The sequence below is a fragment of the Oceanobacillus alkalisoli genome (assembly GCF_022213125.1).
Lineage (GTDB): Bacteria > Bacillota > Bacilli > Bacillales > Amphibacillaceae > Oceanobacillus > Oceanobacillus alkalisoli.
Genome location: NZ_JAKNRA010000013.1, coordinates 1 through 101,741, shown reverse-complemented (window position 1 = coordinate 101,741; position 101,741 = coordinate 1). Strand labels below are relative to the sequence as shown.

General features: G+C 40.2%; 112 protein-coding genes, 10 tRNA genes, 2 pseudogenes and 1 other annotated feature. Of the genes and pseudogenes, 30 read left to right on the top strand and 94 right to left on the bottom strand.

The genetic code is table 11. The annotated features are described in order from the left end of the window. Nucleotides 1–233: 233 nt before the first annotated feature. The 11 genes from L3V42_RS14875 to L3V42_RS14825 form a co-directional block, all read right to left on the bottom strand. A tRNA-Ile gene (locus L3V42_RS14875) sits at nt 234–307 on the bottom strand. Nucleotides 308–321: 14 nt separating this feature from the next. Continuing rightward, nucleotides 322–395: transfer RNA gene (locus tag L3V42_RS14870), tRNA-Gly, on the bottom strand. Nucleotides 396–406: 11 nt separating this feature from the next. After that, nucleotides 407–483, bottom strand: a tRNA-Pro gene (locus tag L3V42_RS14865). 8 nt (nt 484–491) lie between these two features. After that, nucleotides 492–565, bottom strand: a tRNA-Arg gene (locus L3V42_RS14860). Nucleotides 566–613: 48 nt separating this feature from the next. After that, nucleotides 614–698, bottom strand: a tRNA-Leu gene (locus L3V42_RS14855). A 65-nt stretch (nt 699–763) separates the two neighbouring features. Further along, nucleotides 764–838, bottom strand: a tRNA-Gln gene (locus L3V42_RS14850). Between the two features lie 8 nt (nt 839–846). Then, nucleotides 847–923 (bottom strand) — tRNA-Asp (locus L3V42_RS14845). A gap of 24 nt (nt 924–947) precedes the next feature. Then, a tRNA-Glu gene (locus L3V42_RS14840) sits at nt 948–1,019 on the bottom strand. 9 nt (nt 1,020–1,028) lie between these two features. Then, nucleotides 1,029–1,120 (bottom strand) — tRNA-Ser (locus L3V42_RS14835). Between the two features lie 3 nt (nt 1,121–1,123). Beyond that, a tRNA-Asn gene (locus L3V42_RS14830) sits at nt 1,124–1,198 on the bottom strand. Between the two features lie 226 nt (nt 1,199–1,424). After that, nucleotides 1,425–1,874 carry a SprT family protein gene (locus L3V42_RS14825; RefSeq protein ID WP_235763767.1) on the bottom strand — a complete coding sequence of 150 codons (450 nt, stop codon included), beginning with the start codon at nt 1,872–1,874 and terminating at the stop codon, nt 1,425–1,427. 404 nt (nt 1,875–2,278) lie between these two features. On the opposite strand from L3V42_RS14825, the gene L3V42_RS14820 reads away from it, so the two are divergent. Beyond that, nucleotides 2,279–3,769 carry a catalase gene (locus L3V42_RS14820; RefSeq protein ID WP_235763766.1) on the top strand — a complete coding sequence of 497 codons (1,491 nt, stop codon included), beginning with the start codon at nt 2,279–2,281 and terminating at the stop codon, nt 3,767–3,769. A gap of 197 nt (nt 3,770–3,966) precedes the next feature. On the opposite strand, the gene L3V42_RS14815 is transcribed toward L3V42_RS14820, so the two are convergent. From L3V42_RS14815 to acpS, 15 genes are all read right to left on the bottom strand, one after another. Then, nucleotides 3,967–6,126, bottom strand: coding sequence for a Tex family protein (locus tag L3V42_RS14815; protein WP_238472322.1), 2,160 nt, complete (start codon nt 6,124–6,126; stop codon nt 3,967–3,969). Between the two features lie 151 nt (nt 6,127–6,277). Next, nucleotides 6,278–6,868 (bottom strand): SpoIIE family protein phosphatase, encoded by a 591-nt coding sequence (locus tag L3V42_RS14810; RefSeq protein WP_235763764.1) that lies wholly within the window; start codon nt 6,866–6,868, stop codon nt 6,278–6,280. A gap of 1 nt (nt 6,869) precedes the next feature. Further along, nucleotides 6,870–7,661: an RNA polymerase sigma factor SigB gene (gene sigB / locus L3V42_RS14805; RefSeq protein ID WP_238472321.1), complete on the bottom strand. Its 792-nt coding sequence runs from the start codon at nt 7,659–7,661 to the stop codon at nt 6,870–6,872. Further along, nucleotides 7,633–8,109, bottom strand: coding sequence for an anti-sigma B factor RsbW (gene rsbW, locus L3V42_RS14800; protein ID WP_255771118.1), 477 nt, complete (start codon nt 8,107–8,109; stop codon nt 7,633–7,635). Before rsbW ends, sigB begins: the two co-directional genes overlap by 29 nt. Further along, complete coding sequence (locus L3V42_RS14795) at nt 8,109–8,441, bottom strand: STAS domain-containing protein (RefSeq protein WP_235763762.1); 333 nt, start codon at nt 8,439–8,441, stop codon at nt 8,109–8,111. Before L3V42_RS14795 ends, rsbW begins: the two co-directional genes overlap by 1 nt. 89 nt (nt 8,442–8,530) lie before the next feature. Next, entirely contained in the window at nt 8,531–9,544 is a 1,014-nt protein-coding gene (locus L3V42_RS14790) for a PP2C family protein-serine/threonine phosphatase (RefSeq protein WP_238472320.1), read from the bottom strand. Between the two features lie 114 nt (nt 9,545–9,658). Next, entirely contained in the window at nt 9,659–10,060 is a 402-nt protein-coding gene (locus L3V42_RS14785) for an anti-sigma regulatory factor (protein WP_235763760.1), read from the bottom strand. Nucleotides 10,061–10,063: 3 nt separating this feature from the next. Beyond that, nucleotides 10,064–10,420: an STAS domain-containing protein gene (locus tag L3V42_RS14780; RefSeq protein WP_255771117.1), complete on the bottom strand. Its 357-nt coding sequence runs from the start codon at nt 10,418–10,420 to the stop codon at nt 10,064–10,066. 14 nt (nt 10,421–10,434) lie between these two features. After that, nucleotides 10,435–11,304 carry an RsbT co-antagonist protein RsbRA gene (gene rsbRA, locus L3V42_RS14775; protein WP_235763758.1) on the bottom strand — a complete coding sequence of 290 codons (870 nt, stop codon included), beginning with the start codon at nt 11,302–11,304 and terminating at the stop codon, nt 10,435–10,437. A 259-nt stretch (nt 11,305–11,563) separates the two neighbouring features. Continuing rightward, nucleotides 11,564–11,923: a type II toxin-antitoxin system PemK/MazF family toxin gene (locus L3V42_RS14770; RefSeq protein ID WP_156855993.1), complete on the bottom strand. Its 360-nt coding sequence runs from the start codon at nt 11,921–11,923 to the stop codon at nt 11,564–11,566. A 3-nt stretch (nt 11,924–11,926) separates the two neighbouring features. Further along, the gene (locus tag L3V42_RS14765) at nt 11,927–12,211 is read right to left on the bottom strand and encodes a CopG family ribbon-helix-helix protein (protein WP_235763757.1); all 285 of its coding nucleotides are present in this window, start codon (nt 12,209–12,211) and stop codon (nt 11,927–11,929) included. Between the two features lie 749 nt (nt 12,212–12,960). After that, complete coding sequence (locus L3V42_RS14760; RefSeq protein WP_238472319.1) at nt 12,961–13,974, bottom strand: LolA family protein; 1,014 nt, start codon at nt 13,972–13,974, stop codon at nt 12,961–12,963. Between the two features lie 192 nt (nt 13,975–14,166). Beyond that, nucleotides 14,167–14,772: an NAD(P)H-hydrate dehydratase gene (locus L3V42_RS14755; protein WP_238472325.1), complete on the bottom strand. Its 606-nt coding sequence runs from the start codon at nt 14,770–14,772 to the stop codon at nt 14,167–14,169. 58 nt (nt 14,773–14,830) lie between these two features. Further along, the gene (locus L3V42_RS14750) at nt 14,831–15,457 is read right to left on the bottom strand and encodes an NAD(P)H-hydrate epimerase (RefSeq protein ID WP_238472318.1); all 627 of its coding nucleotides are present in this window, start codon (nt 15,455–15,457) and stop codon (nt 14,831–14,833) included. Nucleotides 15,458–15,521: 64 nt separating this feature from the next. Further along, nucleotides 15,522–15,884 carry a holo-ACP synthase gene (gene acpS / locus L3V42_RS14745; RefSeq protein WP_238472317.1) on the bottom strand — a complete coding sequence of 121 codons (363 nt, stop codon included), beginning with the start codon at nt 15,882–15,884 and terminating at the stop codon, nt 15,522–15,524. Between the two features lie 121 nt (nt 15,885–16,005). Here acpS and L3V42_RS14740 point away from each other — a divergent pair, with 121 nt between their 5' ends. From L3V42_RS14740 to L3V42_RS14730, 3 genes are all read left to right on the top strand, one after another. Continuing rightward, the gene (locus L3V42_RS14740) at nt 16,006–16,779 is read left to right on the top strand and encodes a rhomboid family intramembrane serine protease (RefSeq protein WP_235763753.1); all 774 of its coding nucleotides are present in this window, start codon (nt 16,006–16,008) and stop codon (nt 16,777–16,779) included. Between the two features lie 229 nt (nt 16,780–17,008). Further along, nucleotides 17,009–17,488: a PH domain-containing protein gene (locus L3V42_RS14735; RefSeq protein WP_235763752.1), complete on the top strand. Its 480-nt coding sequence runs from the start codon at nt 17,009–17,011 to the stop codon at nt 17,486–17,488. Next, entirely contained in the window at nt 17,478–18,899 is a 1,422-nt protein-coding gene (locus L3V42_RS14730; protein ID WP_238472316.1) for a PH domain-containing protein, read from the top strand. The genes L3V42_RS14735 and L3V42_RS14730 overlap by 11 nt, the downstream gene beginning before the upstream one ends. Before the next feature lie 68 nt (nt 18,900–18,967). On the opposite strand, the gene cshA is transcribed toward L3V42_RS14730, so the two are convergent. The 3 genes from cshA to L3V42_RS14715 all read right to left on the bottom strand — a co-directional run bounded on the left by cshA (nt 18,968) and on the right by L3V42_RS14715 (nt 22,624). Next, nucleotides 18,968–20,404 carry a degradosome RNA helicase CshA gene (gene cshA / locus L3V42_RS14725; RefSeq protein ID WP_235763750.1) on the bottom strand — a complete coding sequence of 479 codons (1,437 nt, stop codon included), beginning with the start codon at nt 20,402–20,404 and terminating at the stop codon, nt 18,968–18,970. A 329-nt stretch (nt 20,405–20,733) separates the two neighbouring features. After that, nucleotides 20,734–21,579 (bottom strand): ABC transporter permease, encoded by an 846-nt coding sequence (locus tag L3V42_RS14720; RefSeq protein ID WP_238472315.1) that lies wholly within the window; start codon nt 21,577–21,579, stop codon nt 20,734–20,736. 31 nt (nt 21,580–21,610) lie between these two features. Beyond that, nucleotides 21,611–22,624 carry an ABC transporter substrate-binding protein gene (locus L3V42_RS14715; RefSeq protein ID WP_235763748.1) on the bottom strand — a complete coding sequence of 338 codons (1,014 nt, stop codon included), beginning with the start codon at nt 22,622–22,624 and terminating at the stop codon, nt 21,611–21,613. A gap of 375 nt (nt 22,625–22,999) precedes the next feature. Here L3V42_RS14715 and L3V42_RS14710 point away from each other — a divergent pair, with 375 nt between their 5' ends. Further along, on the top strand, nt 23,000–23,908 hold the full coding sequence (locus tag L3V42_RS14710) for a DMT family transporter (RefSeq protein ID WP_235763747.1): 909 nt from the start codon (nt 23,000–23,002) through the stop codon (nt 23,906–23,908). A 20-nt stretch (nt 23,909–23,928) separates the two neighbouring features. After that, the gene (locus L3V42_RS14705) at nt 23,929–24,792 is read left to right on the top strand and encodes a DegV family protein (protein ID WP_238472314.1); all 864 of its coding nucleotides are present in this window, start codon (nt 23,929–23,931) and stop codon (nt 24,790–24,792) included. Nucleotides 24,793–24,889: 97 nt separating this feature from the next. On the opposite strand, the gene L3V42_RS14700 is transcribed toward L3V42_RS14705, so the two are convergent. The 7 genes from L3V42_RS14700 to L3V42_RS14670 all read right to left on the bottom strand — a co-directional run bounded on the left by L3V42_RS14700 (nt 24,890) and on the right by L3V42_RS14670 (nt 30,043). Then, nucleotides 24,890–25,576, bottom strand: a complete 687-nt coding sequence (locus L3V42_RS14700) for an alpha/beta hydrolase (RefSeq protein ID WP_238472313.1) — start codon at nt 25,574–25,576, stop codon at nt 24,890–24,892. A 76-nt stretch (nt 25,577–25,652) separates the two neighbouring features. After that, a complete protein-coding gene (locus tag L3V42_RS14695) occupies nt 25,653–25,997 on the bottom strand; it encodes a YppG family protein (protein ID WP_235763744.1) in 345 nt (114 codons plus the stop codon). A gap of 78 nt (nt 25,998–26,075) precedes the next feature. Further along, nucleotides 26,076–26,327 (bottom strand): glutaredoxin family protein, encoded by a 252-nt coding sequence (locus L3V42_RS14690; RefSeq protein ID WP_235763743.1) that lies wholly within the window; start codon nt 26,325–26,327, stop codon nt 26,076–26,078. 414 nt (nt 26,328–26,741) lie between these two features. Further along, nucleotides 26,742–27,470, bottom strand: a complete 729-nt coding sequence (locus L3V42_RS14685; RefSeq protein ID WP_235763742.1) for a PepSY domain-containing protein — start codon at nt 27,468–27,470, stop codon at nt 26,742–26,744. A 23-nt stretch (nt 27,471–27,493) separates the two neighbouring features. After that, nucleotides 27,494–27,859 (bottom strand): PepSY domain-containing protein, encoded by a 366-nt coding sequence (locus L3V42_RS14680; RefSeq protein WP_238472312.1) that lies wholly within the window; start codon nt 27,857–27,859, stop codon nt 27,494–27,496. Nucleotides 27,860–27,983: 124 nt separating this feature from the next. Continuing rightward, entirely contained in the window at nt 27,984–29,354 is a 1,371-nt protein-coding gene (locus L3V42_RS14675; protein WP_238472311.1) for a sensor histidine kinase, read from the bottom strand. Beyond that, nucleotides 29,351–30,043: a response regulator transcription factor gene (locus L3V42_RS14670; RefSeq protein WP_238472310.1), complete on the bottom strand. Its 693-nt coding sequence runs from the start codon at nt 30,041–30,043 to the stop codon at nt 29,351–29,353. Before L3V42_RS14670 ends, L3V42_RS14675 begins: the two co-directional genes overlap by 4 nt. Nucleotides 30,044–30,145: 102 nt before the next feature. On the opposite strand from L3V42_RS14670, the gene L3V42_RS14665 reads away from it, so the two are divergent. Further along, nucleotides 30,146–30,772 (top strand): VOC family protein, encoded by a 627-nt coding sequence (locus L3V42_RS14665; protein WP_238472309.1) that lies wholly within the window; start codon nt 30,146–30,148, stop codon nt 30,770–30,772. Nucleotides 30,773–30,837: 65 nt separating this feature from the next. On the opposite strand, the gene L3V42_RS14660 is transcribed toward L3V42_RS14665, so the two are convergent. From L3V42_RS14660 to L3V42_RS14650, 3 genes are all read right to left on the bottom strand, one after another. Further along, a complete protein-coding gene (locus L3V42_RS14660) occupies nt 30,838–31,158 on the bottom strand; it encodes a thioredoxin family protein (protein WP_235763737.1) in 321 nt (106 codons plus the stop codon). 171 nt (nt 31,159–31,329) lie between these two features. Next, nucleotides 31,330–32,142: a DUF368 domain-containing protein gene (locus L3V42_RS14655; protein ID WP_238472308.1), complete on the bottom strand. Its 813-nt coding sequence runs from the start codon at nt 32,140–32,142 to the stop codon at nt 31,330–31,332. A gap of 122 nt (nt 32,143–32,264) precedes the next feature. Further along, a complete protein-coding gene (locus tag L3V42_RS14650; protein ID WP_238472307.1) occupies nt 32,265–33,434 on the bottom strand; it encodes a CapA family protein in 1,170 nt (389 codons plus the stop codon). A gap of 225 nt (nt 33,435–33,659) precedes the next feature. Between L3V42_RS14650 and L3V42_RS14645 the strand changes: the two genes are divergently transcribed. Continuing rightward, complete coding sequence (locus tag L3V42_RS14645; protein WP_235763734.1) at nt 33,660–33,845, top strand: hypothetical protein; 186 nt, start codon at nt 33,660–33,662, stop codon at nt 33,843–33,845. Here L3V42_RS14645 and L3V42_RS14640 read toward each other — a convergent pair. The 4 genes from L3V42_RS14640 to L3V42_RS14625 form a co-directional block, all read right to left on the bottom strand. Beyond that, entirely contained in the window at nt 33,842–34,021 is a 180-nt protein-coding gene (locus L3V42_RS14640; protein ID WP_238472306.1) for a PTS sugar transporter subunit IIA, read from the bottom strand. The genes L3V42_RS14645 and L3V42_RS14640 overlap by 4 nt on opposite strands. Before the next feature lie 212 nt (nt 34,022–34,233). Further along, nucleotides 34,234–36,048: a translational GTPase TypA gene (typA, locus tag L3V42_RS14635; RefSeq protein ID WP_238472305.1), complete on the bottom strand. Its 1,815-nt coding sequence runs from the start codon at nt 36,046–36,048 to the stop codon at nt 34,234–34,236. A gap of 523 nt (nt 36,049–36,571) precedes the next feature. Continuing rightward, complete coding sequence (locus L3V42_RS14630) at nt 36,572–37,930, bottom strand: sensor histidine kinase (protein ID WP_235763731.1); 1,359 nt, start codon at nt 37,928–37,930, stop codon at nt 36,572–36,574. Between the two features lie 3 nt (nt 37,931–37,933). Further along, nucleotides 37,934–38,620 carry a response regulator transcription factor gene (locus L3V42_RS14625; RefSeq protein ID WP_238472304.1) on the bottom strand — a complete coding sequence of 229 codons (687 nt, stop codon included), beginning with the start codon at nt 38,618–38,620 and terminating at the stop codon, nt 37,934–37,936. 351 nt (nt 38,621–38,971) lie between these two features. Here L3V42_RS14625 and L3V42_RS14620 point away from each other — a divergent pair, with 351 nt between their 5' ends. Further along, the gene (locus tag L3V42_RS14620) at nt 38,972–40,357 is read left to right on the top strand and encodes a S1C family serine protease (protein ID WP_238472303.1); all 1,386 of its coding nucleotides are present in this window, start codon (nt 38,972–38,974) and stop codon (nt 40,355–40,357) included. Nucleotides 40,358–40,420: 63 nt separating this feature from the next. Here L3V42_RS14620 and L3V42_RS14615 read toward each other — a convergent pair whose 3' ends face one another. Continuing rightward, nucleotides 40,421–41,137, bottom strand: a complete 717-nt coding sequence (locus L3V42_RS14615; RefSeq protein ID WP_238472302.1) for a TraR/DksA C4-type zinc finger protein — start codon at nt 41,135–41,137, stop codon at nt 40,421–40,423. Between the two features lie 120 nt (nt 41,138–41,257). Between L3V42_RS14615 and L3V42_RS14610 the strand changes: the two genes are divergently transcribed. Next, nucleotides 41,258–42,133, top strand: a complete 876-nt coding sequence (locus tag L3V42_RS14610; protein WP_235763727.1) for an NAD(P)-dependent oxidoreductase — start codon at nt 41,258–41,260, stop codon at nt 42,131–42,133. Between the two features lie 59 nt (nt 42,134–42,192). Here L3V42_RS14610 and yxiS read toward each other — a convergent pair whose 3' ends face one another. The 3 genes from yxiS to trhO all read right to left on the bottom strand — a co-directional run bounded on the left by yxiS (nt 42,193) and on the right by trhO (nt 44,461). Further along, nucleotides 42,193–42,507, bottom strand: coding sequence for a protein YxiS (yxiS, locus tag L3V42_RS14605; protein ID WP_235763726.1), 315 nt, complete (start codon nt 42,505–42,507; stop codon nt 42,193–42,195). A gap of 522 nt (nt 42,508–43,029) precedes the next feature. Further along, nucleotides 43,030–43,227, bottom strand: a complete 198-nt coding sequence (locus L3V42_RS14600) for a cold shock domain-containing protein (protein ID WP_235763725.1) — start codon at nt 43,225–43,227, stop codon at nt 43,030–43,032. Between the two features lie 268 nt (nt 43,228–43,495). Then, nucleotides 43,496–44,461, bottom strand: a complete 966-nt coding sequence (gene trhO, locus L3V42_RS14595) for an oxygen-dependent tRNA uridine(34) hydroxylase TrhO (RefSeq protein WP_235763724.1) — start codon at nt 44,459–44,461, stop codon at nt 43,496–43,498. Between the two features lie 674 nt (nt 44,462–45,135). Here trhO and L3V42_RS14590 point away from each other — a divergent pair. Beyond that, on the top strand, nt 45,136–45,615 hold the full coding sequence (locus tag L3V42_RS14590; protein WP_235763723.1) for a glutathione peroxidase: 480 nt from the start codon (nt 45,136–45,138) through the stop codon (nt 45,613–45,615). 91 nt (nt 45,616–45,706) lie between these two features. Here the strand turns inward: L3V42_RS14590 and L3V42_RS14585 are convergent, their stop codons facing one another. The 7 genes from L3V42_RS14585 to L3V42_RS14555 form a co-directional block, all read right to left on the bottom strand. After that, nucleotides 45,707–46,108 (bottom strand): hypothetical protein, encoded by a 402-nt coding sequence (locus L3V42_RS14585; RefSeq protein WP_238472301.1) that lies wholly within the window; start codon nt 46,106–46,108, stop codon nt 45,707–45,709. Between the two features lie 537 nt (nt 46,109–46,645). Further along, nucleotides 46,646–47,746, bottom strand: a complete 1,101-nt coding sequence (gene ddlA / locus L3V42_RS14580; RefSeq protein WP_238472300.1) for a D-alanine--D-alanine ligase — start codon at nt 47,744–47,746, stop codon at nt 46,646–46,648. Nucleotides 47,747–47,912: 166 nt separating this feature from the next. Continuing rightward, the gene (locus L3V42_RS14575) at nt 47,913–48,305 is read right to left on the bottom strand and encodes a type II toxin-antitoxin system death-on-curing family toxin (RefSeq protein ID WP_235763719.1); all 393 of its coding nucleotides are present in this window, start codon (nt 48,303–48,305) and stop codon (nt 47,913–47,915) included. Beyond that, complete coding sequence (locus L3V42_RS14570; protein ID WP_238472299.1) at nt 48,306–48,557, bottom strand: AbrB/MazE/SpoVT family DNA-binding domain-containing protein; 252 nt, start codon at nt 48,555–48,557, stop codon at nt 48,306–48,308. A 263-nt stretch (nt 48,558–48,820) separates the two neighbouring features. Next, nucleotides 48,821–50,260, bottom strand: coding sequence for a proline--tRNA ligase (gene proS / locus L3V42_RS14565; RefSeq protein ID WP_238472298.1), 1,440 nt, complete (start codon nt 50,258–50,260; stop codon nt 48,821–48,823). Between the two features lie 55 nt (nt 50,261–50,315). Continuing rightward, nucleotides 50,316–50,539 (bottom strand) — a binding site (T-box leader). Nucleotides 50,540–50,594: 55 nt separating this feature from the next. Further along, a complete protein-coding gene (gene thiD / locus L3V42_RS14560) occupies nt 50,595–51,428 on the bottom strand; it encodes a bifunctional hydroxymethylpyrimidine kinase/phosphomethylpyrimidine kinase (protein WP_238472297.1) in 834 nt (277 codons plus the stop codon). 46 nt (nt 51,429–51,474) lie between these two features. Next, complete coding sequence (locus L3V42_RS14555; RefSeq protein ID WP_238472324.1) at nt 51,475–51,972, bottom strand: DUF456 domain-containing protein; 498 nt, start codon at nt 51,970–51,972, stop codon at nt 51,475–51,477. 606 nt (nt 51,973–52,578) lie between these two features. On the opposite strand from L3V42_RS14555, the gene ehuB reads away from it, so the two are divergent. The 4 genes from ehuB (at nt 52,579) to ehuA (ending at nt 55,767) form a co-directional block, all read left to right on the top strand. Continuing rightward, complete coding sequence (ehuB, locus tag L3V42_RS14550) at nt 52,579–53,478, top strand: ectoine/hydroxyectoine ABC transporter substrate-binding protein EhuB (protein WP_235763715.1); 900 nt, start codon at nt 52,579–52,581, stop codon at nt 53,476–53,478. A 151-nt stretch (nt 53,479–53,629) separates the two neighbouring features. Next, entirely contained in the window at nt 53,630–54,280 is a 651-nt protein-coding gene (locus tag L3V42_RS14545; RefSeq protein WP_235763769.1) for an amino acid ABC transporter permease, read from the top strand. Further along, a complete protein-coding gene (gene ehuD, locus L3V42_RS14540; RefSeq protein ID WP_235763714.1) occupies nt 54,277–54,978 on the top strand; it encodes an ectoine/hydroxyectoine ABC transporter permease subunit EhuD in 702 nt (233 codons plus the stop codon). The genes L3V42_RS14545 and ehuD overlap by 4 nt, the downstream gene beginning before the upstream one ends. A gap of 18 nt (nt 54,979–54,996) precedes the next feature. Beyond that, the gene (gene ehuA, locus L3V42_RS14535; protein ID WP_255771115.1) at nt 54,997–55,767 is read left to right on the top strand and encodes an ectoine/hydroxyectoine ABC transporter ATP-binding protein EhuA; all 771 of its coding nucleotides are present in this window, start codon (nt 54,997–54,999) and stop codon (nt 55,765–55,767) included. A 72-nt stretch (nt 55,768–55,839) separates the two neighbouring features. Here ehuA and murB read toward each other — a convergent pair whose 3' ends face one another. After that, entirely contained in the window at nt 55,840–56,754 is a 915-nt protein-coding gene (gene murB / locus L3V42_RS14530; RefSeq protein WP_438822773.1) for a UDP-N-acetylmuramate dehydrogenase, read from the bottom strand. 107 nt (nt 56,755–56,861) lie between these two features. Continuing rightward, nucleotides 56,862–57,659, bottom strand: coding sequence for a histidinol-phosphatase HisJ family protein (locus L3V42_RS14525; RefSeq protein ID WP_238472296.1), 798 nt, complete (start codon nt 57,657–57,659; stop codon nt 56,862–56,864). A gap of 255 nt (nt 57,660–57,914) precedes the next feature. Between L3V42_RS14525 and hisZ the strand changes: the two genes are divergently transcribed. Genes hisZ through hisC form a run of 8 tightly spaced genes read left to right on the top strand, consistent with a single transcriptional unit; the run spans nt 57,915 to nt 64,829 of the window. Further along, nucleotides 57,915–59,141, top strand: coding sequence for an ATP phosphoribosyltransferase regulatory subunit (hisZ, locus tag L3V42_RS14520; RefSeq protein ID WP_235763711.1), 1,227 nt, complete (start codon nt 57,915–57,917; stop codon nt 59,139–59,141). Between the two features lies 1 nt (nt 59,142). After that, nucleotides 59,143–59,778, top strand: coding sequence for an ATP phosphoribosyltransferase (gene hisG / locus L3V42_RS14515; RefSeq protein ID WP_235763710.1), 636 nt, complete (start codon nt 59,143–59,145; stop codon nt 59,776–59,778). Continuing rightward, entirely contained in the window at nt 59,775–61,055 is a 1,281-nt protein-coding gene (gene hisD, locus L3V42_RS14510; RefSeq protein ID WP_235763709.1) for a histidinol dehydrogenase, read from the top strand. The genes hisG and hisD overlap by 4 nt, the downstream gene beginning before the upstream one ends. After that, nucleotides 61,055–61,639 carry an imidazoleglycerol-phosphate dehydratase HisB gene (hisB, locus tag L3V42_RS14505; RefSeq protein WP_238472295.1) on the top strand — a complete coding sequence of 195 codons (585 nt, stop codon included), beginning with the start codon at nt 61,055–61,057 and terminating at the stop codon, nt 61,637–61,639. The genes hisD and hisB overlap by 1 nt, the downstream gene beginning before the upstream one ends. Before the next feature lie 16 nt (nt 61,640–61,655). Next, nucleotides 61,656–62,384 (top strand): 1-(5-phosphoribosyl)-5-[(5-phosphoribosylamino)methylideneamino]imidazole-4-carboxamide isomerase, encoded by a 729-nt coding sequence (hisA, locus tag L3V42_RS14500; RefSeq protein WP_235763707.1) that lies wholly within the window; start codon nt 61,656–61,658, stop codon nt 62,382–62,384. Beyond that, a complete protein-coding gene (gene hisF, locus L3V42_RS14495; protein WP_235763706.1) occupies nt 62,374–63,138 on the top strand; it encodes an imidazole glycerol phosphate synthase subunit HisF in 765 nt (254 codons plus the stop codon). Before hisA ends, hisF begins: the two co-directional genes overlap by 11 nt. A 1-nt stretch (nt 63,139) precedes the next feature. Next, complete coding sequence (gene hisIE, locus L3V42_RS14490) at nt 63,140–63,781, top strand: bifunctional phosphoribosyl-AMP cyclohydrolase/phosphoribosyl-ATP diphosphatase HisIE (RefSeq protein WP_235763705.1); 642 nt, start codon at nt 63,140–63,142, stop codon at nt 63,779–63,781. Beyond that, nucleotides 63,774–64,829, top strand: a complete 1,056-nt coding sequence (gene hisC, locus L3V42_RS14485) for a histidinol-phosphate transaminase (RefSeq protein ID WP_235763704.1) — start codon at nt 63,774–63,776, stop codon at nt 64,827–64,829. Before hisIE ends, hisC begins: the two co-directional genes overlap by 8 nt. Before the next feature lie 38 nt (nt 64,830–64,867). On the opposite strand, the gene L3V42_RS14480 is transcribed toward hisC, so the two are convergent. From L3V42_RS14480 to L3V42_RS14440, 9 genes are all read right to left on the bottom strand, one after another. Then, complete coding sequence (locus L3V42_RS14480) at nt 64,868–65,587, bottom strand: SurA N-terminal domain-containing protein (RefSeq protein ID WP_238472294.1); 720 nt, start codon at nt 65,585–65,587, stop codon at nt 64,868–64,870. 212 nt (nt 65,588–65,799) lie between these two features. Further along, nucleotides 65,800–66,813: a siderophore ABC transporter substrate-binding protein gene (locus L3V42_RS14475; protein ID WP_235763702.1), complete on the bottom strand. Its 1,014-nt coding sequence runs from the start codon at nt 66,811–66,813 to the stop codon at nt 65,800–65,802. 380 nt (nt 66,814–67,193) lie between these two features. Continuing rightward, nucleotides 67,194–67,949, bottom strand: coding sequence for an iron ABC transporter ATP-binding protein (locus tag L3V42_RS14470; RefSeq protein WP_235763701.1), 756 nt, complete (start codon nt 67,947–67,949; stop codon nt 67,194–67,196). Next, nucleotides 67,943–68,893, bottom strand: coding sequence for an iron chelate uptake ABC transporter family permease subunit (locus tag L3V42_RS14465; RefSeq protein ID WP_235763700.1), 951 nt, complete (start codon nt 68,891–68,893; stop codon nt 67,943–67,945). Before L3V42_RS14465 ends, L3V42_RS14470 begins: the two co-directional genes overlap by 7 nt. Then, on the bottom strand, nt 68,883–69,836 hold the full coding sequence (locus tag L3V42_RS14460) for an ABC transporter permease (RefSeq protein ID WP_235763699.1): 954 nt from the start codon (nt 69,834–69,836) through the stop codon (nt 68,883–68,885). The genes L3V42_RS14465 and L3V42_RS14460 overlap by 11 nt, the downstream gene beginning before the upstream one ends. Nucleotides 69,837–70,269: 433 nt before the next feature. Then, nucleotides 70,270–70,977 (bottom strand): DsbA family oxidoreductase, encoded by a 708-nt coding sequence (locus tag L3V42_RS14455; RefSeq protein WP_238472293.1) that lies wholly within the window; start codon nt 70,975–70,977, stop codon nt 70,270–70,272. Between the two features lie 164 nt (nt 70,978–71,141). After that, entirely contained in the window at nt 71,142–71,600 is a 459-nt protein-coding gene (locus L3V42_RS14450) for a DUF2188 domain-containing protein (RefSeq protein WP_238472292.1), read from the bottom strand. A gap of 58 nt (nt 71,601–71,658) precedes the next feature. Further along, on the bottom strand, nt 71,659–72,711 hold the full coding sequence (fni, locus tag L3V42_RS14445; RefSeq protein WP_238472291.1) for a type 2 isopentenyl-diphosphate Delta-isomerase: 1,053 nt from the start codon (nt 72,709–72,711) through the stop codon (nt 71,659–71,661). A gap of 414 nt (nt 72,712–73,125) precedes the next feature. Next, a complete protein-coding gene (locus tag L3V42_RS14440; protein WP_235763955.1) occupies nt 73,126–73,629 on the bottom strand; it encodes a CarD family transcriptional regulator in 504 nt (167 codons plus the stop codon). A 205-nt stretch (nt 73,630–73,834) separates the two neighbouring features. Between L3V42_RS14440 and L3V42_RS14435 the strand changes: the two genes are divergently transcribed. Further along, nucleotides 73,835–74,263 carry a MarR family winged helix-turn-helix transcriptional regulator gene (locus tag L3V42_RS14435; protein WP_238472290.1) on the top strand — a complete coding sequence of 143 codons (429 nt, stop codon included), beginning with the start codon at nt 73,835–73,837 and terminating at the stop codon, nt 74,261–74,263. Between the two features lie 181 nt (nt 74,264–74,444). Then, complete coding sequence (locus tag L3V42_RS14430; protein WP_238472289.1) at nt 74,445–74,984, top strand: HD domain-containing protein; 540 nt, start codon at nt 74,445–74,447, stop codon at nt 74,982–74,984. A 403-nt stretch (nt 74,985–75,387) separates the two neighbouring features. Here the strand turns inward: L3V42_RS14430 and L3V42_RS14425 are convergent, their stop codons facing one another. The 5 genes from L3V42_RS14425 to L3V42_RS14405 form a co-directional block, all read right to left on the bottom strand. Next, nucleotides 75,388–75,954 (bottom strand): NADPH-dependent FMN reductase, encoded by a 567-nt coding sequence (locus L3V42_RS14425; protein ID WP_238472288.1) that lies wholly within the window; start codon nt 75,952–75,954, stop codon nt 75,388–75,390. A gap of 14 nt (nt 75,955–75,968) precedes the next feature. Further along, complete coding sequence (locus L3V42_RS14420; protein WP_238472287.1) at nt 75,969–77,027, bottom strand: LLM class flavin-dependent oxidoreductase; 1,059 nt, start codon at nt 77,025–77,027, stop codon at nt 75,969–75,971. A gap of 159 nt (nt 77,028–77,186) precedes the next feature. Then, complete coding sequence (locus L3V42_RS14415) at nt 77,187–77,624, bottom strand: MarR family winged helix-turn-helix transcriptional regulator (RefSeq protein WP_238472286.1); 438 nt, start codon at nt 77,622–77,624, stop codon at nt 77,187–77,189. Between the two features lie 160 nt (nt 77,625–77,784). Next, a complete protein-coding gene (locus L3V42_RS14410) occupies nt 77,785–78,357 on the bottom strand; it encodes a DNA-3-methyladenine glycosylase I (protein WP_238472285.1) in 573 nt (190 codons plus the stop codon). A gap of 3 nt (nt 78,358–78,360) precedes the next feature. Further along, entirely contained in the window at nt 78,361–79,200 is an 840-nt protein-coding gene (locus L3V42_RS14405; RefSeq protein ID WP_238472284.1) for a sulfurtransferase, read from the bottom strand. 183 nt (nt 79,201–79,383) lie between these two features. Here L3V42_RS14405 and pepT point away from each other — a divergent pair, with 183 nt between their 5' ends. Next, nucleotides 79,384–80,622 (top strand): peptidase T, encoded by a 1,239-nt coding sequence (gene pepT, locus L3V42_RS14400; protein ID WP_238472283.1) that lies wholly within the window; start codon nt 79,384–79,386, stop codon nt 80,620–80,622. A 363-nt stretch (nt 80,623–80,985) separates the two neighbouring features. Here pepT and rpiA read toward each other — a convergent pair whose 3' ends face one another. The 9 genes from rpiA to L3V42_RS14355 form a co-directional block, all read right to left on the bottom strand. Continuing rightward, on the bottom strand, nt 80,986–81,666 hold the full coding sequence (gene rpiA, locus L3V42_RS14395) for a ribose-5-phosphate isomerase RpiA (protein ID WP_238472282.1): 681 nt from the start codon (nt 81,664–81,666) through the stop codon (nt 80,986–80,988). 414 nt (nt 81,667–82,080) lie between these two features. Further along, nucleotides 82,081–83,130 carry a 2-hydroxyacid dehydrogenase gene (locus L3V42_RS14390; protein WP_238472281.1) on the bottom strand — a complete coding sequence of 350 codons (1,050 nt, stop codon included), beginning with the start codon at nt 83,128–83,130 and terminating at the stop codon, nt 82,081–82,083. Between the two features lie 39 nt (nt 83,131–83,169). After that, the gene (gene deoC, locus L3V42_RS14385) at nt 83,170–83,829 is read right to left on the bottom strand and encodes a deoxyribose-phosphate aldolase (protein ID WP_238472280.1); all 660 of its coding nucleotides are present in this window, start codon (nt 83,827–83,829) and stop codon (nt 83,170–83,172) included. 97 nt (nt 83,830–83,926) lie between these two features. Continuing rightward, a complete protein-coding gene (gene araD, locus L3V42_RS14380; RefSeq protein ID WP_238472279.1) occupies nt 83,927–84,619 on the bottom strand; it encodes an L-ribulose-5-phosphate 4-epimerase in 693 nt (230 codons plus the stop codon). 37 nt (nt 84,620–84,656) lie between these two features. Next, nucleotides 84,657–85,712 carry a galactitol-1-phosphate 5-dehydrogenase gene (locus L3V42_RS14375; RefSeq protein ID WP_238472278.1) on the bottom strand — a complete coding sequence of 352 codons (1,056 nt, stop codon included), beginning with the start codon at nt 85,710–85,712 and terminating at the stop codon, nt 84,657–84,659. A gap of 147 nt (nt 85,713–85,859) precedes the next feature. Next, entirely contained in the window at nt 85,860–87,275 is a 1,416-nt protein-coding gene (locus L3V42_RS14370; protein ID WP_235763942.1) for a PTS galactitol transporter subunit IIC, read from the bottom strand. A gap of 28 nt (nt 87,276–87,303) precedes the next feature. Beyond that, complete coding sequence (locus L3V42_RS14365; protein WP_238472277.1) at nt 87,304–87,609, bottom strand: PTS sugar transporter subunit IIB; 306 nt, start codon at nt 87,607–87,609, stop codon at nt 87,304–87,306. Nucleotides 87,610–87,630: 21 nt separating this feature from the next. Further along, nucleotides 87,631–88,077, bottom strand: coding sequence for a PTS sugar transporter subunit IIA (locus L3V42_RS14360; protein ID WP_238472276.1), 447 nt, complete (start codon nt 88,075–88,077; stop codon nt 87,631–87,633). A 41-nt stretch (nt 88,078–88,118) separates the two neighbouring features. Next, on the bottom strand, nt 88,119–90,179 hold the full coding sequence (locus tag L3V42_RS14355) for a BglG family transcription antiterminator (protein ID WP_238472275.1): 2,061 nt from the start codon (nt 90,177–90,179) through the stop codon (nt 88,119–88,121). A 378-nt stretch (nt 90,180–90,557) separates the two neighbouring features. Between L3V42_RS14355 and L3V42_RS14350 the strand changes: the two genes are divergently transcribed. Then, entirely contained in the window at nt 90,558–91,592 is a 1,035-nt protein-coding gene (locus L3V42_RS14350; protein ID WP_238472274.1) for a D-alanyl-D-alanine carboxypeptidase family protein, read from the top strand. A 129-nt stretch (nt 91,593–91,721) separates the two neighbouring features. Beyond that, on the top strand, nt 91,722–92,525 hold the full coding sequence (locus tag L3V42_RS14345; RefSeq protein WP_238472273.1) for a TIGR00266 family protein: 804 nt from the start codon (nt 91,722–91,724) through the stop codon (nt 92,523–92,525). Nucleotides 92,526–92,827: 302 nt separating this feature from the next. Here the strand turns inward: L3V42_RS14345 and L3V42_RS14340 are convergent, their stop codons facing one another. The 3 genes and pseudogenes from L3V42_RS14340 to L3V42_RS14330 form a co-directional block, all read right to left on the bottom strand. Then, nucleotides 92,828–93,367 carry an HD domain-containing protein gene (locus L3V42_RS14340; protein WP_235763937.1) on the bottom strand — a complete coding sequence of 180 codons (540 nt, stop codon included), beginning with the start codon at nt 93,365–93,367 and terminating at the stop codon, nt 92,828–92,830. A gap of 477 nt (nt 93,368–93,844) precedes the next feature. After that, complete coding sequence (locus L3V42_RS14335; protein WP_235763936.1) at nt 93,845–94,069, bottom strand: hypothetical protein; 225 nt, start codon at nt 94,067–94,069, stop codon at nt 93,845–93,847. A 27-nt stretch (nt 94,070–94,096) separates the two neighbouring features. Further along, nucleotides 94,097–94,402: pseudogene (locus L3V42_RS14330) on the bottom strand (VOC family protein); the annotation flags it as partial. Here L3V42_RS14330 and L3V42_RS18360 point away from each other — a divergent pair. Further along, nucleotides 94,352–94,762, top strand: coding sequence for a M20/M25/M40 family metallo-hydrolase (locus L3V42_RS18360; RefSeq protein WP_369412908.1), 411 nt, complete (start codon nt 94,352–94,354; stop codon nt 94,760–94,762). The pseudogene L3V42_RS14330 and the gene L3V42_RS18360 sit on opposite strands and share 51 nt — an antisense overlap. 332 nt (nt 94,763–95,094) lie before the next feature. Here L3V42_RS18360 and L3V42_RS14320 read toward each other — a convergent pair whose 3' ends face one another. From L3V42_RS14320 to L3V42_RS14270, 11 genes and pseudogenes are all read right to left on the bottom strand, one after another. Further along, nucleotides 95,095–95,379, bottom strand: a complete 285-nt coding sequence (locus tag L3V42_RS14320) for an aminoglycoside 6-adenylyltransferase (RefSeq protein WP_235763935.1) — start codon at nt 95,377–95,379, stop codon at nt 95,095–95,097. 66 nt (nt 95,380–95,445) lie between these two features. Next, the gene (locus L3V42_RS14315) at nt 95,446–96,021 is read right to left on the bottom strand and encodes a hypothetical protein (RefSeq protein WP_235763934.1); all 576 of its coding nucleotides are present in this window, start codon (nt 96,019–96,021) and stop codon (nt 95,446–95,448) included. 138 nt (nt 96,022–96,159) lie between these two features. Continuing rightward, nucleotides 96,160–96,630 carry a DUF1648 domain-containing protein gene (locus L3V42_RS14310; RefSeq protein WP_235763933.1) on the bottom strand — a complete coding sequence of 157 codons (471 nt, stop codon included), beginning with the start codon at nt 96,628–96,630 and terminating at the stop codon, nt 96,160–96,162. A gap of 69 nt (nt 96,631–96,699) precedes the next feature. Continuing rightward, nucleotides 96,700–96,924: a hypothetical protein gene (locus L3V42_RS14305; RefSeq protein WP_235763932.1), complete on the bottom strand. Its 225-nt coding sequence runs from the start codon at nt 96,922–96,924 to the stop codon at nt 96,700–96,702. A gap of 315 nt (nt 96,925–97,239) precedes the next feature. Next, the gene (locus tag L3V42_RS14300; protein ID WP_235763931.1) at nt 97,240–97,641 is read right to left on the bottom strand and encodes a cytidine deaminase; all 402 of its coding nucleotides are present in this window, start codon (nt 97,639–97,641) and stop codon (nt 97,240–97,242) included. A gap of 21 nt (nt 97,642–97,662) precedes the next feature. Next, nucleotides 97,663–98,226, bottom strand: a complete 564-nt coding sequence (locus L3V42_RS14295) for a GNAT family N-acetyltransferase (RefSeq protein WP_235763930.1) — start codon at nt 98,224–98,226, stop codon at nt 97,663–97,665. Nucleotides 98,227–98,284: 58 nt separating this feature from the next. Further along, entirely contained in the window at nt 98,285–98,665 is a 381-nt protein-coding gene (locus tag L3V42_RS14290; RefSeq protein WP_235763929.1) for a hypothetical protein, read from the bottom strand. 217 nt (nt 98,666–98,882) lie between these two features. Continuing rightward, nucleotides 98,883–99,377: a hypothetical protein gene (locus tag L3V42_RS14285; RefSeq protein WP_235763928.1), complete on the bottom strand. Its 495-nt coding sequence runs from the start codon at nt 99,375–99,377 to the stop codon at nt 98,883–98,885. A 27-nt stretch (nt 99,378–99,404) separates the two neighbouring features. Beyond that, nucleotides 99,405–99,548: pseudogene (locus L3V42_RS14280) on the bottom strand (MFS transporter); the annotation flags it as partial. Nucleotides 99,549–99,565: 17 nt separating this feature from the next. Further along, complete coding sequence (locus L3V42_RS14275; protein ID WP_235763927.1) at nt 99,566–99,814, bottom strand: hypothetical protein; 249 nt, start codon at nt 99,812–99,814, stop codon at nt 99,566–99,568. Between the two features lie 99 nt (nt 99,815–99,913). Next, the gene (locus L3V42_RS14270) at nt 99,914–100,372 is read right to left on the bottom strand and encodes a DUF2269 family protein (protein WP_235763926.1); all 459 of its coding nucleotides are present in this window, start codon (nt 100,370–100,372) and stop codon (nt 99,914–99,916) included. Nucleotides 100,373–100,539: 167 nt separating this feature from the next. Here L3V42_RS14270 and L3V42_RS14265 point away from each other — a divergent pair, with 167 nt between their 5' ends. Next, nucleotides 100,540–101,088: a nitroreductase family protein gene (locus L3V42_RS14265; RefSeq protein ID WP_235763925.1), complete on the top strand. Its 549-nt coding sequence runs from the start codon at nt 100,540–100,542 to the stop codon at nt 101,086–101,088. Nucleotides 101,089–101,127: 39 nt separating this feature from the next. On the opposite strand, the gene L3V42_RS14260 is transcribed toward L3V42_RS14265, so the two are convergent. Beyond that, nucleotides 101,128–101,331, bottom strand: coding sequence for an SHOCT domain-containing protein (locus tag L3V42_RS14260; RefSeq protein ID WP_235763924.1), 204 nt, complete (start codon nt 101,329–101,331; stop codon nt 101,128–101,130). Between the last annotated feature and the right edge of the window lie 410 nt (nt 101,332–101,741).

Here is a 101,741-nt window from a genome sequence, read left to right as displayed (position 1 = left end):
GACACCGTCATCTATTCTTAGCTTCAAAAATTGATTCAGGGATAAAAAGCTTTCGTTAGATCAATCCAACGTTTTACTTCTTACCTCTTTTTCATACTGGTTGTTTTGTTCAGTTTTCAAAGAGCAAATTTTTGTTCACCTCGCTCACGAGGCAACTTTTATATAATATCATCCTTTTCTTTTTATGTCAACACTTTTTTGCGAAAAAGTGTTGACTCATCAAAAGGGATGGATGGGCCTGAGTGGACTCGAACCACCGACCTCACGCTTATCAGGCGTGCGCTCTAACCAGCTGAGCTACAGGCCCCTTTTTTTAAATAATGGAGCGGGTGAAGGGAATCGAACCCTCATCATCAGCTTGGAAGGCTGAGGTTTTACCACTAAACTACACCCGCATGATTAAATATGGTCGGGAAGACAGGATTTGAACCTGCGGCCCCTTGGTCCCAAACCAAGTGCTCTACCAAGCTGAGCTACTTCCCGCCGACCAACGCGCCCGAGAGGAGTCGAACCCCTAACCTTTTGATCCGTAGTCAAACGCTCTATCCAATTGAGCTACGGGCGCAGTTTTTCCACATTATTATACATTATTATATGGTAGAAATAAAAAAAGTGCGGTCAAGAGGACTTGAACCTCCACGGGATTTAACTCCCACTAGGCCCTCAACCTAGCGCGTCTGCCATTCCGCCACGACCGCATCATAAATATCTATTGTTTTATTTTAAATGAATGCCAACCGATACTCGGATTTTTCAGGAAAAATGGCTGGGCTACTAGGATTCGAACCTAGGAATGACGGGACCAAAACCCGTTGCCTTACCGCTTGGCTATAGCCCAACATCAGATGGCGGTCCGGACGGGACTCGAACCCGCGACCTCCTGCGTGACAGGCAGGCATTCTAACCAACTGAACTACCGGACCCATTTTCACCTTTCACTAAAAAGATGACCCGTACGGGATTCGAACCCGTGTTACCGCCGTGAAAGGGCGGTGTCTTAACCGCTTGACCAACGGGCCATGTTAGGATGGCGGAGAAGGAGGGATTTGAACCCTCGCGCCGGCAAAACCGACCTACACCCTTAGCAGGGGCGCCTCTTCAGCCTCTTGAGTACTTCTCCGTATGGCTCCACAGGTAGGATTCGAACCTACGACCGATCGGTTAACAGCCGATTGCTCTACCACTGAGCTACTGTGGAATGTTTGAACTGCTAAATAATGTCAACGAGAAGTATAATACCCTATTTCCTACTGCTTGTCAACTACTTTTTCAAGAGTTTTAAACGAACAATTCGGCACGACCGAAAATGTCAGCTTATATAATTTAACATGGTTTTTACATTTCGTCAACGTATTTTTACAAGTTTCATGTTTTACTGCTGAAGAGCCGTTGGAGGAAAACGACCGTTTTTCAGTTTGTTCCTATTATATAGCAACTAATTTTCCTTTACATTTTCCACAGACATATTTCTTCGTATCGATTCTGCGTTTCCTTTTATATAACCTATGGCAATAAGAACATTCATATTTATATTTAAAAGAATTGACTTCAGACGGAAGGGGATTACAATGCCGGGGAGATCCCGTCTCCTTTAGTAGCTCTTTAAAATCCCGATCACCATGCTTATATCCTTTTCCTTCAATATGTAAATGGTAGTGGCATAATTCATGTTTGATAATACCATGAAATTCAGCATCCCCCATTTCTAGGGCATATTTTGGATTTAGTTCAATTAGTCGCTTTGCTGGTAAATATCTTCCGCCCGTTGTTCGAAGCCTATGATTGAACCGCACATGGTCTTTAAATGGTTTGTCGAAAAAAGTAACCGACAACCTGTTGACCAATTCCTTTAATTTTTGATTACTCATCAACATAAATAACTTCCTTACTATCCTAGTTTTCTCCTATTATATCATAATACTTCATCGCAACTTTTGCATCTTCCTTATTGATAAGCAAGTTTATTGTTATTCTAATTAATTCTAGTATAAGATATACAGATAGATGGCTATTAATAGATTGCAGTCATTCGTTTATAACCCCTTTTTTCTCATTTAAGTTTATTAATTGAGAAAAAGCGATGGAATAATCAAAAAACCACCTCCTCTTTCCCCTCTCGTGGGAATAATCTGTTATTTCCACTCAATTGCGTAGCTTAGCATTAATTGACGTGTTTCATATTTCGTACATGTAAATATTAAGCTATATTAATAGTAATCTGCTAATGATTGTGTTATTATAATAATTGTAGTTAAAAGAACAGGGAGGAAATAAAAGTATGGAAAACAACAAAAAGAATACAAAAATGACCACTGCTTTTGGTGCACCAGTTCCTAATGATTATGATTCCAAAACAGCTGGCCCTCGTGGTCCATTATTGATGGAAGACTTTTGGTTTTTAGAGAAACTAGCGCATTTTGATAGAGAAGTTATTCCAGAGCGTCGTATGCATGCTAAAGGTGGCGGTGCTTACGGAACACTTACCGTAACAAACGACATCACAAAGTATACCAAAGCTAAAATTTTCTCTGAAGTTGGTAAGAAAACGGAAATGTTCGCCCGTTTCTCTACTGTAGCTGGTGAACGTGGCGCGGCTGACGCTGAACGTGATATTCGCGGAGCAGCTTTGAAATTCTACACAGAAGAAGGTAACTGGGATTTAGTAGGTAACAACACTCCTGTATTCTTCTTCAGAGATCCTAAGCGTTTCCCTGACTTAAACCACGTCGTGAAGAAAGACCCAGTAACTAACTTGCATAACGCACAAGCGAACTGGGATTTCTGGAGCAGCCTTCCAGAAGCATTACACCAAGTAACAATCATTATGACTGACCGTGGTATTCCGAAAGACTTCAGACATATGCATCTATTCGGAAGCCATACGTACAGCATGTTCAACGCTGATAACGAGCGTCATTGGGTTAAATTCCACTTCTATTCCGAGCAAGGTATAGAGAACCTAACGGATGAAGAAGCGGAAGCAGTAATTGCTAAAGATCGTGACAGCAGTATCCGTGACTTACGCGAAGCAATCGATCGCGGCGAAAATCCGAAATGGAAAATGTACATCCAAGTCATGACAGATGAACAAGCGAAAAACCATTCGGATAACCCATTCGACTTAACTAAAGTATGGTATAAAGGTGACTACCCGCTAATCGAAGTTGGTGAATTAGAGTTAAACCGTAACCCGCAAAACTACTTTGAAGAAGTTGAGCAAGCAGCATTCGCTCCAACTAACATTGTACCTGGTATTGGATTCTCACCAGATAGAATGCTTCAAGGAAGACTATTCTCTTACGGTGATACACAACGTTACCGCCTCGGTGTGAACCACTGGCAAATTCCAGTTAACTACCCGAAAAACGTTGAGAACTTCCATCCATACCACCGTGATGGTGCAATGCGCGTCGTTCCATATCAAGGTGGGCATGTATCATACAACCCGAACAGCTATGGCCAGTGGGAAGACAGTCCAGAGCATCAGGAGCCAGCGTTAGAGCTTGGCGGAGACGCAAACTACTGGGACTTCGATGAACAAGATGAGAACTTCTTCGAGCAGCCTGGTAAGCTATTCCGTCTTCAGTCACCTGAAGCACAACAACGTCTATTCGAAAACACTGCAAGAAACATGGACGGCGTATCTAAAGATGTACAGTTAAGACATATCGTCAACTGCTACAAAGCTGATCCGGCTTACGGAGAAGGAGTAGCAAAAGCACTCGGTATCTCTCTAAGCGAAGTAGAAGCAGCTGTTGATAAAGAGTAAATTTTAAAGCTGAAACGCCCTTACAGGCTTAAGTACGCAGGTTATCCCGCAATGCCTGTACTAGCGCATCCATCCTGTGCGTCGTAGCGACGTACGGACTATCTCCCCGAGATGGAAGGCAGTTCGATGTTGCCACTGGACGTAGATGAAGAACTAAAAAAAACTGCTGGGAAGCATCAATTGCTCCCAGCAGTTTTTTAGTTCTTTACCATAGAAAGAGCAATACGGCCCTTTTGTTCATCAACATTTTCCACCCAAACCGTCACAACATCCCCGACAGAAGCAATGTCCATTGGATGCTTCACAAATTTAGTGGACATTTTAGAAATATGGACAAGCCCGTCTTGTTTAACTCCGATATCGACAAAGACACCAAAATCGACAACGTTGCGAACGGTACCCTGCATCTCCATTCCTGGTTTCAAATCTTCAAGAGATAAAACGTTCTGCTTCAATAATGGCTGCGGGAAATCATCACGCGGATCCCTTTCCGGACGGCTTAATGCATCGATAATATCCTTTAGTGTTGGTTCACCGATAGCCAGTTCATCAGCAACCTCTTTTAAATTGATTGCCTTGAACTTTTCGCGTAATTCATCTGTACCGATATCTTTAAATGTGTAGCCTAATAATTCCAGCAGTTCTTCTGTGGATTTATAGCTCTCTGGGTGAATCGGTGTCCGGTCAAGCGGGTGTTCTCCATCAATAATCCGCAAGAAACCAATCGCTTGTTCATATGTTTTAGCCCCAAGCCGCGGTATCTTCTTCAACTGTTTCCGATTCGTGAATTTCCCTTCTTCGTTTCTTCTTTTCACAATATTATTTGCAACGGTTTTGCTTAGTCCGGATACATATTGTAATAAAGAAATAGACGCGGTATTTACGTTAACTCCTACTTGGTTAACAGCTGTTTCTACGACAAACGTAAGCGACTCATTCAAAGCTTTCTGACCGACATCATGCTGGTATTGACCGACCCCAATCGACTTCGGATCAATCTTCACGAGTTCTGCTAATGGATCTTGAACACGGCGCGCGATTGAAGCAGCACTCCGCTCCTCCACTTGTAAATCAGGAAACTCTTCTCGTGCAAGTTCTGATGCAGAATACACACTTGCTCCGGCTTCATTTACAATGATATATGGTATTTCCAGTTTATGATGTTGAATCGTATCGGAAACAAATTGCTCGGTCTCCCGGGATGCCGTACCATTCCCTATTGCGATTAATTCCACTTTATATTTTTCAATAAAATGAAGGACTGTCTTCTCTGCGCCTTTCACATCTAGTCTGGGAGCTGTTGGATAAATCACAGAGACGTCGTGTACTCTTCCTGTCTCATCAACTAAAGCTAACTTACATCCCGTCCGGAATGCCGGATCGATTCCAAGGATTGTTCTACCTTTTAATGGCGGCTGAAGAAGGAGATTTTTCAAATTGACTGCAAAGACATCAATTGCCTGTTCCCCCGCTTTTTCAGTCAATGCATTGCGGATTTCTCTATCAATCGAGGCTTGGATCAACCGTTTATAACTATCTTCCACTGCCTGCTTTAAAAACTCAGCAAGCGTGCCAGTTGTAGAACGCTTCAATGTTTTTCGGTTCAAGTAATCAATAATCTTTTCGATTGGCGGCTGGACGGATACTTTTAGAACATCTTCTTTCTCTCCGCGATTAAGAGCAAGAATTCGATGAGATACGAGCGAACGAATATTTTCTTCATACTCATAATACATTTCATACACTTTCTTCTCATCAAGATTTTCATCTTTCACTTCCGAAATAACCATCCCTCGCTTCCATGTTTCATCACGGATATATTCTCGGTGCTCAGGAATATCAGAAATCCATTCAGCGATAATGTCATTTGCTCCTTCTAGCACTTCTGCCACGTTAGTTAATTCATGCTCTTCGGATAAATAGTTTTCCGCCTCTTTATGTAAATCGATATCCCCTTGCTCCCAAATAAAAATAGCAAGAGGTTCAAGTCCTTTCTCCTTCGCTTTTGTCGCTCGCGTCCTTCGTTTCTGTTTATATGGCCGATACAAATCTTCCACCCGTTGCAGCTGGGTTGCAGATTTAATTTCTGAAGCCAATTCTTTCGTTAACTTTCCTTGTTCCTCAATGATGCGCAGAACTTCTTCCTTTCTCCCGGATAACTGGAGAGCATAGTTCCATTTATCTTGAATCAGCTTAATTTCTACTTCATCGAGACCACCTGTAATTTCTTTGCGGTACCGGGCTATAAACGGCACCGTATTCCCCTCATCAAATAGAGCAATAACTTTTTCAATAACAGGCGTTTTTATATTTGTTTCACTAGCAACTAATTGAAATAATTCACTGTCATAACTCATCGTCCTATCTTCCTCCTTATTCCTCTATTTTACCAGAATTCGGGATATAAAGTGAAACTTCAATCAGTGGGGTTTTACGAACGGTTACACCAGGAAAAAATCAGCATTACGTAAAAAACCGGCGCTTGTGCACCGGTTTCTCTCACTTTTATTAAGCATATCTCATTGCAATCAAAGTTGTATCGTCGTCACGCGTCGTTGCTGAAGTTAATTCGTAAGCTTTTGTAATGCCATTTACATTTTTATCTGTAAAATAACAATGGGATAGTTCTTTATCCTTCACACCATCTGAAAACATAATAAAATTAGTGCCTTTATTCAACTTATAATTTTCCACTTTAATAGAACGTTTATACCCTGCCAGATAGCCGGAGTTCGGGATATTGCGTTTTTTCACCCGATCATCGGTCACTGTCATAATTCCAATGTTCCCAATCGAGGAGAAAGAGTAGGCCTCGGACCGAAAATCGATCTTCAGGATACCGAGGACTACTCCACGTTTTCCATATAAAATTTCATTGCTTCTTCTCACAAGCTCTTCCACACTAACGTGATTATTCTCTTTAATGATATCAATGACTGCCTGGGAAGATTCCATGGCGTACTCTCCGCTTCCAAGGCCGTCTGCGATCGCGCAAATAAAATGATCCTCTGTTTCATTATAGAAATAACTATCTCCGCAAAAGGTATTTCCTTGCTTTGGCTGTTGATATACAGAGACAAGTACTTTTGACTGTATCATTTTAATCCAGCACCTCAGATTGCTCTGCCTGGATCGCTTCTCTTAATTTCAATAAAGCTTTCCGAAGCAATCTCGATACATGCATTTGTGAAATACCTAGTATTTCACCAGTTTCCTTCTGGCTTTTATTTTCAAAATACGTGTACTGTAAAATAAGCTGTTCCCGCTCAGATAAAATCGGCAATACTTTCTCAAGGATCATTCGCTGGTCGATCGTATCATAACTCGTATCTTCATTTCCAACGAGATCTAATATAGCAACTGTACTTCCTTCCGAATCTGCTTCTACTTTGCGGTCAACGGAAAGTGCTTTATAACTCTTGCCCATTTCCATCGTTTCGAGGACTTCTTCTTCGGAAACTTCCAGGTAATCAGCAATTTCTTCAACTGTAGGAGACTTCTGATTTACTCTTATCAGCTCATCGACTGCCTTCTTAATTTTTGGACCAAGCTCCTTAATCCGTCTTGGGACATGGACACTCCATGTTTTATCCCGCAAGTAGCGTTTAATTTCACCAATAATTGTTGGAATCGCAAAGGATTCAAATGATTTTCCGTACGATTCATCATACCGTCTCACGGCGGCTAGAAGACCGATCATTCCAACTTGTACAAGATCTTCATAAATAACACTGTTGCGCGAATATTTCCTTGCAATCGATCCAACCAAGTCTTTATAACGTAATACAATCTTTTCCTGAACCGGTTCATCAGTGGGGTTTTCTTGTAAATGTTTTATCCATTGGTATACCTCATCTCTTCCTTTATGATGTGGTTGAGATTTGGTCGCCATCTAGCCCCACCTCTGCTTCATTTATATATTTAGTCATAATGATAATAATCCCACTATGATCATGTATTTCTACTTTGTCCATTAGTGCATCGATAAGGAAAAGACCGAACCCACCTTCTTGCAGGTCTTCTACTGGTTTTGATCTCTTATATGGACCTGCTTTCTTCCGGACCTCTTCTACATCGAAGCTGATTCCTCGGTCTGCAACCATTACTTCGAGCCGGTCTTCGTATATACCGAAGCCGATCTGAATTTCACCTTTTTCATCCTTTTCATAGGCATGGGTGACTGCATTTGTAATTGCTTCTGAGATAGCAATTTTTAAGTCTTCAATATTCTCGTAAGAAAAGCCCATTCGATTTGCAATACCTGATAAGCTTAATCGAATGACACCAATATATTCTGCTTTAGCCGGGATTGTCATTTCAACAAACTCAAACTTCTCCATTATTCATTTCCACCTCTAATCGCTGCCTTGACATCCATAATTTCATCCAACCCGGTAATTTGAAATAAACGGTAAACGCGGTCCTGAATATTCACCAACTTAAGCTCGCTATCACTTTCTTTGGTGGACTTCAAAGCACCAATGAACACGCCAAGACCCGTACTATCCATGTATGTAACATGCTCCAAATCAACAATAACCTCCTGGCCCTCTTTTTTCGTTACAGAGTCGAACGTTTCCTTCAGATTTGTAACGGTATATGCATCTATTTCTCCAGCAAGTGCTATGATTGATTGGTTTCCTTCTTCGGTAAGTGTAATTTCAAGATTCAAGTTAATCCCCCTAACTGAATAATATATTATAATTGTATGGATTCATGAATTGTAGACACATACCTTTTTATACCCGGTTGATGTAAATCTTAAACTGTCTTTCGTAAAATTAATAAACTAAAATCATCTTGAAGCTGGAAATCCTGTAACCTCTCAAAATAACGATATACTTCCTGCACCATTTCTTGTGCGGACAAATGAGTAAATTGTCGAATCACATCAAGAACTTCGTCAATCTCAATGAATCGATCACCATCCCGGCACTCTGTGACACCGTCTGTTAGCAAGACGACCATGTCCCCTTCATCGATTTCAATTTCCGCTTGTTCAAATTCAACTTCCTCTGAGACACCAAGCACAAGACCTGACGTTGAAAACTCTGTAAACTGGTCTTCTGCAGCCCGGTAAAAATATCCCGGTTCATGACCGGCAAAGGAATAAACGAGCTTACTTGTCTCTGGATTATACTCGGCATACATCATCGTAATGAACATATTGGATTCAATATTTCTTTCCACTACCCGGTTTAAATTATGAAGCACGGCTGGTGGAGGAAGTGATTCTTTCGGCAGACTATCCAAGGTATATTTAATCATCGACATACATAGTGCAGCCGGAACGCCTTTTCCAATCACGTCAGCCATGGCAATTCCGATCGTACCATCGGCATTTTGCAAAAAGCTATAGTAATCGCCATTCATTTGATTAGCTGGTACACTAATAACTCCAATATCAAGACCAGGTACATCCGGCTTCTTCGTTTTTAATAATGTCTTCTGCATTTGCGCTGCAACCGATATTTCCGATTTTAAAGCAATTTGCTGTTCTCGGAGCGTTTGAATTTCTTGATGAGCAAGTCCATAAGATATCATCGCTTCTAAAAGGAATTCCAGTGAATGTTCGAATGCCACGAAAAGATTCGGATCTAATTCTTTTAATGCTTTAATATGTATGTTGATAATCTCTTCTGGCAGGATATTGTGTTTGATGAGAGCTTTACTGACCAGTTCAACGCCGTAGAGCGCTTTCTCATCTTGTTGTTCAAGGTATTCAGCCAGCAGATTTTTATATTCGTCCGTTTTTTCCTTAAAAAAATTCTCCATTGTATTCCCCCTATTCCCGTCTATCTATCTCTTGCCCTTTATAATAAAGATGGAGTGCAAGCCGGCAGCAAACACTCCATAAGTCTTCATGCTTATCTGTATGACGTTCAAAGCTTAACGTAGCCACTTCACCGTTTTGATTGTTGTACCTTTCCCTACCTCGGAATAAACTTCAAATTCATCCATCAAGCGTTTCACTCCAGGTAATCCAGCCCCTAGTCCTCCAGATGTCGTAAATCCATCTCTCATCACTTGACTAATATCAGAAATCCCCGGGCCCTCGTCTTCAGCAATCAAACACAGCCCTGCTCTACTATCATTATAGATTATTTCATAGGATATTTTTCCTTGTTCGGCATATAAATATATATTTCGAGCGAGTTCTGATATTGCGGTCGCAATTCGAGCTTGGTCAACCGTGCTAAAGCCAATTTCCTTAGCCATTTCTCTGCCAAGCTGACGCGCTCCTACAATATCCCACTCTTTATTGATATTCACACAGGACTGAGGATTCATCTATTATACCCCCAATTCCTTGTGGAGTTTGAGAAGCCCCTGTTCTAAATCTAATGCGGTCGGTACATTTTGCATATTTATTCCTAAGTCGATCAATGTCATTGCAACAGCAGGCTGAATTCCAGTTAAAACTACTTTCGCCCCCATTAAATCTGACATTGTAACAACATCTCCCAGAACTTTTGCAATGAATGAATCGATGATATCTACAGATGTTAAATCAATCACCACTCCAGAAGCCTCCGTTTTATATATTTCATCCAATAAATCTTCTTGAAACTGTATCGCTGTCTGATCATCAATTTCTGTTTGAATCGATATCAACAGATAATTATTCAGCTTAAGAATTGGTATGCGCAAAGATCTCACTCCCTTTAAATTGAATCAACAATATTCTTTATCTGTTCTTCTCTGTTTTTTCCTTCAAGCGGAACGATTCTCCGGTTCGTTATTTCTAATGCGGACATAAAGCCTTTTTTCAATGAACTCTTTGTCGAAAAATCACTTAGATCAATTCCTAAGTTTACAATCGTTTGCGCGATTTCCGGACGGATACCAACTAAGATACATTTCGCGCCGATTAAATGAACCGCTTCTGCTGCTTGAATAATATGATGTGCAACCATCGTATCCACAACGGGGACGCCTGTAATATCAATAAGGACAACTTCTGAATTATGATTGATCGTACCTTGCAGCAAGTTTTCCATAATTAGTTTCGCACGTTCCGTATCAATTGTACCGATCAGCGGCATGATTGTAATCCTGTCCATTACTGGAATAAGTGGTGCTGATAATTCTTGTAATGCTACACGCTGCAAGGAAACGATCTGCTCCCAGTTTCCTGTATATTCATTTACCAACTGGCGAATAATCGGCTCTACCCAGTCATCTACGCTTTGGAACGCACCTTTTATCTGTTCGGTATCATCCATATCCTCCAGATTAGATAAGATATAGTCCACCGTCACGCGTCTGAAAACCTGTAAGCCATCTGTAATGTAGCTAAGCGGCCATCCCAGGTTGATAATTTTCTCAGAAAACTGTTCAACCTCATTACTTGAACCTTGGTTCTGTATACTTGCAAAAATGACATTTATAAATTCCCGGTTTGTGCTTTCGTAGAGCTCGTCTCCGATATTCGCTGTATAATTCTCATCTTTCAAGTCACGTACCTTCTCAAGCCACATCTGCACAATTGAATCACTGTTTTCAAGAACAATGCGCTTAAACTTTTTATCCACTAATACTACCCCCGTCTTCTTTTTTGATACTTATCTTTCATAATACCATGTTTTTTCTTAGTGAGACTATTTTGAAACCATTTTATCCTCCAATAATTAGCGGGTTAAGTCAAAATATAGGGCATCCTGTAAAAATATACAAAAAATCTTTCTTTAAAAATCGTAACATACCAACTCCCCAGTCAAAAGTGAAAGAAGGACTATTTCAATAGTAATTAAAGCACAAAAAAACCTTCCAAATTATAGTTGAAAGGTTCCGTTAATGATCGTATATATCCTTAAGTCCTAGGCTTATTTCAATCGCCCGGTTAATTTTCTCCATCATTTCTTTATCTAGTCTCGTAATTCGGTCTGTTAATCGCTGCTTATCCAACGTCCGAATCTGCTCTAAGAGAATGACAGAATTTCGGTCAAAACCATATTTTTTGGCATCGATTTCGACATGGGTAGGCAACTTAGCCTTTTGGATTTGCGCAGTGATAGCTGCTACAATTACCGTTGGACTAAAACGATTTCCGATATCATTCTGGATAATTAATACCGGACGAACCCCTCCCTGTTCGGATCCAACCACAGGAGATAAGTCAGCGAAGTATACCTCGCCTCTTTGCACGTTCAAATGCTACACCCCGATCACTGTACGCTCTAAGGTGTCTTCAGCCTCCTCTTCAGCCTGGAAAGCTTCTGATGCTATATTAAGATTAATGTGGCCCATTTCTTCGTAACCGCGTCGCATTGTTTCCATGAATTGTTGCACATGCGCATGTTTTTTCTGCTCTAAATAGTTCTTCGTTGCCTGATAAATGAACTCACTTAAATCACCATTATCGTTTTTCACCAAACCATCCACCTCGTTAAGAAGATTTTTAGGTAATTTAACCATCACTTCCTGTAAACCCTCTGACAAAATGATGCACCTCCGCCAACTGATGAACATATAATATAATTTCTACTTAATAGTATCATTGAATACACCTGATTGCAAAGGGGTTTCGATAGTTTTCTTATAAAAAAACAAATTTTCTTCGTTTTTTCCTGTGCAAAGCAGGGTATATGTTCATATTGGCAGATTTAAATACATTTATTTCAATTTCCAACTAACCCTCAAAAACAATCAAGCGGAGAAGCACCCCACCTTTCATTCAGCGTAAGTGTTCGAAACTCTCTTCTGGAGGTCCGCAGTCCAGACACCTCTCGCACCTGCTGAGCGGCTGGTGAGCCTCCTCGCAGGAGTCGCGAGGTGTCTGGACTGCTACCAGGAAAGGCCGAATATGGAGCACTGTTTAATGTTCCAGAAATATAATTACTATCGTGACAGGACAATTTCTATTCAGAAAATCATCTAACCAGTTCAGTTGCCCGGTGGACGGTGACTCCTGCGGGAACAGCACGAGCTTGGAGACCCCGCAGGGCGGCAGCCCGAGGAGCTCTAGCAGTGCCTAAGGATGCGCATCCGTCCACCGGGCAACTGAACGGCGGTTAGAGAGCAAACCATGAGAACGTGCAAAACACTTACGCTGAATGAAAGGAATCAAAAGCTTGGTCTGCTTTGATTTTTCAGATGCAAGTTTGTTTTACAAAAATATTCCCTTAAGATGAGTAACAGTTTGTCTTACTGTATCAATCTTAAGGGGATTATTCAAGTGGATTTGGGGTTCATTTTATTTCTTGTCCACGGACGGACTGGGCAACTTCGATTAATTCATCCTTCGTTAAGCTGTCACTTGCCAGTGTGTAATCAATGCCCTCATGATTCCATTGGATTGTACTATCTGTCAATGCTCCGACTGTAAAGCCGAGGTTTACAATCTCCCCATCTACTGCCTCAGGAGTCGTTAAAGTTGGAACGTCCGTACGCATCTCCTGAACGAGGGTGAAATCCTTCTGGCCACCATATGTTAGAATCACTCGTTTTCCGTTATCAAACTCCATTTCTTTCTGATCAATAGCCTCTGCACCAGCTGTATAAAGCGGATGGAGCACGGTAAAGACTTCTTCTTCATTATTGCTACTAAATGTCGGGGCATCGCCGTTTGTTTCCATATTCTTCTCCATGGCAAAATCATCTGCCTCAAAGCTTACTGCTGTATCAAATGCATTAAATTGGACTTCTACAACTGCCTGGTCATCGACATCCAATACTTGGACGGCTGTTGGAAAGAATGTTTTCTTATCAAAAAGAATCTGCTGGTATGGCAAGTTCGTGTTATTTTGATAATTCGTCTTCGTTTTAAATGCATAATGGGTTTCCGTCGCCTCAAAACTTGCTTCCTCGTCATTTAATATATCTTGAACGAGGGATTGATAAAGATAAGGCTGACTGCTGTTTTGCGGCCATTCCGACTGGAACTTGAAGCTTCTCTCTAAGGCTGGTGTTAGTACAAACACCCCGTCATCATTTTTCAATATGATTTGGCTGCCTTTATCATCTTCTGCATGACCCAATTTCACACGATAATAATCGTCTTTCTGATGCCAAATATCAATTGTAAACCGCTGCTCTTCCTGTCCTGTCTTCATCGCCATTTCCGCTTCTGCCTTATAACCATCCATTTCTTCCAATGTTTCGGACAGCTTTTCGACAACATCTTCCTCCGATTTCTCTCCACAAGCTGAAAGGACAACCATACTGATGACGATGAGGAATATTCCAAGATAGCGCTTCTTCATACACATATCTCCCTTGTCTCAATTAACAAAGGGAACCAATCACGTTTATCAGGAAATCATACGATATACTTCACGAATCCAAGCAATAATATCTGTTGCCGTTAAATCATAGACACTACGCTTATGCTCTACAGCCAAATCAGCGCTGGTACCGTGGAGGTAGCAAGCATTACAGATGGCAGGAAATATGGCTTAGTCTTGTAAAATCATGGCGAGCATCATCCCTGTGAGCACGTCACTGCTGCCACCTGTTGCAAGACCGGGATTTCCGGTTGCATCGACCACCTGCAAATCGTCCGGGCTCGTAATAATGGTGTACTTTCCTTTTAACACGGCATAGGCGCCATATTCTTCTGCAAAATTCTTCGCATGCTGGAAAGGAGCTTTTAACATTTCTTCTACCGGAAGATCAAGAAGCCTGGCCATTTCAACTGCATGAGGAGTTATAACCGTCACGGCATCTCGCGCCTTCAGTACAGTGAGGAGACTGCTTAAATGATATAATCCGTCGGCATCACTAAAACCGGACAAAGTCGCTTCTTCCAGCACATGTTCGATTAATTTCTCGCCCTGTTTATTACGTCCCATCCCGACTCCAACCGCAATCGCATCATACACGGACATCTCCAAGCTATCATCCCACGCCAACTCTCCGTCTTGTTCCTTTAGGGACTTAAACATCGCTTCAGGAATTTGGGTGGCGATGACCGGGATGATTTCTTTCAGTGTTCCCGCGGTTACTAAGCCTACTCCAGCGACGAGCGCTGCCTCTGTAGCCATTGTAATCGCTCCAGGCATCAAAGTGTACTCCCCCCGATGATCAGGCCCCTGCCATGGTCTCCTATATGCGCATGTGTCAGTCTTTGCGGAAGAGTTGCTTGAAAATCATTGAAATGATACAAACGGCAGTTCCCGGCAAACAAGCCGTGACTTTCAAAACTCCGACAACGAACATGTAATCCGCTTTTACAGCCAAAGAAAAAGGTACCGCTTCGTCGGCCGGCAAGCCGGACGGAATAGCGACGGAGACAATCCGAGCGTAGGTGGCGCTCATCAGTTCCACCACACCCCGATATGGTTCACGTAATTCACCCTTTGTCCCAATCCCAAGTAAGGAATCAATAATGACGTCCGAATTTTTTATGATTCCTTTCCAATCGTGTTCCAGAAGATTTAATAGTTCTCCATTGCTGTTTAAATAAATTTCCTTATGCAGCAATGCATCTCCACCGATCTTCTCGTCGGGAACAATCTGAACTACCCGCACATGCTCAAGCAAATATCTCGCAATCACAAACCCATCTCCACCATTATTTCCTGCTCCAACGAATACCGCTATCCGTTCTGACTGCTCTACAAGAGAGATGACATTGCGAAAAATCTCCCTTCCGGCATTTTCCATCAGCAAGTGACCTGGCAAACCGATTTTCTCCATCGTGTACTTATCGATATCATACATTTCCTTTGCGGTGACAATAAACATGAAGTTCCCTCCTGCCCGCATTAAAATACTATGAGACAACCATCTCGTTTATGCAGATTCTCTTCTATGCTATCTCACAGATAACGACTTGCGCCACGGCATATTCCTTACTATGGCTAATGGATAATAGAAAAATATAATGGTCATAACCTTGCACCGTTAGTTTCGGCGCACCTTTTTCATCATTCGTTACTTCTATATCCCGGAAACTCAATTTCCCTATCCCAGTACCAAGTGCTTTTGCACATGCCTCTTTTGCAGCAAATCTTCCTGCCAAATATTCTATCCGACGTCTCCAATTTGTTAATTCCTCGTATTTTCCCAACTCCGAAGCAGTCAATACCCGAGCTGCAAGGCGGTCACTCTTTCCAAGACTCGCCTCTATCCGGTCGAGTTCAATAATATCTATTCCAATTCCTTTAATCATCGGCTTATGTTTTCTCTCCTTGAATGATAATAGCTAATATTGGTCATAACGCTTATTATTAATTATTATAATAGTACCTGAACATTATAGGAAATTAAACTTATTTAGGAGGCTTCTTCCATTGTTTATCCGAAACGAAAGAAGTTTGAAAGAATTTATACAGCTTTACCCGATCGTTTCAACCCTTATCATTATTCACATTGTCCTTTGGTTTGTGATGGAATTTTTCCAATCCGGGATTGGTTGGATTGTCTATGTATTTGGAGTCGGCAACAATCTATACGTTGCAATGGGAGAATACTGGCGCTTAGTGAGCCCAATCTTTCTTCACCGAGAAATAACCCATATGTTGTTTAACTCCTTTGCTCTTGTCCTCTTCGGACCAGCACTTGAGCTGATGCTTGGGAAATTTAAATTCATCCTTGCTTACTTAGCAGCTGGTATTATCGCAAATATCGCAACGTTTCTGATCGAGCCGCTAAACTATACCCATCTAGGAGCTTCTGGTTCAATCTACGGGTTATTTGGCATTTATATTTTCATGGTCACTTTCCGCAAACATCTAATGGACTACGGAAGTTCACAAATGATTAAAACAATCCTTATTATTGGAATACTCATGTCTTTTGTCGGGGCACGAATTAACATTGTTGCCCACTTGGCCGGGTTTGCTGGCGGCTTTGCTATCGCTCCACTCGTCTTACGAAATGTGCGGGCCTTTTCACCGTGGCGTATGTACGAGCGAAATTATCCCGATAATGACGGGGAAATTAGATTTAATCCAAACCGCTGGAGAAAAAGAAGGGTAATACCTGATAGTATCCGCAAAAATTGGCTTTGGATTGTCATTGGAATCCTTGCAGTCATTGGCTTTTTTAGCCGATATATACAGTGAAGCTTCAATCGGTGAGGTTTTTTCCCCATTCCCCACTGATTGTTAGTTGAACAAACTTTAGGTGTTAGCTCACATTTCTTCCCACCTAAACTTTCCCGAAGACCCTAAAGTTTTGACGGGGGAGTTTTACGGACGGTTACACCGGATAAATTAGCTCCCTTCGCATTTGAAACTTAATCAGTGTTTAATCGTACTACTAGTAATCGTCGTTATGGAAGGATGTTCGAATATGAGACAACCACCGAAACATACAATTGATCCTCGCGCTGTTAATGTTTGGAAAATCAGCGCCTCCATCTATCTTGGTATTCTATGGCTGATTCTTATCACGCTAGCAGTATTTGCGGTTCGCTGGGATTGGTCGTTCACTTATATTATTGGAGCTATGTTGATCACTATTTTGTTAAGCTATCTTTTCATCTTTTTATTTCCTAAGCTCAGATACCGGCGTTGGCGCTATGAAATCTTTGAGCAAGAAATCTACATCCAGCACGGCATCTTCATTCAGACGCGAACACTAATCCCGATGATTCGGGTGCAGCATGTTGATACAGAGCAAGGTCCAATCATGAAAAGATTTCATGTTGCGAGTGTGTCGATTTCCACGGCTGCGACGACTCATATGATTCCCGCATTATCCGAGGAGGATGCTTCCGATTTGCGGGACCGGATTTCGCAACTAGCTAGGGTGGATGAAGATGATGTTTGAATTGAGACGACTGCATCCCGCAGCAATTATATTCAATATATTAAAATCAGTTAAGGACCTGTTTTTCTCATTGCTAATCATTTTAGTCGCCACGGACTTTACAGTATTTATAATTGCACTTGGTGCCTTTACAGTGCTCGCTTCGATTTACGGTTTCCTTTCTTGGTATCATTTCTCTTATTATGTTACCGATGAGGATCTTTGGATTCAGTATGGAATCTTCAAGCGGACGAAGCGCTCCATTGCGAAAAACCGAATCCAATCGATTGATTTAACGGAAAGTGTCATTCACCGAATCTTTAAACTGACCCGGGTCCAAATCGAAACCGCAAGTGGTGGGAAACAAGCAGAGGCCGCGCTTTCAGCTGTTTCCTTTCAAGATGCGTTGGGGCTCCGGAATGCATTAAAAAACAGTGGTGAAAGTGATGTAGAAATTCCCGAAGAAACGTATCTCGCCAAAAAAGAGATTACGTTTTCCCGCTTGTTATTAACAGGGATTACTTCAGGAGGACTTGGAATCATTATCGGCTTCATCGTTGTCGGACTTTCAGAACTTGAAGAACTCATCCCTGAAACGGTCTATGATTATACCTATGAATGGCTCATCACAGCAAGTATTATTTTAATCGTTCTCATCATCATTAGTATTCTTGCTATTATATGGTTACTAAGCATTCTTTGGACCCTGATCCGCTACGGGAAATTCACAATCCAAAGAACGGAAAATGAATTATTTATAACGAGGGGATTACTCGAGAAAAAACAACTGACGATTCCATTGCACCGAATTCAAGCTATTGGAATTGAAGAGAATATTTTACGGCAGCCGCTTGGATATGCATTTATTTTTGCTGAAATTGCGGGAGGGAATACAGATGGGAAATTAGCAGATTCAACTATTTTATTTCCTTTGTTGCATAAACGGGAAATTAATGCCTTTCTTAATGAATTTGTTCCCGACTTCAGTTGGAAGGAAGAAGATGTCGAATGGACAAAGCCACCAACTGCTGCATTACCATTTTATTATGTACGTTCAAGTTTATTATTTTTAGTGGCAAGCATCGCCGTCTTTATCTTCTACCCGACGTTCGCTTGGATTCCGCTTGTATTATTTCTGCTCTCTCTTGGCTTAGGATGGCTCCATTACAAAGATGCGGGCTTTCATCTGACTCACGACAGGTTACTGCTCCGATACCGGTTTATAAAGCGGATAACCGTTCTCGTTTATCAAAAACGAATACAGGCCTTCGGGAAGAAAAATCATGCGCTGGAAAGAAAACGGGGTCTTGCTTCCATGAGTATATCCATTCTCAGCAATTCCGGCGGTAAGCATTATCATGTGAAAAATTTAGAAGAGAAAAAAATAGATCAACTAAGCGACAAAATAGCTTATCGAACAAAGTTGGAATGAATACGAGGATATAATAAAACGGCTTGAGGCAGTAGTACTGCTTCAAGCCGTTTTATTTTCATTATGGATTAATCTCTTTTACGACGTTTTTGGAAGTTTCCTTTGCGGTTGCGTCCACCGTAGAAACGTTTATTTTTCGAGCGATGTCCGCCTCCTTTTCCTTTTGAATGGAGTGCCTTTTTCACACTAACTGGCGCAACAGAAGAAATTCGAACTGGCGTATCTCTTCTTTCCTTCGTTAGCAGGCTAATTGCAGCCGCAATAACGGTGACCGAATCATGATCCTCCAATAAGTCCTTCGCAGCGTCTTGATATGTCGTTAAATCTTTCTTATCAATTGTTTTCTGGATTCTTTCGATTGTAAGTTGCTGTTGTCCGCGTCTTGCATCTTGAATGGTTGGTGGAGCGAGACGCTTCATTTTACTCTTCGTTGTCTTTTCAATCAAATGTAGGTGCGCCATTTCTCGAGGTGTAACAAAGGAAATTGCCTCACCTGTCTTACCTGCACGTCCCGTACGGCCGATTCGGTGTACATAGCTTTCCGGGTCTTGCGGGATATCAAAGTTATAAACGTGAGTCACACCGGAAATGTCTAATCCACGAGCAGCTACGTCCGTTGCAACAAGCACATCGACACGACCATTTTTAAACTTGTTCAATACAGACATCCGCTTTCCTTGCGTCAAGTCGCCATGGATTCCTTCTGCACGGTATCCTCTCGCCTGCAAGCCTTCTGTAATTTCATCAACTCGCTTCTTCGTTCTCGCAAACACAATCGCAAGTTCCGGAGAGTGAATATCGACATGGTTGTTCAACGTATCAAACTTGAATTTTTCCGGAATTTCGATGAAGTACTGATCAATGTTTTCAACCGTCATTTCTTTCGCTTTAATCTTTACTTCTTTTGGATTTTTCATCAAGGTTGTTGCGATATTACGGATTTCTTTTGGCATTGTAGCGGAGAATAGCAACGTTTGACGCTCTTCCGGAATGCCTTTTAAAATATCACGAATATCATCGATGAATCCCATGTTTAACATTTCATCTGCTTCATCAAGGACAGCAACTTGCACTTGATCCGTCCGAATGGTTCTTCTTCGCATATGGTCGAGCAATCTTCCTGGTGTTGCTACAACGATTTGCGGACCATCTTTCAGTGCGCGAATTTGCCTGTCCATATGTTGGCCACCATATACTGCTAAAGCACGAATACCAACAAATCTCGCAATCCGGTTAATTTCTTCTGCAACTTGGATTGCTAGCTCACGCGTCGGGGCTACGACTAGCCCTTGTACTTTCCGAAGTTTAGAATCAATCCTTTGAATCATCGGGATACCGAATGCTGCAGTTTTCCCCGTTCCTGTCTGAGCTTGACCAATCACATCGTTACCTTCATTGGCAAGCGGGATGGTTTCTGCTTGTATTGGCGTCGCTTCTTCAAAACCCATTCTTTCTAACGCCTTCATAATTGGGGCTGAGATATTTAATTCATTAAATTTTGCCACTTAATGTCTACTCCTTCTGTAAATAAATATTTAGTTATAAGAGGCCACTAGTCCTTTGCTTTGTATTTATAAATCCTATTTATACATATACCCTTTGTCCTTATCTGTTATGCACGACTAATGTGCAAGGGTTTATCGTTCAACCGGGAATAGATTTATCACGTACCAATTATTGTTTCTTTAAAAAAGAACAATCAGGCTTCCCTTTCCATCTTCGGGGCCTCAAATTACTGCTTGTCTTATAATACCACATCTTTGTCATCATTTTCCACAATGCCCCGTCACAAATACTTTTTTTAAATGACAGAGGAAAAGTACAAGACTATGACTTAAGTTCGGGAGGATTCCGATATCGCAAGTGTCAAACGGTCAATGATAATCGCAATAAAGACAATACTAATTCCTGCCTCAAAGCCTCGCGCCACATCAATTGTGTTCAGTGCGGACAACACTTCCAGCCCAAGTCCTTCTACTCCTACCATCGAAGCGACGACAACCATAGCAAGTGCCATCATCGTCGTCTGGTTCACTCCGGTCATCATCGTTGGCAATGCTTGAGGGATCTGCACCTTTGTGAACAATTGCCATTTTGTCGGCCCGAAAGATCTGCCAGCCTCCACCATTTCTTCTGGTACCTCACGAATCGCTAAATTCGTAAGCCGGATAATTGGCGGAAGCGCGTATATAATCGTAGCTAACACACCTGGTACAAGTCCTAAACCAAAGAAGAAAATTCCCGGGATTAAGTAAACGAAAGACGGCAATGTCTGCATCGCATCAAGAAATGGTTTAATAACTGTCTCAACCCGATTACTTGAAGCCATCCATATCCCAAGCGGGACTCCGATAATAAGCGTAACTACCACGCTGGCAATCACAATGGTTAGTGTATACATTGTCGCTTCCCATAATCCAAAAATGCCGATAAGAAATAAAAATGCACTATAAAGCAGGCCGGAAGCGATTGATTTATACTGCCATGCAAGCAGGAAGATAACTAAAATAAAATACCACCATGGAATCCACAAAAGAAAATCATTCAAATTCACAAATACCCATAATAACCCCGACTTGACGCCATCAAAAATATTGCTCCAATGGATCGTGAGCCAATTGACAAGTAATTCGATGTAATAACCAAGATGGAAAGTCAGTTTTTCCGGAAATTCAAACATACTTCACTTCCCCTTCGCTTTCTGTAAAAAATCATAATGCTTGTTTCACTCTTGCAGCAATGTCCTCTGGAATCCACTCCGTCCAAACTTCTTCATAATTTTCGAGGAACCATAAAGCAGCTTCCTGCGGGGTTGCATCATTTTCTTCCATATAAAGTAGAGCATCACCTGCAATTTCTGTAGAAGTCTCATAATTGCTTAACATCTCGGCAATATCTGGCGCTTTTTCCAAGAAATCAGCATGTACGGTTATGTAAGCCGGATTATCAGGAAATTTCGTGCCAAAGTTTTCGTTAAAGGTTTCCTCATCATATTCCGGTTCTTCAAGTAAAGTCATGTCATACCTGGCCATTGACCATGTCGGTGACCATTGATAACCGACCCATGGTTCATGATTCATATATGCCCGTGCAAGAGAAGCGCCGATTGCCCCCGCCGTACCAGGGGTGAAGTAATTGAATGTCTCATCCAGCCCATATGTTTTCACTTTTTCTTCCAAAATATCGTGAATGACCGTTCCAGTTTGGGTTCCGATAATAACACCTTTTGTCGGGTCTTCCGGATCTTGGAATAATTCCGGGTATTTCTTTAAATCTTCTACCGTTTTAAGATCTGGTGCCATCGGTTCAATTCCTAGTTCAGAATCACCTTCAATCACATATGTCGGTACATGGAAGCCTTGGTCATCTGTTACCATATTTGTGGATAGTTCAATAATTTCGCCAGCATCAATTGCTTCCAGATAAGGTTCTTGCATATTCACATACCAAAGTTCCATATAGACATCGATTTCACCTGTCCGGAGTCCAGTAAAAGTTGCGATTGATGAGCCATTGATGAAATCAACCGGATATCCATAACCTTCTTCGATAATGAAGGCCGCGATATAATTATGTAATTGCATGCTGTCCCAGCCGCCGTCAGCGATTGTAATTGTTTCCTTTCGGGCGTCAGCTGTGTCATGGTCTGAATAATTGCTGTAAATGCCTAGTCCAATTAACAACACGAGCATGAAAGACCAGGCATATTTCCACTTTTTCTCCAAATTATCTCCCCCTCTCCACCATTCATTATAATGATGTCAGATTCTTATTACCAATTTTATACATCAAGAACCCATCTTTCACTCCTTCAAACACTGCTGTCGTTTTCATTCAGCGTAAGTGATTTGCACGTTCTCATGGCTTGCTCTCTAATCGCCGCTCAGCAGGTGCGAGAGGTGTCTGGACTGCGGACCTCCGGAGGTGAGTTTCGGACACTGCCGCTGAATGAATGCAATAAAGCAGACTATAGATTGCATGAAATAAATGAAATTTCCCATGAATCATGGTAGTATAAGGTGATAATATATTGAAATTGGAGATGTCCACCGTGCCTGGTTATCTTCTCTGGAAAAGGTGTCTGTTAAAGGAGTTTTTCTATGCGTCTTCCTGCATTTAATCCGAAAGCAGCTCTCTTTATTGGGGTAATTGCTGTATCCACTTCTGCTATTTTCGTTCGACTTGCTGAAGATGCACCTGCAGCTATGACTGCTTTCTATCGTTTATTCTTCGCCGTTATCATCATGGCGCCATTTATCATAATTAACTATCGACATGAGTTTAAACAAATCTCAAAAAGAAACTGGCTCTTATCCATACTCGCCGGTATATTTCTCGCAGCACACTTCATTTTTTGGTTTGAATCATTAAATTACACTTCCGTTGCAAGTTCTGTAGTATTTGTTTCCATCCAACCGTTATTTGCCTTCCTCGGAACATATTTATTGTTTCAGGAACGCTTTTCCTATGGCGCCATCATCAGTATGGTCATTGCCTTGTTTGGAAGTCTGATTATTGGCTGGGGAGATTTGCAGCTTGGCGGAACTGCTTTACTCGGTGATGTCCTCTCCATCCTAGGTGCAGTTGGCATCACGGGTTATTTCCTGATTGGACAATCTGCGCGGAAGAGTTTGTCTTTAATGACATATACATTCATCGTATATAGCGTTAGTTCCATTACGTTATTTATTTATAATCTCGGGTTACAACACTCGTTTACCGGTTATAGTGCAACGAACTGGTATGCATTTCTTGCTCTGGCTATTATACCAACATTTTTCGGCCACTCGATTTTCAACTGGTGCCTACGCTGGTTAAGCACAACAACAGTGTCCATGGCCGGATTGTTAGAACCGGTTGGAGCAGCAATTTTGGCATATATTTTCTTGGATGAAGCTGTTACATGGTCACAATTTTTAGGTGGAACAATCGTCATCTTTGGCTTGTATTTATTCATCCTCAGCACATCGAAAAAAACGAGAGTTACCATTTCTCAAAGGAAAAATTAATTAGTTAGGCGGTAATGAAAATGCGAATTCAGCTTATGACAGATGGTGGAGCAGATATTCCACAGCAGCTAATCGAACAATTGCAATTAGAAATCGTCCCCCTTTATTTAAATTTTAGTGATGGCGAGTATAAAACAGGGACCACATTAAAACTTGCGGATTTCCATCAGAAAGTAAAAGAATTGAATGAAGTGCCGCGTTCTGCTGCACCAAGCCCGAATGACTTTTACGAAGCATATAAAAAGGTGCCACAGGATAAACCAATCATTATGCTGAGCCTTTCCAAGGAATTGAGCAGTACGTATCAGAATGCTGTTGCTGCGAAAAACATGATACTCGAAGCAGAACCGGAGCGTAGGATTGCTGTTATCAATACGAAAACTGCTTCAGGCGGGATTGCCTTGCTGCTTCATGACTTGTACGGTAAAATCCAAGCTGGAGATACATTTGAACAAGTCGTACAGCATACAAAGGACCGGGTTGGGGATACGGTTACTTTATTTGTTCTGCAAACATTAGATAATCTTGTCCGTGGCGGTCGAATTTCAAAAGTTACCGGTAAAATTGCAAAAACACTTAGTATTAAATTGTTAATGCGTGGCAGTGAGCAAGGGGAGATTGAGGTAACCGAACGTGTACGTGGTGAAAAACGCGCACTCAAGCGGTTTATCCAGCAAATCGGTGAGTATACGAAAAGTGCGGAAAATAAGAGTTTATTCATGACCCACTGCAACAGTGAATCCCGAGCCATTAAGTTACTGAACGATATTAAAGATAAATATTCCTTTAAAGAAACATTCCTGACCGATATCGGCCCAATTATCGCCACTCACGGCGGGGACGGGGCCATCGTGATTGCTTTCTTTCAGGATAGGAATAAATAAGCAAACAAAATGGTTGGACATCAAGTTTTTGTCCAACCATTTTATTTTTTCTTTTATCCCGGTGTAACCGTCCGTAAAACTCACACTGATTGAAGTTTTACTTTATTAAAAAGTCATGAACCATCAGATTGATTGTATCTTTATCATCGCCTAAACAAAGTAAATGCTTCGATTGGTCTAAAAGCACAAGCTCCTTATGTTCTGAATCAATTTCTTTATCCAAATAATAAGCAGTCTTATACGGTACCATCCCATCAAGCTGCCCGTGTGCAATCAATACTGGCGTATCGACCTCTTTTAAATAACGTCTCGTAAAGTTGACGAGCTTGATGAATTCGAAATTCGCCTTTATTGGCACTTGCCCAAATTTGCGTTTATAGTGATTGTACATTTTATTATTTTCCAACCCGCCTTTTAAACCATCACGGATTACCTCATGAATATCTGTCCCGATCTGTTTGAAATCCAAGTACTTCCCGGCGGTCGCAAGTAATACTAACTTTTTCACATTGTACTTTGCTGCAAGATAAGCAGCAATCATCCCACCCATCGAAAAGCCGATCAAATAAATCTCATTATACTTTTTCGCCAATTGCTCCAATGTTTCTTCCGCTGCCAAAATCCAATCTTTATAAGTGATGTTCTCTAAATCCAATTCCTTCCCATGTCCCGGCAATGTAGGTATTTCCACATGCCAATCTGTATGTTCCCGCAAATACGACGCTAACGGTCCAAGTTCATAAGGACCACCTGTAAATCCGTGAATCAATAAACATCCAATCATCTGCATCTCCTCATTCCAGAAAGCCTTCTTTTTCTACTATTATCTGCTTATCGTTCACCAATTATCCGACGTAAGCTTATCTAAACATTTTTATCAAGGCACTAACCTGCCTAACAATCGGGGACACTTGATGGTATGTGCTCGCTAGCTGATTAATCGTTGTCATCGTTTTATCGAAGTCCACTTGTCCATTTGCATCGGTAAAAGCACGAAGTAAACCTGCCTGTGTCTGTCCCTGCGGATTCTCATAAGCTTCTTGGTTCGGACTCATCAGATCCAGCGGTTGCGGAGGTTTAGCATAACGTTCATAAGGTGTTAGGTGTAAATTCGGATAGTTTGGTGTTTGGTATGCTTGGGTGTGGGTGAATGATGGCGGCTTTCGATTGGCAAAAAAGTGTGGATTCCTTGCTCTATTGTCCATTTGGAACACCTCTCTATACAAACATTGAGTCATACTATAAATTATGCAATCAAAAAGGTTTTTGTTATTCGAATCGATTTAATGTTCTACTTTAGAGAGCGCATGGCGAATCCGTTCCTTTTGATAACCCAATATGGAATGCTTCTCCCCTTTTACAAACATTGCTGGTGTGCCGTATATTCCAATATCTTGCATTTCTTTCATATAATCTCTATCTTGTGTTACATTTTTTATCTTGTACGTAACATCATATTTTTTTACGAGATCGATGACCTGTGTGCAATAATGGTTATTATCGCTCACATAAATGATTACATCATGGTTGTCCATCTAAAATTCCTCCAAAAGCTCCTTCTATTTTCTTTCCCTCTCTCTTGGATACCCGATTGATGATAATTAAAACGTTTTTCGACAATATGTAGATTTTTGTCGAAACATAGAATTTTGCAGATTAATACACAATGCCTTACCTGTTTAAATAGAAGGGTGGGTTATATTTACCTGAAGAACTTATTCAAACAATTTTTGAAAAGATAAAAGACTGTCGATGCTTATATATTAATGAATTTCATAATACGTATTTAATGTATCACCATCACCATATGTAGTTGAGTTGGCAACTACATATGGTGATGGAAAAGCCGACTTTGGTAATTATGAAATTCATTCATATTGTAAATAATTTCAGATAAAATGGTAAACAAAAAAACACGGTACGCAAGTTACTGCACCGTGCTTTTAAATTTAATCGTCTTCCAAATCAATATCCACAACGAGCACCTCTCCCGTATAAGCATCAATTTCAATCTCGGCCTCGCCCCGCGAACTTTCCATTTCTATTTCATAGATTAACCGGCCATCATCTCGATCTAATTCAATGCTATCAATCGTACCAGAAAATTGCTTCTGCGCAATGTCAATCGCTTTATTTTTACTGATTGTTGATTTTCGCTCATTGGATTTATTGTTAGATTCTTTCGTTGCTTGCTCTTGTTTTTCCTCTTGCTTTGTTTCTTCCTGTTTTGGTGCAATTACCGTTTTACGTTCGGAATCATCTTTTTCTTCATTTGCCTTTTCGTTCATTTCTAGATCTGATTCTTTTTTTTCTTTAGTGGCAGTTGAGTCTTCTTTGTCAGCTTTCTCTTTTTGTTTATCCGTTTCCCGCTCATTTTTTTTAGCTGTTTTCGTGGCACGTTTTTCCTCAAGCTTTAATACTTTTCCTGAGTTCCCGTCAATTTGTAACTCATATTCTTTTTCTTCCATAACAACTTCCACTTCATAAACAGGATTTTTCCCTTGATTATCTAACTCGAGTTCGGTGATCTCACCAGGATATTGAGCTTTCACTTTATCCTCCACCTCGGCTTTCGTTAAATCAGGCCCTGCAGAAACGGATAAATTCTGACTGAAGATGAGACCTAACACAGCAGCGATTGCCATGGCACCAATTGCCATCATCATTTTTTTATTCATCATGACCCCCTCTAGCTTCCTAATTAATCATCCCAGCGATCATCGTCTTCTTCGATATCCAACTCGATAATATCGCCTGTCCTTGCATCAAGTTCTATTTCTGCTTCATGTGTTTCATTCTTTAATTCGACTTCATACATTAATCTGCCGTCATCTTCGTCAAGTTCAATTTCCGTTACTTTACCTTCGAATTCTGTTAATGCAATTTGTTTCGCTTCTTCAATGGATAGCACACCATCAAATCGATCCTGTTTTTCCACTGTTTCTTCCTTCGTTTCACTCGCCGCCACAATCGGCTCTGTCGGTGCAGCATTCGACTGATAAGCAGTAAAACCAATAACCAAGCAAATAGCCAATAACCCAATTCCTAAACCTGTTTTCTTATTCATTATTAATTCCTCCTCATTTAATTTCTACCCTTATCATAGCTACTACGAATGATAGGAGAATGTGAGGAAGATTAGAAATTGATGAGAAAGAGATTAATACTGGAAAAGATCATTCGAAACATGTTTATTTTTCATTTTCCCTATCCGCTTTTTTCATAGCCGGAAGTACCAGTGTAAACATAGACCCTTCACCAGCCGCGCTTTCAACCGTTAATTTTCCGTGATGACTTTCAGCAATTTCCTTGGCAATGGATAAACCAAGCCCGCTGCCGCCTGTCTCTCTGCTTCTTGCTTTATCGACCCGGTAAAACCGCTCAAATATCCGTTCCTGATCTTCTGGAGATATTCCACTTCCATAATCTTTCACAGAATAAATAACATCACCATTATAAGTGAACAAACTTACCGCAATTTTATCTTCACTGTATTTCAATGCATTTTCAATTAAAATATAAATGATTTGCTCAAGCTGTCCAGCATTTCCTAAGACATTCAGTTTTTCGATATTTTTATGAAATTCAATCTCCCTATTATAGGCCTGCTTGAATGTCGTAATGGAATGGTCCACTAATTGGACAAGCTCGATTGGTTCATGAACAACATTCTCTTTATTCTTCGCTAAAGAGAGGAGCTGCTCCACAAGTCTTTTCATCCGGTCGGCCTCTGAATCAATCGCTGCAATCGATTCCTCCAGCAATTCAGGATTATCCTTCCCCCTTCTTTCAAGCAACTGAGCATAACTCTTCACAATTTGTATCGGTGTCTTCAATTCATGGGAGGCGTTCGAGACAAAGTCTTCCTGTCTTTCATAGTTATCCCTTAGCTGGTCAATCATTTCGTTGAAGGTAACTTCCATTTCATAGAGCTCGTCCTTGGAACGATTGGAATGGTCGATCTTCTTCCATTTCCGCTCTTTAATGTTCGTTTTCATCGTTCGTGTCAGTTCTTCAATTGGATTCAAGAGCAAGCGGTTCAAGATATTACTTCCAATAATTGTCGGAATGAGAATAATGAGCGATACAATGATGAGGACGTAAAACAAAATCCGTAATGTATCGGTTAAAGCAACTAAATGGTCAGACATCTGAAGCGTCACTACACTGCCGTCATGCCAAATGATTGGCTTAGTCACAACCGCAACATGAACGCCGCGCTCCGGCCGGATGATTTCCTGGGACTCTGCAGTCTGGAAAGCACCTTCAAGCGTCCTGTAAGCTTCTCCTTTCAGCTTAAACTCAAGCGCCCGCTCATCACTAGAGAAAACCTTCACCATTCCATTTGCCGGAAGAAAAGCATTGATCACTTCACTGGTCTCTTCTGCGGCTGTCGCGCTCGCAAGTTGTTCAATCAGATTATCTGTCTGCAAGGAAAGTTCGACTAGCTGACTATCCGTTGCATTTTTGTAAAAGAGAAAATAAACGAATGTATTGACGAGGATTAGCATACTTAGAATAAGAATACTGGAAAACAGCCGTATTTTCGTTCTTAATTTCATTGCTCAAGATCCTTTATTGTATAACCGATACCGCGTACGGTTTGAATAAAGGCGACATCAAAGCCTTTATCCACCTTTTGCCGCAAATAACGGATATAGACGTCAACTACATTCGTATCTCCGAAATAGTCGAACCCCCATACTTGATTGATCAACTGCTCCCTTGTGAGGACAATATTTTTATTTTGCAATAAACAGACGAGCAGATCAAATTCTCTTGGGGTAAGTTCAATTTGCACTTCGCCCCGTGTTACTTCACGGGCACTTGGATTTACTTTCAGATCTCCAACAGAAAGCTCATCACTATTTTCTCTCTTCGCTTTCGGACGTCTTAATAGAACACGAATCCGTGCTAATAACTCCTCAATCTGGAAAGGCTTCGTAATATAATCATCCGCTCCAAGATCAAGTCCGCTCACCTTATCATGAATTTCATCCCGCGCAGTAAGGAGAACAATCGCTGTCTCCTCATCAAAGCGGCGTACTCGGCGCAATACTTCAAGACCGCTTAATTCGGGTATCATAATATCTAACAGGACAAGATCCCAGTCTTCATCTTCTATCAGCTGAAGTGCATCTTTCCCATTATCCGCTACACCGGTTTCATAATTTTCATATTCAAGCTCGAGTTGGAGCACTCGACTCAATTTCTGTTCATCTTCAATAATTAAAATTTTAGGTTTTTCCATGTTCACACCCGCCAGTTTTAAGATTAATCACTTTCTATTATACGCACAAATGTTTATGATGACGATAAGAAGAAATCTCCATTTTAACAAAGGAGGAAGAGCATGCTAGCAATTGACCATCTTGTAGTCGTGTCGGAGGATCCGGAGAAGGATGCCCAGCAGTTTGTAGAACAACACAATGTAATTGCAATCGAAGGAGGGAGACATGAGAAATGGGGAACGTATAACTTTCTCTCCTATTTCCAGAACGATAGTTACATTGAATGGCTCGGTGTTTTTGATGAAGCACTTGCTAGGAAAAGCAATCTTCCGCTTGTAAAAAAAGCAGTCGAGTTTCTTGACCAGGGAAAGAGAGGACCCCTCACTTTTGCATTACGTACCGAGCATTTGGACAAGTATCTGAACAATTTTGAAGAAAAAAACATCCCATATGGCGGGCCATATCCAGGCATGCGAAAAAGGCTCGATGGTTCTACACTTTCCTGGAGAATGCTTTTTCCAGAGAAGTCAGCTAATCTGCCTTTCCTGATTGAATGGGGCAGTGTAGCAAATAAGCCCGATGATGCGGCAAAAATTAATCCGGCCAACTTAGGTGAAATTACAATTCCTGGCGACTCGGCCATCTACAAAGATGTTTTCCAACTGACCGAAAAAGACTATACCGTCCAGCTGGAAAATGGGAAGTTACGATTTACGAACGACCAGCTCGATTTTAAATTAAGTGAGTGATGAAGTAAAAAAAGAAGCTAGTAATCAACAGGAGAGTTGATCGCTAGCTTCTTGTATGTTCTAATTTAGCCTAACTGTTGCTCTAGAAATTCGGTTACTTCTTCCGGTGTCTTCGTGTAAGCACTATGCTGGTGCGCAAGCTTTTCTCCATTTTGGAAAATGAGTACGCTTGGAATCCCCATTACTTCATACTTCTGGGCAATTCCTTCAATTTCATCAATATTCACTTCATACCAGCTGTAATTGCTGAACGCTTCCATCACCTGACCTGAAAACATATCAAAACGTCTGCAGTCCGGGCACCAGCCAGCAAAAAACTTAATAATAACCGGATCTGCACTCTGAATAATTTCATCGAATCTTGCTTGTGTTTCAATTAACTCCATCTGAATTCTCCTTTATACCCTCTTTAAATTATTTTCCCACGCATGAACGGTCTGTAATACCCCCACTGCTAAACATGAGGGAAGATCAAAATGTATTGGTGGTGGATATACAATCCGTAAATCCCTGATTCTGTTCAACTAGCAATGAAGTTTCACTTTACTATATTGTAACTATTTATACTCTATTCGTCCAAGGATATACGCTGTTAAGAGTCCAGCAAAAAATGTAAGGACACTTACGAAAAACATGCCAACCGTTTGTGGTATTCCCGGAAAAACGACGAAGACGGAGCCGCCAACAAGTCCAATCGCAGCGGCAAATGTAATGGTGAAATGATTTCTTAAAAAATAACCGACGACTCTGCTCATAATAATAAAGCCGATTGCTATACCAAGTCCTGTGACAATAATAATGTCAAAATGCAAGTTACTGACAGCAGCAATGACGGTCGGGTATACACCAAGCACCAGAAGCATGAAGGAACCACTAATACCGGGGAGAATCATCGCTGAGCTCCCAATCATCCCTGATAAAAACAGAAAAGCATACGTCTTAGGAGTAATATTTGTAATAATCACTCCTTCGCCGACACTGAGGAGTCCTAATGTTGCTATAATGATAACGCCAAGCAGCATCATGCCAACGTGTTTTAATCGAAATGAATTCTTTGCATCTGCTTTATAAAGTAAATAGGGTAAGACACCAAGGATCAGTCCAAGGAAGAAAAATAATGTCGGCATCGGATGATGGTTAAACAACCATTCAATCACTTTCGCGAAGGCAAAGACAGCTGCTACCATCCCAATTCCCAGCGGGATGAGAAAACCCAGATGCTTCCTCCAATCCTTGCTGAAGAAACCGTTAATTGCTTCAATCAATCGTTCATAAATTCCAAGTAAAAGGGCAATGGTACCACTACTAATCCCCGGGATTACTTCCGTAGCCCCCATCAAGATGCCCCGATATATATTTTTCCATTCCATGCGATGAATCTCCTTAATGTATGTAAATTTAAGTCTATTTTACATCATACCAAAAAAGGCCTGTTATGCCTATCTTAAAATAGTAAAAAAGTGTGAACTCCTTTAGTGAAATCACACTTATTCTATTCTTCTATGTACCGGAGTTCCGGGAGCCACTTAGACATATGCTCTTTTATTTCCGCATAATGTTGAGCCGCATCTTTCAATTCTTTATTTGTTAATGTATACATCGGTACAACTTGATAATCCTCCCAGTCCGGGTGGAAGGTGACATAAGTAGGTAAAAGGGTCGGGGAATGGATTTCAACACTTTCTTTCTCTCCCTCCGTTGTTTTCGTTACAGTAAACGTAAACACCCCACCAATTCGTTGATAAAGTTCCTGCTGGTTCGATAAGAAATTGCCAAGACTATAGATGACAAGCGTTTCAGAGCCGTCCTCCCCTTCTACCCAAGCGGCCGGCTGCAAAACGTGGGGATGGTGACCGATGACGGCATGCACCCCTTGGTCTGCGGCAAATTGCACGAGATCTTTCTGTTCTTCGTTCGGCATCCGTTCATACTCATTTCCAAAATGGAGATTCAACACAATTAGATCCGCTTTTCGTTTTGCCTCGGCAATATCTTCTTTCATCTGTTTCTTATCGATTAAATTGACCAAATACGGCTTCCCTTCTGGTACTGGGATTCCATTCGTTCCGTACGTATAATTGAGAAAAGCAGCAGAGATTCCTTCATCGGTTTCAACAACACGCACTTTTTCCCGATCTGCTTCATTCTTATAGGAACCAACATACATCATGTCTAAACGATCCCAATGGCTGATCGCTTGTTCAATTGCAGCTTCCCCGCGGTCTAGTGTATGATTATTGGCAAGCATGACAACATCAACACCAGCATCTTTCAATGCATCACCGGCTTCTTTGGGACTATTAAATGCCGGGTACGTTGACAAGCCAAGTTCCGCTCCGCCAATCATCGATTCTTGATTTGCTGTTGTAATCGTTGCTTCGCTTAAAAAAGGCTTCACTTTTTCAAGCATCGGGGAAAAATTAAATTTACTCCCTGTCCAAGCATCCACATATACCGGTTCATGCAATAATACATCTCCAATGGAAGATATCGTAATCTCTTCTATAATCACATCCGGAATTGTTTCTTTTAACGTCACAAGGCGCTCCATACCTGTTAGCTCTTGCCCGGAACTCGTGACTTTCACGGTCATATTGCAAGCGGCGAGCAGACTGAACAGACACATAAAAAGCCCTGCTATCATACAATCTTTTATTCTCAAAACGATCTTCTCCAATCATATTCTATCCAGCATCTATCTGGACATCTATTATTTTACTGTTTACGGGCGAAATGCTCAATAGTACGCTATAAGGAAATATGAAAAAAACTTTAGATTCATAATGATAAGCTGGATGGAGTTGGTTATAGTATAATAAGAGCAGATAGATGGAATCATGTACGGGCGGATTTTTTAACAATGGGATTAAGTAATGGGGGAATCGTGGTGAAACGTTATTTATCTGGAATTCTAATCGGATTAAGTGGTATCATCATTATTGTTGGCAACATGCTCGACCTATACTGGAGCGGTATTGCAGCATGGGGAGTTTCTATCATCTTACTGATATGCGCCGCTTATTTCACAAAATACATCCCGAATGATAGAAAGAATAAACCGAAAGAACGTTAATTATGCTGGGCATGTCCTCCAAAAGGGATGCCCAGCTTTTTACGTTCATTTTTCCCGTACCATTCCTTCTGCCGGAACAATTGCGATCCCATTATTTTTTCAGAAAATGTCGGACCGAGTACATCCCCTAGTTGAACAAGTCTTTCCGTCAACGGTGCGTACACTTTTTCTTCCATAGCAAGTTTTATTCCTCCTTTTGCGCAATTCGTACAACGAAATAGATTAAACGCCCATGATGTTAAAGATGATACACTACCTAACCTTACCTTCATTCCAGCTAGACGAAACGCACGAAAAAAAAGAGACCATATGAAGAACAACTTCATCCAGTCTCTAGAACGTACCTTTCATAATTCGCTATATTTTAAGAAGATGCAGTGCTCCTACTTTATTTTTTCGCCGCTTTTTCTCTTTCTGATTTGTTTAAGATTTTTTTCCGCAGGCGGATGGATTCTGGTGTAACTTCGCAATATTCATCATCGTTCAAGTATTGCAATGCCTCCTCTAAGGACATCTTTCTCGCCTTCCGAATATTTGTTGTCTGATCTTTTACCGATGCACGCATATTCGTCAAATGTTTTTCTTTTGTAATATTTACGGTTAAATCATTATCTCGATTATGCTCGCCGATAATCATACCAGCATACACTTCTTGCCCGGGCTCAGCAAAAATCGTTCCACGATCTTCTAAATGTAAAATACTGTAAGTGGAAACTTTACCGTTTTCCAGTGCAACAAGTACACCTTCACGTCTTCCGCCAACATTGCCTTTAACGACTGGCTCAAAGGCTTCAAATGTATGATTCAAAATTCCATAACCGCTCGTCTGGGACATGAATTCAGTCGTATATCCGAGGAGACCACGGGAAGGCACTTTAAATTCAATACGAACTTGACCGTCTCCATAGTTCACCATATCAAGCATTTCACCTTTACGCTCTCCAAGGGACTCCATCACCGCTCCAGTGTAAGATTCCGGAACATCAATCTGAACACGTTCCATCGGCTCACACTCAACACCATCAATTTCTTTAATGATTACTTCTGGTTTCGATAATTGGAGTTCAAAACCTTCTCTTCGCATGTTTTCAATCAGAATGGACAGATGTAGCTCCCCGCGTCCAGAAACAACCCAAGCGTCCGGAGTATCAGTCGGATCTATCCGTAAACTTACATCTGTTTCCAGTTCCTTCATAAGCCGTTCTTCAATCTTTCTAGCAGTAATATACTTTCCTTCTTTACCAGCAAACGGGCTATTATTCACACGAAATGTCATTTGCAGTGTCGGTTCATCAATCCGTAACCATGGCAGAGCTTCCGGATGATCTTTTGGACAGACCGTTTCACCAATATTAATATCTTCTAATCCAGAAACAGCTACAATTTCACCGGCACTTGCTTCTTCAATTTCAATCCGTTTTAAGCCAAGGAAACCGAACAGCTTCGTAATGCGATATGACTTATTCGTTCCGTCCTGTTTCATCAGAACGACTTGCTGGCCGACATGAATTTTACCTCTTGCTACCCGCCCGACTCCAATTCTTCCGACATAATCATTGTAATCAAGCAATGTCACTTGGAATTGTAGTGGCTCATCGGAGCTATCAACAGGGGCAGGGATATGTTTCATAATCGTTTCGAATATCGGGTCCATCGTTTCTTCTTGTTCTTCCGGTTTAAGACCTGATGTACCATTTAAAGCTGATGCATAGACGACAGGAAATTCAAGTTGGTCATCATCTGCTCCAAGCTCAATGAACAAGTCGAGTACTTCATCGATTACCTCTTCTGGTCTAGCGTTCGGTCTGTCCACTTTGTTTACAACAACCATCGGGCGCAGTTTTTGTTCGAGCGCTTTTTTAAGTACGAAACGTGTCTGAGGCATCGTACCTTCATAGGCATCGACAACAAGTGCAACTCCGTCCACCATCTTCATAATCCGCTCCACTTCACCACCGAAGTCCGCGTGACCTGGTGTGTCGAGAATATTTATCGTTGTATCCTGATATTTAACAGCAGTGTTCTTCGCTAAAATCGTAATACCACGTTCTCGTTCAATATCACCTGAGTCCATTGCGCGATCATCGACCTGCTCATTTTCCCGGAATGTTCCAGAGTATTTTAACAGCTGATCAACAAGAGTCGTTTTCCCGTGATCAACGTGGGCAATAATCGCAATATTACGTATATCTTTTCTTTGCATAAACGTCCGCTCCTCTTTTTTAAGGGATGAATCAAGCCCTTATTATAGCATAATATCGGCTGGGCGTATATTTATCGGAATTATGGCGCATTTTGGAGGGAAGTTAGGGCAAGTTCTCTGATCAGTGACCTAGATTTGTCGACGGTTTGACAATAGGGCTTTGATATTGTCTTCAGTGACTTACCAAGAGAGATTCGTAACTACAGGTCACAGATAAGCTTGATCATTGACCTGCATGAATAAATTACTTCGTATGAGGTTTTTGATCATCGGTGTCAATGCCTTTCCGATTCGTAGCCCTTTTGGAGGTTGTAGTGCGTGGATGTTTCTCTCCGATTAAACTTTTCCCGCTTACTTAACGATTCAACAATCAATAGCTTCTTTGGTGGAATAGAAGACATTTTTCCATTTTCCACATCCTTTCTGATATTTGTTCGCACAAGCTTAACACGAGTCACATTACTGTGTCACACATACAAAATGCAAAAACCCCGGTCTTTTTACCCGAGGTTTTGTGTATTCCTTAGCCATGTTTCTCTCTTTTACCTTTGACGAAAGGTAGCGTAATTGTAAATTTCGCTCCTCCTAATGCCGCGGAACGGTCGACGGATATTTTCCCGTCTGATTGTTCGATAATTGCCCGGGCGATAGCTAGGCCAAGGCCGCTCTCGCCACTTTTCCCTTTAATGAAACGGTGAAATATATGCGGGATAAGATCTTCCGCGACTCCCTCCCCGTCATCCTCCACCGTGATCACTAACTTTTTATGCGCCGTGTACGCATGAATTTCGATCTGGCTCTCTGCGTGGCGAATCGCATTAACAACAATATTGGATAGAGCTCGCAGCATTTTCTCTTCATCCGCATAAATCAGGATATTTTCTTCTACTTGCTGCTTCACTTCGACATCATTTTCATTCAACATGGGGAGCAGTCGGTCCATTACTCCATTGATTAATGCATTGCCGGATAAGGTGATAGGCTCATACGTCTTCTCTGTATCGAGCTTCGCCAAAAGAATCATCTCGTTAATGATAATTTTTAAGCGATTTACTTCATCAACCATCAGTTCAAGACCCTTATCTCTTTCTTCCCCTTGAAACACGCCATCCTTAATCCCTTCCGCATAACCTTGAATCGTCATAAGCGGTGTCTTCAGTTCATGGCTCGCATTTTGGAAAAACACTTGCTGGGAACTCATATACCGCTGCAGTTCGTTCGCCATTTCGAACACGCTTTGTTCTACTTCTTTAATCTCTCCTGTTGCTTTAATTCGCTCGACATCATCAAACTGGCGCTTCTCAATCTTCTTCAATTGCCGCTGGAGAAGGGTAAGCGGGGTTACCAGTTTATTTGTTAAATAATAACTCAACCAAATTGCCAGCAGTGCACCAATCAGAAAGATGAGAAACAACCGAGTGAAGAAGTTTTGCTGTATTGCATGTAAATCGGTCATCGGCGTGAGTAAAATCAATTCTAACCCGAGTGCATCCGGACTAAAGAGGATGCGGGATGTGACAAAGCGATCATTACCAAGCTGCCACATCGTTTCTTTTGTATTGGCGAAATTATTTTCTTGGAAAAATCCGGCCACGACTGAGTTTGGCATCGTGGAGAATAGTACGGTATCAAGATTCCGGTCATAAAGAAATAATTGAAGCTCTTGTTCATTTAAAAACTGATTAAACTCCTGCATATCCTGCGTCGTTCCGTATTGCTCCGTTAGGAACCCGGCTAGGAGTTCTCCTGTTTCTTCAAGCTGTCTCCGCTCATCTTGGACAAGGATGTCTAATATTAAGGAATAGATCAGGTAACCGGTCACCGTTAAGACGACAATGAGCAGCCCGGTAAATGCTAATGTTAATTGTGATCGTAATCTCATCGCCTATTCCTCATCTTTTCGCAAGCGGTAACCGAATCCCCAAACAGTTTCAAGCGGGATATCCGGTATTTTTTTTCGTATTCGTTTCACAAGATCATCCACCGCCCGGTCACTTCCGAAGTAATCATTGCCCCAAATGTTTAAGAGCAGTTCTTCTCTCGAAAATGCCCGATTCGGATTTTGCGCAAACAAAAGCAACATATCATACTCTTTCGTCGTCACTTCAAATTCGTCACCAGACCAGAATATCCGGCGCTCATCAAGATAAATCAATAGTTCTCCAACCTTCATTCGCTCTAGGTTCTGTTGTTTCGTTTGTCTTCCAAAACTCGTTCGTTTAAATAGCCGCTTCACACGAGCAACGAGCTCCCGTGGACTAAACGGTTTCGTGAGATAATCATCCCCGCCCAGCTCAAGGCCAAGAATCTTATCGATTTCATCATCTTTTGCAGAGATAATGATGATTGGCACTTCACTTTCCATCCGGATTCGTTTACAAAATTCATAACCATCCATTCCTGGAAGCATAATGTCAAGGATCCACATATCAGGCGGATTCGTTTGCCATACTTCCCAGCCCTCTTCTCCAGTTGACATGATGATGACATCATAGCCTTCTTTCTCAAGGTAAGCACGAACAATATTTTGGATATTTTTATCATCTTCTACTACACCAATTGTGTAACTCATTTTTCGTCACCTTTTCATTCGTTTTGCTATCTCCATTTTCACATAGAAAGTATAATTATTATACTAAAAAGCTGCAAAAAAACATCTCCCACAGTTTTTCCACAATTACGCCTAACCTTTCCCTTTTCTAATGGGTATAATAAGAAATGTAAGGAAGTGGTTGACACCATCTACTCCTTAGAACTTCCCCTTTTATTTGATATATTTGGAAGCAAAGCAAAGTCATCCCTATTTGCAGTCTTCCTAACTAGAGCAGCTGCTGACAGTTTACATTTGCAGCAGCTCCTCTATTTTTTCTTTTACTTATAACCATGATAATTGATAGAATACTTAATAGAAAGGGTGATTTTGATGGATTATGAAGACAAAAGATCAAATCATTCACAGGAAAGTGATGAACAGCACTCTAATACTGTACCGGAGAATGAGGACGTGCAAGAAAATAGAGCGCTGAGTGAGAATACTAGTGAAGAAATAAGCGATCTTACTTATCACTCGCCACACGGGAACGTTCAGGAGGAACAACCATCTCAAGAGCAGATGCCCTTAGCAAAAAACAGTGGTAAAACGACTAAAAAATGGAGCGGGTGGAGCGCACTCGTCGGCGGAATTGTTGGTGGTGTGGTCGCCGCAGCTGTTGTAGCTGTGCTTTTTGTCACGAATATCATACCGCTTGATGGAATCACAGAAACAAGCCCAGTCACGCAAAATCAAAGTAGTGAGACACCAGCCATTATCGATACTTTTTCTTCGGAGGACGCAACAAGCTCAACAAGCATCCAAGAAGTCTCTGAAGCAGTAGTTGGAGTCGTCAATTTACAACAACGGAATATCTGGGCAGGTAGTGAGGAAGCCGGCACCGGTTCAGGCATCATTTATAAAAAAGAAGATGGAAAAGCATATGTTGTAACGAACCAGCATGTCGTTGATGGAGCGGAAAATGTAGAAATCGTGCTTAACGACGAAGAGCGTGTGCCAGCAACTGTACTTGGTGAAGATACCTTGATGGACCTCGCTGTACTTGAAGTAGATGGTGAGCTGATTGATACCGTTGCAACTTTCGGAACGTCAGAAAACCTTGCTATTGGTGAGACAGTGCTTGCAATCGGAAACCCGCTCGGGCTTGAATTTGCGAACACGGTAACGAAAGGGATTATTAGCGGCTTAAATCGCTCCGTGCCAGTAGACACAAATAGCGACGGACAACCAGATTGGGTAACAGAAGTATTGCAAACCGATGCAGCTATCAACCCGGGTAACAGTGGCGGTGCTTTAGTCAATACAGATGGTGAAGTAATTGGAATTAATTCAATGAAGATTGCTCAAAGTGCCGTTGAAGGAATTGGTTTCGCCATTCCTACTGATACTGCTTTACCGATAATAGAACAACTGGAAACGGAAGGAGGCGTCACCCGCCCTCTTATTGGAATCAGTACGGCCGCCTTATATCAAGTCCCACCAGAGTACCGCAATCAAATCGAGCTTCCAGACGATATTGAAGGCGGAATGGTCATCGCTAATGTCGAGCCTCGCTCTCCCGCTGACGAAGCAGGCTTAGAACAATACGATGTCATTACGAAGATCAATGATGAGCCAGTGACTTCGATTCTTGAACTTCGGAAATATTTATATTCCGATACCGCTGTAGGGGAAGCAATAAAAATTGAATATATCCGCGATGGTAAAGTAGAAACAACCGAACTTGTGTTAGAGCAGCTTGATGATCATGCAGCTTAACTTCGTGTCAAAGACCGCCTCGACTAGAGGCGGACTTTTTTTAGGCATTATAGGATTGAAATCTCACTCCGACTTCTGATTTCTGTAATGATCCAATGCATGGTCGTCATACTGCCCGTCCTCTGCTGCTGAAACATAGCTTTCAATATCTTCAGGTCCTGATGTATTTTCATCACTATTCGGATACATCTCATTATAACTATCCTGTTCACCATATAAATCAGATGGACCATCCGAGGAACCATACCTGCTCACTTCCTGCCAGGCGTCCTCTCTATCGTAAGCAGTATTATCAACATCTCTTGCTGTTTCTTCAGAACGTATCGTGCTGGACATCACTTCTTCTTCAACTGGACGTTCCCGGGTAAATGTTTGCTCACCCGCATGCTCCATACATCTGTCGGCGGTAGGAACAGCCTCCAGCCGTTCATACGGTATATCCGCTCCACAAACGGCACAAATTCCGTACGTCCCCTCTTCCATCGCATGAAATGCTTTATTAATATCCTCCAGCTCTTTTTCCGCATGTTCATTTAAGGCAAGATCCTTACTGCGCTCAAATAATTCGGTTCCTTGGTCGCCTGGATGATTATCATAATTAGACAATTCCCCGCTTACCTCTTGGGAAAATTCATATTTCAAGCCCAACTGATCTTTCAATTGATGAATTAATTCATGTTCTCGTTCATGTAAGACATCAAACATTCGCGAAAGTTGTTTGTCGGTCAGCATAAGCAAAGCTCCCATCTTTCTCATTTTTTTCGGAAAATTACCATCCATTTAGTAAATTCCACAAAATTACTCGCTTTTTTGCTATAATGAGCTACATATACTTTATGTAAAATGACCAGAATGATTCGGGTCAGCAACTGTCCAAATGATGGAAAGGGGAAAATGTAAATGACTCAGAGACCACTTAAAAATATTGGTTTTATCGGAACTGGCGTTATGGGGAAGAGCATGGCGTCACATGTCTTAAAAGCCGGCTATAATGTATCCGTCTACACACGAACGAAGCATAAAGCAGAAGCGTTACTTACAGAAGGGGCAACTTGGGTTGACACGGTGAAAGAACTTGCAGAAACCGTTGATCTAATCATTACGATGGTCGGTTATCCAAGTGACGTTGAAGAGATTTATTTTGGTGAAAATGGCATCATAGAAAATGCACGTGAACATTCATATGTCGTGGATATGACAACATCAAAGCCGTCGCTTGCAATAAAAATTGATGAAGAAGCAAAGAAACGGAACATCCATGCGCTTGATGCCCCTGTTTCAGGCGGTGATATCGGGGCAAAAAACGCAAAATTAGCAATTATGGTCGGTGGAGACAAAGCGGCGTTCAACAACGTACTGCCAATTTTCCAGATGATGGGTGAGAATATTATTCACCAAGGGGAGGCTGGAGCAGGCCAGCATACGAAGCTTGCCAACCAAATTACAATTGCGACGAATATGATTGGTGTAGCTGAAGCACTCGTTTACTCGAAAAAAGCTGGACTTAATCCTGGGCGTGTCCTTGATAGTATTAGTACCGGGGCAGCAGCAAGCTTCTCCCTGTCCCAACTTGGACCGCGTATGTTAAAGGGTGATTTCGCACCAGGTTTTTATGTGAAACACTTTATTAAAGATATGACGATTGCGCTTGAAGCCGCAGAAGAAATGGGGTTATCCACACCAGGTCTTAAGCTTTCCCTTGAGCTGTACAAAGAACTTGCGGAAAAAGGGGAAGAAGATAGCGGCACCCAGGCCTTAATCAAGTTATTTGAATGAACATGTATCGAGCGGGTGAGTCAGCCGAGTGCTGGATTCACCCGTTTTTTGCGATTGTATCAATCATCCAGCTTTTCCACTTCCTCTTGAACAACAAATGCTAAATCATCATTGCCAAATAGTTGAAGGACTTGAAGAACCGTTGCAGTCGGGATTTCGTCTGCTTCATTTTTTGGAACGGTCTCCTCAATCACTTCATCCAGAATCGTGTTATTCAGCTGATTCGGATACGCCTTTTTATATAATTCCTTCGCATCCAACTTATTATTCACGCACCACTGAGCGAAAATAAGGATCATCATTCGCTCATCATTTTGGTAATTTTCAATAACACGTTTTTCAATTTCTTTTGCTTTTGCATCTTTAGCATCCATTTCATTCACCTACTTTTCAAGATATGAAACAAAGGCGCGAGCGCCCGTTTAACAACGTACAAACTGTGCATCCCAGGATGGGAGGTAGCTCGATGTTGCCCCAGGAAGGGGCGAACTTAATCGAACCTCCTTTTTACCGGAAGGGAGATAAAAGAAACTCAGGCGACGACAGTGAGTTGATGTTGACTTTCACCACAAGGGTATAAGTGCGACTAAGCCTCACATAGACCGAACGGCCGAGTCTTCTTTATCGATTGGAGGAGGGTGAAGTTTGATAGTTGCTGGGCGCTTGCGCCGGACGTGACCAGTGTTAGTAATTTTAGTTATCCACAACATTTTTAATTTTATAGTTTAATGAATTTTATAATACGTAATTAATGCATCACCATCACCAATGTAGTTGAGTTGGTTCGTTCCCAACTACATATGGTGATGGAATAGCCGACTTTGGTAATGATGAAATTCATTCAGTTTCCTATTAAAAAAGCTTACCTCCAATGGAAGTAAGCTTTTGTATTTGAATTATAAACGAGTTACGTTAGCCGCTTGTGGGCCACGATCGCCTTCAACGATTTCGAACTCAACTTCTTGACCTTCTTCTAGCGTCTTGAAGCCTTCCGCTTGGATAGCTGAGAAGTGTACGAATACATCATCGCCATCTTCACGCTCGATGAAACCGAAACCTTTTTCTGCATTAAACCATTTTACTTTACCAGTCATTTAAATGACCTCCTTTTCGATATCGTGCAAAGTAATTGAATCTGTAATACTTTTACACCACTTGAAAAAGAGATCGTAAAGTATTGCTAATCAATTTCCATTTGCACATTCTACTTTACATGGTAGCACGGAAAAATGCAAGTATTTTTTATTACAATTCCCAAAAGAATCCGTTAACATTTCAGATTTTTTTGTATTTAATTATGGATTTTGTTACCATTGGGCATAAAAAGGAGAACTTCCACCCATCAGGAAGTTCTCCTTTTTATTAAGCATGCTGTTTTTCTTCTTCAAGTGCCTGCAGGCGTTCTGCGACTTCTTCTTCAGACAGGTTCTGCTCTTTCACATAAAGGTTGCGCGGAGTGACGCGGCACTCATGGGAGCAGCCCCGAAGATACTTATGTTCATTCTCTTCTGAAGTGAGCATTTGTCTGTTACATTCCGGATTCGCACAATTGACGTAGCGTTCGCACGGCTCGCCGTCAAAGTAATCTTTTCCGACGATGACATGTTCTCTTTGATTGACTGGAACAGATATTCGTTCATCAAATACATACATTTTCCCGTCCCAAAGGTCACCTTGTACTTCCGGGTCTTTCCCGTATACAGCAATTCCGCCATGAAGCTGAGCGACATCTTCAAAGCCTTCACGAACGAGCCAGCCTGAGAATTTCTCACAACGGATCCCGCCTGTACAATACGTCAAAATTTTCTTTCCTTCAAACATGTCGCGGTTCTCGCGGACCCAGTCCGGGAGTTCACGGAACGTTTCGATGTCTGGACGAATGGCACCACGAAAATGACCGAGATCATATTCATAATCATTACGAGCATCCAAAATGACCACGTCATCACGTTCCATCGCCGCACGGAAATCTTTTGGCTCTAAATATTTCCCAGTAAGCTCAAGCGGATCAATATCATCCTCAAGACGTAATGTCACGAGTTCTTTACGTGGACGCACATGCATTTTCTTAAACGCATGCCCCTCATGCTCATCAATTTTGAATACTATGTCCTTGAAACGCTCGTCTGCATGCATCATATCCATATATTGTTGAGTTTGTTCAATTGTACCGGATACTGTTCCGTTGATTCCTTCTTCAGCAACTAAAATCCGGCCTTTCAATCCTGCTTCTTTACAGAACTTCAAATGTTCTGCTGCGAAGGCTTCAGGGTCTTCAATGTGTACATAGTTATAGTACAGCAAGACCTGATACTTTTCTTTCTCCATTTTGTGTTACCACCTATCATTTATATTTGCAAGATACAAATGTTTGGTGTTTTTGCTATTTATCATCTTGCATAAAGTCTAGTATAACAAAAATAAGAAAAAATAAAAAGCGTGTCAGCACTGCTAATTGATACCAATCAGCAAGCTTACAATACCAGTTGTTCATTCATGTGTTCTGGCGATACCATCTTCAAGAATTCCTTTACCTTTTTGACAGCTGTTATGGTGCTTGCTATACTTCGAACTAAGAAATATTTCGCTTTATCCATATTCAGCACAAGATAAGTTCAAAAAGTTCTGTTAATTGTTGTTGGGTGTTTAAACAACATGAGTGAACTGCTACTCTGAATCCAGCCTTACTGGATTATCCAGATAAAATCGAGGAAGCGTTATTTGAAAGTTTATTAGAAGGGGAGATAACGCCAGGAGAAGAAATAACTGGCGTTCACGTTTTCGATATTAAGAAAAATGAGTATTATGTACTTGCGTTTGGCGGAAGTGGTGCCCAAATTATAACCTATGTACAAATAGCAGATAGCGAAATTGAATCATAAACTGTTTCGACTTATACAGTTACACCGTTAACCTTAGGCATGGTTTTCCTTAAATAAAGGAGAACCGCATTCAGTGGGGTATTACAGACCGTTAATGCGTGATAAAGGAGGCTGATGTTCGTGAGTATTTATAGTTACCATGCAAAAACAATTCATGGCGAGGACAAGTCCCTTAGAGACTTTGAGGGAAAAGTGCTGCTTATCGTAAATACAGCAAGTGAGTGTGGATTCACACCGCAATTCCAAGGGTTACAGAAGCTGTATGATGAGGTTGGCAATGATAATTTCGAAATCTTAGGTTTCCCATGTAACCAATTCGGTGGCCAGGATCCTGGATCAGACGGCGAAATTGCTGCATTCTGCTCCGCCAATTATGGTGTTTCCTTCCCGATGTTCAGTAAGGTTGAGGTAAAAGGGGATAATGCTCATCCTTTGTTCAAGTATTTAACGAGTGAACAGAAAGGGATATTAACCGAGGATATCAAATGGAATTTCACAAAATTTCTCGTTGATAAGAATGGTGACGTAGTAGATCGTTTCGCACCTCAGAAAGAACCAGCGAAATTGAAAAAGGAAATTGAAAATTTAATTGGCGCTTAAGTTTTATACAGCGCTCGTAATAGCTCCTGCAAAAGCGCTCTGTATTGAATTCGAGCGCTTTTGTCAATAGCTTTTTACATATACCGTCTCATTAAATTTCCATTCCGAAATGACTATATTCTAAATGAACATTTGCTATTTCCCCAGTATGAATAATACTAATCCCATAAATTTCATCATCTTCTGTAACAGTTCCCTCGTCTAATTTTTTCAAAATTAGAAGCAGGTGACGTTCCTGTTTTATCACTACGTCAGCGATATTAGTGAAATGATATTCTTGTGCTTCTTCCCTAGTAAAATCCTCTAATAAGATAAAGCCTTGCAAACTGTCACTAACTTGTATTTTTGTTTCTAAAGGGTTCTCCTCATTGTTTACGGTGACTTCTAGAATTTTCACATCTCCAAAACCTCGATTGCCTACACCAACGATAACTGATTTATGATCCTCCGTAAAAGCAATTGTTCCAACATCTAATGGGGGATTGAATTTCAATAACAAATAGGCACCAACAAGAATGAGGATAAGAATAAGAATTCGAGTACCCTTCCACCCCAGAAAAACCAAATGCTTTAATATTTAGAAGCAATTTCCCTTGCTCATTCAATAAGTTTCCTTTGATATGGAATAAAGTTTTGAATTCTTCTTGTAGGTATTTTCCGATTTCCTTATTGTCTTTGTCAAAAGTTGTTAGCCTCACTCGCTTTAACCAACCTTGCTTCCGATAAGTAAACTTTACTTCCTCATTATAAGCAATGAATCCGTAAGTTAACGGAAAAAGCTCGAGCATCGATTCATTCAATATCCGGAACGGGAACATCCACCACGGAATATGTAATGTAATAAAGTAGCTCCAAGAAAACCATAACCAAACTTTTCTCGTCGCTTATACATCTCTGCAATCAAAAATATTTACCTCCCTATCCAGTTATCCGTCAGCCTTATCACTTAAGTTTCAAAATCCAGCATCTACAGCAAAAAACACACCCTATTTTAGCTAAGGTGTGTTCTTATCTTCAATCACTTAAATTATTATTCCGTTTCAAACGAACTCTCTAGTCCTGCGTCACGCTCATGGCGCTCTATCGCCAGCTCAATCACCCGGTCGATAAGCTCGCTGTACGGAACACCGGAGAGTTCCCATAATTTAGGGTACATACTGATTTTAGTAAATCCAGGAATCGTATTGATCTCATTAATAATAATTTCATTTGCTTCCGTTAGAAATACATCAACCCGTGCCATTCCTTCACAATTCAATGCTTGGAAAGCCTTAACTGCAACCTCCTGGATTACTTTCATCTGGCTGTCATCTAATTTCGCCGGGATTTCGAGTGTTGCTCCACTCTCATCGATATACTTCGCTTCATAGGAATAGAAGTCATTGGTTGCCACGATTTCACCAGGAATGGATGCTTCCGGATACTCATTTCCTAAGATAGAGCATTCGATTTCTCTTCCTTGGATTGCTTCCTCAATGAGAATCTTGTGATCATATTTAAAAGCTTCAGCAATTGCCTCTTCAAATTCTTCCGCTGACTCGACCTTACTGACACCAACCGAAGAACCCTGATTCGCTGGTTTAATAAATAATGGCAGTCCAAGGTTTCTTTCTATCTCTGCAAAAGAGATATTTCCTTTCGTTGCACGGGTGAACGTGTAAGATCCGGCAACCTTGAGACCTGCATCTTTTAGAAGGCGTTTCGCAACATCCTTATCCATACTGATTGCAGAACCAAGTACGTTGGAACCAACGAAGGGAATATTTGCAACACGCAGCATTCCTTGGATACTGCCATCTTCCCCAAGTGTTCCATGCAGGATTGGAAAAATAACATCGAGCTGATCAAGTGCCGCCGAGTCATTAGCTTTCTTTAACTTTTTATCCGTTTCGCCCGGTATAAAGGCAATCCCTTCATTTGTTTTATTCAAGGCAATCAACTTCGGATCATTGGCATTTAACAGAAACTGTGATGAATCATGCAAATGCCATCTTCCCTCTTTATCAATCCCGATTAATGTCACATCATATTTATCTTTATCCATCGCTTCTAATACATTTTTTGCCGATTGCAACGAAACTTCATGTTCCGCCGATTTCCCGCCAAAAATCAAGCCAACTCTTTTTTTCATGCTCCAATCCTCCAAAATGATTTCATTAGCTATATTTATTCTCTAGCCCAGTTATACGTGCATGCATCTTTTAACACAATTATACTTTTATATTTTATCATTGAGAAGCCTGCGAGACAAAATATAACAAAAATAACCACCCCGTATGAAGCGTGTGGTTATTTGATTACCTTGATTCTGTATGCTTTTCTATCCAATCTGCAATATCCTCAATTTCCGGCTTTTCAACTACTAAATAAACAGTATAATCTTCAGCTTCTTTTTGACTTGCTTTAAACTGGTATCCATTTACCCATAAAAACTGTTTCATGCATGCGAAACTCGTTCTTTTATTACCATTATGGAAAGCATGGTTTTGCGAAATTCTAGCATACAAAGCCGCAGCTTTTAACCATATTGTAGGGTATGCATCTTTACCAAACACTGTTTGTTTCGGTCTTTCTATTGCACTAAATAGCATGTTTGTATCTTTAACACCTATCTGTTCTTCAGGGGTATAACGTTTTATCACAGCAGCATTTATAAAAATAACTTCCCTGTCATTTAGATATCGGACCATTTATCTGTCTGAAAGGTTCCTCAGCGTATCATCATAGTTTTCAAAAAGGTCTTCTAACCCTTCTAAAAACTCCTGGTCTAAAAAGTCCATATTTACAGGTCTTTTTATAGATACACTGCCGTCTTTCTCCAATATAAATTTGACGGCATCACCTTGCTTTACTTTTAAGTGATTCAATACTTCCTGTGGAATTGTTACCCCAACGCTATTACCAATTTTAGTAATTTTCCTCTCCACTTCTTTCACCGCCATTTCTTCTCCTCCCATTCTTCTCGAAAATGGCAAAGTTTAAACGATAAATCGTATTACAGTTAGTACAGTAATAACATCTTGAGTATATTATAATTTAAAAATGTAAAAAACACAATTTTTTTATTAAAAATAGGCAAATATTTTAAGTGGTAATTTTATTCCGTAAACTCAAATTTCGATTATACTCCTTTAATTCCTCCATATATACTAAAAGCGAGTCAAACAGGTTCAAAACCTGATTGACCCGCTTTTATATACTCTAATTAATAAGCTTTCGCCCAAATAACCATCTCTTTCGCTGGTTTACCGCAGCACACACAAGTTTCCGCTAACTTCTCTTGTTCAAATGGGATACAACGTGAAGTTGCTGTCGTTTCTTCTTGGATCTTCTCTTCACACGCTTCGTCTCCACACCACATTGCTTTCAAGAAACCGCCTTTTTCTTCGAGCACTTTTGCAAATTCTTCCATCGTTGTAACGGAATTCGTCTTCTCGTTACGGTGAGCAAGTGCCTTATCGTAAAGATTCTGTTGAACTTCATCAAGTAATTCCGGTAGACGCTTCTCCAGATCGCTAAGCGCGACAAATTCCTTCTCACCGGTATCCCTGCGGACAAGAACAACTTGCTCCTTCTCTATATCTTTCGGTCCTAGTTCAATACGAACCGGGATTCCCTTCATCTCATATTCGTTAAATTTCCAGCCCGGCATCTTGTCACTTGCATCAATATCGACACGAACAAGATTTTTAAGCTGGTCACGCAAGTCATACGCTTTATCAAGTACGCCTTCCTTATGTTGTGCAATCGGAATAATCATCGCTTGTGTTGGAGCAATCTTCGGTGGTACAACCAAGCCGCGGTTATCCCCGTGAACCATAATCAGCGCACCCATAATTCTTGTAGAAAGTCCCCAAGATGACTGGTGGACGTATTGGCTGTCCCCATTTTCATCCAGATACGTAATATCAAATGCTTCCGCGAAACCGGAACCGAAATGGTGGCTCGTTCCAGACTGCAATGCTTTCCCGTCGTGCATTAACGCTTCAATCGTTAGCGTATATTTTGCTCCAGCAAACTTTTCACTATCTGTCTTCTGTCCCTTATATAGTGGAATCGCCATATAGTTCTCGACTAAGTCTGCGTAAACATCAAGCATTTTCGCTGTTTCGATTTCTGCATCTTTGTCAGTCGCATGTGCCGTATGACCTTCCTGCCAGTGGAATTCGGAAGAACGCAGGAATGGACGAGTTGTCTTCTCCCAGCGCACCACGTTCGCCCATTGGTTATACAGCTTCGGAAGGTCGCGGTACGAATGAATATGTCTCGAATAATATTCACAGAACAATACTTCAGACGTAGGACGGACTGCAATTCTTTCCTGCAGCTCATCATCCCCACCATGAGTCACCCAAGCTACTTCCGGTGCGAATCCTTCAACGTGATCTGCTTCTTTCTGCAGCCAGCTCTCCGGAATAAATAATGGGAACTGGACATTCGTATGGCCCGTCTCTTTGATCATGCGGTCCAATTCATCTTTAATATTTTCCCAAATCGCATACCCGTAAGGACGGATAATCATTGTCCCTTTAACTAAGCCATAATCAACGAGCTCTGCCTGTTTCACAACGTCGGTATACCACTGGGCAAAGTCATCTTCCATCGCGGTAATCTTTTCCACGAAATTTTTATTCTTTTTAGACAAAAGAAACACCTCTTTATGTTATTTTTACCAATAAAAAAAGACCCCTATCACTATAAAAAGGGACCTTCGTGTGGTGGTGCCACCCTTGTTTGCATGAGAATTCATGCACACTTCCTTCGAATAACGGCTCTACACCGCGCACATCTTACAGACCAAATAAAGTCTCTTGATGGCGAACTCAGACGGCAGGTTCTAACTTCTGTCTTCCGGAAATTCGCACCGACCATTTCCTCTCTGTAAAAGACAGTAAATTATACTATTCCGCTTCAACGTTTCCACATATTTTCTAATCCTTAATATATAGAAAGAAGGGGGTAAAGTCAAGCTATTCCCCCTACTCAACCTTCTCTACTTTAATGTCAAATGCATCACCATATTTCCGCTGGGCAGCATGGTAGGTCGGTCCAACCATTTCGGTGTACGTGAAGCCATGATTGATTGCTGTTGTTACAAATTTCTTCGCGTGTTCGACCGCCGTTTCCACGGTTACCCCCTTCGCAAGGTATGCTGTAATTGCAGCAGAATATGAGCAACCCGCACCACTCGTATTCACCGTGTCAATGCGCGGCGCTTCAAATAAAGTTAGGGTCTTCCCGTCATATAAAACGTCAACTGCAGGCCCATCCAGCCGGCCACCTTTCACAAGTACATACTCAGAACCAAGCTCGTATAAGTCAATCGCTGCTTGCTTCAATGCTTCCACATCTGTTATCTCACGCTCATCAAGCAGAAACCTGGCTTCTGGAATGTTTGGTGTAATAATGGTAGCAAGCGGGATCAGTCGCTTTCTCAACGCCTCGATTGCATCATCTTTTAATAGCTTCGAATCAAGTTTCCCGACCATGACCGGATCAATGACAACCGATTTAATATCCGACTGTTCAATTAACCCTGCGACCACGTCAATTACTTCTTTCGAGAATAGCATTCCCGTTTTCAGGGCGTCCGTTCCAACCTGACGCATTGCTGTATCAAATTGGGCTTCGATTGCTTCTATTGTTTGGGGATGGACATTTTTCTCCGTTTCCGGGTGCCTCCCAACGATAGCGGTAACGACACTCATCCCATATACATCGAGTTCTTGGAATGTCTTCAAATCTGCTTGGATCCCTGCACTCCCGCCAGCTGCAGAACCCGCGATTGTCATAACTCTTGCAGGATATTCCATAAGGCATAACTCCTTTAACTTCAACTATAAATTATTTTACCACACGCTAAAAAATAATGAGAATGAAAAACCATGCAATCATCACAAATTGTAAAGTAATCTTTGCAAACGTCCCGCCCAGAAATCCGAGCAACGACCCAATAGAAGCCCGAAATGCCTCCTTCATCGTGCGCTTCATCAGCATTTCTACGATGAACACGACAAGAAACGGAACATAAATAATTCCAAAGGGCGGTGTAATAAAAGAACCGATAATAACAGCAACAGCAGCAGCCCATTCTCCTGCTTTACTGCCACCAAAACGTTTCACAAAGTAACTGTTGGCAATGATATCTGAACTGATTAGCAGGATGGTTAACAAAATCATTGCAAGCCAAAATAACGTATTCAGTTCTCTACTGTCAATTCCAAACTGAAAAACAATGAAACCTAACCAGATAAATAGCACCGACGGAATAATCGGAAATACAATCCCGACGAAGCTTCCGATAAATAATAAGACGATGACAATCCATAGGATAATTTCCAAGCCGAGATGCTCCATTCTATTAGTGTGTGTCCAAAAAGGAGGATAAAAAGGACCGAGGTCGGCTAAATAAACAACGTCCTGTTGCAACGCCGACACTAGCACATCCTGTGCATCGAAATTCGAGGCGGCAAAGCTCCCGGCACCGGAATGTACGTTAGGTAGGTACATGAGGAGCGGAGAAGCGAGCCAACGAGCTTCCACAGGAAGTGGTGAGTTCTACGTTGTCCACAGGACGTGGACGGTCTTAGTAGAACCTCCCATTTACGAAGTGTCATTTTTACCGGACTTTTTGAACAACCTCTATTACTTAATTTATTCTTATTTCAATCTTAATGACTTTTAGCTTTTCTGTCCACATTATTTTTATTCGCTAAAAGGAAATCTTGGGGATAGACGAGTAATTCGGATGATATGGGAGGATGTTTTTGTATATCCAATTGAGGTATGGATTATTCGGAAATTTGAGGGTTAACCGAATTCTATCTCATTTTATCACGTTTGAGTGAAACCTTGTTTATCGATACCATTGTAACAACATAAAAATATAGAGTGCTTTTCTTTCTCAGATATTTTCTTTTTGAAAAAAGGAGGAAAAGAAATTCTTAGGAGGTCAATAGTAACGTGAAACGATTAGGGGTTTTAGTTTTAGGGGGCTTATTACTTTTACTTACGGCATGTGGTTCTGGCGATGGAGATGAAAATGGTTCCGCTGACGGCTCTGAGGGCGGGGCAAGTAAATTAAAAGAGCTGCAAGAAAGTGGCACTGTAACAGTTGGTTTCGCCAACGAAGCACCTTATGCGTATGAAGATGATGGAGAGCTAAAAGGAGCTGCTGTAGATATAGCGAAGGCAGTCTTTGAAGAGCTTGGTGTTGAAAACATGGAATCTCAGTTGGCGGATTTCAGTCAGTTGATTCCAGGTGTGCAAGCTGGACAATTTGATGTCGTAACAGCTGGCATGGCTATTCAGCCTGCGCGCTGTGAGAACGCATTATTCGGTGAACCAGAGATGCAATATGGTGAGGGATTAGTTGTCCCGGCAGGTAATCCAAACGATATCCAAAGTTACGCAGATATTGCGGATAATCCAGACTTAACAGTTGTTGTTATGGAAGGTGCAACAGAAATTGGTTTCTTAATGGACGAAGGTGTAGATGAGAGCCAGATCACAACCGCTTCCGATATTCCATCTACGTTCTCAGCTGTTCAAGCTGGAAGAGCTGATGTTACAACTGGTACGGAAATGACTGTAAGAATGGCACTTGAATCATTTGATTCGGATGAACTTGAGTTTGTGGAATCATTCGAACAACCGGATATTGAGGGAGTACCAAGTTATGGTGCTGCAGCCTTTAGCTTAGATAATGAAGAATTACGCGATGCATACAATGAAGTACTAGCAGAGTTAAAAGAAGATGGAACAGTTGCAGAACTACTTGAAGCAAATGGATTTAATGGTGAAACAAATTTTGTTGCTGATGGTGAAGTGACGACGGAGCAAGTATGTAATGGTGAAGAGTAAACATACTCGTTCCCGTAAACTACGAATAATGCAGTAACTTCATAAGGTCCGGTTCCTGTCCAGGGCTGGACCTTTATTTTTTCGCGCGAAGGCAGAAGCGCACCATGTTCAATTTCAAGATAAATAAGGAGTGGTTGTTATTAATGCAATAATGGAGGTTGTTCCTCAAATTGCAAGAGGTTTGGAAGTGACGATTACGATTTTGCTGGCAGCATCCTTGTTTGCTTATATTATGGCATTCGTTGCTGGGCTCTCCAGATTATCCAGAAATATCATTATTAGAAAAGTAGGCGGTTTTTATGTGGAAGTATTCCGCGGAACCTCGCTTATCGTTCAATTATTCTGGCTCTATTACGCAATTCCGATGCTGCTTAATATCCAAGTTGCATCCAACTGGTGGATCGGGGTCATTGCAATTGGGCTGAATTATGGCGCATACCTTTCCGAAGTTGTCCGTTCATCGATTCTATCAGTCGATCAAGGACAAACAGAAGCTGCGACTGCTTTAAATATGTCGAGCTTTCAGCGGATGCGTTTCATCATCTTCCCCCAGGCTGTCCGGATGATGCTGCCTGAGTTTGGAAATTACACTATTCAAATCCTTAAAGGAACATCTTTAGTATCTTTAATCGGGTTAACCGATGTTCTCTATTATGGAGACATTATTAGAAGTACAAATGCTTCTATTACACCAATTGTATACTTAGTTGTCCTTGTGTTCTATTTCCTCCTTGCTTTGCCATTAATCTGGCTGACGAGAAAAGGGGAAGAAATTGCAAAGAAGGGGGCTGCTAGTCAATGAATTCAACCTACTGGAGCTGGGAAAGGTTCCTTGATGCCCTCCCTTTCGTATTAGACGGTTTATGGATTACAATTGTATTAACCATTTCCTGTTTCTTATTTTCACTACTATTCGGTTTCGTCTGGACATTTCTGAAAAGAATTCCGATAAAAAGCTTCAATTGGATTGTGACATGGGTAATGGAATTCATCCGTTCAACCCCACCACTTGTACAATTGTTTTTCATCTATTATGCTTGGCCGGTCATCCCTGTTGTCGGTGTTACGTTAAGTCCAATGACGAGTGCCATTCTCGGGCTTGGTCTGCATTTCAGTACATACATTGCTGAAATTTACCGTGCAGGTATTGAAAGCGTAGAAAAAGGACAATGGGAAGCAGCTAAAGCACTCAACCTCAGTACGATGGACAAGTGGAGAATGATTATTCTGCCACAGGCAATCCCACCGACAATTCCGATGCTTGGAAACTACTTTATCATTATGTTTAAAGAAGTGCCCCTCGCATCCACAATCAGTGTTGCTGAAATCTTACTCCGAGCGAACACGTATGGTGCAAGAAACTTTGCTTATTTGGAGCCTCTAACCATTGTCGGGATTATTTTCCTCGTGCTGAGCTATCCTTCCGCCGTTCTAATCCGGAAGCTCGAAGTAAAAATGAATACGAGGTTTGATAAGAATGCTGCAGCCAAAAGTTCATAAAGGAGAAGTGATGAGAAAATGACTGCACCTATTGTACAATATCGGGATGTTTGTAAATCCTTTGGTGATGTCGAGGTATTAAAAGGAATTAATTTAGATATAAACCCAGCAGAAAAAGTAGCGGTTATCGGACCAAGTGGTTCCGGTAAAACAACGATCATTCGCTTGTTGATGACACTTGAAGAACCAACTTCAGGAGATATTGTCGTCGACGGCAAAAATTTATGGAAAATGGAAAAGAACGGAGATATGGTTCGCGCAAATGAGAACCATTTACGTAACGTGCGCGGTGATATCGGTATGGTTTTCCAGCATTTTAATTTATTTCCGCATATGACGATTCTGGAAAATTGCATGACTGCACCGGTTCATGTGAAAAAGGAAAACAAAGATGAAGTACGAAAACGGGCAGTTGAAATGCTTGAGCGTGTAGGGCTAGGTGACAAAATTGATAATTATCCAAGCCAGCTCTCAGGTGGTCAAAAACAGCGAGTTGCAATGGCAAGAGCAGTTGTCATGCGCCCGAAGATCATGCTGTTTGATGAAGTTACATCAGCACTTGATCCCGAGCTTGTCGGTGAAGTACTGGAAGTGATCCGCGACCTTGCCCAGCATGAGGATATGGCGATGGTGCTTGTTACACACGAGATGGACTTCGCATTAGATATCGCGGATAAAGTACTCTTCCTTGATGAAGGCGTTATTGCAGAGCAAGGATCTGCAAAAGAAGTGATTGAGCATTCACAAAATGAACGGTTGCAAAGCTTCTTAAGCAGATTCCGCAGCTGATCAGAATAAAAAATTAAACCACTGGATGCCTTATGTTGAGCATCCGGTGGTTTTGGTTTTCATTGGATTAAGCTACTGTTTTTCTTCCCCAATAATTCGGACTTCCCGTTCAAGGGCGACTCCGAATTTGTCTTGTACCGTTTCCTGCACATGTTCAATCAGCTTAATATACTCGGTTGCTGTTGCTCCGTCGACATTCACGATGAAACCGGCGTGCTTCTTGGACACTTCGGCGCCGCCAATCCGGACACCTTGAAGATTGCTGTCCTGAATGAGTTTTCCAGCAAAATAACCAGGCGGACGCTTGAAAACACTCCCGCAAGATGGATATTCGAGTGGCTGCTTCGATTCCCGCTTCTCCGTCAAATCATCCATTACAGCCTTTATCTCCTCATAAGCTCCTTCCTTTAAATCAAAGGTTGCTTCAAGAACGATATAGCCGTTATCCGGAATGTTGCTCGTGCGGTAATCCAGATCCAGTTCGTCCGCTTGCAATGTCTTCAGTTCCCCGTCTTTCGTGCAAACGAGGGTACTACGGAGGACATCTTTAATCTCCCCTCCGTAAGCACCCGCATTCATGTAGAGTGCTCCACCAACAGATCCGGGAATACCGCAAGCAAATTCAAGTCCGGAAAGCCTTTCTTGTAAGGCATACCTGGAAGCATCAATAATCCTTGCACCACTTTCCGCAATGACCGCGTCACCTTCTCGTTTAATTGCAGAAAGCTTCTGCAAGTTCATAACAATACCACGGATTCCACCATCCCGGACAATCAGGTTCGAACCGTTGCCAAGCAAGGTGAAATCCACATCAGCTTTATTCGCAAAGCGGACAATCTCCTGCACTTCCCCGTAGTTCTCCGGCGTCACATAATAATCCGTTTTCCCACCAAGTTTTGTATACAGATGTTCCTTTAAGGGCTCATCTTTCAATACATTTTCTTTTGCTGTTATACGAATTAATTTATCATAAATTGGATCTGTCATCGTCAATGCCTATCATCCTTTAATCAGAAATTCCTCGTGTCATTTTCATCAAATTCCACTCGCTTCTATAGTGTAAGATATTGTGATAAATCTTGCCACAATAAACATTATATTATTCGATCAATCGGATGAAATTCTGGCTTTCCTGCCGTATAGGTTGCAATATATTTAAAACCCGCTTCTTGCAAATTAAGAATGGCTGCTGAAAATTCAAAAGCCAACGTATCCGGTACATGAGAGTCCGAGCCTAACGTAATGATTTCCCCGCCGCATTCTTTATACAGCTTTAATATATCAGGGCTCGGCATGCCGCCCTCAAGTCCGTACCTCGTACCGGACGTATTAATCTCAATCCCTTTCCCCGCCGGAATGATTTCGGCAAAGATTTCCCGAATAATTTCATGAAAATTTCTCTTACTCTTTTCCGTCGTATAACGTTTCACCAAGTCCAGATGACCGAGAATACTAAATTGCTTATATTCCTTTATACAGTCAAGCAGCTCCTGGTAGTAAATCTCATATGCTTCGTCCACTGTCTTCCCTTCGAAGAACTCCCCCGAATGCAAATCTTTTCTTTCTGTCGCATGCATGGAAGCGATGACGAAATCAAATTCTTCCGCTCCCATCAACTCTTCATACTGATGAAGAACATGTGGCTGAAGTCCAATTTCCACCCCTTTTTTAATCCTGATCCTTCCCTCGTATTTTTCCTGAAGCTCCTTAAGCTTCCTATCATATTCTTTTAAGTCAAATTCGAAAATCCAATCTTTATCCGGGTAATCATAATCGAGATGGTCGGTGAAACAAATTTCCTGAAGTTCTAAGTCGATCGCTTTTTCAATTGTTTTCTCCATTGGTGTCTCACAATCTGCGGAGAATGTACTGTGCATGTGGTAATCAAACATGAATCCTCGCTCCTTTAACATTTTCCTTCTGTTAATCTATCATTTTATCACGGATTAACGGTCTGTAATACCCCATCTCTAAACCGGAGGGAATAAACCTCCCACTAAATGAAGTTTCTTTTATAATAATTTTTACGAAAGAATGAATTGACTTTCTTCTTCGTAATTATTATAATACTATATAACTTTAATTAGATGAAGTAATAAAGCGATAAATCGATAAAATGATGAAGTTCCATAGGGAAGGAGATTTGCATGCAACAGAAAAAAGAGAGATTAAGCAACCAAGCGGTTCGGAGTTATAAAATTAAAAGCCAGCTCATCCGGAAACTAAGAACAAGATTTGCCACGTACGGTTATGAGCAAGTACATACACCCGCTTTTGAGGACTATGATACATATGCTTCCATTCAGAAGACGGTGAATAAGAATGAAATGATCAAGGTGATTGACCGCAGCGGGAAAGTTCTTGTTCTCCGCCCTGACGGTACGATACCAATCACTCGATCGACTGCCTTAGACCGGGAGATCAACGGAAGCGAGCAGCGGTTATTTTATATATTCAATGTATACCGGGAACAGGGTGGTAATGGTTCGAGTAAAGAAAGCACGCAGGCTGGTGTCGAATTGTTCGGTAATAAACAGCCGGAAGCGGATGCAGAAGTCATCGCCCTAGCAGTCCATACATTAAAGGAAATCGGTTTTGACAACTTTAAACTCGAAGTCGGGCATGCAGGATTTTTCAAGGAATTAGTGGAGCAAGCAAACTTAACCGATGATGAGTTACAGCAGCTCGAAGAATTGATCCAGTCGAAAAACATGGTGGAAATGGAGCCATTTTTAAAACAACTCAAAATCTCAGAAGAACTGCAGCAAGCACTCTATGCCATTCCCCTGCTTTATGGGAATCCGCAAGCGGTTTTGGAGGAGACGAAAGCAATCATCCGAAATGAGCACATGCAAGAGGTGCTAAATAATTTAAAAGATGTTACAGAAGTGCTCGCTGATTACGGCATATTGGAACATCTGACCCTCAACCTCGGGTTAATCAATAATATGCATTATTATACAGATATCATTTTCCAAGGATTCGTTGAAAACATCGGAAAACCTGTTTTAATGGGCGGACGCTATGACCAGCTCGGAGAACAGTTCGGTAAAGCAATGCCGGCAATCGGTTTCGCCTACGAAGTTGATGTCGTACTCGAAGCACTTAAGCAACACAAACGAATCGAAGACAATAATAACCCGCCATTACAACTATTATATGTTCCTGAAGCAAGAGGAAATGCATTTTCAGCAGCTAAGCTTCTCCGTGAACAAGGCTATCCCGTCATTACAAAACCATTAGACCGGGACGCGGAACAAGCCGGAATCATTTTTCAAGCAAACGGAAGAGTTGTTGTAAATGGAATGGAGCATCAAGTAAAGACAGATGATGAATTACTTAACATCGTGGAACAGGCAACAGGAGGTGTCTAAGATGGAAAAACTAACGATAGCCCTTGCAAAAGGGAGACCAGCAAAACATACAATCGAAACATTGGAAGCAGCTGACATGCAGTTCATCGACTTCCATGAAAAGAGCCGGAAACTCGTATTCTATAATGCCGATGAATCAATTAAATTAATCTTTGTAAAAGCGGTCGATGTGCCGACCTATGTGGAAAGAGGTGCAGCCGACATCGGAATTGTCGGCAAGGATAATATCTTAGAATCGCGGGCAGAAGTGTATGAACTGCTTGATCTCGGAATTGGTAAATGTAAATTCTCTGTAGCCGGCTTCCCCGATTATACGATTGATGCGAACCGGCCCCTAACCGTGGCAACGAAATATCCGAATGTTGCCGAGAAGCATTTCAGCCGGAAGGGGCAAGAAATTGAAACCGTAAAATTAAATGGTTCCGTTGAGCTGGCTCCTCTTATTGGTTTAGCTGACGTGATTGTGGATATCGTCGAAACCGGCAATACATTAAAGGAAAATGGTCTTGCGGTACTGGAAGACATCGATGATATCAGTACCCGCTTAATTGTAAATAAAGCGAGCTTCGCGACAAAAGCGACAGAAGTAAGAAGCTTTATCGATCAACTAAACCATGCATTGGAGAGAACACCATGAAAATAATCACAGCGGAAGCATTTGCAAAAGAATGGAACGATCGAACAGAGATTGAAACAATTGAAGCAGCACTTGACGATACAGTGCTCGAAATCATCCGCACGGTTCAAGAGAAGAAAGATGCTGCTCTATATGAGTATACAGAGCAATTTGACGGCGCCGCACTTGATGGCCTCCTCGTACGTGAAGAAGAATTTTCCGAGGCTGAAAAAATTGCTGCACCTGAACTTGTCACGGCTTTAAAAGAAGCGGCAGAAAATATCCGCAATTACCATTTGGAGCAAAAGGAAAAGTCATGGATGATTTCACAAGAACAAGGAATTCTTCTTGGTCAGAAAGTAACCCCGATTGAACGAGTTGGTGCATACATCCCTGGCGGGAAAGCCGCCTACCCATCGACGGTATTAATGACGATCATTCCAGCGCAAATTGCAGGGGTCGAGGAGATTGCAATTACGACACCAGTGGATAAAGACGGAAAAGTGAATCCATACGTCCTGCTTGCCGCGAAACTCATTGGGGTCGAGAAAATTTATAAAGTTGGCGGTGCTCAAGCTATTGCCGCACTCGCTTACGGGACAGAAACGGTAAAACGAGTCGATAAAATCGTCGGACCTGGAAATGCGTATGTCGCCCGTGCGAAAAAGTGGGTGTATGGCACGGTCGGCATCGACATGATAGCGGGACCGAGTGAAATTTGTGTAATTGCAGATGAGAAGGCGAATCCTCGTTATGTTGCGGCTGATTTATTATCTCAAGCAGAACATGATGAATCTGCAAGTGCCATTTGTGTTACGACAAATAAAGAACAGGCTGCCGCAATTCAAAAAGAAATTGCCGAGCAAACGGAAAAATTAGAAAGAAAAGAAATCATCCAAGCATCTATTGAGGCGAACGGCAGAATCATTATTGCTGGAGATTTGGAGATGGCAGCAGAAATATCCAACCAAATCGCTCCGGAGCATTTGGAATTAATGGTAGAACATCCAATGGAACTCTTGCAAAAGATCAAACATGCTGGTGCAATTTTCTTAGGAAACTATTCACCAGAACCGCTCGGAGATTATTTTGCCGGCCCAAACCACACATTACCAACGAGCGGAACAGCTCGCTTCGCCTCTGGGCTTGGTGTCTATGATTTTGTTACACGCTCAACCATCATCAGCTATCCACAAGAGGCGTTCGTTGCTGCAAGTGAACAAATTAAACAGTTAGCAAATGTTGAAGGATTAACGGCTCATGCTAATTCTATCCAAGTGAGAAAGGAAGATTTATAATGCGCACATTTGAAATTTCAAGAGATACATCCGAAACAAAGATCAATCTCGAACTGAATATTGATGGGAAAGGAAAAAGTGAAATCGATAGTGGCATTGGCTTTTTCGATCATATGTTAACCGCCATGACGAAACACGGATTATTCGATTTAAAGGTGAAATGTGATGGGGATTTGGAAGTGGACCAGCACCATACGGTAGAAGATATCGGTATCGCACTTGGACAAGCTTTCCGGGAAGCACTCGGAACGAAAGAAGGGATTACAAGATATGCAACTGTCACGTCACCAATGGATGAGGCGCTAGCAACAGTTGCCCTTGATATTAGCAACCGTTCCTTTCTCGTATACAATGTAGAAGGCTTAAAGGACAAAGTCGGTAATTTTGATACGGAGCTTGTAGAAGAATTTTTCCAAGCTTTTGCAAGCAATTCCGGCATCACGCTACATATCAATCTGGCTTACGGCCGGAACAGCCATCATATTATTGAAGCGATTTTTAAAGGATTTGGCCGTGCTCTAGATCAAGCAACATTGAAAAATGCTCGGATTGAAGGAATTCCATCAACTAAAGGTGTCTTATAAAGGAGAGAGTTTATTCATGATTTTATTCCCAGCTATTGATATTCTTGGCGGCAAATGCGTCCGCCTTACGCAAGGTGATTATAATAAAGAAAAAATTTACAGTGAACAGCCAGTCGAGGTAGCAGCAGACTGGGAGAAAAAAGGGGCTGCGTTCATCCATATCGTCGACCTCGACGGTGCGAAAACTGGAAAGTCTGTTAACAAAGAACTGATTGCTGAAATCGCCCGAACCGTTTCCATTCCCGTTCAAGTCGGCGGTGGAGTTCGCTCCATCGAAGTCATTAAAGATTACTTGGAAAATGGTGTCAGCCGTGTCATCATCGGGACAGCCGCCATTCAAAATAAAGAGTTTCTACGTGAGGCAGTCGAACAGTTTGGTGAAAAGATTGCTGTCTCCATCGACGCCCGCAATGGATTTGTTGCAACAGATGGCTGGACGAAGGAAAGCACGGTAAAAGCACTTGACCTTGTAAAAGAACTCGAGGAAACCGGTGTGACAACAATCGTCTATACAGATATTTTAAAAGACGGAATGTTGCAAGGACCGAATTTCGAAGAGCTTGAGGCAATCAATAAGGCAACGTCGATTGATGTCATTGCCTCCGGTGGGGTAACAACAGAAAGCGACGTGCGTAAATTGGAAGAGAAAGAGATGTACGGAGCGATTATCGGTAAAGCGCTATATGACGGCACGCTTAATTTTACCAACTTAGTAGATTCGGTTGGTGAAGAATATGCCGACTAAAAAAATCATTCCTTGTCTCGATGTGAAAAATGGCCGAGTTGTAAAAGGTCAACAATTTAAAAACATACAGGAAGTCGCCGATCCGGTTGAACTCGCTAAGCGCTACAACGAATCTCAAGCAGATGAACTTGTTTTATATGATATTACAGCCTCCGTCGAAAAAAGGAATATTTTTCTTGATATCGTTGAAGGTATTGCAGCTGTCATTGATATTCCGTTTACGGTAGGTGGAGGAATCCGCACCATCCAGGATATTGAAAAAGTTTTAAAGGCTGGTGCGGATAAAGTATCGATCAATAGTGGAGCAATTGGAAATCCTTTATTCATTCAAGAAGCAGCAGAAGCATTCGGCAGCGAGAAAATCGTCTTTGCCCTCGACGCAAAACAAGTCGCTCCAGAAAAATGGAATGTCTTCTCTAGTGGTGGACGGAAGGATACTGGAATTGATGCGATAGAATGGGCGATTCAAGCGGCGAATCACGGAGCTGGTGAGATTGTTGTCAATGCAATTGATGACGATGGTGCAAAAACTGGCTATAATCTAGCACTAACGAAAAAAATAGTGGAAGCCACAGCTATTCCCGTTGTTGCCAGTGGCGGAGCAGGAACGTATGAACATTTTAAAGAAGCTTTAACGGATGGCGGAGCAACTGGAGCGCTTGCAGCTTCAGTCTTCCATTACGGTGAAATTGATATCCCAGAACTTAAAGCATATCTTGAACAAGAGAATATAGAAGTAAGGAGAGGTAACTAAAATGAGCGTGCAACCAGATGATTTAACCTATGACGATAAAGGACTTCTTCCTGCTATTATTCAGGACGCGTCAAATGGCAAAGTACTGACCCTTGCCTATATGAATAAGGAATCCCTTGAGAAAACATTAGAAACAGGAGAAACATGGTTCTATTCCAGATCTCGCGAAACCCTTTGGAATAAAGGAGAAACATCAGGCAATAAACAAATTGTCAAAGAAATCCGTTATGACTGTGATAAAGATGCATTATTAGTTCAAGTCGAACCATTAGGATCAGCTTGCCACACAGGTGAAGACACATGCTTTTATCAAACAATGACGGAGACGGAATTACCGATTTTTGAGATCATCCCGCAAGTTATAGCGAAAATCAAAGACCGTCGCAGCAATCCGGCTCCAGGTGCTTACACGACTTACTTATTTGATAAAGGAATCGATAAAATGCTTAAAAAAGTCGGCGAGGAATCCAGTGAAGTCATTATTGCGGCAAAGAATGAAGATAAACAAGAACTGACAGCAGAGATTTCCGACCTCCTCTACCATCTGCTCGTCGTGATGGAAGAGTCTGGTGTAGCACTCGATGATATTAAAGCAGAACTCATGGAAAGACATTTAGAAAAGGAAGGGCAAAATCGTGAGTAAATTTTGGAGCAGTGCAGTAAAACGCAGTGACCCGTACGTTCCAGGAGAGCAGATCACAAATGCGAATATGATCAAATTGAATACAAATGAAAATCCATATCCCCCTTCTCCCCTCGTGTTTGATGCGATTAAAAACGAGGCAGATCAATCACTGAGACTTTACCCAAGTCCGACTGTTGATACGTTGCGGAAGGAAATTGCCGATCTTTATGAACTCGAAAAGGAACATGTTTTCATTGGAAATGGCTCCGATGAAGTGCTTGCTTTTTCCTTTATGGCCTTCTTTGAACCTGGACAGGCAATTCGTTATCCGGATATTTCATACAGTTTCTATCCGGTTTATGCAAAGTTATTTGATATTCCTGTGGAGGAAATCCCGTTACAGGATGATTTCACGTTAGACCCCAAGGATTATTATCATTCAGAAGGCGGCGTTATTTTCCCGAATCCCAATGCACCAACAAGCTTGTATCTTGATTTGACGGCGATTGAGGATATCTTACGAAACAACAAGGACAAAGTCGTAATTGTTGATGAAGCTTATGTTGATTTTGCCGAGGAATCAGCAGTTGACTTGCTAAAGAAGTACGATAATTTACTGATCATCCAAACGATGTCTAAATCCCGTGCACTTGCTGGTCTTCGCTTAGGATTTGCCCTCGGATCTCCTGAGCTGATTGAAGGGCTTGTTCGGATTAAGGACTCCTTCAACTCGTATACGATTGACCGATTGGCCATTGTCGGTGGGGTTGCAGCAATCAAAGACAAAGCATATTTTACCGAGACAAAAAATAAGGTTATTGCGACACGAAACTGGGTAACGAAAGAATTGGAGAATCTCGGGTTTACCGTACTCCCTTCCCAGACAAACTTTTTATTTGTGACGCATCCGGAGAAAGATGCAGCTCTATTATATGAACGACTAAAGGAAAACCATGTATTGATCCGCTACTTCGACAAATCAAGAATTGAAAATTTCATCCGGATTACAATTGGTACGGACGAAGAAATGAAAAGATTCTTTCAAGTATTAAACAAAATAGGCTAAAAAAGATGCGTCCTCCCTTGGAGTGCGCATCTTTTTTCTTAAATATGTGCTTCAATTTCTGCTGTCTCTTTTAATTCACTAATTCGATTCTCGAGAAGTTCGTTTTGCTTTTGTTGGGCAAGTGATTGTCTTATCATCTCTTCATATTCTTCCAGTTCACCAATTTCTTCTTCACTTTCTTCTTTCAATTGATTATATTGTTCTTCTATTTCTTCATCCGTTACTTCTGCTTCAAATTCCTCTTCAATGTATCGGATTGTAACTAAATCATTCATCATCTGGTTACGGAATTCTTCTTCAGATAGCTCGTACTCTTCCATCATGGTGTCAATTGCCTCTTCACCATTTGTCTCAATGATATTGTCAATTTCCTCTTGAACCTCATCTTCTGTTACTTCAATTCCACTTTCGAGGGCGTCTTGACGAATTAATTCTTGCTCAGTAAGAACGTCAATCGTCTCATCTTTTAACATGTCTTGGTCACTGACATCTTGACCATACATCTGATACATTGTCTTTAGCTGTCTATATATATTATTGTATTGTTCACCGGTGACGTCTTCGCCATTAATGCTTACAACGACAGTATCTGCTTCAACTTTCTCCTCTTCGGTGATTTCAACTTCTTCCTGTTGCTGTTGTTCTGTATTTTCATTTTCAGCTGCTGAGTCATCGGCTTCATCTGCGTCATCGTTCCCGCAAGCTGCTAACATAAGTGTTAGAACGAGTGTGAAGATGAGCAGCATTCTTTTCTTCATAAAATTAATTCCCTCCTAATTGGTCTTTCTCTAGTAAACCACAAATTGATACCTGATTTCAATAAAGATAGTGTGACATCTTCATTTCAAATAAAAACAACCCCTTCGATTGATGAAGAGGTTGTTTTTCTATTTAACCAATAGAATTAAACTTTTTTTACAAGGAATAGGCTTGAATAACTAAGAATACCTTGTATTGTAATGAGTTTAGTTTATTCAATTGTTTCGTCGATTTGTTTAACCATTTCAGATACGGATACAAGTCCGCCGCCTGATAGGTACCAGAATTCTGGATTCAGGTAATGAATCTTGTCATTTTTATATGCGTTTGTATTTTCTACAAGTTCGTTTTCCACAAGTTGTTTCGCACTTTCTGACTCAGCTCCACCAACGACAGCACCACGATCAATAACATAAAGAATATCTGGGTTCTGTTCCATTACGTACTCAAAGGAAACGTTCATACCGTGAGTAGAAGCATCAATGTTCTCATCTACCGGCTTAACTCCGAATACATCATGAATAATACCGAATCGAGAGCTTGTACCATAAGCACTAATTTTATCATCATTAGCTAAGATGATTAATGCTTTTTCGTCACTTGCTTCAGCTCTTTCGTTTAAATCAGCAATAACGTCATCAATTGCTGTCAATTCCTCTTCTACTTCCGCTTCTTTATCAAAGATTTGACCTACAGTTTCCATATTGTTTTTAAATGAATTCATATAATCTGTTGTATCTACACCAAGGTGGATTGTTGGTGCAATTTCCACTAGTTGATCATACAATGAAGCTTGACGTCCAGAAATAATGATTAAATCAGGATTAATCTCAGAGATTTTCTCGAAGTCCGGCTCTTTCAAGCTACCGATATTCTCGTAATCATCTGATTCGTATTTATCCAAGTAGCTTGGGATTGTGCCGCCTTTAGCAACACCGGCAATACTTTCTACACCTAGCTTGTCTAGTGTATCGACAATACCAAAGTCAAACACAACAACTTTTTCTGGGTTTACTGGAACTTCTGTTGTATCCAACTCATGTTCAACTGTGACTGTTCCCGATGCAGCTTCTTCACCCTCTGTTTCGGTTTCTGTCTCTGTTGTCTCTTCCGTATTCGTGTCTGTACTTGCGTTATCGTCAGTATTATTATCCTCATCTGAACCGCAAGCGGCTAAGAATAGAAGGATTAATCCAATAAGTAAGGCATAAGAAAATTTCTTCATAAGTAAGTTGCTCCCTTTTTGTACATTTTATTGGCTTCATGAGCCTATATATTTATTAACTATAGCTATATCCTTCCATGCATGCGGGTATGCAAAGTAAATCATTTATCACGTATTAACAGTTTATAAGTTCGACTCCAATTTTCCGTGTATCTTGTTTGCTAATTACGGTATACCCTTGCCCCCTTTTTGCTAGTAAGTTGATTTCGGAACAGGAGTATTCGTTTATTTTGAGCAGATTCATTTACCTCACCAAAAAAATAAGGTAAGATAAAGATAGTCATGCTCCCTTGACACGAATTTTAGGTTGCCGCCTATCGTGTCAGGGGATTTTTATGTTTTACTTTTATTACCCCGTACTTCATGTCCAGATATAACGATTAGTAATAAAAACAGATTCGTTGATTGTCAATTTCTCGAATATCAATGTCCATATCGTAAATCTCCTTCAGGACACAGCGATCAATGACATCACAAGCGCGACCTTGCTTCACAATTTTTCCGTCTTTTAATGCAACAATCTGATCGGAATAACAGGAAGCGAAGTTGATGTCATGAATGACAATGACAATTGTTTTCCCCATTTCATCGACTAAACGACGAAGGGTCTTCATGATTTGGCTTGCATGACGCATATCCAAGTTATTGAGTGGCTCGTCAAGCAAAATATATTCTGTATCTTGGGCAACCGTCATCGCGATATGTGCACGTTGACGCTGACCCCCAGATAGCTGATCTAAATATTTATCTTGAATTTCTTCAAGCTCTAAGTAAGCAATTGCTTCATCAACCTTTTCCCAGTCCTCTTTCTTCAACTTCCCTTGCGAATATGGGAAACGGCCAAAAGAAACGAGTTCGCGAACGGTCAGCTTCAAGTTGATTGTATTTGATTGTTTTAAAATCGAAATCTTCTTTGCCAGCTCGTTATTCTTCGTTTTAAATACATCTTTCCCATCAATGGTGATGTCTCCATCATCTTTTGCAATCAAGCGGCTAATCATTGAGATAAGCGTACTCTTACCCGCACCATTCGGGCCAATGAAAGAGGTGATGGTACCTTTTTCAATCTTTAGGGACACATCTTCTATAATCTGCTTGGTACCAAACGATTTAAAAACATTCTTCAAATCTACCATGATTTATTCTCCTTTAACAAAAGATAAATGAAGTAAACTCCACCAATAAAGTTAATGATAACACTTACGGTCGTACTGAACGTGAATACTTTTTCCACAAGGAACTGACCGCCCAGTAAAGCAATAATACTAATGAATACAGAACCTAATATAATGTAAAAATGACGATACGTCTTCATTAATTCATAAGCAACGTTAACGACGAGCAGGCCAAGGAATGTAATGGGCCCGATTAATGCCGTTGCGACAGAGATGAGAATCGCTACGACAATGAGCAGCCGTTTTACAACATAATCGAACGGTACACCTAAATTAATCGCATCGTCCTTCCCTAACGCTAGAACATCCAAATACTTGTAAAATCTCATAAAATATAGAAGCACAAGGGCAATGATAAGAATTGAAATATAGACAAGACTCTGATCCACATTATTGATACTCGCAAACATCCGGTCCTGCGCAACTCCGAACTCATTCGGATCAATCAAGACCTGCATAAAGTCTGTGAAGCTTCCAAAGAATGTACCGAGAATCATCCCGATCAACAGAAGGAAGTAAATATTATTTCCTTCGCCTCTAAATAGGAAACGATATAACACAAGCGAAAATAAAATCATTGCACTTATAGATATTAAGTAATTCAGACCACTATTCATCATCACAATGGAATTAGCACCAAAGACAAAGATAATAACGGTTTGAATGAGCATGTAAAGAGAATCTAGTCCAAGCACACTTGGGGTTAAAATCCGATTATTCGTAATCGTCATAAAGACGACAGTGGCAAATGCAATTGCTCCACCGGTTAGAATAATCGCGCCGACTTTCATTATTCGTCTCGGAAGGATGTAATCAATATTTCCAGTCAAATCATAAAATACATAGAGTAGCGCAAGTAATAGTGAGATAACGGCTAGAATGATTGTTTTTGCTTTATAACCCATATTTCTTTCTCCTTAGCAGCAAATAAATGAACATTCCACTGCCGATTACACCAACGGTTAAACTGATTGGAATTTCATATGGATAAATAATCAGTCTGCCAATCACATCACAGAAAAGAACGAATACTGCTCCCAAAAGCGCCGTATGAACTAATGTGTTTTTTAAATGATCTCCTTGGTAAATCGCTACGATATTCGGGATAATCAAACCAAGAAACGGAATGACTCCGACTGAAAGTACAACCGATGCTGTTACAAGTGCACTAATGATTAATCCGGTATTGACGATTTGACGATAATTTAATCCTAGGCTCCTCGAAAAATCTTCCCCCATGCCCGCAATCGTAAATTTATTTGCAAAAAAGTATGCAATTAATAGAAGGGGCACGCTGACAAACATCAGCTCATAATTTCCACTCATAATCATGGAAAAATCACCTTGCATCCAAGATGACATGTTTTGGATCAAATCATTCTGATAAGCAAAGAATGTTGAGATAGAGCTGATAATATTCCCAAGCATTAAACCAATTAATGGTATAAATATCGCATCCTTAAATTTCACCCTGTCTAAAATCTGCATGAAGAGCAAGGTTCCAAGTAAAGCGAAGACAAAGGATACGAGCATCTTTTGCAGTGGCGTTGCCGTCGTGAAGATCATCATCGATACAAGGATTCCAAGTCTTGCTGAATCTAATGTACCTGCAGTAGTCGGGGAAACGAATCTGTTTCTACTTAACTGCTGCATGATCAAACCGACGATACTCATGCTCATCCCTGCAATAATAATACTGATTAAGCGAGGAATTCTGCTGACTAGTAAAACTTGTTTTTGTGTTTCCGTTAAGCTGAACAAGTCGAGTGGGCTCACACTGGAGACACCGACAAATACGGAAAGAAATGAAAAAACAAGCAAAAGTATAAGTAAGTACCGTATTTTCATAGAAATGCCCTTCTCTTCGAAAAACAAGCTCCATCCATTTGATATGTATGGATTATGTTTCTCCTATTCCCTCTTTGTTTTTATGTTTACACAAAACTAATGAATTTCATAATACGTATTTAATGCATCACCATCACCATATGTAGTTGAGTTGGTTCGTTCCCAACTACATATGGTGATGGGAAAGCCGTCTTTGGTAATTATGAAATTCATTCAAAACAATTAATAATAATTATCATCTACAAACCACTCTAAATAAGAATGATATTCATTATCAATTAGCTATTAATTACAGTATATCAGATTTGTAAGCCTAGTCAATGATTCGGCAAAAAAGAATTTACCTTAATTGAGAAAGTTATTGAGAATTAGACTTGAAAAAAGAGATAGAAAACGAAAAAACATACCACAAATTATTGCGGTATGTTTTTTCTTATTGTTCTACACAGTCTTCATCTGTACAATAGGAAGTCTTTGATTTAATCTTTTTTGCTGTTGGGGATTCACCTTCTTCTTCCCAGACTTTTGCAAGTGCCTGTGCAAATATCTCACTTGGCTGTGCACCCGATAATGCGTATTTCTCATTGAATACAAAGAATGGGACACCTTGCACGCCAATCTCCCCAGCAACAGCGATATCTTCTTTTACCTTTTGTGTATACTTCTCCGTTTTCAAAACCTGTCTTACTTCTTCTCTATCCATGCCAACTTCACCGGCCAGTTGCACTAAAGTATCCATATCGCTTAACAGCTCGGACTCTGTGAAATAGGCATGCAAGAGACGTTCTGTCATTGCGGCTCCTTTTCCCTTCCGTTCAGCATACTGAAATAACCGGTGAGCATCAAAGGTGTTCGCATATTGCATCGTATCAAAACGATAATCAAGGCCGACTGTCTTTGCTTGATTCGTAACTTGTTCATTCATCGTCTTCACTTCACCAAGCGGGATTCCTTTAAGTTCGGAAAATGTTTCACAGAAGTTTTTTCCAGGAATATTCCGAGCAGCCGGATCGAGTTGATAGCTTTTATATTCAATTGTCACAGATTCATGATGCGAGAACCCCTCTAATGCCTTTTCTAAATTTCTTTTCCCGATATAACAGAAGGGACATACAAAATCTGACCATATTTCGATTTTCATTTAAATAGTTCTCCTTTTACCTTACAATTTCCAAGTTGCTGAAAGCTGGATTAATTGTAGCATAGAGAAGGAAACCGATGAAATTATCTGCCTGACAATCAAAGCGTAAGCGCTCGTTTAACAATAAAAAACAGCGAAGCCCCATTTTTAGCTCCGCTGTTTTCTTAATCCTCGTCGAATGTATATTTCGTTTGAACCGAACCGTCTTTTTTACGGACGGTGACAAAGGTTCCTTTATTTTCAGCAATTTCCTTTGCCCGCTTTATTGCCTCTTCTTTCGTATCAAACACATTGCTTGGTCGTTCTGCACCTTCTGATTCAACTGCCCAACCATCTTCATGCGGCCGGACGATTTCCCCTTCTTCCATTCGTTCAGGGTTACTTTCATACTTTTTGCTCTCTGAGGAACGAGTCGTGACTTTTCCATATTTCCGGTAATGCTCGATCTCTTCTTCTGATGCATTTTCATGCCATTCTTTTGCCTGACTGATTGCTATGGGAAGCGTATCTCCTTCCTTATAGCCTTCATCAATCATGGCATTCGCAATATCTATCGCCTTTTTCCGTGTGACGTCGGGTAAGTTTTTCATGGACGCGGGATAATCCTCAAGTGTCCAAACCAAATTTATCCCTCCTAATCTGTTAGTTCTTTTACCCAGATTCAGAAGGGATAAAACTTGTTTACATTTCGTCCATGAGGGACGTGCCCATAATATTGACACGTCTTGTATTTCTTAATTCATCAAGGTTTTTCACACCGATTCCGAACATAGTCATCTGGAGCTCCAGTTCAATCTGTTTCATCGTCTCTAGTACAGCCTCTGGGGATTCAGTTGCAGCTTTCAATAAGTGACGAGCGAACCCGATAATATCAGCACCAATTGTAATTGCTTTAGCTGCATCGACTCCAGTACTCATTCCACCGCTGGCCACAAGTGGTGCGTCAGGAAGCTTGCTTCGGACAGAAACCAGGCAGTCCTTTGTCGGCAAGCCCCAATTGTTAAATGCTTCCGCTGCTGCTTTTTTCAATTTATTCCGGGAGCGCAGTTTCTCAACCTGGCTCCACGAAGTACCACCTGCACCTGCTACATCAATATACGCGATTCCTGCATTGTATAGCTTTTCAGCGACTTCCCCGTCGATTCCAAAGCCGACTTCTTTTACACCAACAGGAACTTCCAATGTCTTACATACTTCCTCAATTTTAGGAAGCAGATTTTCAAAGTTAACATCGCCCTCATCCTGCACGATTTCCTGCATACTATTTAAGTGAAGCACAATAGAGTCGGCCCCTGTTTTATCAATAATCCGCTGACATTCTTCCGGGCCGTAGCCATAATTGAATTGTACCGCTCCAATGTTGACGATTAGCGGGACAGTAGGAGCTTGCCTGCGGATAAGGAATGATTCCTTATGCTGGTCACTTTCCAGAAAAGCACGCGTCGAACCAATTGCCATCACCCAGCCCCGTTCTTCAGCAGCAAGCGCCAAGTTTTGGTTAATTGCTGTTGCAAGTTCTGATCCACCTGTCATCGAACTGACGAGAAATGGAGCTTTCAATTGTTTTCCTAAAAAACTCGTCTCCATTGAAATCGAGTCGAAGTTGATTTCCGGTAATGCATTATGTATGAAATGAATGCCTTCTAAGCCTGTTGTTTTATCTACACCTTCCACATTCCCCGTTAAACATAAACGGATATGCTCGGTTTTTCTTTGGTTGATTCCTTTGGTCATAGTATGGTACCTCCGAAAAAATAATTTGCCTTACCAGTTATTTTACTTGTTTCATCTTGTAAATGAAAGGATGAGCTTCTGATTTTCTAGAAACAAAGGTGTGAGATGGCGATTTTTTCCCATGTTTAAGTTATCACTGATTTTCGGTAGCGTTTATTTGTGCGAATGGGCGTTAATAGAGCTTGTCAGCGACTTTTTATTGTGATTACTCGTACGAACAGACGTTGATAGAGCTTGTCAACGACTTTCGGTGATGATTACTCATGCGAACGGGCACTTACAACTCTTATCATAATCACACTACACATAAAATCATCTTGATTATCACGCCCTGCCATCCTTCATCGGTTCGGATCCAGCCAAAACAAAAAATTGACCTTGCATCGTGCCTCAAGGTCAATTTCTTCTATTATATTAGGATACTTTCGAAGGGATTACTTTGTTAATCCGTTCGATAATACGTTCAACTGTTGTGTCAAGAGATGCCGCTAATTCCTGGAACATGATCCGTTGAATTTCTTCTAGCATCTTCTGATCTTGGTCGTACATGCGCTCCTTATTTACTTTCGCTTCCTTCTGTTTGCGCATAAGGGTGTTGGCAATCTTAACAATGTCATCACGGTCACCGCCATTAATCAAGCTATTGTATTTCTTATTACGTTGCTTGGCGTCTTCAATCCATTCAATTCCAGGTTCTTCAAACAAATCGAGGATTGTTTTTGCTTCTTGTTTTTCCATGATATCCAGCATGACGACCTTTTCATTATCTACCGGCACACTGATTGTTAAATTCGGATCCTCCATTGGATGCAGAATATAATATTCACGTGTCTCATCCCGATAGCTTCTTTCGCAAATGTCATCAATTTTACATACACCATGTGTAGAGTAGATGATTAAATCTCCAACTTTAAACATTTGCCAACCTCCATTTTCTCTCGTTCATGAAATCGAGTCACGTTATAATTGTACTACTTTTTCAACAATTTGTCAACTTGTTGACAACCCCTCGTCAAGCTCTGTATAGTATAGCTCGGACGTTCAGTAATACAATTGTTTGAACGATGCGGGAACAGGTTATAAAACCTATAACCAGTACACGGATAAATAGAGGTGATAGAAAATGCCGGGAGAAATTGTAACGGTAGATATATTCGATTTATTAAATAAGAAACATCGGGAAGCCCGAGATGCCATTGCAAATAGATGGAATGACCGAAATGAAATTCAACTGACGAATTCAGAGTGGTTTATTTTAGATTTGATCAATTACGGAAAAGAATTGATTGCAGATGTAGGAAAAAATGGAAAATTCACACGGCAAGGAACCCACAAACTGATCCGGAAGCTCGAGAAGCGCGGACTTGTAAAAACGGAGCCTACCGAACATAATAAGCGGAGTAAGTACGTACAATTAACACCACTGGGAATCATTTGCTACGAAGAAAACAAAGAACTAAAAACTGTATTAGAAGAACGAATCCGCCATACCCTTGGCGATGAGAAATACGAAGACTTGGTAACAATTCTGTCAATGGATTGGGAACTATAAAGTGAAACTTCAATCAGTGGGGTTTTTCTTCATCTCCCACAGCTTGTTAGTTGAACGAACCTTAGGTGTTAGCTCACGTTTCTTCCCACCTAAACTCTCTCGATTTGACTTGAAGTTTTGAGGGGGGGTTTTACGGACGATTACACCGGTATAAATTCATTTTTGCGGAAGGAGAATCCCTTTGAAAGAAAGAGCGAAACGATTTGCAGAAGAAGCCCATGAAGGACAATTCCGGAAAGTTGGTAACATCCCCTACGTCACTCATCCTATCCGCGTAGCCGCCTTGTTGGATAAATTCGGTGCAAGTGAGGAGCTCGTATGTGCTGCCTATTTACATGATGTCGTTGAGGATACGCCAATTGAAATAGAAGAGATTGAAAAGGAATTTGGAAAAAGAGTCACAGAACTTGTCCAATCACATACAGAAGATAAATCGAAAACTTGGAAAGAACGGAAACAGCATACAATCGACATATTGAAAACGGCTGAAAGCGAAGTGAAGCAACTCATCGTGGCCGACCGGTTTGATAACTTATTATCTCTCGAAAAAGACTTGAAAGAAAAAGGCTCAGCCGTTTGGGGTATATTCAATGCCGGTTACGAAGATCAGAAATGGTATAACGAATCCATTGTAGAAATGATGGATCATGGTCTCTCAAAAGAAGACCGTCCACCCTTTTTCGATGATATTACAGCTGCGGTAAAACGCATCTTTATTTGAAAAATAGCCTATGTTCACTCATTGAACTAGGCTATTTTTCAATTTAACGTTTTTAGCCAAGAAGTCTCCATCTTCAAGCGTGTGAAGGGAGATAGCTAGCCTAGGCGGTAAGCTGGAGATGAGTTGCTTTCGGTCAAGAACGTCTTTAAACGCCCTTGACCGAACGTATGTTACTATATATTAGCAATGTTCTTTGACAACTGGATATATGGAGTTGCATACGGAATTAGAGCTAGACTTTTGCCCCTCGTATGCGTAAATTATCCAAGGTATGTTAGAAACATTTCCTATCAGTAGGGTTGAAATGCCCCGAATTTACGCTCGTGGAGAACGCATAAGACTTATATAATAAATAAGTAATGTTCCCACTTCAAATTTCGTATGAAATTAAGTGGTGAGTAGTTCACAAACCGTATACTTTCTCTTTTTCCTTTTGAATCGCCTCATATGCTTCTGCCAACATAACCGTATCTTCCACTAACTGATCCATCCGAAAGAGAACATCTTCATTAATTATCGTTCCTCTATGAAAATCTTTCGCCTCCATGAACACATATTGCTGAACGATTTGTGCCTTCATAAAGGATAGAATCGGTTTTAATTGTTGTTCTGCGATTAAAAAATGCTTGGACGAGCCTGCTGTCACAACAAGACTTACGACTTTATCACGAAATGCCCCTTCCGGCAGCAGGTCAAACACGTTCTTTAAAGCAGCAGGTATTGAAGCCTGGAATATAGGGGTTCCGATAATGATTGCATCAGCCGTCATCATCGTTTCTGCAATATAATTTGTATCTCCATCATATGCCAGATAATTCCTTCCATCACTGAACACCATTTCCAAATCTGCTAAATCAAGCATCGTCACTTCATGATCCGGATATCTCTCGGTCAATGCTTGAGCAATATAGGTAATCGCTGTTTTTGTTTTTGTCCCGACGTTTGAACCGGATAACGCGACAATTTTCAACGTTACTTCCTCCTCTATTTTTTTGCAGTATATTTTTTAACAGCTGGTAATATTTCATTCCCGATAATCTCAATATTCTTCTTCATCTTGTCGATTGGAACGCCTCCAAAATCGAGTTGTGCCATATATCTTTGATGATTGAACTGTTCAGACTGATATAAAATCTTCTCAATGATTTGCTGTGGGCTACCGACATTAATAACACTACGGGGATCAGTCGCTTGAGCGAATAACTGCTTCGGGAAACCTTGCCCATTCGTAAGCTTCATTCCTTCATTAATATGCGGGTAGTATTCTCTTAAAGCTTCTTGTGATGTTTCCGCTGCATAGAAGAAGGTTGTCGTTGCAACTGGGAACTCTGCTGGGTTATGTCCAGCTTGCTGTAAAGCTTGACGATACACATCAATCGGCTGTTTAAAAGAAGATACTGCTCCGCCAAGCATCGCCTGACTCATCGGAACTCCTTGCAATCCCGCTTTAATTGCACTCGCCGGTGTACCGCCAACCGCACGCCAAATTGGCAGGGACCCATCTTGTGGTCTTGGCAAAATCTTCGCATTTCGTAAAGGAGCTCGATGTTCCCCGCTCCAGTTCACCATTTCGTTCTCATTAATCTCCAGTAATAGTTCGAACTTCTCTTCAAACAACTCTTCATAATCACGCAAATCGTAGCCTAATAATTCAAAGAGTCCCACCCTTGATGCACGACCGGCAATAATCTCGGCACGGCCATTTGAAATCAAATCAATCGTAGCAAAATCTTCATAAACACGAACCGGATCGGATGTACTGATAATTGTTGAAGTACTGCCGAGTTTAATCTTTTCGGTTGCTTGAGCGATTGCAGACAGAATAATGGAGTGTGCCTGGGTGGCAAAAAATTCTTGGTGGCTTTCCCCTACTCCAATGAAATCTAGTCCTGCCTGTTCTGCTAGCTTGGCAACTTCTATAAGTTCTTTAATCCGTTGTTGGGCAGAGATTCGTTCACCTATGTGAGGGTTATACAGATGATCCCCTAATGTAAAAATCCCGAACTCCAGCCCGGTTTCAGGATTGATCCGATACTTTTTCATATTTATCTATTTTCCTTTCGATTATTCATTAGATTAGCGTCAGTTAACTCCTTAACTGACGTTTAATTATCAGTTTAAACTCCACCCGATGACTGGGTCAATCTTATTGCTCAAAAAAACCCCTCAAAAATAAAGTGTGAAGGGCAATGCTGCAATATACTATTTCTCAACCTTTCTCAAAAGCTTAAGAAGTTGTTTCTTTTCTTCTATCGTGAGTTTATTAAAAAAGTCTTGTTGGAATTCTTCTAATACTTGATTTGCTTCTTTGTAGACGGTTTTTCCTTTTTCAGAAAGGGAGATGTAATTTGTTTTCCATTCTTTTTCTTTCTTAATTAATCTGAGCTGCTCCAGCTTTTTAATAACTTGTGTAATATTCGCTTTTGTTACGAGTAATTGATCAGCAAGTTCCTGTTGGGACAAGGTTTTTGCCTCTGCAATTCTGCTTAAAATATCGTACTGCGCATTGGTTAAATCCCATTCCTTTAAAATCCTGCTCGACCTTGCTGTATTATTTTTATAGTTCCGGTAGATCCGGTACCAGAGTAAAACACTAAATTTATTATGTCTCTCCATTAACTTTGATGCGTCTGTCTCCATTTTATCCTCCAATAAAGTAAAACTTCTTAAGGGGGCTTTTGTCCCCCTTTGAATGTAAGTTGAACGACCGGGCTGTCACTTATTACTGGTTCACCATTTCAGATTTTTCATTTCCCCTGACTTTTTAATCGAGAGAGCCCCACAGTCCGTTACACCGCGGTTAATCTGTTAACATTTGACCATGAAGAAAGCATTCTTTCGTATGATCGTTCACCATTCCGGTCGCCTGCATAAACGCATACAGAATAGTTGGCCCAACGAATGTAAAGCCACGCTTTTTCAATTCCTTACTCATCGCCTCTGATTCTTTCGTTTTTACCGGAACATCTTCCTGCTTATCCCAGTGATTTACAATCGGTTTCCCACCGACAAACTGCCAAATATAAGCATTAAAACTCCCAAATTCCTCTTGTATACGTAAAAAGGCTTGTGCATTTCTTATAACGGACTCTATCTTTTTCCGATTACGAATGATTCCAGCATCCTGCAAAAGCTCCTCTATCTTGCTTTCAGAATACCGACTAATCCGTTCCACATTAAAATCATCAAAAGCTTTCCGATAATTTTCCCGGCGTTTCAAAATGGTAATCCAGCTTAGTCCTGCTTGTGCACCTTCTAATGTAATCATTTCAAAAAACTTCCGATCATCATGAACAGGTCTAGCCCATTCTTCGTCATGATATACAATGTAAATTGGCTCATCTGTTACCCAGGAGCAACGTGTTACACGCATCGTCTACGCTTCTCCGATTTCTATTTCATTCTCATCATAGGATATCCAATCACTGAAGCTTCCCGGATAGAGCCGCACATTTTTGTATCCAGCCGCTTTCAAGGCTAAAATATTTACACAAGCAGAAACACCAGAGCCACAAGAAACAATTATTTCATCTGTTTTATCCAATCCTGAGAAATGTTGTTCAAGTCCTTCCCCTTTCAGCCAATTCCCGTCTGCCGAGAGAACAGCTTGCCAAGGATAATTTTCCGCACCTGGAATATGACCTGCTTTACTATAAAGTGGTTCATAATCCCCTAAATATCTATTTTCCGCCCGTGAATCAATCAGCACAGTGTCTGTATCCGACTTCTCTTTCACCACCTGCATATCGACAACTTTATTTTCATCAAATGAGGCAGTGAATTTCTTCGGTTTCAAAGAAGGTATTGTTGCCGTCACTTCATTCCCTTCCTCGACCCATCGGGTATAACCACCTTCCAAAATATACACTTTTTCATGCCCGATTGCTTCAAGCAGCCACCAAAGCCTTGCAGCAAACATATCATTACCTTCATCATAAATTACTACGGTTGTATCTTTATCAATCCCGATTTTTCCAATCTTTTCAATGAACGTCGGGAAATCCGGCAAGGGGTGGGAACCGCCATGCTTGAACACTTTTCCTGAAAGATCTCTATTTAAATCCAAATAGACTGCACCAGGAAGATGACTTTCCAGATACAATTTTCTCCCTGCATCTTCATCATCCAGCTTGAATCTTGTATCCACAATCACCGTATTAGCTTGATTATTCTCTAATCGTTTCTTTAACCGTTCCACGCTGATTAAATTCGTCATCAAAAATTCCCTCCAAATCATTTCGTCCTTAATCTTATTGTAGCTGTTTCTTTATAAACAAGAAAGATTTTTATTCAAATTTTCCGATACTTGATCCGTATCTAGTTCGGTAGTCTCGTAAATGTATGATAAAATATGGATAATGGAATTGGTAGCAGATTATTACTAAAGGAGTGGTTCAAAATGAAAGACGAACTAATTAAACGCCTCACTACATATGCAAAAATGGATACTCAATCAAATGAAGATTCAGCGACAATCCCGACGACAAAAGGACAGCTGGAACTTGTCGACGTATTGATCCGTGAAATGAAAGCAATTGGACTGGAAGATGTCGAAGCAGATGAGAATGGCTATTTAATGGGAACACTTCCAAGCAACACAGATAAAGATGTCCCGACAATCGGATTCCTGGCCCATTTAGATACAGCAACCGATTTTACAGGCAAAAACGTTAATCCGCAAATCGTGGAGAATTTCGATGGTGGGGACATTACATTAAATAAAAAACGAGGAGTTGTATTATCTGCACAGGAATTTCCCGAGCTACCAAGTTATAAAGGACATACATTAATGACAACAGATGGCACGACATTGCTTGGTGCAGATAATAAGGCGGGTATCGCAGAAATTATGACCGCCATGAATTACTTGAAACAACATCCTGAAATCGAACACGGCCGGATTCGGATCGCCTTTACGCCAGATGAAGAAATTGGACGTGGCCCACATCATTTTGATGTAAAACGATTTGACGCAACGTACGCTTATACCGTTGACGGCGGTCCACTCGGCGAATTGCAGTACGAAAGCTTTAACGCCGCAGCTGCGAAAGTAACGTTTAAAGGAAACAGCGTCCACCCAGGAACCGCCAAAAATAAAATGGTGAACTCCGGAAAGCTCGCTGCTGAATTCGTTCGTAAATTCCCGGAAAAAGAAGCACCGGAACATACAGAGGGCTATGAAGGATTCTATCATCTCCTGTCCATTACAGGTGATGTTGAAACGACACAAGTGTATTATATTATTCGTGATCATGATAAAGATAAATTTTCGGAGAGAAAAAATACAGTCGAGCGCTTCGTCAAAGAAATGCAAGAAACATACGGCGCTGATAACGTTGTCTTGGAAATGAAAGATCAGTACTACAATATGCGTGAGAAAATTGAACCGGTGATGGAAGTGGTCGATATCGCAAGCCAAGCAATGAAAAACCTTGACATTGAACCGATCATTGAACCAATCCGTGGAGGTACAGATGGCTCACAGCTTTCCTACATGGGACTGCCAACACCAAATATCTTTACCGGCGGCGAAAATTTCCACGGCAAATTCGAATACATCTCCATCGACAACATGGAAAAAGCAACCAAAACAATCATTGAAATCAGCAAACTCTTCGCTGGGACAGAGGGTCAGTAATGTTTCAGTTTAGGTAGAAACTTGGCAAGTGGATGGAGCTTCATGAGCGCATATTGGTTTTATAGGTTTCTTGTAGTTATGTACAAACAGAAGTGCTGAAGTTGTCAGTGACTTCAAATAATAATGATACAGTAATAAGGGTGGTAACAGACAGTCTTGGTGACTTTTCATCTTAACAATGATCTAAAAAAGAACTGACAAGCTTCATCAATCACCTGTAGCAACAATAACCCCAATACAGGTACTGACCCGCAGATTGCAATTTTATAAACAAACAAGCATTCGTTCCCAGGACGAATGCTTATTTCTAATAATTTATTAAGTCAACGAGCGAATAAAAACATAATCGAACTACTTCATAAATTATTTCGTTATCAATTTCGTGCTCCCATTATTTGCGACAATCACTTTCGTCGTCATATCCACAAATAAACCAGTCTCAACGACACCAACGAGTGCGATTAGTTGTTCATGTGTCGCTACTGGATCATGGACCTCTTCAAATGCACAATCTAGTATATAGTTCCCGTTATCCGTAACGAATACTTGGCCATCTTTTTTTCTCAATTTGGGAGCGCCACCTAATTTTTCAATTTTGCGAGCGACTACTTCCCAACCAAATGGCACGATTTCTACTGGTAACGGAAATTTGCCTAAAGTTGAAACAATCTTTGATTCGTCAACAATGACGATGAATTCTTTTGCCGCTGCAGCTACAACTTTTTCACGGAATAAAGCTCCACCGCCACCTTTAATAAGTTGGAGATTATCATCTACTTCATCCGCACCATCAATCGCGATATCAAGCTCCTGAACTGTGGCAAAATTAGTAAGTGGGATACCAAATTCCTTCGCCCACTCATCCGTGACTTCTGAGGTGGAAATGGCTACGATATCTAGCCCCTCGGTTCTCACTCTTTCTCCAAGTGCTTTTACCATATAATATACGGTTGAGCCTGAGCCAAGCCCAACCTTCATTCCATTTTTAATATATTTTATCGCTTCTTGTCCTACTAGTTGTTTTGATTGGTTTAGTGAATTCATTTTGTTTCCCTCCCGAGTCTTGCTCTATATTGTGTCTATCAATTCAATGCATACTTTACAGCTTTATTTCTATTTTTTATTGTGTGTAATTATAATGTTCATTAAGTTAATTTTACCATTTCTTTTATAGACAAACGAGCAATTTGAGAGCGTGTTTTTAATAGCAATACTGCCCTCGTTGAGAATTCATCAAGATCAAGACTTAGTGAAAGTGTTTCATCTTCATCCACTTCTCCACATATTCTTACCTAGTTTTAGTTTCTTAGATGCAAACCTCGTTTACAACTTAAACAGGATCTAAAATATTTGGAAAGTAAGGTTGATACAGTTCATTTTTATTATAGTTTCTCCGATATTCAATCCACATTAATATCTTACATTCTGAAATAGTAATTAAAATAAAATTTGAATGGTTTATCTAAAACTAACTAACATATCACTTACTCCGTTTTTCAAATAGTCATTTATGGCATCTCGCAATAAATATGGGGAGTTAGGGATTGCATCAACCGTATCCCCGCCTATATGCGAAGTTAGCGTAACATTTTCTAATTTAAGCAATTCGTCATTTGAATCAATCGGTTCCTCCCAAAATACATCCAAAGCTGCTCCAGCTATACGATGATTTTGAAGAGCATCGATTAAATCCTTCCTGTTTATTAGTTCGGGTCTAGCAGTATTAATCAAATAGCTACTGGGCTTCATTAGATTGATTACATTTTTATTTACTAGATTCATATTTTTAGGTGTAACTCTGGCATGTAGAGAGACAATATCAGACTCCGAAAATAAAGTTTCAAAATCAACCATACTGACCTTTAATCCATCTGATTTCAATTGAGCCGCATTTGCATGCTTACTGTATGCTAACACTTCTACGTCCATTGCATTTAATCGTTTTACTACCAACTTTGAAATATTACCTAATCCTAAAATCCCCACCTTCATATTACTTAAAGTTGTTTTATATGAATCATTTGCAAACTCATTCACCCATTTGCCTTTCATAATATTATGGTGAGCACGCGCAATATTTCTTGTTTCTGCATACATCAAACCAATCGTAAAGTCTGCAACAGGTTCTGCATTCCGTATGACATGTATAACTGGAATTTCTTTCTCTTTACAAGCTTGTATATTCACATGTTCTATTCCGCCTCGACAAGTTCCAACTAATTTTAGCTGAGCCGCATTCTCTATCATCTCTTTTGAAACAGGTGCATAATGAACGAGTAAATAATCAGCTGTTTGTAAATCTTCTAGTATACCCTGTGGAATATCTACATTTTCCGGACCATTTGTTTCAATAAGTTTTATATAACGACGGAATTCATGTTTCGATACATTAGAATTCCACTCATATTTAGTTACTTCAATTGGCTTTTCAATACTTAATTGATGTGCAGCTTTTTCTAATGTTGAACTACTTACTAAAGCATCTCCAACGACTATCACCTTTGACATTCCCTATCAACCTACTCTTTCGGTTTATCATATAGTAAATTACTTTTTGATTTTATCAATAATCGCTAAAGCTCCACTTGTCCCAATTCGGTCTGCACCCGCATTAACCATATCTACTACATCTTGATACGTGCGTATTCCGCCAGCTGCTTTTACCCCAAGGTCTTTACCGACTACTGAGCGAAGTAATTCAATATCATTAACAGTAGCTCCCCCACCGTTAAATCCTGTGGCTGTTTTCACAAAATCAGCTCCACCTTCAACGACTAATTCAGTTGCAGTAACTTTTTCCTCTTGTGTTAATAATCCCGTTTCAATAATAACCTTCGTTGTTAGTCCTCCTGATGCTTTTACAACTTCAGCGATATCGTTCTTAACAAGGTTATATTCTTTCGATTTAAGAGCCCCTAAATTAATTAACATATCAATCTCTTCTGCTCCATTCTTTATTGCTTCCTTTGTTTCCTCTACTTTGGTATGAGTAGTCGCTCCACCAAGGGAAAAGCCAATTGGTACCCCAACTTTAATTTGAACGGGAGACAGGAGACTATAAGCTAATTGAACATAATGCGGATTAACAAACACTGTATAAAATCCATATTCAATTGCCTCATTACAAAAAGCAGTAATATCATCTTTATTTACAGTCGGTTTTAATAATGTATAATCAATTATTGAAATTATTTCTTCTCTATTCATCGTCTTACTTCCTTTCTTTAGAAAATAACAGCTTCAGCTTTGTCCCTATTATAAAAATAGAAAATGCAAGAGGATGCATTTTCTATTTTTATAACTCTTATTGACCATAATATGCGTTTGCTCCATGCTTTCTTAAATAGTGTTTATCAAGCAAATGCTGATCTAAATTAGCTATTTCCGAATTTAATTGATACGTATAAAACGCCATTTTACATACTTCTTCAAGAACAACCGCATTTTCCAATGCCTTTTGAGCATTTCCTCCCCAGGCAAATGGTCCATGTCCATGTACTAGGGAAGCTGGTACAGCATTAGGATCGATATTACGTTTGTTAAAAGTTTCTACAATCACGTTGCCAGTTTCCAATTCATAATCTGATTCAATTTCATCTTTTGTTAAATTTCTTGTACACGGAACAGTACCATAAAATGTATCGGCATGAGTTGTTCCAAGTGCAGGTAAATCTCTAGTTGCTTGAGACCAGCTGGTTGCCCAAGAGGAATGAGTATGAACAACTCCCCCAATATCAGTGAAATTCTTGTATAATACTAAATGAGTTTTAGTATCGGAAGAGGGGTTTAAATCTCCTTCTACAACATTTCCATCTAAATCAACAACGACCAAATCATTTACAGTCAGTTTGTTATATTCAATCCCACTTGGTTTTATTACGACTAATCCTTGTTCTCGATCAATTCCGCTTACATTTCCCCAAGTAAAAGTAACCAGCCCATGTTTTGGTAATCCTAAATTCGCTTCTAATACTTCTTGTTTCAATTGTTCCAACATTTGATTACCTCCCTATAAAGATATTTATTCTATAACCCTAGTTTTCTAAGGAAACTAACACTTTATTAAAATCAAGAGTTCGATCGGCCATTCCCTTCAAATATTCGCCAACTTCTTCAATTAATATTTTATGAGAAACCATTTTTTTAAATTGAATATCGCCTTTTGTCATATAATCTAGTGTCGCCTTCCACGCTAGTCCCGGATAAGCAGGAGTATAAGAATTCCAGGAACCTTGAACTGTGATTTCGCCTCGTAAGATATGATCCATTGTTTTTTCTTCTAAATCTAATCCTTTATGAGTAATCCCTAAGAATACAACACGACCTTTTTTCTTTGCTGCTAAAATAGATTGTTGTTGTGTGATAACATTACCAGCTGTTTCAGCAACGACATCAGCACCACCATTAGTAAGATCTCTAATTTTCTCCACAGGGTCTTCCTCCTTAGAGTTGATCGTAATATCCGCTCCAAGTTCTTTCGCAAGTTTTAATTTATCATCGAAAATATCTACTGCAATGACGGTAGAAGCCCCAAAGATTTTCGCCCATTGTAATGTCAATTGACCGATAGATCCACAGCCCATAATTACGACTGTTTCCCCTGGTTCAATGTTCGCTTTTTGTAAACCATGATAGCCGATTGCTGCAGGTTCAATTCCAGCCGCTGTTTCAAAATCCAGTTCGTCGTCAATTTTTAGTACATGATTTTTTGGCACTTTGACATATTCTGCAAACGCCCCGTTACTTCCAGTTCCAATAATATTGTAGTTATCACATAAGCCATAATTACCAGCTTTACAATGTTGACATTCTCCACAAGGTATAAGGGGTGCCACTGCCACACGATCTTCAGATTGTATTTCAGTTACATTAGCACCCACTTCGACAACCTGACCAGAGAATTCGTGGCCTAGGATTAATGGATATATTCGTGCACCCGTGGTCATCGAACGAGGCACATCCGAACCACAGATTCCTGCAAATTTAACTTTAATCAGCACCTCCTCATCGTTTATTTTTGGTATATCCACCATTTCTGTTTTAATGTTTCCAAGTGATTGTAGTACTGCTGCTTTCATTTTTCCTTCCATGATGTTTCCCCTCAACTTCTATAGTAAAATTGAAAAAGGAGTTCTACCTACAATATATAATTGTTGTAAAACGCCTTTTTCATCGTTATTAATGATCTAAAAATTGTTCGTTAACTTTTTCTTTACAAACTAACAACCTAATCTAATTTAAACCGCTGTTTCTTCTACTGGATCATTTTTGGCAGCTTGACGATCAAGATAATCATAGAAAGCAGATTTATTTTTTCTAAATGCATACCAAAGAATTAAGTAAGCAACGATGGCTACTCCAATCCACAGCGGGCTACCTGATAAGAATGCAAAGAATACTAGTGATGCAAGTGGCTTAGTTAGAACATTAAAACTTGTAATGAGTAACGCACCTGCAGGCAGCGCAATACCAACATCCATTGCGATTTCTGTAAATAAAGGTGCGGTAGAAGTTGCAACATAAAGTCCTAAGCTAAACCAGATAATGCCGTTTACCATAACCTTTAACATATTACCATTCGTTAAAGCAACAAGGCCTTGAACCATGAATGGCAGCGCGACTAAATCAATAACAGGAATAACTTCATTTCCCGGTAAGATAAATGCCATTAACACCATAATTGGAATTAAAAGCAGCCCCGACGTTAATGTTGCTGGCTCACCAAAACCTGCCGCATCGTTAATACCTAAGAACCATTCACGACCTGATCCTTTTTCCCTTTTAGCTGTAGATTTTCTTGCTGCATCCGTAATCGGTGTAAAGGCATTTGCAAAGATACCAGCTACTTTTGGAAATATCGCCATCACTGCAGCTGTCGCTACAGCTACCGTTAAGATTGAACCCCACGCTTCAAAGGTGCCTAATACCGTTATATTACCTATTAATCCGATAAGAGCACCTATAAAGAATCCTAATACAGTTGGTTCACCAAACAAACCAAGCTTTTTCTGTAAAGTTTCTGGATTTATTTTAACTTTGTTGAAACCAAGCTTGTTTAGGACTGGATCGATAACTAGACCAAACATAGCAGGCTCAATATTGTGCATCCCTACAATTGTTGTGTTTGGGTATCCATAATAAGTAGACCATCTTCTTGCAATTATTTCGGAGTTTAATAGACTATATAAGTTTAATAGAATCATACAGCCAAGCGCTAACAACATACTATCTGTAACAACAAAAACCATAGAGCCCCAGATAGCATAGGAATAGTTATTCCATAGGTCAGACGGTTGGAATACATCAGTCCATTTCACAAGGAATAGAACAGTTTGTAAAATAATACCTACTGCCAGGAAAACCATTCCTGGTTGAGTAGAATAGGCTACAATAGATGTCGCCTGCCAACCTACGTCAAACGCAGCTAAACTAATTCCGGTACCTTCTACCATCCCTTCAATAACTGGCGCTATTATAGGTGTAAATGAATTAATAACTAACGTGAAACCTTGTAGACCTATACCTGCACTTAAACCCGCCATCAGGGATTTTTTCAGTGGTACTTTTAATATTAATGCAATGACAATGATAATGATTGGTACCAAAATAGCGGCACCAAATGCGTTAAATATAGTTTGAAGAGTTTCTAACATAGGTGTCTCCCCTTACCTTTTTTACTATTTATTTTGCTAAAGATTTTAGTGCTTCTTCAACTTCATCGAAAAATTCTTCCTCTCCCATACCAGTTAGACAACTAACGGAACTAATTGTAGGAATTCCATATTCACCATCTGGTAATGGACTTGTGTGTACAATTAAGTCATAATCATTACTTTGCGCTAAACTTAAAGCTTCTGTTGGTTTGCCTGTATTAGTAGAAATTGTAAATCCTCTTTCTTCCATTTCTTCTTTTACTTTACCCGCTACCATAGTTGACGTTACTGTACCTGAACCACAAATTGACAATACTTTAAATGAGTTTCTCATAATATAATTCCTCCTAAATTTTTATTCCATTTTAAGTGATAATATTTCTTCCAAAGCTTGGTTATCATTCGCCTTTTTAATCTTATTTAAGATTTCTTTCTCTTTAATCAAGGACATCAGTCTGGATAATAACACTGGCTGTTCACTTGGATCATTCACTGCAAGTAGAAATACAATATCTACTTCGGCTTGTTGATCCGGATTATCCATCAAGTTAAAATTAACAGGATGTTCTAAAGTAGCTACAACTACTGCTGACTCATTGACATGTGTAACATCTGTATGTGGTATGGCTACATTGATATGTCCTGTTCTAAGTCCAGTAGGCATAGCCTTTTCTCTCTCTAAAACAGCATCAATATATGTCTTTTTTACATATCCAGCTTCAAACATTTGTTTTCCTAACTTATTAATTAAATCCATATAACTATCAGCATCTAACTTGGCGTTATAAAACATTTTTGTCATACCTGTCCTCACCCCCTTTAAAATATTGATAAACCCATGATTTAATTAGAATATTGACTCAAGATATTATGCACATCTTGAACCGTAACAGCATTTATCACCCTATTCCGATCTTCATCAGAACCCGATAAATTCATAAGCTGCATTAAAGCACGTAGATGTTGCTGCTTATCCTCTGCAGCTATGACAACAATGAGCTGAATTCGATTGGTCTGAAGATAATCTACTCCATTCCGAACTCTCAGCATACTCATTCCCACTTTATGAACCCCATCTTCTGGAGCTGCATGTGGAATTGCAACACCTGGACCGATGATGATATAGGAGTCTTGTAAACTATATTGAATCATCGTATCTACATAGGTTTCATCGATATTTCCATTTTTAACTAGTGATCTCGCAGCGATTCGAACAGCATCCTCCCAGGAAGAAACAGTATTCCTTAATATAATCCTATCCGGTGTTATCATTTCATTTAGGTTCAATTCATCACTTTCTTGAACTTGCTTGATAATGGCTGAATTATCATCGCGATTAAAATAACCTTCTAATGCTCTAGCCAACTCTTTTTCATTTTGAATCACTGCATGGTTAGAAATGATTTCAACGACTTGATTAATATCAATGTCGTTCGGAACATATCCATGGATCTCCAGCATGACCTGATTTCGTAAACGATTCCTTTCTTCTTGACCAAGAAAAGTTTTCGTAACAAAAAGCTTTTTCTCTGTTTCAATATATATTGGAGAAAATACTATATCAAAATCTAATGGATAATGAAGGTATTCACGAACCGACAAAAAGTCTAAAAACACAAATTCTGGAAATAGCTCTCGCAACTCATTAAACAAAATCCTTGAAACAGATACACCTTGCGGGCAAACAACAATTGCTTTGACTTTCTTATCAATGCTTTCTCCTTGGCGGTTCATCCATCCGCCAATTGACATCGTGATGAAAGCAATTTCATTATCTGGCATCGTTACACCTATCAGGTCTTCTAACGGGCCTATTGAACGTTTAACTAAATGATGCAACTCTTTAAATTGCGAACCTAACTTCCCTTGTATGTGAACAGTGCTGTCCGTCAGGTGATATTTAATCCGGTAATATGCTGGCTTGATATGTTGAAACAATTTATCTAGTAGCTGATCCCTATCTTTCAAATAAATACATGCACTCTTTTCAAATTGTCTAAGCATGTTATCAATAGCTGGAGCCAGATTGGGTATTGTTTCCTCCATCACAAGTTCCGAAGAGAAGATATTTGCTGTTAACAAATGTAAGGTAATAAATATCCTTTCAGACTTTGCAATGTCCTCATAATCGTAGAGCAACTCTTCTGTTGCCTGGTATTCTTTTGTATTAGACAGTTCTTCATATTCTATGGGAATAGTTTCAATAACATAGCCCTGTTCAACCCTTCTCAGGATAAGCAATAAAATTAGCGGCATCGTTTTCAATTTTTCATCTGTAAATCGTAAGCTTAGTTCATTTTCCACCTTTATAATTCGATTCGTGAATTCTTCAATATCGCGAGAATGAAGAGAAGCAATTTCCTTAAACCTTGTTTCTCCATTACTCATTTGCAACACTTGGTAAGTGATATTGATGAGAAGTTTGCGTATTTGAAATTCCTTTCCTTCCAATAAATAACCATGTTTTCTTGAGTAGCGAATCACCAGGTGATAATCATTTAATAACTCCTGAGCTAGTTTCAAATCACTTAAGACTGTATTCTTACTGACATCTAAATCAATTGTAAAATGATTTAATGATAACTCTTCCTTGGAACTCGACAGCATCAGCAAAATAAGATACACACGCTGTTCTTCCGTAAGAATATTCGAGTCTGAAACAAGCATTACATCTTCGCTGGTAGCTAACTCTGTAAAAATAACTTGATTAATAACAAATTGTCCTTGCCTGGTTCTTTCTATAATTGGAAGATCATTTAGCTCGAGCCATTCATTAATTTTCTTGATGCTATAACCTAATTGTCTTTTGGTAATGTTATACTTCTTTTCAATTGCTGTACTAGTTATGCTCGGATTACTAATTAATTCATTTAGAATCTTTGTACTCCTATCACCAAGCCCCAATGTCTTCCCTCCTACATATATAATGGTAACATCGTTTCCACCTCTTATGGTGACGCTTTCATCACAAAGTGTCGGACAATCATTGTACTTTGTTGTGATTTACAAGGAATATTTAAGAATTCGAGTCACATATTCATAATAACTAACTGCATTTAATTAATTAATTAATTAATCTATAAACAGGAGGCTTTTCATTATTTCTATAGGTTTATACATCTTGAGTGTGTCCTTTAAAACGACTTTTTGTCTTTTGATCTATCGTTCTACTCCCAGCTAAAATTGAGGTTTAATTATCCTTTACTTCTTGCCCTCCCCCCCCCTCCTATGAGAAAATATAAACTGCTAACCACGTAAATTATGAAGATTGTAGGGATTGAAATGAACAGAAAGTCAATTATCGTTACCGTGTTTTTTACATTGATTTTAGTACTCGCTGCTTGCACAGACGGGGAACAAACAACTAACGGGCAATCTAATTCAGAGATAGATGCAACAAAAGAAACCGATGAAGATGTTAAAGCAGATGATGAAAATAGCACTCTACCAAGTACTGAATTGCAAAAACTCGATGAGGGGGATGCTGTTACTGAACTGCAAAATATTCTAGAACAGATCGGCTATACACTCCCAACCGATGGCATTTACTCTGGCTTAACAGCCTGGGCCATCACAGATATTCAATTACAGCTGGATGATTTAGATGTGACAGGAATATATGATGAAGCGACACAACTTGCGCTTAAGCGAGTTTTAGCAGGGGAACTTACAGTGGAATCAGGAGATGGTCTCCCACCACTTGCTGAACCTGTCACAACAGGCAGTGGTGCTATCGTTGTCGGCAATCCGTATGACCAGCTCGCAATTATAAACAAGGAACGAGCTTTACCAGATGATTATATCCCCCATGACCTTGTCGTTCCAGATGTAAGTTTCCCATTTGAAGAAGACTTACCGAAGAAACAATTACGTGCACCCGCTGCAACAGCATTGGAAGAATTATTCAATGAAGCAAAAGAGGCAGGACATGAGTTATTTGCCCAATCTGGTTATCGTGGTTATGATACCCAAGTCTCCTTATTCCATGCCTATGCAAGTGAACATGGTGAGGAGGAGGCGAACATCTTCAGCGCGCGTCCAGGAGAATCGGAACATCAAACCGGACTTTCCATGGATATTACGAGTGCAGCTGTCGGTTATCAATTGACGACTGATTTTGGAGATACTCCCGAGGGTGAGTGGGTCGCGGAAAATGCGCATAAATTCGGCTTCATTATCCGCTATCCAGAAGGGAAGGAAGATATTACGCAATACCAATACGAACCATGGCATTTGCGTTATGTTGGTGTAAGAGCTGCAACAGAAATGTTGGAGAACGACCAAACAATGGAAGAATACTTCACGGAAAATGAATAAGCCAAATGAAAGCTCGGAGTTGCCGTCCAATAGCGCTCCGAGCTTTTAGCCCTATAAATGATTCGAATCTTTTGAAACCTTTTCATCGTTTAAGTGTAATACAATTAAATATGGAGAGGAAGTGAAGCAATGAATAATCACGAAATTGATTACAAATTATACGGTGCTGATATGCAATTTGTAGAAGTGGAGCTTGATCCAGATGAAACGGTTGTTGCTGAAGCTGGAAGTTTAATGATGATGGATGACCAGATCCGAATGGAAACCATTTTTGGAGATGGTTCATCAAAACATAGCGGAGGACTCATGGACAAGTTTATTGGTGCAGGAAAAAGATTGATTACAGGGGAAAGCTTGTTTATGACCGCATTTACAAATGAAGGAATGGGAAAAAAACACGTTTCCTTTGCTTCACCTTACCCGGGAAAAATCATTCCAATGGATTTAAGTCGACTCGATGGAAAATTGATTTGCCAAAAGGATGCCTTTTTAGCTGCTGCAAAAGGGGTATCCGTTGGAATTGAATTACAACGCAAAATTGGAACTGGATTCTTTGGTGGAGAAGGATTTATTATGCAAAAGCTTGAAGGAGATGGATTGGCTTTTGTCCATGCAGGTGGAACGATTCACCAGAAGGAGTTAACTGCTGGGGAAGTACTGCGTGTCGATACAGGTTGTCTTGTAGCAATGACTTCAGGTATAGACTATGATATTGAATATGTTGGCGGGATTAAAACAGCATTATTCGGTGGAGAAGGTCTATTTTTCGCAACGCTCCGTGGTCCTGGAACGGTTTGGATACAGTCGTTGCCTTTCAGCAGACTCGCAAGCCGAGTGTTTGCAGCAGCTCCACAGCGAGCGGGATCGGAATCAAAAGGAGAAGGCAGTATTGCAGGAGGACTGTTTAATTTACTCGGCGGGGATAGGAAATAGAAGCTGCCCCGTCACGCACGATTGACTTTTTACGGAAGATACAGAAATAAAAACTTGTTTAGGTATCTTTTTTCACAATATTTCCCGGGAAATTTGTCGAAACAAGAGAGCAAAAGACTGTACAAACACGCATAACTTTAGGCTAGTTTTTAGTTATGCGTTTTTACTTTTTTGGATGGATATAATCCGAGGAAATAAAAACATATTTTTTCATCACAAAAAAGCCCGAACAAACAGTTTACCTCATGCGTTACGTATCCTGTTCATTCGAGCTTTTTTTATCGTTTTTATTACGTTCTAATTCAACTGACACCCCGAGCCTCATTTCCCTCACGCAAATCCTGGTTAATCTGTACATCAAGCGCACGGATTCGCAAAAGCGCATTTTCAAAGTCAATTTCCTTATAATGATGGTTGCCTCCCCCCTCTTCATCTGCTTCATCAGCCAAAGCGACGACTTGTTGAAGCGGTTCGAGTTCTAGATGCCCATCAGGCAAGTATGAATCTGTATGGAGCAAGATAGCAATTGCTATTTTCTTCGCGGCATGCCGATCTTCCCCCAGCTTAATTAATAATTTATGTGCCCGGCTGGCACCTTTGATCGCATGGATATCATTTTCCTTATAAAGGTCATAATCCCATTCACCATCCCGGTACCAGGTGTAGTGGCCAACATCATGAAGGAGCGCCGCTTTTGTTGCATAATCCGCATCCACTTCAAATCGTTTTGCAAAAATATAAGCGTACTCCGTTACAGCTACAGCGTGAGCAATCCCTGAACGCTGAAGATACTTCTGAGTGATCGGATGTAGGAAAACTTCTTCTAGTGTAATTCTTCTCATCAGAAAACCTCCTTCTATTACTGGATACCATCCAGTATATTCCCTTAAATCCTTTAACGTTATAATGCTAAATTTTTACGACTATATCATATTTGGCGTTTATTTTCAATAGACATACCGCTGATCTTGATATTATTCTAAAAGAAAAAGCAATCACCTTGATGATTGCTTTGTTTAGCTATTACACTCGTTCCTTACTAAAATAGTAACATACAACTGTTACACAAGCTGAGAAAACAACCATTCCCGCAAAGATACTCCTGTCAGAAAGCAAATTAATAATCATTTGAGTTATAGTAGCAAATAGAACCATGATAAACATTAACTTACATATTGACTTTGAAGTAATAGTTTTCTTTCCTATTTTAATTTCCATTTAGCTTTACCCCTTTATACAAAACGCTTCTTAAGCTTCGTTCGATTTTTATAAAACATTACATATTACCTGCTAACACTCCAACTTCAAAAATCCTACTTTTAATTTAATGCCTTTTCTCCCGTTTCCAAAGCATTTGAAGCGGATTGATGTGTTTCTTCCAAAGCATTCGATGATGGGGTTTCATTTTTATATTCTACAAAAGCTTGAAGCATTAAGTGATGAATAATTGCTGCGTCGGATACAGCTGCTTGTTTAATTTCTATTCTTTGTTCCCTCTTTTTTATACTTCTTTTGTCGAAACGCTTTAAGTTAAGAAAAAACAACAGCTATACTTATGACTATTCTAATAACTATTCAGGTGCCACAAGCTCTACTTTAATCCTATCCGGGTCTTCAAAATACACCGCATAGTGATCTTCCCCGCCAGCAAAAGGATGTTTATCTGGATAAAGAATATTTATTCCTCTATCTTTTAACTTATCCGCCATTTCATTTACATGCTGACGTGAACTAGCATGAAACGCCAGGTGATTAAGCCCCACTCTACATCTATGATATGGAATATCTAAAAACCGGTCTTCCGCCTGTACAAAGACAATATATGTTTGATCTATTTTCCAGCTTTGTCCATTTTCCCATTCTTGAAAAGAGGTATAGATGAAGTAATCGAGTTATTCAAGAAAACAGCTGACAACTACAATAAAAAAGGCTCTGATATTGATGTTGAAGTAACCATGTCATTACCAAGTGTTTTCACGTCAGGAGAATCTGACATGGTTGAGCTTGCTAAAGAACTCGGTAAAAAGTATTTAGACTTAGATATTTCTGTTAAAGGTTCGCCAGGGGTGACGGATGCATCAAACTTATTACGAGGCAAAGATGATAACTTCCCATTCATGATGTTCGGTCCAGGCGAAACAAAAATGGCACATAAAACAGATGAATATGTTTATAAAGATTACTACTTTGCATTTTTTGATCTTTATAAGGAATTAATTTGGGGATTAACAAAATAATGTTATAAGGATTAGAGTTATTGCGATAAATAAAAGCATTTTGCCTGCGTTAATATAAATCATTTCCATCAAATTAGACACACTATACGTAAAGGAGGTTTTTGCATGGATAAAAGCAAAGAAATACAAAAACAAGAGCGTCAGCAGCAGAGAGAGAAATCTACTGCAATTAAAGGTAACAAAAAACTTAATGGTCCAAACCGTCCTTCCATTTAACACTGGCGGCAAAGAGGATTTGTTATGAAAACAAATCCTCTTTGTATCGCATATTGATCTAGGAGCATATCGTAAGAATGCGCCCTCTCGCCTAGTATGGTATAGAGTTAGTGGATCTATATCTTTTTCTTTTTATCAGCAATAAAGTTCCATATCCACCATACTACCCAAAAAACAAGTGCAACGAGTATTGCAAAACCTTTATATGGATTTGGCAAGAGATAAAATAATAGTAACATCATAATAAGAAAAGGAGACATCTGAAGAGGATGTCCTTGTGCATCAACTGGTAACTGCCTAATATGTTCAAGGTATTTCGTCATTTTCTTATCGTCATTCATTGGATATGTAAATAATAATTGTTCTGCAACATCTTTTGCTAAACTCACCACCCTTTCCAAACTGCCTTATTTCTCCATTAAACTCCTTATCTTCATTGGTCATTAAAAAAGTAACCCCGCGAGAGGTTACTTTTTCACTTTGGTATGATTATCTTTCACTCTTTTTATAAACAATGTAAACCAGTATGAAATGAACACAACTGCAATATCAATAAGGAAGATGTAGAAATAATTCATCCCCCTACGAAGCTCTATTAAGCCCGACCATTCCTCTATTGTTGCAAACCCAAATGCAAATATTGCACTTAACAGCAGAGTATACAAATAAAAATTCTTCTTATGTCTTGTTGTATACTGGTACAATAGTAAAAAACCTACAGGGAGCAGCGATGACGTTATATTCAATGAATATGGCAGAGCAGGGAGCAGAAAGTGTGTATGATTCATCAAATTATAATGTTCAAGAATGACACTGGCATAGGTCCATAAAATATGCACCGTATAGCCAAAGAAAAAGATTTCAAAAATCCTCTCTCGATCGACTGTAAAGAAAAGTAAAGCCAATGGCAGTATAAAAAGCAACAGAGATACCCAAAACTGCCATGTATCAAAACTGGAATACGCGTTCCAGTAGCCTGATATCAGTTCACTTAATTCATTTGTTTTTTCATAAATCTCTTCCCGATATTTGCTATAATCCATAAAATGCCCTCCTAACTTATAGGCTTATTCTATGGAGTTACGATTATTTTATGTAGTTCTATAAAATGGATTTAAGTAATGAAAAAGCTTCTACCCTCTCCTGTGAACGTGCATAATGTTCAGTAAAATTCCATTTCTTCAATACTTCAATGAAAATGCCCAAAATAGAAGATAAAAAGGTGCGATAAAGCAAATGGCTAAAAGAAGAAGCGAAATTGCAAAAGGAAAAGCAGACTCGATTCCTGCTGCATTTCTCAGCATTGCTTCGTTAGCCAATATTAAGGATATAAAGCTCAAATTTTGAATAAGCAACATCACTTTACCTGTTCTAGAAAACTGGATTTCTTTATTAGCTTCCGTTAAATTAACATAATTCATTTTTTCCGGACTTTTGACTAATACGCCAATAAGGAACCAAATAAAAATACTTATAACTGGTATCACAAATAAAAAGTATTTAGAACCCCAGTTATCTGGTGTTTTACCAGTAAAATGGATGGCGATCTGACTTGGAATATCTGACCAGAGATAAAATAAGCTGAACGTATGATAACCAAAAACTAAAATGGAGATGATGGAAAGAATTATTTTAAAGCGTTTGTTTCTCATTTTACTTTTACCTCCGTTTAGACTTTTTCCTACGTTCCGTCAAGTATATTTATAATATCTAAATACTAATCAGCTCTTTTTAGCGTATTTACTTCTTAACTCGTTAAGATCTGAGGTACGTTTATAAATATTTGATAGCTTATGTACGACCTCTAGTTTCACTTCATTCCCCCCATTTCCTGTCATAGCAGTATTAACAAATCCATACATTATTTTTAACAAGGATTTGGCATCCTCTTCTGTAAGTCTATCAATAGCAGCCAAAGTTCCCTCAAACTCATTAATATCCTTCAATATAATTCCTCCTGTTCATTTACACACGATGTAAGTAAAACAAACTATTTTCCCTCTTAAAATTAAGCGACTCACGTTAATGATTCTGCTTTACCAATAAACCCTTCAACAATTTTATTATAAATTTCCGGCTGATCTAGATGCACAACATGACCCGCAAAAGGAATAATGGATACATGAATATTGCAGTTCATTTTCGGATAGGTAACGGCGTGTGAATCTGCTTAAGATTATTGCGTTAATCCCAGCAAAAAAGCAGAGTTTTTAAAGATGTATAATACTTAAATTCAACGTACATAGCTTCTTTAATTAAAATTAATCTTCATAGGCTTTAAACCAATGATATGGCTGTATTTCTTGTAAAGTTTTAAATTCTAATTTACCATTTGGGTTCGTTACAGCAGCTTTTACATCTTCTCCCCAGTAAAATAACCTTTCTTGACATACACCACAAGGGGTTAAAATGGTAAATTCAGAATGCTCATCCTCCCTAACAACACAGATCGTATGAGTGACCTTTGTATTTCGTTTATGTGCTTCAAGAATTGCACCAGTTTCAATGCATAGTTCCGTCGAAGCATTGATAACATCTGGTGCTACACTGGTTAGAATTTTCCCGTCTTCCGTATACATTGCTGCGGCCCCTCCCCAACCTGAAGGATATCTCTTTTCTATCAATTCTATTGCTGCCTGATAAAGTTTTTGTTTAGTGTCCATTTTCTCTTTCTCCTTTTTTCCTTATTTTACAATAGAATAAATACAAGTGTCCCTTAGTTCGCTGCCATCTGCAGATAAATCATCATTTCTTAAAATACCATCTAACGCAAACCCAAGTTTTTCAGGAATCGCACGACTTTTGAGATTGGTTGGTTCACATCTTATTTCAATTCTTTTAAACCCCATATCCTTTAATCCATAGTCAGCCAATGCTTTTACGGCTTCCGTCATGTAACCTTTACCACTAAACCCTGTATGAATCCAATATCCAATTTCACATTTGGGAATGTTCCAGTCTACCCTCTCGAAGCTCGTTATCCCAATAAAGTCATTGCTCTCTTTATCGAAAATGAGAAAACGGAAACTTTTTCTTTTCAAAAAATCGATATGAGCATTTCTTAAATTTACCTCCGTTTCTTCAACAGCAGGAATTTCTCGGGCAAATGGCAACCATTCTTTTAATTCATGAATGGAATCTCTAATTGCTTGGTTTACAATTTCTCCGTCCCCAGTTTGTAGGGGCGCTCGAAGGATTAGTCTGTCCGATTCTAATTGTAAAGGAACATCTAACAGCAAAGGATTCATTTCGTTTCCCCTTCCACTTTCTATGTTTTTAATTGGTGACTGAATTTTTGTTTAATATCTAATCGCTAGTTAATATAATCGTCTCCATGTTATCGTTCCACTCTACTATTACTTCCACCTCGGAATTTTCAATTATTTTGGCATTGGTTGGGTTTGCTTCATTATCAATATTTAGTACACCATTTTCACTTAATGTATAACCGCTGCCAGCAAATCCTCCAGCATTAGTATCAACCTCAAAAGTTATATCTCCAACTGCACTAACATCGTCGCCTTGATATTCCAATTTGAATTCTTGGTCTTCATAGTCGTTACTGTGTTGAGTAACTTTCAATGTTGCAGACCAATTATTCGTTTCTCCATTAAAAGTGAAGGTATTGGAACTACAAGCTGAAAGCAATATCAAAAATAACCCTAACAACATTACCTTTCGAAGCATCGTGCATAACCCCCTTTTTTATTACATACGATACCGCTGAATATAGGCTTCATTATAATTCATTTTTTTCAAAATATTCAACACAAGAAAAAAGACTGCTACCTTTCTTAAACACCCGGCACTTTCGTACAATAAGCTGAATTTTATTCTACTAATGCTCCAGTTAGTTTGAGTGTGACAGTTTTAAAATCAGTTATATTCACAAAGCGATTAAGATTCAATCATAACCACCTGAGGGTTCAGGTAATTCCTTGTACTCCTCTTTTTTCATAATGATATCTTGGTGTACAAATTCCATGAAGTTTTTTAACTTATTGTCAGGTACATTGTCACAATAGGATGTAATCCATTCTCTTTGATAAATTTCGCCATTCATTGTCAATTTAAGTTCATTTACTTCATAAGGATCTGCACATTGAGATTTAGCAGCATTTTCCGCTGATTTCAATATATCAGCTTCTTTCATTTTCTCATACATTGTTTCCATTTCCTCTTCTAATAATATCATTTTTACCGTTTCATCATCGCTCGAAATCATATTTTTGGTATAGGTATTTTCATATGTGTTTATCACATCTCTTGCCTCATAGCCATAATTCAAAACGAAATCAAAGTCTTCAGGCATTTCTTCTGGAAAATGACTTCCTTCTTCATTGAAACTACAGGCTCCCAGCAAAAATAAGCAAGCAATAAGCATTAGTAGTGACCTCAATTTCTTCTCCTCCCTTAGCTTATTTTACAGTCCTGCCACTGCCGCTGCTGAACCAGTAAGCTGGTATACCATGAGGTTTATTGCTACGAGGTGGATAAAGTCTCCAATATTTGATATGCCGATTGTTGTGAGTAGTAATGCGGGATGTTTCCAGTCTTTTAGATTTTTTATGATGTACACCGCCTTATTTATTTAGGTAATAAAATTCCCATTAACAGAATCGCTAAAAAGAGCACAACGAAAAATACTGCAAATAAGCTCCATTTCGCTTTTTTATTTTTATCTCTAATAAAAAAGGCTACTGTATGATATATGCCTGCAATGAAAATTACCATGAGCAAAGAAGAATATGAAGTTGGGTACGTCAGTAAAAACAGCACCAATAATAGAAGCAGCAAGCTAATATTGAAAAGCAATCGAGGTCTTGAAACGTTCATTCCAATCATCCCCTTTGAAGTAAAGGGTAACATATTTCATTAGTCGGAGAAATCCATTTTCAAATATTTCCCACAATAAGAAAAGCCGCTTTAATCCTTCTAAAACGGCTTTAAAATCATCAACGCTATAATAATAAGGAAAATCACATTAATAATCCGTTCATAGAGGAATAACTCCTTCGATAAATCGTAATACACTTCAGGGATTTCTTCCCCTTCTACATCGACAAACAATTGCTTAATCGGCTTTGAACGTGGGCTAAGGACGACCGGTCCCATCACAAGCGCAACGAGGAAGAGTACAAGACTAACAATATACCATCCTTGGCTGAACCAATATGGATTCAATGCTCCCATCCATAATCCAGTAACGAGCAACAGCGTTCCGCCAATCATTGTAAAAATATGTAATGAATTCCTCACTTTAAAAGAATGCCTTAACTCCGTCATCGTAGCTGGTTTCGAGAGCGTGACGACAGCAGTCATCACCATGCCCGGACCCATACCGAGAATAGCTGAGAAAATATGTATAAACACAAGTGCGTCGTAAAGCGTCATATATGTATCCTCCAATTCCTTTACCTACCTCCTATTTTACTTCAATTCTAGAAAAAGTCAGTGATGAGCCTCACAAACGATTGAATCTTTCCATGCGAATTGCTTTATCATTCATCCTGAACTACAATCAATAGAAGAATAGATTAAATAAATAGGGGACTTGTAAAATGGAGAAGACATATTTAGCGAATATTATTCGTGAGCGACGAGCGATTAAAAAGGGATATAATGATAAAACGGTTACAGAAGAAGTCGTGCGGGATTTATTGCAGGATGCGCGCTGGGCACCGACTCACGGCATGCGTGAACCTTGGCGCTTTATTTTCGTAGGCGAAGAAGAGCTTCCGGTATTTGCGAAACGGGTAGCGTCAACTTATCCAGAAGAAAGACAAGAGAACCGGGAGAACTATTTGAACGAACCAAATGCGATATTAGTCGCGGTGATGAATGTTCCAGAACTGGAAAAACAGTGGGACGAAAACTTCGGAGCAATTGCAACACTGATTCAGAATTTTTGGCTGCTTGCTTGGGAGAAACAGCTTGGTGTCGTCTGGAAAACAAATCCGCATATATATGAGCCGAAAGTAAAAGAAATTCTTGATGTTACAGATAATGAAAAAATCGTCGGCTTTATCCACCTTGGATACTTCGACGAAAAACCCGCACCAAAAGAACGAACACCACTCGAAGAAAAATTCACCCGCTTTAAAGCATGATCAAAACTGGGACAATGGGGTCAGTGACCTTATCCCAGTTTATTTTTTGCCTCGACGCCTTTTTGCCTCTTCATAATCTTCTTTCGTAATCTCCCCTTCTTCGTAACGCCTTTTCATTATATCAAGCGAATCAGAAGGATCTGCTTCCGGCGAATGACCATTTCGAAAGCGGATGAGAATAACAACGATGATTACGAGTACAACCGCAGTAACAATTAATCGGATAATCATAGCTTCGGGCAAAACATATACACCTCCTGTTGGCTTGGCCAGGAAATGGTGGTTACTCTGGCAGTAATAACATGGGATATGAATCGGTCAGTGCCTGTTTTTGTGTTTTAATATTGATATTGGGTAGTGATTGGCGTTATCAATGACCTTTTTAACAAATAAGCACTGTTTGCGGGAACTGATAAAGCTCATCTCTGCCCTATCTGACAAAAGACAACTTATTAGGGGAATTGACAATTAGCACTTCCCATTAACTCAAGCCTGCCACGTCCCAAAACTGGGACAAATGCTCTGCTGAACTGCGCCCTGTCAAGTGGACAGTAAAAAAATAAAAATCTATGCCGCAGCCTGGTACCGATATTCTAACGGTGTTAGGCTGTTTAATTTCGTTTGGTATCGTTCTTCATTATAAAATTCCATAT

What these genes read in the sequence shown, in the direction of transcription:
- L3V42_RS14470 (WP_235763701.1), bottom strand. Translation starts at nt 67,949, where the DNA reads ATGGTAGATTTGAAGAATGTTTTTAAATCGTTTGGTACCAAGCAGATT.
- hisB (WP_238472295.1), top strand. Translation starts at nt 61,055, where the DNA reads ATGCGCACATTTGAAATTTCAAGAGATACATCCGAAACAAAGATCAAT.
- hisA (WP_235763707.1), top strand. Translation starts at nt 61,656, where the DNA reads ATGATTTTATTCCCAGCTATTGATATTCTTGGCGGCAAATGCGTCCGC.
- L3V42_RS14785 (WP_235763760.1), bottom strand. Translation starts at nt 10,060, where the DNA reads ATGAATCCTCAGTCCTGTGTGAATATCAATAAAGAGTGGGATATTGTA.
- L3V42_RS14575 (WP_235763719.1), bottom strand. Translation starts at nt 48,305, where the DNA reads ATGGTCCGATATCTAAATGACAGGGAAGTTATTTTTATAAATGCTGCT.
- L3V42_RS14370 (WP_235763942.1), bottom strand. Translation starts at nt 87,275, where the DNA reads ATGTTAGAAACTCTTCAAACTATATTTAACGCATTTGGTGCCGCTATT.
- murB (WP_438822773.1), bottom strand. Translation starts at nt 56,754, where the DNA reads ATGACAGATCCAATTTATGATAAATTAATTCGTATAACAGCAAAAGAA.
- L3V42_RS14555 (WP_238472324.1), bottom strand. Translation starts at nt 51,972, where the DNA reads ATGGAGCATCTCGGCTTGGAAATTATCCTATGGATTGTCATCGTCTTA.
- L3V42_RS14310 (WP_235763933.1), bottom strand. Translation starts at nt 96,630, where the DNA reads ATGAGAAACAAACGCTTTAAAATAATTCTTTCCATCATCTCCATTTTA.
- L3V42_RS14340 (WP_235763937.1), bottom strand. Translation starts at nt 93,367, where the DNA reads ATGAGAAGAATTACACTAGAAGAAGTTTTCCTACATCCGATCACTCAG.
- L3V42_RS14415 (WP_238472286.1), bottom strand. Translation starts at nt 77,624, where the DNA reads ATGGAGACAGACGCATCAAAGTTAATGGAGAGACATAATAAATTTAGT.
- L3V42_RS14265 (WP_235763925.1), top strand. Translation starts at nt 100,540, where the DNA reads ATGGAGAAGACATATTTAGCGAATATTATTCGTGAGCGACGAGCGATT.
- L3V42_RS14410 (WP_238472285.1), bottom strand. Translation starts at nt 78,357, where the DNA reads ATGCGTGTAACACGTTGCTCCTGGGTAACAGATGAGCCAATTTACATT.
- trhO (WP_235763724.1), bottom strand. Translation starts at nt 44,461, where the DNA reads ATGGAGAAAGAAAAGTATCAGGTCTTGCTGTACTATAACTATGTACAC.
- acpS (WP_238472317.1), bottom strand. Translation starts at nt 15,884, where the DNA reads ATGATTAAAGGAATTGGAATAGATATTATTGAACTCGACCGGATAGAG.
- L3V42_RS14435 (WP_238472290.1), top strand. Translation starts at nt 73,835, where the DNA reads ATGCCGGGAGAAATTGTAACGGTAGATATATTCGATTTATTAAATAAG.
- L3V42_RS14685 (WP_235763742.1), bottom strand. Translation starts at nt 27,470, where the DNA reads ATGAATAAAAAAATGATGATGGCAATTGGTGCCATGGCAATCGCTGCT.
- L3V42_RS14300 (WP_235763931.1), bottom strand. Translation starts at nt 97,641, where the DNA reads ATGGACACTAAACAAAAACTTTATCAGGCAGCAATAGAATTGATAGAA.
- L3V42_RS14675 (WP_238472311.1), bottom strand. Translation starts at nt 29,354, where the DNA reads ATGAAATTAAGAACGAAAATACGGCTGTTTTCCAGTATTCTTATTCTA.
- L3V42_RS14475 (WP_235763702.1), bottom strand. Translation starts at nt 66,813, where the DNA reads ATGAAGAAATTTTCTTATGCCTTACTTATTGGATTAATCCTTCTATTC.
- araD (WP_238472279.1), bottom strand. Translation starts at nt 84,619, where the DNA reads ATGTTGGAACAATTGAAACAAGAAGTATTAGAAGCGAATTTAGGATTA.
- yxiS (WP_235763726.1), bottom strand. Translation starts at nt 42,507, where the DNA reads ATGGATGCTAAAGATGCAAAAGCAAAAGAAATTGAAAAACGTGTTATT.
- rsbW (WP_255771118.1), bottom strand. Translation starts at nt 8,109, where the DNA reads ATGGAGAAGTTTGAGTTTGTTGAAATGACAATCCCGGCTAAAGCAGAA.
- L3V42_RS14480 (WP_238472294.1), bottom strand. Translation starts at nt 65,587, where the DNA reads ATGAAGAAAAGAATGCTGCTCATCTTCACACTCGTTCTAACACTTATG.
- L3V42_RS14790 (WP_238472320.1), bottom strand. Translation starts at nt 9,544, where the DNA reads ATGGAGAATTTTTTTAAGGAAAAAACGGACGAATATAAAAATCTGCTG.
- rpiA (WP_238472282.1), bottom strand. Translation starts at nt 81,666, where the DNA reads ATGAATTCACTAAACCAATCAAAACAACTAGTAGGACAAGAAGCGATA.
- L3V42_RS14610 (WP_235763727.1), top strand. Translation starts at nt 41,258, where the DNA reads ATGACTCAGAGACCACTTAAAAATATTGGTTTTATCGGAACTGGCGTT.
- ehuD (WP_235763714.1), top strand. Translation starts at nt 54,277, where the DNA reads ATGAATTCAACCTACTGGAGCTGGGAAAGGTTCCTTGATGCCCTCCCT.
- L3V42_RS14290 (WP_235763929.1), bottom strand. Translation starts at nt 98,665, where the DNA reads ATGCTTCGAAAGGTAATGTTGTTAGGGTTATTTTTGATATTGCTTTCA.
- typA (WP_238472305.1), bottom strand. Translation starts at nt 36,048, where the DNA reads ATGCAAAGAAAAGATATACGTAATATTGCGATTATTGCCCACGTTGAT.
- hisD (WP_235763709.1), top strand. Translation starts at nt 59,775, where the DNA reads ATGAAAATAATCACAGCGGAAGCATTTGCAAAAGAATGGAACGATCGA.
- L3V42_RS14720 (WP_238472315.1), bottom strand. Translation starts at nt 21,579, where the DNA reads ATGTTTGAATTTCCGGAAAAACTGACTTTCCATCTTGGTTATTACATC.
- L3V42_RS14600 (WP_235763725.1), bottom strand. Translation starts at nt 43,227, where the DNA reads ATGACTGGTAAAGTAAAATGGTTTAATGCAGAAAAAGGTTTCGGTTTC.
- hisZ (WP_235763711.1), top strand. Translation starts at nt 57,915, where the DNA reads ATGCAACAGAAAAAAGAGAGATTAAGCAACCAAGCGGTTCGGAGTTAT.
- L3V42_RS14665 (WP_238472309.1), top strand. Translation starts at nt 30,146, where the DNA reads ATGCTAGCAATTGACCATCTTGTAGTCGTGTCGGAGGATCCGGAGAAG.
- L3V42_RS14615 (WP_238472302.1), bottom strand. Translation starts at nt 41,137, where the DNA reads ATGGATGGTAATTTTCCGAAAAAAATGAGAAAGATGGGAGCTTTGCTT.
- L3V42_RS14315 (WP_235763934.1), bottom strand. Translation starts at nt 96,021, where the DNA reads ATGGATTATAGCAAATATCGGGAAGAGATTTATGAAAAAACAAATGAA.
- ehuA (WP_255771115.1), top strand. Translation starts at nt 54,997, where the DNA reads ATGACTGCACCTATTGTACAATATCGGGATGTTTGTAAATCCTTTGGT.
- L3V42_RS14270 (WP_235763926.1), bottom strand. Translation starts at nt 100,372, where the DNA reads ATGACGCTTTACGACGCACTTGTGTTTATACATATTTTCTCAGCTATT.
- L3V42_RS14620 (WP_238472303.1), top strand. Translation starts at nt 38,972, where the DNA reads ATGGATTATGAAGACAAAAGATCAAATCATTCACAGGAAAGTGATGAA.
- L3V42_RS14705 (WP_238472314.1), top strand. Translation starts at nt 23,929, where the DNA reads ATGCGAATTCAGCTTATGACAGATGGTGGAGCAGATATTCCACAGCAG.
- L3V42_RS14360 (WP_238472276.1), bottom strand. Translation starts at nt 88,077, where the DNA reads ATGACAAAAATGTTTTATAACGCCAAGTTAGATGCTGATAGTTATATG.
- L3V42_RS14695 (WP_235763744.1), bottom strand. Translation starts at nt 25,997, where the DNA reads ATGGACAATAGAGCAAGGAATCCACACTTTTTTGCCAATCGAAAGCCG.
- L3V42_RS14730 (WP_238472316.1), top strand. Translation starts at nt 17,478, where the DNA reads ATGATGTTTGAATTGAGACGACTGCATCCCGCAGCAATTATATTCAAT.
- L3V42_RS14755 (WP_238472325.1), bottom strand. Translation starts at nt 14,772, where the DNA reads ATGCCTGGAGCGATTACAATGGCTACAGAGGCAGCGCTCGTCGCTGGA.
- L3V42_RS14345 (WP_238472273.1), top strand. Translation starts at nt 91,722, where the DNA reads ATGAATAATCACGAAATTGATTACAAATTATACGGTGCTGATATGCAA.
- L3V42_RS14660 (WP_235763737.1), bottom strand. Translation starts at nt 31,158, where the DNA reads ATGGAGTTAATTGAAACACAAGCAAGATTCGATGAAATTATTCAGAGT.
- sigB (WP_238472321.1), bottom strand. Translation starts at nt 7,661, where the DNA reads ATGGCGACCAAATCTCAACCACATCATAAAGGAAGAGATGAGGTATAC.
- L3V42_RS14465 (WP_235763700.1), bottom strand. Translation starts at nt 68,893, where the DNA reads ATGGGTTATAAAGCAAAAACAATCATTCTAGCCGTTATCTCACTATTA.
- L3V42_RS14630 (WP_235763731.1), bottom strand. Translation starts at nt 37,930, where the DNA reads ATGAGATTACGATCACAATTAACATTAGCATTTACCGGGCTGCTCATT.
- L3V42_RS14690 (WP_235763743.1), bottom strand. Translation starts at nt 26,327, where the DNA reads ATGGACAACCATGATGTAATCATTTATGTGAGCGATAATAACCATTAT.
- L3V42_RS14295 (WP_235763930.1), bottom strand. Translation starts at nt 98,226, where the DNA reads ATGAATCCTTTGCTGTTAGATGTTCCTTTACAATTAGAATCGGACAGA.
- L3V42_RS14815 (WP_238472322.1), bottom strand. Translation starts at nt 6,126, where the DNA reads ATGAGTTATGACAGTGAATTATTTCAATTAGTTGCTAGTGAAACAAAT.
- L3V42_RS14710 (WP_235763747.1), top strand. Translation starts at nt 23,000, where the DNA reads ATGCGTCTTCCTGCATTTAATCCGAAAGCAGCTCTCTTTATTGGGGTA.
- L3V42_RS14405 (WP_238472284.1), bottom strand. Translation starts at nt 79,200, where the DNA reads ATGACGAATTTAATCAGCGTGGAACGGTTAAAGAAACGATTAGAGAAT.
- deoC (WP_238472280.1), bottom strand. Translation starts at nt 83,829, where the DNA reads ATGAATAGAGAAGAAATAATTTCAATAATTGATTATACATTATTAAAA.
- L3V42_RS14750 (WP_238472318.1), bottom strand. Translation starts at nt 15,457, where the DNA reads ATGTTTATTGTCACCGCAAAGGAAATGTATGATATCGATAAGTACACG.
- ddlA (WP_238472300.1), bottom strand. Translation starts at nt 47,746, where the DNA reads ATGAAAAAAAGAGTTGGCTTGATTTTTGGCGGGAAATCGGCGGAACAT.
- fni (WP_238472291.1), bottom strand. Translation starts at nt 72,711, where the DNA reads ATGACCAAAGGAATCAACCAAAGAAAAACCGAGCATATCCGTTTATGT.
- L3V42_RS14375 (WP_238472278.1), bottom strand. Translation starts at nt 85,712, where the DNA reads ATGGAAGGAAAAATGAAAGCAGCAGTACTACAATCACTTGGAAACATT.
- hisF (WP_235763706.1), top strand. Translation starts at nt 62,374, where the DNA reads ATGCCGACTAAAAAAATCATTCCTTGTCTCGATGTGAAAAATGGCCGA.
- L3V42_RS14525 (WP_238472296.1), bottom strand. Translation starts at nt 57,659, where the DNA reads ATGTTTGATTACCACATGCACAGTACATTCTCCGCAGATTGTGAGACA.
- L3V42_RS14655 (WP_238472308.1), bottom strand. Translation starts at nt 32,142, where the DNA reads ATGGAATGGAAAAATATATATCGGGGCATCTTGATGGGGGCTACGGAA.
- L3V42_RS14570 (WP_238472299.1), bottom strand. Translation starts at nt 48,557, where the DNA reads ATGGCGGTGAAAGAAGTGGAGAGGAAAATTACTAAAATTGGTAATAGC.
- L3V42_RS14460 (WP_235763699.1), bottom strand. Translation starts at nt 69,836, where the DNA reads ATGAAAATACGGTACTTACTTATACTTTTGCTTGTTTTTTCATTTCTT.
- L3V42_RS14820 (WP_235763766.1), top strand. Translation starts at nt 2,279, where the DNA reads ATGGAAAACAACAAAAAGAATACAAAAATGACCACTGCTTTTGGTGCA.
- L3V42_RS14455 (WP_238472293.1), bottom strand. Translation starts at nt 70,977, where the DNA reads ATGAAAATCGAAATATGGTCAGATTTTGTATGTCCCTTCTGTTATATC.
- L3V42_RS14700 (WP_238472313.1), bottom strand. Translation starts at nt 25,576, where the DNA reads ATGATTGGATGTTTATTGATTCACGGATTTACAGGTGGTCCTTATGAA.
- L3V42_RS14420 (WP_238472287.1), bottom strand. Translation starts at nt 77,027, where the DNA reads ATGAAAAAGTATCGGATCAATCCTGAAACCGGGCTGGAGTTCGGGATT.
- L3V42_RS14670 (WP_238472310.1), bottom strand. Translation starts at nt 30,043, where the DNA reads ATGGAAAAACCTAAAATTTTAATTATTGAAGATGAACAGAAATTGAGT.
- L3V42_RS14440 (WP_235763955.1), bottom strand. Translation starts at nt 73,629, where the DNA reads ATGTTTAAAGTTGGAGATTTAATCATCTACTCTACACATGGTGTATGT.
- pepT (WP_238472283.1), top strand. Translation starts at nt 79,384, where the DNA reads ATGAAAGACGAACTAATTAAACGCCTCACTACATATGCAAAAATGGAT.
- thiD (WP_238472297.1), bottom strand. Translation starts at nt 51,428, where the DNA reads ATGGAATATCCTGCAAGAGTTATGACAATCGCGGGTTCTGCAGCTGGC.
- L3V42_RS14275 (WP_235763927.1), bottom strand. Translation starts at nt 99,814, where the DNA reads ATGAACGTTTCAAGACCTCGATTGCTTTTCAATATTAGCTTGCTGCTT.
- L3V42_RS14640 (WP_238472306.1), bottom strand. Translation starts at nt 34,021, where the DNA reads ATGGAAGAAAAAGTGTACGCACCGTTGACGGAAAGACTTGTTCAACTA.
- L3V42_RS14365 (WP_238472277.1), bottom strand. Translation starts at nt 87,609, where the DNA reads ATGAGAAACTCATTTAAAGTATTGTCAATTTGTGGTTCAGGTACAGTA.
- L3V42_RS14680 (WP_238472312.1), bottom strand. Translation starts at nt 27,859, where the DNA reads ATGAATAAGAAAACAGGTTTAGGAATTGGGTTATTGGCTATTTGCTTG.
- hisG (WP_235763710.1), top strand. Translation starts at nt 59,143, where the DNA reads ATGGAAAAACTAACGATAGCCCTTGCAAAAGGGAGACCAGCAAAACAT.
- hisIE (WP_235763705.1), top strand. Translation starts at nt 63,140, where the DNA reads ATGAGCGTGCAACCAGATGATTTAACCTATGACGATAAAGGACTTCTT.
- L3V42_RS14545 (WP_235763769.1), top strand. Translation starts at nt 53,630, where the DNA reads ATGGAGGTTGTTCCTCAAATTGCAAGAGGTTTGGAAGTGACGATTACG.
- L3V42_RS14810 (WP_235763764.1), bottom strand. Translation starts at nt 6,868, where the DNA reads ATGATACAGTCAAAAGTACTTGTCTCTGTATATCAACAGCCAAAGCAA.
- L3V42_RS14825 (WP_235763767.1), bottom strand. Translation starts at nt 1,874, where the DNA reads ATGTTGATGAGTAATCAAAAATTAAAGGAATTGGTCAACAGGTTGTCG.
- L3V42_RS14350 (WP_238472274.1), top strand. Translation starts at nt 90,558, where the DNA reads ATGAACAGAAAGTCAATTATCGTTACCGTGTTTTTTACATTGATTTTA.
- L3V42_RS14390 (WP_238472281.1), bottom strand. Translation starts at nt 83,130, where the DNA reads ATGTCAAAGGTGATAGTCGTTGGAGATGCTTTAGTAAGTAGTTCAACA.
- L3V42_RS14760 (WP_238472319.1), bottom strand. Translation starts at nt 13,974, where the DNA reads ATGAAGAAGCGCTATCTTGGAATATTCCTCATCGTCATCAGTATGGTT.
- L3V42_RS14735 (WP_235763752.1), top strand. Translation starts at nt 17,009, where the DNA reads ATGAGACAACCACCGAAACATACAATTGATCCTCGCGCTGTTAATGTT.
- L3V42_RS14625 (WP_238472304.1), bottom strand. Translation starts at nt 38,620, where the DNA reads ATGAGTTACACAATTGGTGTAGTAGAAGATGATAAAAATATCCAAAAT.